The 108,675-nt window shown below is 72.5% G+C and carries 101 protein-coding genes, 1 tRNA gene, 1 pseudogene and 1 riboswitch (1 of these 104 only partly in view); of the genes and pseudogenes, 48 read left to right on the top strand and 55 right to left on the bottom strand.

From position 1 onward, the window contains the following. Positions 1-255: 255 nt before the first annotated feature. Together AB0G17_RS22660 and AB0G17_RS22655 are read right to left on the bottom strand one after the other, a co-directional pair. Positions 256-3,381 carry a molecular chaperone Hsp90 gene (locus AB0G17_RS22660; RefSeq protein ID WP_361385555.1) on the bottom strand — a complete coding sequence of 1,042 codons (3,126 nt, stop codon included), beginning with the start codon at positions 3,379-3,381 and terminating at the stop codon, positions 256-258. Between the two features lie 451 nt (positions 3,382-3,832). Further along, complete coding sequence (locus AB0G17_RS22655) at positions 3,833-4,741, bottom strand: DUF3027 domain-containing protein (RefSeq protein WP_361385552.1); 909 nt, start codon at positions 4,739-4,741, stop codon at positions 3,833-3,835. A gap of 291 nt (positions 4,742-5,032) precedes the next feature. On the opposite strand from AB0G17_RS22655, the gene AB0G17_RS22650 reads away from it, so the two are divergent. Genes AB0G17_RS22650 through AB0G17_RS22635 form a run of 4 tightly spaced genes read left to right on the top strand, consistent with a single transcriptional unit; the run spans position 5,033 to position 8,391 of the window. Then, positions 5,033-6,379 (top strand): MFS transporter, encoded by a 1,347-nt coding sequence (locus AB0G17_RS22650; protein ID WP_361385549.1) that lies wholly within the window; start codon positions 5,033-5,035, stop codon positions 6,377-6,379. A gap of 27 nt (positions 6,380-6,406) precedes the next feature. Continuing rightward, the gene (locus AB0G17_RS22645) at positions 6,407-6,901 is read left to right on the top strand and encodes a DUF2771 domain-containing protein (RefSeq protein WP_361385546.1); all 495 of its coding nucleotides are present in this window, start codon (positions 6,407-6,409) and stop codon (positions 6,899-6,901) included. A 1-nt stretch (position 6,902) separates the two neighbouring features. After that, the gene (locus tag AB0G17_RS22640; RefSeq protein ID WP_361385543.1) at positions 6,903-7,541 is read left to right on the top strand and encodes a futalosine hydrolase; all 639 of its coding nucleotides are present in this window, start codon (positions 6,903-6,905) and stop codon (positions 7,539-7,541) included. Next, positions 7,534-8,391, top strand: a complete 858-nt coding sequence (locus AB0G17_RS22635) for a 1,4-dihydroxy-6-naphthoate synthase (protein ID WP_361385540.1) — start codon at positions 7,534-7,536, stop codon at positions 8,389-8,391. Before AB0G17_RS22640 ends, AB0G17_RS22635 begins: the two co-directional genes overlap by 8 nt. Before the next feature lie 10 nt (positions 8,392-8,401). Here the strand turns inward: AB0G17_RS22635 and AB0G17_RS22630 are convergent, their stop codons facing one another. Continuing rightward, the gene (locus AB0G17_RS22630; protein WP_067162767.1) at positions 8,402-8,785 is read right to left on the bottom strand and encodes a cold-shock protein; all 384 of its coding nucleotides are present in this window, start codon (positions 8,783-8,785) and stop codon (positions 8,402-8,404) included. Between the two features lie 184 nt (positions 8,786-8,969). Between AB0G17_RS22630 and AB0G17_RS22625 the strand changes: the two genes are divergently transcribed. Then, positions 8,970-9,230 (top strand): hypothetical protein, encoded by a 261-nt coding sequence (locus AB0G17_RS22625; RefSeq protein WP_361385537.1) that lies wholly within the window; start codon positions 8,970-8,972, stop codon positions 9,228-9,230. A gap of 7 nt (positions 9,231-9,237) precedes the next feature. On the opposite strand, the gene AB0G17_RS22620 is transcribed toward AB0G17_RS22625, so the two are convergent. Both AB0G17_RS22620 and AB0G17_RS22615 read right to left on the bottom strand, forming a co-directional pair. Next, entirely contained in the window at positions 9,238-9,867 is a 630-nt protein-coding gene (locus AB0G17_RS22620; RefSeq protein ID WP_361385534.1) for an HAD hydrolase-like protein, read from the bottom strand. Positions 9,868-10,538: 671 nt separating this feature from the next. Next, the gene (locus AB0G17_RS22615; RefSeq protein WP_361385531.1) at positions 10,539-11,552 is read right to left on the bottom strand and encodes a hypothetical protein; all 1,014 of its coding nucleotides are present in this window, start codon (positions 11,550-11,552) and stop codon (positions 10,539-10,541) included. A gap of 81 nt (positions 11,553-11,633) precedes the next feature. On the opposite strand from AB0G17_RS22615, the gene AB0G17_RS22610 reads away from it, so the two are divergent. Together AB0G17_RS22610 and AB0G17_RS22605 are read left to right on the top strand one after the other, a co-directional pair. Further along, positions 11,634-14,384 (top strand): helicase C-terminal domain-containing protein, encoded by a 2,751-nt coding sequence (locus AB0G17_RS22610; protein ID WP_361385528.1) that lies wholly within the window; start codon positions 11,634-11,636, stop codon positions 14,382-14,384. 71 nt (positions 14,385-14,455) lie between these two features. Further along, a complete protein-coding gene (locus AB0G17_RS22605) occupies positions 14,456-16,105 on the top strand; it encodes a DNA repair helicase XPB (protein WP_361385525.1) in 1,650 nt (549 codons plus the stop codon). Here AB0G17_RS22605 and AB0G17_RS22600 read toward each other — a convergent pair. Together AB0G17_RS22600 and AB0G17_RS22595 are read right to left on the bottom strand one after the other, a co-directional pair. Continuing rightward, a complete protein-coding gene (locus tag AB0G17_RS22600; protein ID WP_361385600.1) occupies positions 16,051-17,115 on the bottom strand; it encodes a glycosyltransferase 87 family protein in 1,065 nt (354 codons plus the stop codon). The two genes, AB0G17_RS22605 and AB0G17_RS22600, sit on opposite strands and share 55 nt — an antisense overlap. Positions 17,116-17,466: 351 nt before the next feature. Continuing rightward, complete coding sequence (locus AB0G17_RS22595; protein WP_361385522.1) at positions 17,467-17,661, bottom strand: hypothetical protein; 195 nt, start codon at positions 17,659-17,661, stop codon at positions 17,467-17,469. A gap of 375 nt (positions 17,662-18,036) precedes the next feature. Here AB0G17_RS22595 and AB0G17_RS22590 point away from each other — a divergent pair, with 375 nt between their 5' ends. Further along, the gene (locus AB0G17_RS22590; protein ID WP_361385519.1) at positions 18,037-20,118 is read left to right on the top strand and encodes an ATP-binding domain-containing protein; all 2,082 of its coding nucleotides are present in this window, start codon (positions 18,037-18,039) and stop codon (positions 20,116-20,118) included. Between the two features lie 219 nt (positions 20,119-20,337). Here AB0G17_RS22590 and AB0G17_RS22585 read toward each other — a convergent pair whose 3' ends face one another. Next, entirely contained in the window at positions 20,338-20,664 is a 327-nt protein-coding gene (locus tag AB0G17_RS22585) for a transcriptional regulator (RefSeq protein ID WP_361385516.1), read from the bottom strand. 97 nt (positions 20,665-20,761) lie between these two features. Between AB0G17_RS22585 and AB0G17_RS22580 the strand changes: the two genes are divergently transcribed. After that, positions 20,762-21,952: an MFS transporter gene (locus tag AB0G17_RS22580; RefSeq protein ID WP_361385513.1), complete on the top strand. Its 1,191-nt coding sequence runs from the start codon at positions 20,762-20,764 to the stop codon at positions 21,950-21,952. A gap of 105 nt (positions 21,953-22,057) precedes the next feature. Then, positions 22,058-22,735 carry a hypothetical protein gene (locus tag AB0G17_RS22575; RefSeq protein WP_361385510.1) on the top strand — a complete coding sequence of 226 codons (678 nt, stop codon included), beginning with the start codon at positions 22,058-22,060 and terminating at the stop codon, positions 22,733-22,735. Here the strand turns inward: AB0G17_RS22575 and AB0G17_RS22570 are convergent. Together AB0G17_RS22570 and AB0G17_RS22565 are read right to left on the bottom strand one after the other, a co-directional pair. Then, complete coding sequence (locus AB0G17_RS22570; RefSeq protein WP_361385507.1) at positions 22,723-22,962, bottom strand: DUF397 domain-containing protein; 240 nt, start codon at positions 22,960-22,962, stop codon at positions 22,723-22,725. The two genes, AB0G17_RS22575 and AB0G17_RS22570, sit on opposite strands and share 13 nt — an antisense overlap. Beyond that, on the bottom strand, positions 22,959-23,795 hold the full coding sequence (locus AB0G17_RS22565) for a helix-turn-helix transcriptional regulator (protein WP_361385504.1): 837 nt from the start codon (positions 23,793-23,795) through the stop codon (positions 22,959-22,961). The genes AB0G17_RS22570 and AB0G17_RS22565 overlap by 4 nt, the downstream gene beginning before the upstream one ends. A 156-nt stretch (positions 23,796-23,951) precedes the next feature. On the opposite strand from AB0G17_RS22565, the gene AB0G17_RS22560 reads away from it, so the two are divergent. From AB0G17_RS22560 to AB0G17_RS22540, 5 genes and pseudogenes are all read left to right on the top strand, one after another. Then, positions 23,952-24,392: an ATP-binding protein gene (locus AB0G17_RS22560; RefSeq protein WP_361385502.1), complete on the top strand. Its 441-nt coding sequence runs from the start codon at positions 23,952-23,954 to the stop codon at positions 24,390-24,392. Positions 24,393-24,592: 200 nt separating this feature from the next. Beyond that, a pseudogene (locus tag AB0G17_RS22555) lies at positions 24,593-24,808 on the top strand (DUF6879 family protein); the annotation flags it as partial. Next, the gene (locus AB0G17_RS22550) at positions 24,809-25,660 is read left to right on the top strand and encodes a helix-turn-helix transcriptional regulator (RefSeq protein ID WP_361385499.1); all 852 of its coding nucleotides are present in this window, start codon (positions 24,809-24,811) and stop codon (positions 25,658-25,660) included. Between the two features lie 87 nt (positions 25,661-25,747). Beyond that, positions 25,748-25,894, top strand: coding sequence for a hypothetical protein (locus AB0G17_RS22545; RefSeq protein ID WP_361385496.1), 147 nt, complete (start codon positions 25,748-25,750; stop codon positions 25,892-25,894). A 3-nt stretch (positions 25,895-25,897) separates the two neighbouring features. Then, positions 25,898-27,094 carry a protein-L-isoaspartate(D-aspartate) O-methyltransferase gene (locus AB0G17_RS22540; protein WP_361385493.1) on the top strand — a complete coding sequence of 399 codons (1,197 nt, stop codon included), beginning with the start codon at positions 25,898-25,900 and terminating at the stop codon, positions 27,092-27,094. On the opposite strand, the gene AB0G17_RS22535 is transcribed toward AB0G17_RS22540, so the two are convergent. The 3 genes from AB0G17_RS22535 to AB0G17_RS22525 form a co-directional block, all read right to left on the bottom strand. After that, entirely contained in the window at positions 27,069-27,872 is an 804-nt protein-coding gene (locus AB0G17_RS22535; protein WP_361385490.1) for a maleylpyruvate isomerase family mycothiol-dependent enzyme, read from the bottom strand. The two genes, AB0G17_RS22540 and AB0G17_RS22535, sit on opposite strands and share 26 nt — an antisense overlap. A 234-nt stretch (positions 27,873-28,106) precedes the next feature. Continuing rightward, positions 28,107-28,796: a copper homeostasis protein CutC gene (locus tag AB0G17_RS22530; RefSeq protein WP_361385487.1), complete on the bottom strand. Its 690-nt coding sequence runs from the start codon at positions 28,794-28,796 to the stop codon at positions 28,107-28,109. A gap of 85 nt (positions 28,797-28,881) precedes the next feature. Further along, entirely contained in the window at positions 28,882-30,114 is a 1,233-nt protein-coding gene (locus AB0G17_RS22525) for a hydrolase (RefSeq protein WP_361385484.1), read from the bottom strand. Positions 30,115-30,221: 107 nt separating this feature from the next. Here AB0G17_RS22525 and AB0G17_RS22520 point away from each other — a divergent pair, with 107 nt between their 5' ends. Next, positions 30,222-30,863, top strand: coding sequence for a hypothetical protein (locus AB0G17_RS22520; RefSeq protein ID WP_361385481.1), 642 nt, complete (start codon positions 30,222-30,224; stop codon positions 30,861-30,863). A 112-nt stretch (positions 30,864-30,975) separates the two neighbouring features. Continuing rightward, positions 30,976-31,539 carry a Uma2 family endonuclease gene (locus AB0G17_RS22515; protein WP_361385478.1) on the top strand — a complete coding sequence of 188 codons (564 nt, stop codon included), beginning with the start codon at positions 30,976-30,978 and terminating at the stop codon, positions 31,537-31,539. Between the two features lie 8 nt (positions 31,540-31,547). Here AB0G17_RS22515 and AB0G17_RS22510 read toward each other — a convergent pair whose 3' ends face one another. Then, entirely contained in the window at positions 31,548-31,814 is a 267-nt protein-coding gene (locus tag AB0G17_RS22510; protein ID WP_361385475.1) for a DUF4031 domain-containing protein, read from the bottom strand. After that, complete coding sequence (locus AB0G17_RS22505; RefSeq protein WP_361385472.1) at positions 31,811-32,182, bottom strand: hypothetical protein; 372 nt, start codon at positions 32,180-32,182, stop codon at positions 31,811-31,813. The genes AB0G17_RS22510 and AB0G17_RS22505 overlap by 4 nt, the downstream gene beginning before the upstream one ends. Before the next feature lie 86 nt (positions 32,183-32,268). Here AB0G17_RS22505 and AB0G17_RS22500 point away from each other — a divergent pair, with 86 nt between their 5' ends. From AB0G17_RS22500 to AB0G17_RS22490, 3 genes are read left to right on the top strand one after another with little or no spacing between them, the layout of a single operon-like run. Then, positions 32,269-33,195, top strand: a complete 927-nt coding sequence (locus AB0G17_RS22500) for a MurR/RpiR family transcriptional regulator (protein ID WP_361385469.1) — start codon at positions 32,269-32,271, stop codon at positions 33,193-33,195. Between the two features lie 42 nt (positions 33,196-33,237). Then, positions 33,238-34,155 (top strand): N-acetylmuramic acid 6-phosphate etherase, encoded by a 918-nt coding sequence (gene murQ, locus AB0G17_RS22495; RefSeq protein WP_361385466.1) that lies wholly within the window; start codon positions 33,238-33,240, stop codon positions 34,153-34,155. 60 nt (positions 34,156-34,215) lie between these two features. Continuing rightward, the gene (locus tag AB0G17_RS22490) at positions 34,216-34,686 is read left to right on the top strand and encodes a hypothetical protein (RefSeq protein ID WP_361385463.1); all 471 of its coding nucleotides are present in this window, start codon (positions 34,216-34,218) and stop codon (positions 34,684-34,686) included. 111 nt (positions 34,687-34,797) lie between these two features. Here AB0G17_RS22490 and groL read toward each other — a convergent pair whose 3' ends face one another. From groL to thrC, 4 genes are all read right to left on the bottom strand, one after another. Continuing rightward, complete coding sequence (gene groL, locus AB0G17_RS22485) at positions 34,798-36,420, bottom strand: chaperonin GroEL (protein ID WP_067162842.1); 1,623 nt, start codon at positions 36,418-36,420, stop codon at positions 34,798-34,800. A gap of 331 nt (positions 36,421-36,751) precedes the next feature. Next, entirely contained in the window at positions 36,752-36,955 is a 204-nt protein-coding gene (locus AB0G17_RS22480) for a cold-shock protein (protein WP_005315736.1), read from the bottom strand. Positions 36,956-37,395: 440 nt separating this feature from the next. Further along, a complete protein-coding gene (locus AB0G17_RS22475) occupies positions 37,396-37,671 on the bottom strand; it encodes a MoaD/ThiS family protein (protein WP_120722187.1) in 276 nt (91 codons plus the stop codon). Positions 37,672-37,708: 37 nt separating this feature from the next. After that, positions 37,709-39,004: a threonine synthase gene (thrC, locus tag AB0G17_RS22470; RefSeq protein ID WP_361385459.1), complete on the bottom strand. Its 1,296-nt coding sequence runs from the start codon at positions 39,002-39,004 to the stop codon at positions 37,709-37,711. Between the two features lie 17 nt (positions 39,005-39,021). Then, positions 39,022-39,149: riboswitch (SAM riboswitch) on the bottom strand. Positions 39,150-39,312: 163 nt separating this feature from the next. Between thrC and AB0G17_RS22465 the strand changes: the two genes are divergently transcribed. Further along, entirely contained in the window at positions 39,313-40,260 is a 948-nt protein-coding gene (locus AB0G17_RS22465; RefSeq protein ID WP_361385456.1) for a glucosyl-3-phosphoglycerate synthase, read from the top strand. A gap of 75 nt (positions 40,261-40,335) precedes the next feature. Next, a complete protein-coding gene (locus tag AB0G17_RS22460; protein WP_361385453.1) occupies positions 40,336-41,736 on the top strand; it encodes a trehalose-6-phosphate synthase in 1,401 nt (466 codons plus the stop codon). A 157-nt stretch (positions 41,737-41,893) separates the two neighbouring features. Here AB0G17_RS22460 and otsB read toward each other — a convergent pair whose 3' ends face one another. From otsB to AB0G17_RS22445, 3 genes are all read right to left on the bottom strand, one after another. Then, complete coding sequence (gene otsB / locus AB0G17_RS22455) at positions 41,894-42,736, bottom strand: trehalose-phosphatase (protein ID WP_361385450.1); 843 nt, start codon at positions 42,734-42,736, stop codon at positions 41,894-41,896. Positions 42,737-42,916: 180 nt separating this feature from the next. Next, the gene (locus AB0G17_RS22450) at positions 42,917-43,162 is read right to left on the bottom strand and encodes a DUF3263 domain-containing protein (RefSeq protein WP_361385447.1); all 246 of its coding nucleotides are present in this window, start codon (positions 43,160-43,162) and stop codon (positions 42,917-42,919) included. Between the two features lie 190 nt (positions 43,163-43,352). After that, the gene (locus AB0G17_RS22445) at positions 43,353-44,573 is read right to left on the bottom strand and encodes an extracellular solute-binding protein (protein WP_361385597.1); all 1,221 of its coding nucleotides are present in this window, start codon (positions 44,571-44,573) and stop codon (positions 43,353-43,355) included. Positions 44,574-44,878: 305 nt separating this feature from the next. On the opposite strand from AB0G17_RS22445, the gene AB0G17_RS22440 reads away from it, so the two are divergent. The 3 genes from AB0G17_RS22440 (at position 44,879) to AB0G17_RS22430 (ending at position 48,063) form a co-directional block, all read left to right on the top strand. After that, positions 44,879-45,928: an ROK family protein gene (locus AB0G17_RS22440; protein ID WP_361385444.1), complete on the top strand. Its 1,050-nt coding sequence runs from the start codon at positions 44,879-44,881 to the stop codon at positions 45,926-45,928. Next, positions 45,928-47,073, top strand: coding sequence for an N-acetylglucosamine-6-phosphate deacetylase (nagA, locus tag AB0G17_RS22435; RefSeq protein ID WP_361385441.1), 1,146 nt, complete (start codon positions 45,928-45,930; stop codon positions 47,071-47,073). The genes AB0G17_RS22440 and nagA overlap by 1 nt, the downstream gene beginning before the upstream one ends. A gap of 69 nt (positions 47,074-47,142) precedes the next feature. Continuing rightward, on the top strand, positions 47,143-48,063 hold the full coding sequence (locus AB0G17_RS22430) for a 1-phosphofructokinase family hexose kinase (RefSeq protein ID WP_361385438.1): 921 nt from the start codon (positions 47,143-47,145) through the stop codon (positions 48,061-48,063). Positions 48,064-48,087: 24 nt separating this feature from the next. On the opposite strand, the gene AB0G17_RS22425 is transcribed toward AB0G17_RS22430, so the two are convergent. Then, positions 48,088-49,071 carry a CBM35 domain-containing protein gene (locus AB0G17_RS22425; RefSeq protein ID WP_361385436.1) on the bottom strand — a complete coding sequence of 328 codons (984 nt, stop codon included), beginning with the start codon at positions 49,069-49,071 and terminating at the stop codon, positions 48,088-48,090. 116 nt (positions 49,072-49,187) lie between these two features. Beyond that, the gene (gene cdgB, locus AB0G17_RS22420; protein ID WP_361385433.1) at positions 49,188-50,858 is read right to left on the bottom strand and encodes a diguanylate cyclase CdgB; all 1,671 of its coding nucleotides are present in this window, start codon (positions 50,856-50,858) and stop codon (positions 49,188-49,190) included. Positions 50,859-51,311: 453 nt separating this feature from the next. Here cdgB and AB0G17_RS22415 point away from each other — a divergent pair, with 453 nt between their 5' ends. Next, the gene (locus AB0G17_RS22415; protein ID WP_361385594.1) at positions 51,312-51,875 is read left to right on the top strand and encodes a flavin reductase family protein; all 564 of its coding nucleotides are present in this window, start codon (positions 51,312-51,314) and stop codon (positions 51,873-51,875) included. A gap of 444 nt (positions 51,876-52,319) precedes the next feature. Here AB0G17_RS22415 and arfB read toward each other — a convergent pair whose 3' ends face one another. Next, positions 52,320-52,754, bottom strand: a complete 435-nt coding sequence (arfB, locus tag AB0G17_RS22410; protein ID WP_361385591.1) for an alternative ribosome rescue aminoacyl-tRNA hydrolase ArfB — start codon at positions 52,752-52,754, stop codon at positions 52,320-52,322. A gap of 169 nt (positions 52,755-52,923) precedes the next feature. Here arfB and AB0G17_RS22405 point away from each other — a divergent pair, with 169 nt between their 5' ends. After that, positions 52,924-53,499, top strand: a complete 576-nt coding sequence (locus AB0G17_RS22405) for a TerD family protein (protein ID WP_101388906.1) — start codon at positions 52,924-52,926, stop codon at positions 53,497-53,499. Positions 53,500-53,871: 372 nt separating this feature from the next. Further along, positions 53,872-55,377, top strand: a complete 1,506-nt coding sequence (locus AB0G17_RS22400) for a M4 family metallopeptidase (protein ID WP_361385588.1) — start codon at positions 53,872-53,874, stop codon at positions 55,375-55,377. Between the two features lie 123 nt (positions 55,378-55,500). On the opposite strand, the gene AB0G17_RS22395 is transcribed toward AB0G17_RS22400, so the two are convergent. Both AB0G17_RS22395 and AB0G17_RS22390 read right to left on the bottom strand, forming a co-directional pair. Beyond that, positions 55,501-56,886, bottom strand: coding sequence for a M1 family metallopeptidase (locus tag AB0G17_RS22395; protein WP_361385585.1), 1,386 nt, complete (start codon positions 56,884-56,886; stop codon positions 55,501-55,503). A gap of 290 nt (positions 56,887-57,176) precedes the next feature. Beyond that, positions 57,177-57,833: a heme-binding protein gene (locus AB0G17_RS22390; protein ID WP_361385430.1), complete on the bottom strand. Its 657-nt coding sequence runs from the start codon at positions 57,831-57,833 to the stop codon at positions 57,177-57,179. A gap of 643 nt (positions 57,834-58,476) precedes the next feature. On the opposite strand from AB0G17_RS22390, the gene AB0G17_RS22385 reads away from it, so the two are divergent. The 3 genes from AB0G17_RS22385 to AB0G17_RS22375 all read left to right on the top strand — a co-directional run bounded on the left by AB0G17_RS22385 (position 58,477) and on the right by AB0G17_RS22375 (position 61,741). Then, positions 58,477-59,754 carry a sensor histidine kinase gene (locus tag AB0G17_RS22385; RefSeq protein WP_361385582.1) on the top strand — a complete coding sequence of 426 codons (1,278 nt, stop codon included), beginning with the start codon at positions 58,477-58,479 and terminating at the stop codon, positions 59,752-59,754. A gap of 2 nt (positions 59,755-59,756) precedes the next feature. Then, positions 59,757-60,380 carry a response regulator transcription factor gene (locus tag AB0G17_RS22380; RefSeq protein WP_361385579.1) on the top strand — a complete coding sequence of 208 codons (624 nt, stop codon included), beginning with the start codon at positions 59,757-59,759 and terminating at the stop codon, positions 60,378-60,380. A gap of 857 nt (positions 60,381-61,237) precedes the next feature. Then, positions 61,238-61,741 (top strand): hypothetical protein, encoded by a 504-nt coding sequence (locus AB0G17_RS22375; protein WP_361385576.1) that lies wholly within the window; start codon positions 61,238-61,240, stop codon positions 61,739-61,741. 261 nt (positions 61,742-62,002) lie between these two features. Here the strand turns inward: AB0G17_RS22375 and AB0G17_RS22370 are convergent, their stop codons facing one another. After that, positions 62,003-62,671, bottom strand: coding sequence for a pentapeptide repeat-containing protein (locus tag AB0G17_RS22370; RefSeq protein WP_361385427.1), 669 nt, complete (start codon positions 62,669-62,671; stop codon positions 62,003-62,005). 111 nt (positions 62,672-62,782) lie between these two features. Between AB0G17_RS22370 and AB0G17_RS22365 the strand changes: the two genes are divergently transcribed. After that, positions 62,783-63,940, top strand: a complete 1,158-nt coding sequence (locus tag AB0G17_RS22365) for an FAD-dependent oxidoreductase (protein ID WP_361385424.1) — start codon at positions 62,783-62,785, stop codon at positions 63,938-63,940. Positions 63,941-64,262: 322 nt separating this feature from the next. Further along, the gene (locus tag AB0G17_RS22360; RefSeq protein WP_361385421.1) at positions 64,263-65,270 is read left to right on the top strand and encodes a zinc-binding dehydrogenase; all 1,008 of its coding nucleotides are present in this window, start codon (positions 64,263-64,265) and stop codon (positions 65,268-65,270) included. Between the two features lie 118 nt (positions 65,271-65,388). On the opposite strand, the gene AB0G17_RS22355 is transcribed toward AB0G17_RS22360, so the two are convergent. Then, positions 65,389-65,865, bottom strand: coding sequence for a GNAT family N-acetyltransferase (locus AB0G17_RS22355; protein WP_361385419.1), 477 nt, complete (start codon positions 65,863-65,865; stop codon positions 65,389-65,391). 123 nt (positions 65,866-65,988) lie between these two features. Here AB0G17_RS22355 and AB0G17_RS22350 point away from each other — a divergent pair, with 123 nt between their 5' ends. Together AB0G17_RS22350 and AB0G17_RS22345 are read left to right on the top strand one after the other, a co-directional pair. Further along, positions 65,989-66,717, top strand: a complete 729-nt coding sequence (locus AB0G17_RS22350; RefSeq protein WP_361385416.1) for a rhomboid-like protein — start codon at positions 65,989-65,991, stop codon at positions 66,715-66,717. 141 nt (positions 66,718-66,858) lie between these two features. After that, positions 66,859-68,256, top strand: coding sequence for an FAD-dependent oxidoreductase (locus AB0G17_RS22345; protein WP_361385413.1), 1,398 nt, complete (start codon positions 66,859-66,861; stop codon positions 68,254-68,256). A 175-nt stretch (positions 68,257-68,431) separates the two neighbouring features. Here AB0G17_RS22345 and AB0G17_RS22340 read toward each other — a convergent pair whose 3' ends face one another. Continuing rightward, positions 68,432-70,639, bottom strand: coding sequence for a restriction endonuclease (locus AB0G17_RS22340; RefSeq protein ID WP_361385410.1), 2,208 nt, complete (start codon positions 70,637-70,639; stop codon positions 68,432-68,434). A gap of 157 nt (positions 70,640-70,796) precedes the next feature. Further along, positions 70,797-70,873, bottom strand: a tRNA-Thr gene (locus AB0G17_RS22335). 216 nt (positions 70,874-71,089) lie between these two features. Between AB0G17_RS22335 and ugpC the strand changes: the two genes are divergently transcribed. From ugpC to AB0G17_RS22320, 3 genes are all read left to right on the top strand, one after another. Beyond that, complete coding sequence (ugpC, locus tag AB0G17_RS22330) at positions 71,090-72,226, top strand: sn-glycerol-3-phosphate ABC transporter ATP-binding protein UgpC (protein ID WP_361385407.1); 1,137 nt, start codon at positions 71,090-71,092, stop codon at positions 72,224-72,226. 235 nt (positions 72,227-72,461) lie between these two features. Continuing rightward, complete coding sequence (locus tag AB0G17_RS22325; RefSeq protein WP_361385404.1) at positions 72,462-72,872, top strand: hypothetical protein; 411 nt, start codon at positions 72,462-72,464, stop codon at positions 72,870-72,872. Between the two features lie 38 nt (positions 72,873-72,910). Then, positions 72,911-73,642, top strand: a complete 732-nt coding sequence (locus tag AB0G17_RS22320; protein ID WP_361385401.1) for a nucleotidyltransferase family protein — start codon at positions 72,911-72,913, stop codon at positions 73,640-73,642. Between the two features lie 367 nt (positions 73,643-74,009). Here the strand turns inward: AB0G17_RS22320 and AB0G17_RS22315 are convergent, their stop codons facing one another. From AB0G17_RS22315 to AB0G17_RS22290, 6 genes are all read right to left on the bottom strand, one after another. Continuing rightward, positions 74,010-75,566: a DoxX family membrane protein gene (locus AB0G17_RS22315; RefSeq protein WP_361385398.1), complete on the bottom strand. Its 1,557-nt coding sequence runs from the start codon at positions 75,564-75,566 to the stop codon at positions 74,010-74,012. Positions 75,567-75,675: 109 nt separating this feature from the next. Then, entirely contained in the window at positions 75,676-76,635 is a 960-nt protein-coding gene (rlmB, locus tag AB0G17_RS22310) for a 23S rRNA (guanosine(2251)-2'-O)-methyltransferase RlmB (RefSeq protein ID WP_361385395.1), read from the bottom strand. Between the two features lie 119 nt (positions 76,636-76,754). Beyond that, positions 76,755-78,152 (bottom strand): cysteine--tRNA ligase, encoded by a 1,398-nt coding sequence (gene cysS, locus AB0G17_RS22305; protein ID WP_361385392.1) that lies wholly within the window; start codon positions 78,150-78,152, stop codon positions 76,755-76,757. A 134-nt stretch (positions 78,153-78,286) separates the two neighbouring features. Then, entirely contained in the window at positions 78,287-78,835 is a 549-nt protein-coding gene (gene ispF, locus AB0G17_RS22300) for a 2-C-methyl-D-erythritol 2,4-cyclodiphosphate synthase (protein ID WP_361385389.1), read from the bottom strand. Continuing rightward, entirely contained in the window at positions 78,825-79,562 is a 738-nt protein-coding gene (gene ispD / locus AB0G17_RS22295) for a 2-C-methyl-D-erythritol 4-phosphate cytidylyltransferase (RefSeq protein ID WP_361385386.1), read from the bottom strand. The genes ispF and ispD overlap by 11 nt, the downstream gene beginning before the upstream one ends. Before the next feature lie 247 nt (positions 79,563-79,809). Beyond that, positions 79,810-80,292, bottom strand: a complete 483-nt coding sequence (locus AB0G17_RS22290; protein ID WP_003953493.1) for a CarD family transcriptional regulator — start codon at positions 80,290-80,292, stop codon at positions 79,810-79,812. Between the two features lie 628 nt (positions 80,293-80,920). Here AB0G17_RS22290 and AB0G17_RS22285 point away from each other — a divergent pair. Further along, positions 80,921-81,592: a DUF461 domain-containing protein gene (locus tag AB0G17_RS22285; RefSeq protein ID WP_361385383.1), complete on the top strand. Its 672-nt coding sequence runs from the start codon at positions 80,921-80,923 to the stop codon at positions 81,590-81,592. Positions 81,593-81,708: 116 nt separating this feature from the next. On the opposite strand, the gene AB0G17_RS22280 is transcribed toward AB0G17_RS22285, so the two are convergent. Together AB0G17_RS22280 and AB0G17_RS22275 are read right to left on the bottom strand one after the other, a co-directional pair. After that, positions 81,709-82,389 carry a response regulator transcription factor gene (locus tag AB0G17_RS22280; protein ID WP_017242433.1) on the bottom strand — a complete coding sequence of 227 codons (681 nt, stop codon included), beginning with the start codon at positions 82,387-82,389 and terminating at the stop codon, positions 81,709-81,711. Beyond that, positions 82,386-83,663 (bottom strand): ATP-binding protein, encoded by a 1,278-nt coding sequence (locus tag AB0G17_RS22275; RefSeq protein ID WP_361385380.1) that lies wholly within the window; start codon positions 83,661-83,663, stop codon positions 82,386-82,388. The genes AB0G17_RS22280 and AB0G17_RS22275 overlap by 4 nt, the downstream gene beginning before the upstream one ends. Before the next feature lie 208 nt (positions 83,664-83,871). Between AB0G17_RS22275 and phoU the strand changes: the two genes are divergently transcribed. Further along, complete coding sequence (phoU, locus tag AB0G17_RS22270) at positions 83,872-84,552, top strand: phosphate signaling complex protein PhoU (protein WP_361385377.1); 681 nt, start codon at positions 83,872-83,874, stop codon at positions 84,550-84,552. Between the two features lie 304 nt (positions 84,553-84,856). Here phoU and AB0G17_RS22265 read toward each other — a convergent pair whose 3' ends face one another. Beyond that, positions 84,857-85,615 (bottom strand): phosphoglyceromutase, encoded by a 759-nt coding sequence (locus tag AB0G17_RS22265; protein WP_361385374.1) that lies wholly within the window; start codon positions 85,613-85,615, stop codon positions 84,857-84,859. 203 nt (positions 85,616-85,818) lie between these two features. Between AB0G17_RS22265 and AB0G17_RS22260 the strand changes: the two genes are divergently transcribed. Next, positions 85,819-87,093, top strand: a complete 1,275-nt coding sequence (locus AB0G17_RS22260; protein WP_361385371.1) for an MFS transporter — start codon at positions 85,819-85,821, stop codon at positions 87,091-87,093. A gap of 70 nt (positions 87,094-87,163) precedes the next feature. On the opposite strand, the gene AB0G17_RS22255 is transcribed toward AB0G17_RS22260, so the two are convergent. Further along, on the bottom strand, positions 87,164-87,655 hold the full coding sequence (locus AB0G17_RS22255; protein ID WP_361385368.1) for a YbjN domain-containing protein: 492 nt from the start codon (positions 87,653-87,655) through the stop codon (positions 87,164-87,166). Continuing rightward, positions 87,648-88,991 (bottom strand): D-inositol-3-phosphate glycosyltransferase, encoded by a 1,344-nt coding sequence (mshA, locus tag AB0G17_RS22250; RefSeq protein ID WP_361385365.1) that lies wholly within the window; start codon positions 88,989-88,991, stop codon positions 87,648-87,650. The genes AB0G17_RS22255 and mshA overlap by 8 nt, the downstream gene beginning before the upstream one ends. Positions 88,992-89,310: 319 nt before the next feature. On the opposite strand from mshA, the gene AB0G17_RS22245 reads away from it, so the two are divergent. From AB0G17_RS22245 to AB0G17_RS22235, 3 genes are all read left to right on the top strand, one after another. Then, entirely contained in the window at positions 89,311-90,099 is a 789-nt protein-coding gene (locus AB0G17_RS22245) for a class I SAM-dependent methyltransferase (protein ID WP_361385362.1), read from the top strand. 374 nt (positions 90,100-90,473) lie between these two features. Further along, a complete protein-coding gene (locus tag AB0G17_RS22240) occupies positions 90,474-91,490 on the top strand; it encodes an NlpC/P60 family protein (RefSeq protein ID WP_361385573.1) in 1,017 nt (338 codons plus the stop codon). 581 nt (positions 91,491-92,071) lie between these two features. After that, the gene (locus tag AB0G17_RS22235; protein WP_361385360.1) at positions 92,072-93,553 is read left to right on the top strand and encodes a SpoIIE family protein phosphatase; all 1,482 of its coding nucleotides are present in this window, start codon (positions 92,072-92,074) and stop codon (positions 93,551-93,553) included. A gap of 89 nt (positions 93,554-93,642) precedes the next feature. Here the strand turns inward: AB0G17_RS22235 and AB0G17_RS22230 are convergent, their stop codons facing one another. The 4 genes from AB0G17_RS22230 to AB0G17_RS22215 all read right to left on the bottom strand — a co-directional run bounded on the left by AB0G17_RS22230 (position 93,643) and on the right by AB0G17_RS22215 (position 95,893). Beyond that, positions 93,643-93,993: a DUF2516 family protein gene (locus AB0G17_RS22230; RefSeq protein ID WP_361385570.1), complete on the bottom strand. Its 351-nt coding sequence runs from the start codon at positions 93,991-93,993 to the stop codon at positions 93,643-93,645. Positions 93,994-94,099: 106 nt separating this feature from the next. Beyond that, a complete protein-coding gene (locus AB0G17_RS22225; RefSeq protein WP_361385357.1) occupies positions 94,100-94,714 on the bottom strand; it encodes a hypothetical protein in 615 nt (204 codons plus the stop codon). A gap of 46 nt (positions 94,715-94,760) precedes the next feature. Then, positions 94,761-95,204 carry a helix-turn-helix transcriptional regulator gene (locus AB0G17_RS22220; protein ID WP_361385354.1) on the bottom strand — a complete coding sequence of 148 codons (444 nt, stop codon included), beginning with the start codon at positions 95,202-95,204 and terminating at the stop codon, positions 94,761-94,763. Between the two features lie 338 nt (positions 95,205-95,542). Further along, positions 95,543-95,893, bottom strand: coding sequence for a helix-turn-helix domain-containing protein (locus tag AB0G17_RS22215; RefSeq protein WP_361385567.1), 351 nt, complete (start codon positions 95,891-95,893; stop codon positions 95,543-95,545). Positions 95,894-95,938: 45 nt separating this feature from the next. Here AB0G17_RS22215 and AB0G17_RS22210 point away from each other — a divergent pair, with 45 nt between their 5' ends. After that, positions 95,939-96,826 carry an NAD(P)-binding domain-containing protein gene (locus tag AB0G17_RS22210; protein ID WP_361385351.1) on the top strand — a complete coding sequence of 296 codons (888 nt, stop codon included), beginning with the start codon at positions 95,939-95,941 and terminating at the stop codon, positions 96,824-96,826. Between the two features lie 352 nt (positions 96,827-97,178). Continuing rightward, positions 97,179-97,607 (top strand): VOC family protein, encoded by a 429-nt coding sequence (locus AB0G17_RS22205; RefSeq protein WP_361385348.1) that lies wholly within the window; start codon positions 97,179-97,181, stop codon positions 97,605-97,607. A 259-nt stretch (positions 97,608-97,866) separates the two neighbouring features. On the opposite strand, the gene AB0G17_RS22200 is transcribed toward AB0G17_RS22205, so the two are convergent. The 3 genes from AB0G17_RS22200 to AB0G17_RS22190 form a co-directional block, all read right to left on the bottom strand. Next, on the bottom strand, positions 97,867-98,433 hold the full coding sequence (locus AB0G17_RS22200) for a YceI family protein (protein WP_361385345.1): 567 nt from the start codon (positions 98,431-98,433) through the stop codon (positions 97,867-97,869). 109 nt (positions 98,434-98,542) lie between these two features. Then, entirely contained in the window at positions 98,543-100,669 is a 2,127-nt protein-coding gene (locus AB0G17_RS22195) for an AAA family ATPase (protein WP_361385342.1), read from the bottom strand. Between the two features lie 63 nt (positions 100,670-100,732). Beyond that, positions 100,733-101,341 carry a TetR family transcriptional regulator gene (locus AB0G17_RS22190; RefSeq protein ID WP_361385339.1) on the bottom strand — a complete coding sequence of 203 codons (609 nt, stop codon included), beginning with the start codon at positions 101,339-101,341 and terminating at the stop codon, positions 100,733-100,735. A 144-nt stretch (positions 101,342-101,485) separates the two neighbouring features. Here AB0G17_RS22190 and AB0G17_RS22185 point away from each other — a divergent pair, with 144 nt between their 5' ends. Continuing rightward, positions 101,486-102,457 (top strand): zinc-binding dehydrogenase, encoded by a 972-nt coding sequence (locus AB0G17_RS22185; protein WP_361385336.1) that lies wholly within the window; start codon positions 101,486-101,488, stop codon positions 102,455-102,457. A 48-nt stretch (positions 102,458-102,505) separates the two neighbouring features. Here the strand turns inward: AB0G17_RS22185 and AB0G17_RS22180 are convergent, their stop codons facing one another. The 5 genes from AB0G17_RS22180 to AB0G17_RS22160 all read right to left on the bottom strand — a co-directional run bounded on the left by AB0G17_RS22180 (position 102,506) and on the right by AB0G17_RS22160 (position 107,908). After that, entirely contained in the window at positions 102,506-103,195 is a 690-nt protein-coding gene (locus AB0G17_RS22180; protein WP_361385333.1) for an HAD hydrolase-like protein, read from the bottom strand. Between the two features lie 128 nt (positions 103,196-103,323). Next, a complete protein-coding gene (locus tag AB0G17_RS22175) occupies positions 103,324-104,253 on the bottom strand; it encodes a GntR family transcriptional regulator (RefSeq protein ID WP_361385330.1) in 930 nt (309 codons plus the stop codon). A gap of 562 nt (positions 104,254-104,815) precedes the next feature. Then, positions 104,816-106,138: a GNAT family N-acetyltransferase gene (locus tag AB0G17_RS22170; RefSeq protein ID WP_361385327.1), complete on the bottom strand. Its 1,323-nt coding sequence runs from the start codon at positions 106,136-106,138 to the stop codon at positions 104,816-104,818. Positions 106,139-106,261: 123 nt separating this feature from the next. After that, entirely contained in the window at positions 106,262-107,227 is a 966-nt protein-coding gene (locus AB0G17_RS22165; RefSeq protein ID WP_361385323.1) for an asparaginase, read from the bottom strand. 72 nt (positions 107,228-107,299) lie between these two features. Further along, a complete protein-coding gene (locus tag AB0G17_RS22160) occupies positions 107,300-107,908 on the bottom strand; it encodes an ABC transporter substrate-binding protein (RefSeq protein WP_361385320.1) in 609 nt (202 codons plus the stop codon). 142 nt (positions 107,909-108,050) lie between these two features. Between AB0G17_RS22160 and dtd the strand changes: the two genes are divergently transcribed. Next, a complete protein-coding gene (gene dtd, locus AB0G17_RS22155; protein WP_361385317.1) occupies positions 108,051-108,476 on the top strand; it encodes a D-aminoacyl-tRNA deacylase in 426 nt (141 codons plus the stop codon). An 18-nt stretch (positions 108,477-108,494) separates the two neighbouring features. Here the strand turns inward: dtd and AB0G17_RS22150 are convergent, their stop codons facing one another. Next, a protein-coding gene (locus tag AB0G17_RS22150) for a folate-binding protein (RefSeq protein ID WP_361385314.1) crosses the window boundary here: on the bottom strand, positions 108,495-108,675 show its end. Its footprint extends 785 nt past the window's final position; 181 of the gene's 966 nt are visible here — the last part of the coding sequence; the start codon falls outside the window, past its right edge; it ends in the stop codon at positions 108,495-108,497.

Raw genomic sequence — 108,675 nt, 5'->3', positions numbered from 1 at the left:
GTGGGTTGCTCGCGCAGTTCCCCGCGCCCCTTAAATGCGCCCCTGCGGGGCGCCCCTTCAGGGGCGCGGGGAACTGCGCGGCCAGCCACAGACGGTCCGCAGACGAACTGAGCGGGGTGCAGGGGCCGCAGGCCCCGCAACGGGGTCCGGGGGCGTAGCCCCCGGGGGACCGTCTCAGCCCCCACCCACCCCCGGAGGCCACGCGGCGGAGCCGCACATGTCACAGCGGGAAGGGGCGGGGTGGGGGCTGACGGCCTAGTCGAACCAGCGCGCTCGGGACAGTTCCCGCGTCCGGGACGGGTCCTCCAGGAGCGCCGCCACCTCGAAGCGCCGCGGCCACTGGCCCGCCGCCCAGGCGAGACCCGCCGCGACACCCTCCAGCGTCGCCGCATGCACCGTCCCGTCCCCCGCCCGACGCCAGTCGAGCTCGACCCCGCCCGCCAGCAGCTCCTCGTGCTCGACGTACGTCGACGGCGTCGCGGGCCCCAGCAGGACCCGTACCGCCTCCGGCACCGACCGCTCGGTCCCGACCGACGTCACTTCCGCCGTCACCGACTCACCGAGACGACGGACCTGGAGCAGGTCGGCAAGGTCGGCGGCCCGCGACGGGGCGACCGGCAGCAGCGGCACCCCGGACGTCAGCGGCAGCAGGTCCGGCGCGTCCGCCACCACCGCGTCGGCCGCGTCCACGACCCGTACCTCCCCGTCCACCACCGCCCGCAGCTCGTCCGGCAGCGTGACCTGGTCCGGATCGAGGTCGGCCAGCGCCGTGTAGAGGGCGTGCAGCTGGGCGTCCGAGACGGGCCGGTCCTCGTCCGCCAGGCGGGCCAGCAGCTCGGCCGCCCCGCCCGGCTCGTCCAGCAGCGCCGCCACCGACGTACGTACACCCAGCGCCCGCAGCACCTGCTCGTCGTCGAAACCGGTCGCGTCGGCCGACTCGTACAGGCCGGACAGCAGCGGGTCGGAGCCGGCCGCGCGCAGGCCCGCCGGGCGGCGCCCGCCCAGGACGGGGTGGCCGCGCAGCCACCACGCCGTGTACGGGCGGACCGTCTCCGTCGTGCCGTCCGGCAGCAGGATCCGTACGGGCTGGGTCAGCGCGTCCCGCAGCGGCGGCCGCGCGAGCATCGCCAGCGCCTGCGGCCAGGCGTCGTCGTCGACGAGGTCCAGGTCCCGTACCGCCACGATCTCCGTCGCCACCGGCGGTACGGGGGTGTGCGGCAGCTGGTCGAGGACGTCCTCGCACCACACGTCGACGGCGTCGAGCAGCCCGGCGTCGTCGGGCTCGGCGAAGTCGCCCTCGCGGGGCTCCAGTTCGTCCGGGTCGAGGACGACGTCGGTGGCGCGTACGAGCGCGAAGGTCGCCAGTACGCCGCACGCGGCCAGCGGCTGCTCGCCCCAGCGGGCCGCCAGTTCGGCGTCCACCTCGGCGAGCTCGCCGGAGCGGATGACGGAGGCGAAGGGGCTGCCGGGCAGCACGAGTTCACCCGCGGGGGCGAGTTCGCCGTCCTCGTCGGGCAGGGCGAGCGCGCCCAGCCACGGCTCGTCGCCGGGCTCCAGGGCGGCGTCGCGCACCAACGCCAGTACGGTCTCGGCGAGTTCGTCGGCGTCGAGCGCGTCCTCGTCCCAGATCTCCCCGCCGTCGAGGGAGGCGGCGACCGCGCCCCGCACCTGAGGAGTCGTCAGGACGGCCCGGGGCGTGGCGGGCAGGGCGCCCAGCTTCTCCAGGAGGGGGTGCGTGGCGTCCGTGTGCGCGACCTTCAGGCCGAGCCGGCCGAGGTCGGCGGGGGTGTCGGCCAGGGGGAGCAGGATCTGCCGGGGGCCGACGGCCGTACGGCCGTCCGCGAGCGGCACCGGCAGGCCGGAGAGCCGGTCGGGGTCGACGCCGGCCAGGGTGTCGTAGAGCCGGTACCACCACTCGGGCGCGCGCTCGGCGCCGCCGATGCGCTCGATGGCGTCGCCGAGGGGCAGCCGGCCGACGCCGAGCGTACGCAGCTCGGCGCGCCGCTCAAGCCCGGCGGGCAGCAAGGTGGGCAGCACCTCGGCCAGCACCTTCACGGTGTCGGCGCCCGCTCCCTCCACCACCTCGGCCTCGAACGGCCGCAGCGCGGGGAGCTCTTCGGAGGGTACGGCCGGGGCGAGGAAGGCGACCCGGGGCAGCCGCTCCAGGATCGCCGCGCGCAGCGCCCCGTCCAGCTCGCCGCGCCCGAGCGGGCCGGGCACGAGGTCGACGGTGCCGGTCGACACGGGCTCCCAGTCGCCGAGCAGCCGGGCGTACGCGTCGGCGGCGCGCTGCACCAGGAAGTCGGTCAGCGGCCCCGGGGCCGGGTGGCGCCGGGCAGTGTCCAGCGGCAGCGAGGCGATCAGCAGGGCGGGCACGCCGAGGGGCTCGTCGGTGGGGGTGGGGGCGTGGACGACGGGGGCGGTACGGGGCCGCTGGGGGGCGCCGTCCAGGTCGACCGGCACGGCCCAGGTGACCGACCAGTGGGGCCGCAGCCGCTCCTCGACGGGCCGGTCGGCGAGCAGCTCGGCGCCGAGCGCCCCGCTGTCGCTGACGGTCCGCCACCGGTTGAGCCCGTCCCGGGTGTCGTCGATGTGGACGTACCCGTCGCGCTCGGAGCGGCGCAGCACGCGCGAGCCGTCGGGGGTTTCGACGATGACCTCGACGAGGCCGGGCAGGGTGAGCAGCAGGGCGTCGTCGACGGCGGTGAGCAGCCGCCGTACGAGATCCTCGGCGGGCTCGTCCCGCAGCGGCAGGACCACGACGGTGTCGTACCCGTCGGGCGCGGGGCCCTCGGCGGGCAGCGGAAGCCGCAGGAGGGGTACGTGGCCGTCGCGGCGGCGCAGTTCGTCACCGAGGCCGGGGCTGAACCGGGCGGCTTCGGCGGCGAGGTCGCGGGCCTCGGCCAGCGACCAGCGGACGCCGCCGGTACGGCCGACGACGGCGGGTTCGTCGGTGACGGCGAGGACGGCGGCGAACCCGACGCCGAACCGTCCGACGGAGGTGCCGGAGTCGCGCCGCTTGGCGGAGGCGCGGAGGGTGGACAGCGACTCGACGCCGGCGGCGTCGAGGGGGGCGCCGGTGTTGGCGGCGGCGAGGACGGGCTGCTCGCCCGGGGCGCCGGGGTGGAGGGTGAGCCGGAGCCGTCCGGGCACGCCGGCGCGTGCGGCGGCATCGGCGGCGTTCTGGGCGAGCTCGACGACCAGCCGGTCCCGGTAGCCGCCGAGCGCGAGGTCCTCCTCGGCGTTGGCGTCCTCCCGGAAGCGGGCCGGGGCGGCGGCCCAGGCGTCGATGACCCCGCGCCGGAGCCGTCCCGTCCCGAAGGGGTCGGCCCCTTCGACCGCCGTCGCCTTCACGATCACGCGCACTCCGTCCACAGCCATCGGAAACCCTGCGGCCCGAAGGTACCGCGTCGAGGATTCCGGCGCCCGGGCCCGGGTCCGGAGAGAGCCCCACCCCACCCCTTCCCGAAAGCCCTCTGGCGGGCGGCCGGGTGGGGGTTGAGGCCGCTTCCCGGGAGCTACGCCCCCGGCTCCCCCTTGCGGGGCCTGCTGCCCCTGCACCCCGCTTCGTTTGTCTGCGGACCGTGCTGGGTTGCTCGCGCAGTTCCCCGCGCCCCCGAAGGGGCGCATTTAAGGGGCGCGGGGAACTGCGCGACCAGCCATCCACGGTCCGCAGACAGACGGGGGTCCGGGGCGGAGCCCCGCCCGGGGGTCGGGGGCGTAGCCCCCGGGGGACCGCCTCAGCCCCCACCCCACCCCCGGAGGCCACGCGGCGGAGCCGCACATGTCACAGCGGGAAGGGGCGGGGCGGGGGACAAAAGGCAGTCGGGGCTCACGAGTGGCCCAAGTCCTCCGCCCCCTCGTCCCCCTCCGCCTCCACAGATCCACCATCCGCAGCCGGCCGCACGGCCAGCGCGTCCGCGCCCAGCGTGTCCAGGACCGGCGGCGCCGGACGCGGCGGCTTCGGCATGACCGCCGCCTCCGAGTGCCCCCCGCACCCGTACGCCATCGACACGACACGCCCGTCCGCCGGACCGAACTCGTTCGCGCAGACGCCGAAGGCCTGCCGGAGCGAGCCGGCCAGGGGGACCAGGAAGGCGCAGGTCACGCAGGACGCGGGGGCCGCCTGCGCCATCGGCGTCTTCGCGCCGAACGACTCGTCCCAGCGGTCCGCCGCCGCGTGCAGGCCGTAACGCGACAGGACACGCGCGCGGCGCATGCCGAGCTCTTCCGCCAGCGCCGCGACGGAGCCGCGCGACGTCCCCGGCCGGGACACCAGCTCCGCGTCCTCCGCCTCGACCCGCTCGGCCATCTCCTCGGAGACGGCCGAGTTCGGCGGCGGGGCGTCCTCGCCGCTGTAGCCGGGCTCCAGGCGCAGGTCGTCCGCCTCGGTGGGGAGGAGGTCGCCGGGGCCCATGTCACCCGGGCGCAGGCGCTCGCTCCACGGCACCCATTCGGGCGCCTGCAGCGCGTCAGGACCGGGCAGCAGGACCGTCTCGTCGAGGGTGACCAGCTTCGCGCGGGAGGCCCGCGCGACGGTCACCGCCCAGCGCCAGCCCCGGTACCCCGGCTCCTTGCACTCGAAGAAGTGCGTGACGACCCGGTCACCCTCGGCCACCACCGAGACGTGCTCTCCGACCACACCGGGGTGCGCGGCCTCCTCGGCCGCCTCCCGGGCGAGGTCGACCGCTTCGGCGCACAGGCGGTCGGGGGTACGGCTTCGCGTCGTCGCAGCACTCACAGGTCTCGCTTCTCTCCTACGCCGTCTCACGGGTGCGCCGGGGACCGCGTACGTACGAGTCGCGGACGGAGCGGACCAGGGGGCCGCGTCGACGTCCGCGCCCGGGCCGTGAGCTGATCAGGGGCGCGCCTTTCGCCATCCATTCTGCGGGATCGCGGAGAGGCGCGCGGCCATGAGCAGCCGCGGGCGGCGCGCCTGTCACGCTACCCCCTTCGCGGCCCCTGGCCCACCTGCCGGTCCGAATCCCTGTCGGTACGTCATGGTCAGACGGGGTTGGGGCACTATGACTGAGTGGCTACCGCGAGGTCCGCCGAAGCGACCGGTCCCCTCCGCAGGGCGGGGCGGACGGTCGGCCGAGCGCTGCACCTGCCCTTTACGGGCACCGCCCGTTCCATCCGAAAGGCGACCCACGCGCACGGCGCGGGTGAGTCGGGCCTGGGCAAGCTCATCGAGCTGCACGCGGTGAACGGCGCGGGCGACGTGATGATCACCGTGGCGCTGGCGTCCACCGTCTTCTTCTCCGTCCCGACCGATCAGGCCCGCGGCCGGGTCGCGCTGTACCTGGCGATCACGATGGCGCCGTTCACCCTCCTGGCCCCGGTGATCGGCCCGCTGCTCGACCGGATGCCGCACGGCCGGCGCGCCGCGATGGCGGGCGCCATGCTGGCGCGCGCGCTGCTGGCGCTGACGATGTCGGGCGCGGTGGCGACGGGCGGCCTGGAGCTGTATCCGGCGGCCCTGGGCGTCCTGGTGGCGTCGAAGGCGTACGGAGTGGTGCGCAGCGCGGTCGTGCCCCGGCTGCTGCCACCACGGTTCTCGCTGGTCAAGGCCAATTCCAGGGTCACGCTGGCCGGGCTGCTGGCGACGGCCGCCGCCGCCCCGATCGGCGCGGGGCTCCAGCACGTCGGGCCGGAGTGGCCGCTCTACGGGGCGTTCTGCGTCTTCGTGGCGGGCACGTTCCTGGCGTTCACGCTCGACCACAAGGTGGACTCCGCCAAGGGCGAGGGCAAGGCCCAGCTGGTCGAGCACCGGGCCCGCAAACCGGGGCTGCGCACGGTCGGCGCGTCCGTGCAGAACGGGCTGATCGCCAACGCGGCCCTGCGCGCCCTCTCCGGCTTCCTGATCTTCTTCCTGGCGTTCCTGCTGCGCGAGCACCCGCTGTCCGGGCAGAGCGCCGCCGTCTCGCTGGGCGTGGTCGGCGTCGCGGCGGGCGTCGGCAACGCGCTGGGCACGGCGGCGGGCTCGCTGCTGCGCTCCCGGGGCCCGGAGATCATCATCGTGATGGCGCTGCTGGCCGCGCTGGGCGCGGCGGCGTGCGCGGCGGCGTTCTTCAGCGGGGTGCTGATGGCGGTGCTCGGCGCGACCGCCGGATTCACCCAGGCGCTGGCGAAGCTGTCCCTGGACGCGATGCTCCAGCGCGACGTGCCCGAGGAGGTGCGCACCTCCGCGTTCGCCCGCTCGGAGACCGTGCTCCAGATGTCGTGGGTGCTCGGCGGTGCCATAGGGATCGTGCTGCCGCTCAACGGAGTGGTCGGGATGTCGGTGGCGGCGGGGCTGCTCGCGGCGGGCGCGGTCACGTCCGTACGGGGGCTGCTGAGCTCCGGACGGCGCGGCACGCCACACCCGCGCGTGGCGTGATCACGAGGGACCGATAGCCTTCGGCTCATGACCGTTGCGTTCACCTCTGGTAAGGCCCGTCGGGCCGGCATCGCCCTGGGCGCTGTCTCCGTCGGCCTCCTCGTCCTCTCCGCCTGCGACAAGCCGACGCCCCTCGCGACCGTGACGGTCGGGACGACTTCGGTGAACGCCGAGGCCGCCTGCCGCGACGACGGCAAGGTGCTCTCCGAGGAGAAGCTCACCACCTGCCTCAGCAGCGTGAAGACCTCGAAGACGATCAAGTACTCGCCGGGTGCCACCATGCGTCTGGGCGTGGACCCGGACGTCGTGGAGCACGGCGACAAGTGGGTCGCGGTCCTCGACGGCAACCCGATCACCGAGCCGTCCAACAAGACGTACCGCTCGTTCCCGAACGCGGACGTCTTCGCGACGGGCGGGCAGGGCGCCGCGCCCAAGAGCAAGAAGATCAACATCATTCAGGTCAACGAGGACAACAAGCCCAAGTCGGTCTGGAGCTTCACGCTCAAGCGCGACGACAGCTGACATGCGCGTCCTGGTCGTGACCGCCGTCCCCGTCGAACGGGACGCGGTCACGAAGGCGTGCCCGGCCGGCCTCGACGTCCTCGTCGGCGGGGTCGGCCCCGCCGCCGCGGCCGCCGCCACGGCGACCGCGCTGGCCCGCGGCCCGTACGACCTGGTCGTCTCCGCCGGGATCGGCGGCGGGTTCCCCTCCGTCGCGCCCGTCGGGTCGCTGGTCGTCGCCTCCCGGATCGTCGCCGCCGATCTCGGCGCCGACACGCCCGACGGATACATGGATGTCGAGGCGCTCGGGTTCGGCCGGTGCGCGCACCTTCCGCCGCGGCGACTCGCGCGGGCGCTCGCCGACACCACCGGCGCCGCGTACGGGCCCGTCCTCACCGTCTCCACCGTCACCGGCACCGCCGCCCGCGCCGCCGAGCTCGCCGCCCGCCACCCCGGGGCCGCCGCCGAGGCGATGGAGGGGTTCGGGGTCGCGGAGGCGGCGGCGCAGCAGGGGGTGCCCGTCCTGGAGGTCCGGGCGGTCTCCAACGCCGTGGGCCCGCGCGACCGTTCCGCCTGGCGGATCGGGGACGCGCTCGGCGCCCTCACCGACGCTTTCGGGAAGCTCCCGCCCGTACTGGAGAGTTGGAACGGTCATGACTGAGCATGAGCCGCTGCGCATCGCCTTCTCGCCCTGCCCCAACGACACGTTCGTCTTCGACGCGTGGGCGCACGGCCGCGTCCCGGGCGCCCCGGACATCGACGTCACCTTCGCGGACATCGACATCACCAACGGCATCGCGGAGCGCGGCGCGGACGGCTTCGACGTCCTGAAGGTGTCGTACGCGGTGCTGCCGTGGGTCCTGGAGGAGTACGCGCTGCTGCCCTGCGGCGGCGCGCTGGGGCGCGGCTGCGGCCCTCTCGTCCTCACCCGGGAAGCGGGCGTGGACCTGACCGGCAAGACCGTCGCCGTCCCCAGCGAGCGCTCCACGGCCTATCTGCTCTTCCGCCTCTGGGCCGCCGACGTGGTGCCCGGCGGGGTCGGCAAGGTCGTGGTGATGCCGTTCCACGAGATCATGCCCGCCGTGCGCGACGGCCGCGTGGACGCCGGACTGGTCATCCACGAGGCCCGGTTCACCTATCAGGATTACGGGCTGTACGCGCTCGCCGACATGGGCGAGCACTGGGAGTCCACCACAGGGCTGCCCATCCCGCTGGGCGCGATCATCGCCCGCCGCTCGCTGGGCGACGCGAAGCTGCGCGAGCTGGCCGAGGTGATCCGTACGTCCGTCCGCATGGCCTGGGACGACCCGGAGGCCTCGCGGCCGTACGTACGGGAGCACGCCCAGGAGATGGACCCGGCGGTGGCCGACCAGCACATCGGGCTCTACGTCAATGAGTTCACCCACGACCTGGGCGAGGACGGCTACGCGGCGGTGCGCGGGCTGCTGACGCGGGCCGCGGCCGAGGGGCTGGTGCCTCCGCTCGGCCGCGACGCGCTCAGCTTCGTATGACCGTGGCCGGTCAGACGTCCAGCTGGTCGGCCACCGCCCGCAGCAGACCGGCGATCTTCTTGCCCGCCGCCTTGTCGGGGTAGCGGCCGCGCTCCAGCATCGGCGTGATGTTCTCGAGCAGCGTCGTCAGGTCCTGGACGATGGAGGCCAGTTCGTCGGGCTTGCGGCGCTGGGCGGCCGCGACCGAGGGGGCCGGGTCGAGGACGGTCACCGAGAGAGCCTGGTCGCCGCGCTGGCCCGCGACCACACCGAACTCGACGCGCTGGCCGGGCTTGAGCGTCTCCACCCCGGAGGGGAGCACGGACGAGTGCACGAAGACGTCACCGCCGTCGTCGCGGGAGAGAAAGCCGAAGCCCTTCTCGCTGTTGAACCATTTGACCTTGCCGGTAGGCACGTCTGTCCTCGTCCTCGTACTCGTCGTGGGGTGCTCGGGCGGTGCTCGGGATGCCGGGGAAAACGGCTCTGGATAGCACTGCAGCGGGTCGCCTTCGGACCCGCCGGGACCAAGGCTAATGGTCCAGAGGCTGCTGACAAGACGTCCCGGCGGGTCCTTACGGGCAGGGAACTACCCTGACCGAGTGAGTAACGAAACCCAAGCGAATTCGGCCAGGGACGAGTCGAACACCGGGGACCGGCTGGTTCGCGCCGGTGTCATCGTCTTCTTCGTCGGCGCGCTCGCCACGCTGGTCACGGTGGCGCCGCTGTTCCTGCACACGACGCCGTTCCCGCCCGTCGCGTACGCGGTGTGCATGCTGATGGGCGTCGGCTTCCTGATGGCCGGGGCGGGCGTGGTGACGTCGGTGGCGGCGCAGCGGCGGGCGGAGCGGCCGGCGGGCTGACAGCCGGTCAGTGGTCGGCGTTCCCCACGTACGCCTTCCACCACGGGCGGAACTCCGTGAGGTCGGCGAGGAGTACGTCCGCGCCCGCCTCGCGCAGCTCCTGCGCGCCGATCGGGCCGGTCGGTACGGCCACCGAGAGCGCGCCTGCGGTGTGGGCGCCGCGGACGTCGCCGGTGTGGTCGCCGACGTACACCGAGGCGCCGTGCGCGCGCAGCGCCTCCGCCTTGGCCTCGGCCCACAGCCCGCCGACCAGCTCGTCGGGCTCCAGGCCGAGATGGGTGAGGTGCAGGGCCGCCTGTGGCCGGTTCTTGGCCGTGACGACGATGGCGCGCCCGCCGAGCTCCTGGACGGCGCGGATCGCGTCGGCGGCGCCGGGGAGGGCAGGGGTGGGCTCGATGGCGTACGTGGGGTACAGCTCGCGGTACCGGGCCACCATCTCCGGGACGCGCTCCTGGGGGAACCAGTGGCTCAGCTCCCACTCCAGCGGCGGCCCCAGCCGGCTGACGGCCGCGTCCGCGTCTATGTGGGTGCGGGTGTCTTCGGCGAGGCGGAGGTAGCAGGCGCGGATGCCGGGGCGGGAGTCGATGAGGGTCATGTCGAGGTCGAACCCGACGGTGTGCGAAGCCATGGCCCCCATTGTGGGGCCGCCCCCACTCCGCCCGTTCCCGCGCCGTGTGCGGCCTCCGGGGGTGGGGGCGGCTCCCCCGGGGCCGACGCCCCCGGACGGGGCTGCGCCCCTGCACCCCACGGGGCTTCGCCCCGGACCCCTGTTTGTCTGCGGGCTGTGGGTGGCTGGTCGCGCAGTTCCCCGCGCCCCTTAGGTAGCCCCCCCGCAGCCAAAGATCCACGCTCGGCCCCACGCCTTCAGGGACGCGGGCTGCGACATATGCGGCTCCACCACGCGGGCGCGACCAGCCCAGTGGCCGAATAGGGGCGCGGGACTATGACATCTGCGGCTCCACCGGGCGGGCGCGCGCAGCCCAGTGGCCGAAAAGGGGCGCGGGAAACTGCGCGCTCAACCCCCACCAGCCCGCAGACAAACACCCGACCGAAAAGGGGCGCGGGGAACTGCGCAACCAGCCCCAAAGGGGCGCGGGGAACTGCGCGACCAGCCCCCACCGGCCCGCGGACGAACAACGGGGTCCGGGGCGCAGCCCCGCACACGCGGCCCCGCCGCGCGGGCGCGACCAGCCCCAGTTGCTAAGGGGCGCGGGGAACTGCGCGCTCAACCCCCGCCGGGCCGCAGACGAACAGCGGGGTCCGGGGCGTAGCCCCGCCGGGGGCCGGGGGCGTACCCCCGGGGTCGTCTCAGCGGTGGCGTTGCGAGCGCCACGTCAAGAACGCCGCCGACGACAGCGCGGCGCCCCGCACCACCCACGGCCACACCCCCGCCACCGCGTCCCCCATCGCCCCCTCGGCGATCGGCGCGCCCCAGCGCTCGTTCTGGCGGCCCCACAGCCACACCAGACCCCCGACCACCGCAAGGGCGGGCAGACCCAGCACCGCCCACTTCGTCTCCGCGGGCGTCAGGCGGCGCGACACGTACGCCAGGAGCCAGCCCGCGCCCAGGGCCAGCCAGTTGCCCAGGACCGCGCCCGCCACCAGCAGGGCCGCCGCCAACAGCAGAAGCGGGTTCGTCAGGGAGCGGCGGGGCGCCCCGGCGCCGGGCAGCAGCCCCCGCCACTTCCGGGTACGGGAAGGCTCGGCATCCTCCGCCTCCGCCTCCACCTCCACCTCCACCGGCTCGGAATCCGACGGCTCCGCGGCCTCCGACGCCGCCGCCAGCTCCTCCGGCCGCCGCAGTATCTCCGGGATCTCCACCCCGCCCACGAACCCCGCCACCGAGTCCCCGGGCATCCCGCCCCCGAACGGGCCCGGTTCGATCCGCCACCAGTCCGGCTCGCCGTGCGACGGGCCGAGCTCGTCCATCCCCGCCAGGTGGGGCGGCGACGCGGCCGTATCCGGAGACGGAGGCGGGGGCGACGACGCGCGCGGGCGCGGGAACGCGACGCGGCGGCCCCGGCCGCCGTCCCGCTGCCCCGGCACCCCCCGCCCCGCCGCCTCCACCTCCGCCGGCGGCGCCTCGTACGTACCGCCCGTCGACACGGACTCCACCACCTCGTCCGGCGTACCGAGCCGCCCCAGGATCCGGCGCACCGCGGCGGGGGAGTCGCTGCCGAACTTCGCCCGTCTGCGGTCGATTTCGTCGCGCAGCGAGGACACCAGCCGCATCCGTGCCGCCGACGGCAGCTGCCGCTGCTGGGCCAGGTCGCCGACCCGGCTCAGATAGTCGTAGACCAGCTGGTCGCTCTCGATCCCCACACCGTTCCCCTCCGTGCCCCGCCGGGGCCCGCCGCCGCCTCCCTGCCCTGACGGTAGCGCGCAGCGGCTACCGTGGGGCGGATGGGGACCGGCGAGCGCGACCAGGAGGCGCACGTGTCCGAAGCAACGACCGGAGCGGGCGGAGTGAGCGGTGCGGGCGGCACGGGCGGCACGGGCGGCGGGGGCCGTGAGACCGACGCCCGGACCGGCGACGCCCCCACCCGCGACGCCAGGACCGGCGAAGCCTCGACCGGCGACCCCCGCACCCGCGAGCCCCGCACCCGCGCCCCCCGCACCGGCGACCCCCGCACCCTCGCCGAAGCCCTCCGCTCCCGCCCCGACACCTCCCTCGCCGCCCTGCTGCGCGCCCGCCCCGACCTGCTCACTCCCGTACCGAACGACCTGACCCAGCTCGCCACCCGGGCCGGGACGCGGGCCTCCGTCGTACGGGCCCTGGAGCGGCTCGACCGGTTCGCGCTCCAGACGGCGCAGGCGCTGGCCGTGGCGCCGGACCCGGCGCCGTGTCCCGTACTGCTCGCCCTCCTGGCGGGGGACGAGGGTGACGCCGCCGTGGAAGGCGCGCTGCCCGGCGCCCTCGCCGGGCTGCGGGAGCAGGCACTCGTGTGGGGGTCCGACGAGCGGCTGCGGCTGGTGCGTACCGCCCGCGAGCTGCTCGCGCCCTCCCCCGCGCACCCCTCCCCCACCGGCCTCGGGCCGACCGTCGCCGAGGCCACGGCCGGGATGTCGCCGGGGCGCGTCCAGGAGATCCTTCAGGCGGCGGGGCTGTCCGCCACCCATGACCCCGTCTCCGCCGTCGCCGCGCTGACCTCGCTCTTCACCGATCGGGCGCGGATGTCGGCGCTCCTGGACACCGCCCCGCCGGAGGCGCTCGCGGTGCTCGACCGGCTGGTGTGGGGGCCGCCGTACGGGGAGGTGTCGGCGGATCCGGCGCCGCCCGTGCGCTGGCTGCGCGACCACGGGCTGCTGCTGCCGACCTCGGCCCGCACGGTCGTACTGCCGCGCGAGGCCGCCCTGCATCTGCGCGCCGGGCGCGCACACCGGGCGCCCGAGCCGGTGGCGCCCGCCGTCGCGCCGGCCAAGGAGTACCGGCCGCAGGTGGTGGACTCCGCGGCGGCGGGCGAGGCCCTGACCGCGCTGACCATGGTCGAGGACCTGCTGGCCGAGTGGAACGAGGGCGGGCCCGCCGTACTGCGCGCGGGCGGACTGAGCGTGCGTGACCTGAAACGGACGGCCGCAGGCCTGGACACCACCGAGCAGGCCGCCGCTTTCTGGCTCGAACTCGCCTACGCGGCCGGGCTGTTGGCGTCGGACGGAGAAGCCGACGAGCGGTACGCGCCGACGCCCGCGTACGACGACTGGCTGGACCTGCCGCCCGCCGAGCGCTGGTCGCGGCTCGCCGTCGCCTGGCTCGCCGCGACCCGTACGCCGGGCCTGGTCGGCGGTCAGGACGCCCGGGCCCGCACCCTGGCGGCCCTCGGCCCCGATCTGGACCGCTCCCCCGCGCCGGAGGTGCGCCACCGCGTGCTCGTCCTGCTCGCGCGGCTGCCGGAAGGGACCGCGCCCGACCCGGAGACGCTGCTCGCCCGGCTGCGCTGGGAGCACCCGACCCGGACCGGCCCCGAGGACCTGCGCCCCCGGCTGGCCCAGTGGACGCTGGCGGAGGCCGAGTGGCTGGGCGTGACGGGCCGGGGCGCGCTGGCCGCGCACGGGCGGGCACTGCTCGGCGCGGGCGGAGACGGTGCAGAGGGCGGAGACGGCGCAGACGGCGCAGGCGGGGCAGACGGCGCAGGCCGCAGCGGCACCACGACCGCTCCGGCAGGCCACAGCCGCACCACGACCGCTCCCAGCTCCACCACCACCCCCCTCCTCGGCCTCGCGGCCGCCGCCGCCCTCGCGCCGCACCTGCCCGAGCCCGTCGACCACGTCCTGCTCCAGGCCGACCTCACCGCCGTCGCGCCCGGCCCGCTGCGGCGCCCGCTCGCCGCGACCCTGAACGTCCTGGCGGACATCGAGTCGAAGGGCGGCGCGACGGTGTACCGGTTCACGCCCGCCTCGGTGCGCCGCGCCCTCGACGCCGGGCAGGCCGCCTCCGACCTGCACGCGTTCCTGGCCGCGCACAGCGCCACCCCCGTACCGCAGCCGCTCAGCTACCTCATCGACGACGTGGCCCGCCGCCACGGGCACCTCAGGGTCGGCGCCGCCTCGGCGTACGTGCGCTGCGACGACGACGCGCTGCTCGACGAGATCGTCGCGGACAAGCGCTCGGCCGGGCTGCGGCTGCGCCGGCTCGCCCCGACCGTCCTCGCCGCCCAGGCCGACCCCGCCGCCCTCCTGGAGGGCTTGCGCGCGATGGGGTACGCCCCGGCCGCCGAGTCCGCCGAGGGCGATGTGGTGATCACCCGCGCCGACACCCGCCGCACCCCGCCCCGTACCGCCCCCGCGCCCGTGCCGGAGGGCCCGCCGCTGCCCGACGAGACGCTGCTCGGCGCGGCGGTCCGGGCGATCCGGGCGGGCGACGAGGCCGCCACGGTCGTCCGCAAGGAGCAGCCGCACGCCCCCGCCGAGCCGGGCGGACTGCCGCGCACCACCGCAGCCGAGACCCTGGCCACGGTCCAGGCCGCGGTGATGACGGGCTCGGCGCTGTGGATCGGCTACGTCAACGCGGACGGCGCGGCGAGCCAGCGGGTGATCGCGCCGGTACGGGTGGAGGGCGGCTTCGTGACGGCGTACGACCACACGGCAGACGAGGTCCGCACCTATCCCCTGCACCGGATCACAGGCGTCGCGGAACTGGCGGACGACCCGGCCTGACCCGCACGGCCCCTCATCGCGCCCGGCTGAGGCACACTGGAGGTTTGGCACCTGCGGAGGGATGTAGGTACGTGAACGGGCCACTGATCGTCCAGTCGGACAAGACCCTGCTCCTGGAAGTCGACCACGAGCAGGCCGACGCCTGCCGCCGAGCCATCGCGCCGTTCGCGGAGCTGGAGCGGGCGCCGGAGCACATCCACACCTACCGGCTGACCCCGCTCGGACTGTGGAACGCGCGCGCGGCCGGGCACGACGCCGAGCAGGTGGTGGACGCGCTCGTCGAGTTCTCCCGCTACCCGGTGCCGCACGCGCTGCTCGTCGACGTCGCGGAGACGATGGCGCGCTACGGACGCCTCACCCTGAGCAAGCACCCCGTCCACGGCCTGGTGCTGACCACCACGGACCGGCCGGTGCTGGAGGAGATCCTGCGGTCGAAGAAGGTCGCGCCGCTGGTGGGGACGCGTATCGACGCGGACACCGTCGCCGTGCACCCCTCCGAGCGCGGCCAGATCAAGCAGACCCTGCTGAAGCTCGGCTGGCCCGCCGAGGACCTCGCGGGGTACGTGGACGGCGAGGCGCACCCCATCGAGCTCGCGGAGGACGGCTGGGCGCTGCGGCCGTACCAGAAGCAGGCCGTCGAGGGGTTCTGGCACGGCGGCAGCGGTGTGGTCGTGCTGCCCTGCGGCGCGGGCAAGACGCTGGTCGGGGCGGGCGCCATGGCGCAGGCCAAGGCCACCACCCTGATCCTGGTCACCAACACGGTCTCGGCCCGGCAGTGGAAGCACGAGCTGGTCAAGCGCACCTCGCTGACCGAGGAGGAGATCGGCGAGTACAGCGGGACGAGGAAGGAGATCCGGCCCGTCACCATCGCCACGTACCAGGTGCTGACCACGCGCCGTAAGGGCGTCTATCCGCACCTGGAGCTCTTCGACTCCCGTGACTGGGGACTGATCGTCTACGACGAGGTGCACCTGCTGCCCGCGCCGGTCTTCAAGTTCACCGCCGATCTCCAGGCGCGCCGCCGCCTCGGGCTCACCGCCACCCTCGTACGCGAGGACGGGCGCGAGTCGGACGTCTTCTCGCTGATCGGGCCGAAGCGGTTCGACGCGCCGTGGAAGGAGATCGAGGCGCAGGGCTACATCGCGCCCGCCGACTGCGTGGAGGTGCGGGTCAATCTGACCGACTCTGAGCGGCTCGCGTACGCGACGGCGGAGGCCGAGGAGAAGTACCGGTTCTGCGCGACCACCGCCACCAAGCGGAAGGTCACCGAGGCGCTGGTACGGAAGTTCGCGGGGCAGCAGATCCTCGTCATCGGGCAGTACATCGACCAGCTCGACGAGCTGGGCGAGCACCTGAACGCGCCGGTGATCAAGGGCGAGACGCCCAACGCCCAGCGCGAGAAGCTCTTCGAGTCCTTCCGGCAGGGCGAGATCTCCGTGCTGGTCGTCTCCAAGGTCGCGAACTTCTCGATCGACCTGCCGGAGGCGACGGTCGCCATCCAGGTGTCCGGCACGTTCGGATCGCGGCAGGAGGAGGCCCAGCGGCTGGGCCGCGTGCTGCGCCCGAAGGCCGACGGCCACCAGGCGCACTTCTACTCGGTGGTCGCGCGCGACACCCTCGACCAGGACTTCGCGGCCCACCGCCAGCGCTTCCTGGCCGAGCAGGGTTACGCGTACCGCATCGTCGACGCGGATGATCTGCTCGCGGGCGATCTGGGCTGAGTGCGCGCACGGGCCGCCGCGCACCCCAGCACGGCGAGCCCGAGCAGCGGGTACGGCGATGCCAACGGCTGCTGCCACCACGGGAGATGGAGGTCCAGGTCCCCCTCGTGCGGCACCAGCCACAACGTGCGGACGGCGAACACGGCCGCTACGGCGACGGCTGTACGGGTCCGGCCCTCGGCCACCAGCGCCGCCAGCAGCGGCACGCACCACACCCAGTGGTGCGACCAGCTGATCGGCGAGACGAGCAGCGCGGTGAGGGCGGTGACCAGGACGCCCCAGCGCTCGTGCGACCGGCGGGCCGTCCACAGGCCGACGCCCGCCACGGCGGCCGCGACCGCCACCCACGCCGCGCCCGGCGCGGAGGTGTGCAGCAGCCGGGCCACCAGCCCTTGCAGTGACTGGTTGTCGACGATCCACGCCTTGCCGACCCGGTCGGTCTCGAAGAGCCGCCGGGTCCAGAAGTCCGCGCTGGCGCCCGGCAGGACGAGCGCGCCGAGCAGCACGGTCCCGGCGAAGGCGGCGGCGCCCGTCGCCGCCTCCCCGCGTCTTCCGGTGAGCAGCGCGTGGAGGAGGAAGAGCGCCGGGGTCAGCTTGACACCGGCCGCGACCCCGACGGCGAAGCCCTTGCCGAGGGACCCGGGGGGCCGGGTGAGGTCCCACAGGACCAGGCAGGTCAGCGCGAGGTTGATCTGGCCGAACAACAGCGTCTGGAACACCGGTTCAAGCCAGAGCGCGGCGGCGATGGCGGCCGCCAGGGCGGCGGGACGCGGCGCGATCCCGGCGAAACGGCAGGACAGCCGCACCAGAAGGGCCAGCAGCAGCGCGTTGCCGACGGCGAAGACGGCCTTGAGCACCGGCACGGGGAGCCAGGTGGCCGGCACGAAGAGGATCGCGGCGAACGGGGGGTAGGTGGCGGGCAGGTGCCAGCGGGTGACGGTGAACCCGTACAGATCGGTGCCGTGCGCGACGGCCGCGCCCTCCGCCCGGTAGACCAGGGCGTCCGCCATGGGGATGCGGAGTACGGCGCAGAGCACCGCCAGCGCGGTGAGGGAGAGGGCGAGGGGGAGCACGAGGGGGAGCACGCCCACTGCGAGGAGTGAACGTTCGGTCACGGTCCGGTACTTCACGGGCGTGACCCTAGGGGATCAGGCGATCGGGGCCGGGCAGGCTCGGCGGGGCCGGGCCGGGGCCGGGGCCGGGGCGTCAGGGCCGGGGCGTCAGGGCGCCTGCGCGAAGGGGCTCGGCTCAGGGGTGGCGGGGCGCCGAAGGGCTCAGCTCAGGGGTGGCGGGGCGCCGAAGGGCTCAGTGGTGGCGGCGTCGAAGGGGCTCGGCTCAGGGGTGGCGCGGCGCCGAAGGGCTCAGTGGTGGCGGCGCCGCACGCCCGCCTCTTCCGAGTACTCCCCCAGGACGACCACGCTCAGGGCCGCGCCGGCGAAGGCCTTGGCGGCGCGCAGGGCGTTGCCGACGCGGTGCGGGGAGTGCTCGGCGCCGGTGGCGGTGGCGCCCCGGGGGCTGGGGACGGTGGGCGCGGGGGTGAAGGTCACGGTGCTCATGTATCCATGGTGCTCCTGCGCCCCTCCCGATTCATCGCTCTGCGGTCTGAACCCGGACCGCCCCCGTATCCACCTCTGGTCCAACGCCATCCCCTACGGGTATGACCCGGGTCCCTCAGGGTCGGTCGGGGGCGCGGGGGCTCGGCGGGACGCGGAGGCCCGCCGGGGCGGGGGCTCCGGGGTCCCTGTCCGCTCCCCCGGAAAAAGCGTTCGACCGCCCAGAACCCCCTGACTACAATCGCCCCTTCCCCGCCTCCCTCCGAGGAGCGCCGCCGTCCGGACGGAAACCGGTCGGCCGCCGAAGCCGCAAGGCGATCCGCAGCCCTGACCCGTCGCCCCGACCCGTCGCCGCGACACGCCGCCCGGAGGAACCCCGTGTCCACGCACGCCCCCGAAGATCCGCTCAGCGATCCCGTCAGCGATCCGCTCAGCGATCCCCTCAGCCGCGAGCGCGCTCACCTCACCGAGTCGCGCGCGGCCCTGCGCGCGATGCGCGAGGACGTGGAGAACCTCGATATCAAGGACGTCACCGCGAACTGGGTGAACGCGGCCGTCCTCCAGCGCCAGATCGACGACCGCATCAAGGCCCTCGCGGACCTCTCCCACACCCCCCTCTTCTTCGGCCGCCTCGACTATCTGCACGCGCCCGGCGCCGAGTTGGCCGAGGGCGCGGACGGCGAGCGCTTCTACATCGGCCGCCGCCATGTGCACGACGCCGACGGCGACCCGATGGTGATCGACTGGCGCGCGCCCGTCTCCCAGCCGTTCTACCGCGCCTCCAGGAAGGACCCGCAGGACATTGGCCTGCGCCGCCGTTTCGGCTACACGGGCGGCGACCTCACCGCGTACGAGGACGAGCACCTCACCGACCCCGCCGAGGCGGCCACCACCAGCAAGCTGCTCCAGGCGGAGATCGAGCGCCCCCGCGTCGGCCCGATGCGCGACATCGTGGCGACGATCCAGCCGGAGCAGGACGAGATCGTACGGTCCGGGCTCACCGGATCCGTCTGCGTACAGGGCGGCCCCGGCACCGGTAAGACCGCCGTCGGCCTGCACCGGGTGGCGTACCTCCTCTACGCGCACCGCGACCGCCTGGCCCGCACCGGCACGCTGGTCATCGGCCCGAACGCGTCCTTCCTCCACTACATCGAGCAAGTGCTGCCCGCGCTCGGCGAGTTGGAGGTCAAGCAGGCGACCGTCGACGACCTGGTGGCGCACGTCGAGGTGCGGGGCACCGACGACGCGCCCGCCGCGATCGTCAAGGGCGACGCCCGGATGGCCGAGGTGCTGCGCCGCGCGGTCCGCTCGCACGTGACGATGCCCACCGAGCCGCTGGTGGTGGTGCGCGGCTCGCGCCGGTGGCGGATTCCGGCGTACGAACTGGAGGAGATCGTCCGGGAGTTGCAGGAGCGCGACATCCGCTACGGTGCCGCCCGCGACGCGCTCCCCCAGCGGATCGCGCACGCCGTACTCGTACGGATGGAGCAGGCGGGCGAGGCGCCCGACGACCGCGTGCAGGACGCGGTGGCGCGCAACGCGGCGGTGAAGGCGGCGGTCAAGGAGCTGTGGCCCCCGGTGGACCCGGCGAAGCTGGTGCTGCGTCTGCTCTGCGACCCGGACTTCCTGGCCGTACACGCGGACGGGCTCCTGACCGCCGAAGAGCAGAAGACGATCACCTGGGCCAAGCCCGCGCGGAGCGTGAAGAGCGCGAAGTGGTCGGCGGCGGACGCGGTGCTGATCGACGAGGCGAACGACCTGGTGGCGCGTACGCACTCGCTCGGCCATGTGGTGGTCGACGAGGCGCAGGACCTCTCCCCCATGCAGTACCGGGCGGTCGGCCGCCGCTGCTCGACCGGCTCGGCCACGGTCCTGGGCGACCTGGCGCAAGGCACCACGCCCTGGGCGACGGCGAGTTGGGACGAGGCGCTGCGCCATCTGGGCAAGGCGGACGCGGTGGTGGAGGAGCTGACGGCGGGCTTCCGCGTACCGCGCGAGGTGATCGCGTACGCGTCGCGCCTGCTTCCGTCCATCTCCCCGGGCCTGGCGCCGGTGGAGTCGGTACGTGAGACATCTGGCTCCCTGTCCGTACGGGCCTCCACGGACCTGGACGCCGACGTCCTGGCGGCCTGCCGCGAATCCCTCGGGCACGAGGGCTCGATCGGCCTGATCGCGGCGGACGCGCGCATCCCGGCGCTCGCGGACGCGCTGATGGCGGCGGGCCTGGTGTTCCTGGCCCCGGGCGAGGAGACGACGACGGAGTCCCGCCTCACCCTGGTACCCGCGTCACTGGCCAAGGGCTTGGAGTACGACTACGTGGTCCTGGACGAACCGGCGGCGGTGGTAGACGGCGAACCGGACGAACGAACGGGGTTGCGACGACTGTATGTGGCGCTGACGAGGGCGGTGTCGGGCTTGACGGTGGTCCACGCGGCGGAGCTGCCCGACCAACTGACCTAGGGGCGCGGTCTTTGTCTGCGGCCGAGTGGGTGGCTGGTCGCGCAGTTCCCCGCGCCCCTAAAAAAGCCGCTCCGCGGCAATCCCCTGGAGCGCCCCGCAGGGGCGCATCTAGGGGCGCGGGGAACTGCGCGAGAAGCGACCACGGTCCGCAGACGAGAGAGGGTTTAGGGGCGCGGGGAACTGCGCGACCAGCCACCCACTCAGCCGCAGCCGACCGACCTACAGCGCCGAAACCAACGCATCCAGCAACCCAGGAAACCGCGCATCCAAATCCCCCCGGCGCAGCCGAACATACCGGCTGCGCCCAACAACCCGGGTAGACGTGACCCCCGCCTCGCGCATGATGCGCATATGGTGCGAAACGGTCGACTTATGCAAATGGCCGAGCCCCAGCGCACCGGGCGCACAGCTGTACTGCTCCCCATCCGCGTACACCTTCAGCAGCGCCAGCCGCACGGGGTCACCGAGCGCGTGCAGCACCTTGACCAGCTCGATGTCGGCGACATCGGGCTGCGGCAGCCACTCCTCGACGTGTTCGTCACCCATCCACCCACCCTCCCTCCTCCCAGAATCGTTTGACAAACATCAAACAACTCCGCGATGGTTTGACGTACATCAAACGATACGCATACGGGGGGAACTGATGCGCCTACGCCTGCTCCTGCTCGCTCTCGGCACCTTCGCCGTCGGCACGGACGGCATGGTGATCGCCGGAATCCTGCCGCTGGTCTCGGACGACCTGGACGTGTCCGTCTCGGCGGCAGGCCAGATGATCACGGTCTTCGCGCTCGCGTACGCGGTGCTGGCACCGGTCCTGGCCACCGCGACCGCCAAGTGGCCGAGGCTGCGGACCCTGCTGACGGCCCTGGTGATCTTCACGCTGGCCAACGCGCTCTCCGCGCTGGCCCCGAACTTCACGCTCCTCCTCGCCACCCGCGTCCTCGCGGCGGTCGGCGCGGCCCTCTACACACCCACCGCCAACGCCGTGGCCACCGCACTCGTACCGCCGGAGCGACGCGGCCGGGCCATCGCCACGGTGATGGGCGGCCTCACGGTCGCGACGGCGCTCGGGGTCCCGCTGGGCACCTGGATCGGCCGTACGGACTGGCGCCTCACGATGTGGCTGGTCACGGCGCTGGGCGCGGCGGCGTTCGCCGGGGTCGGCCTGATGCTGCGGGGCCTGCCGGCGCCGCAGCCGTCCCCGGGCCTGCGGGCCCGCCTGGCCCCGCTGGCCAACCGCCCCGTACTGGGCGCGGCGGCGACGACCTTCCTGGTCTTCCTCGCCTTCCAGACGGTCTTCATCTACTACACGGTGGCGGCGGCCCCCGCCACGAAGGGCGACCAGTCGAAACTGACCCTGCTCCTCCTGGTCTCGGGCGTCGCCTCGGTCGCGGGCAGCTCGCTCGGCGGCCGGGTGGTGGACCGCTGGGGCCCGAGGGTGGTGATCCTGACGGCGGGTACGGTCTCGGCGGCGGTGGCGCTGGCCCTGCCGTGGCTGATGCAGTCGATGACGACGGCCCTGATCGCCTCGACCCTCAACCCCCTCGCGGGCTGGGCGGTGGCGGTGGCGCTCCCCGCCCGCCTGGTCTCGCTCGACCCGCCGTCCGCACCCCTCCTCCTCTCCCTGAACAGCAGCGCGCTGTATCTGGGCGTGGCGGCGGCGGGCGTCACGGGCAGCGCGGCGATCGCGGTGCTGGGCGAGCGCTGGTTCCCGTTCACCTCAACGCTGCTGATGCTGCTGGCGGTTGCCCTGGCGGCGGTGACGACGCGCAGGAAGGCATCGCCGTCACCATCGGGCACCGCGCGTAGCACCTTCGTCCTGACCAAGTCATGAATCGGCCACGGCCCCAGGCATATCGGTCATCGCGATGGCGGTGCTCGACGACTCTGCATTAGGAACTCTGTTCACAGAGATCATTCCTACGGGGGAGTACGCACCATGAGCAGTTCTGTCATGCACCGAGGCAGCCGGGCCAAGCTGGCGTCGGTCGTCGGCCTGGTGGTCGTCGGTTCGCTGGCGCTGAGCGCGTGCAACGGGGACGACGGCGCCGAGAAGCCGGTCGGCGGGGCGACGCCGACGCCGTCCGCGCCGTCGTCGTCGACGCCGTCCACCCAGCCGTCGGCACCGGCCGACGGCGACGGCGGCGGCTCGGCGGGCCAGGCCAAGAGCGGCCAGACGTTCAAGATCGGCGAGGCGGCCCGGTTCCCGTTCAAGTACGGGACCACGAAGAAGGGCGAGATCGCCCTCACCGTCGACGCGATCGAGAAGGGCGACCCCGCCGACCTCGCACCGCTCAAGCTCGGCGACAAGGTCAGCGGAAAGGTCCCGTACTACATCCGCTACACGATCAAGAACGTCGGCACGACGAACCTGGAGTACGCCTCCGTCAGCCACATGAAGGGCCACCTCGGCGACGGCACGGACGCCCAGGACCTGATGGTCTTCGGCACCTTCGCCAAGTGCCCGAGCGAGTCCCTGCCCCAGGGCTTCACCACCGGCAAGACGCAGAAGGGCTGCGCGGTGGCCCTGGCCCCGTCGGCCACGACGAAGGTCGCGTCGGCGGAGTACTGGGGCGACCCGTTCACCATGGCGGACAAGGGCCTCTACTGGAAGTAGCCCAGAAAGCCTTCCCAGGCGTCGGGTGAGACGGCGAACCGGGGACCCGTGGGGTTCTTCGAGTCGCGGACGTGGATGATGGCCGGGCAACTGGCCACCTCTACGCAGTCGTCGCCTGAGCCACTGCTGTAGGTCGACTTCCGCCAGTCGAGGGCGACTTCGACGCAGCTGTCGCCGGAGCCGCTGCTGTAACTGCTCTTGAACCAGGCCAGTTCGGTGCTGCTCATAGCGCTCCTCGCAGTCGCTCCAGCAGGCCCACGGACTGCTCTGTGGTGAGGGCCTGTGAGCGCAGTTTTGCATACCGCATGTGGAGCGTGCTGACCACTTTGGGATCAGAGATGAACTGGCCGCTCTCCTGTCCCTCGCAGTAACCGAGCCACCTGTTGCCAGGAGTCTCCAGCAGTCGAATGGGGCCGGCCAGCCCAGCGTGCACCCCCCCTCCCAGTGGAAGGACTTGCAGATCGACGTTCCTCGGCGTCGCGCACTCCAGAACATGGTCGATAAGCCTTCGGGTCACCTCCGCACCGCCCGTACGCCGCAGGAAGACGTGCTCTTCGACGATGAAGTTGAACGAGGTGTTGGGCCGGTCGCGCAGGAGCTGCTGTCGTTCTTGGCGGGCGGCCATATGCGCCTCGATCTGATCGTCCGCGAGGGGCGGCACCTGCGCCCCGAACAATGTCCGCGCGTACGCCTCCGTCTGCAACAGACCCGGCACGAGCCGGGACTCGTACGTGTACAGGCTGATCGCCTCCTGTTCGAGGCCGGCCCACCGGCGGAACCAGGAAGCCAGCCCGGGCTGCCGGTGGAGGCGGGCGGCGGCCTTGGTCAGGATGCCGGTGTTGCCGGTGGCGGCTTCGGCGCGTTCGACGAAGGCGTCGTCGGGCATGCGGCGGCCCAGCTCGATCGAGGCGATGGTGTGTTTGGAGTACCCCACCAGCGGGGCGAACTCCTCCCGGGTCAGGCCCGCGAATTCGCGCAGGGCCTGCACCACGGCGCCGAACGTGCGCAGGCTGTCGGATGCTTCGGGTTCGCCGTCGTGTCCCTCGTGGTCCCAGGCCATCTGCGGGCACCTCCCGGTGAGTGAATCGCGCCGTACTCAACTCACCCAGGGTTACGGGGTGTTGGACGTACTGTCTACGGGCTGTGCGCGTACGCTCGCGCAGCGTACGCGCTCCATGCCTGGTGTACGGGGGGATACGCGCGCCACGGTGGCCCCATGCACCCCGAAACAGAGGCTTCGGCCGTACAACTGTCCGTTACCGTACGTGTGTTCAGGCGGCGCATCGCCGCCACTCGGCGGGGCGCGCGGCTCGCCCGTCTGCTGTCGATCCAACAGCTCGCGGAGTGGGGCGTACCCCGTGGGTCCGTCGCGTCGGACGCCGCCGCGCTGATCGTGGCGGAGCTGGCCGCGAACGCGGTGGTGCACGCGCGGGTGCCGGGGAGGGACTTCGAGCTGGTCCTGATCCTGCGGGCGGGAGGGCTGCGCATCGAGGTGACGGACACGCGCGCCGACAAGCACCCGGTGGCCGCCTCGGCGCCGCCCCCCGACGCCGAGTCGGGCCGCGGCCTGCTGCTGGTACAGGCGCTGGCGGAGCGGTGGGGGGTGGCGGAGGGGGCGGCTCCTCGGAAGACGGTGTGGGCGGAGCTGGGACTGTGACTGCGGGCCGGTGGGGGCTGGTCGCGCAGTTCCCCGGAGGACCCTCCGGGGGGGTGCTTCGCCTGCGGGCCGTCTGCGGCTGGCCGCGCAGTTCCCCGCGCCCCTTGAAGGGGGTACGGGTGCAGCCCCGTAGCGGGGTGCAGGGGCCGCAGGCCCCGCTCGGGGCCCCGGGGGCGCAGCCCCCGGAAAACCACCTTCCGCGGCAGGCCTCGGACATCGCCCTTCCCGGCAACGACTTCTGGCTGCTGGACGGCAGCGTCGTCGTCTTTCACCACTTCGACGGGTACGGCGAACTCGCCCCGGACGACGAGTCGTTCACCGACGACCCGACGACGGTAAAGCTGTGCGAATCCGCGTTCGAGGCCGTATGGGAACGCGCGATCCCGCACGGGGAGTACCGCCCGCATCCGGGATAGTTGCGCGTGACTTCATCATCCAGCGTCCGGCAAGCCCGAGAGGCCCTGGGAAAGCGTCTGCGTGAGATCCGCAAGGACTCGGGGCTGACGGCGCGGGAGCTGGCCTCTCGGGCAGGCTGGCACGAGAGCAAGTGCAGCCGCATCGAGAACGGGCGGACAGCACCGTCGTACGACGATCTGCGCACGTACACGCTGCACTGTGATGCCGAGGACCAGACCGCCGATCTGATCGCCACCGCCCGGAACATCGAGGGCACGTACGTCGAATGGCGGCGCCTGGAGCGCGCGGGGCTGAAACGGGTCCAGGAGTCGGTCACTCCACTGTTCGAGCGCACCCGGCGCTTTCGCACCTACCAGTCTTGGGTCGTGCCCGGACTGCTTCAGACGGCCGCCTACACCAGGGCCGTACTGGCCACGGTCACCGCGCTTCGCGACGTGCCGGGCGACCTGGACGCGGCCGTGGCCGTGCGCATGGATCGGCAACGCGTGCTGCACACCGGAAACCACCGTTTCGCCATGCTGGTGGAGGAATGGGTCCTACGGACCGTGATCGGTGACGGGGAGATCATGGCCGGGCAACTGGACCGCCTGATCGCCTTGGCCTCCCTGCCCTCGGTGTCGCTCGGCATCGTGCCCCTGGGCGTTCAGCGCGGCGGAGGATGGCCCGTCGAGTCGTTCACCATGTACGACGACGAGCAGGTCAACGTGGAACTGGTCTCCGCACACCTCACCGTCACGCAGCCCGGCGAAATCGCCGAGTACGCGAAGGCGTTCACGGAGCTTTCCGCCATTGCCGTGTACGGCACCGCCGCACGCGCGCTGATCAGGAGCGCGATCGACTCCCTGGGGTGACCGCGTGCAAGCCCGCGCACGTTCGTTGAAGCCCGGTCTCCGCCGTTCCTAGCCTGTCATCAACCCGACTACGTAAAGGAGCACCCCATGGGTGGACAGCACGGCGGCGGCACCGGGTCCGGGCAGGGTGGCAGTCAGCAGGACGACGGCAGCAGCGGGCGCGGACACGGTGGAGGCGGGCAGGAGACCAGCGGCGGGAACAGCTCCGACGGCTCCGGCCCCGCGAGGAAGTAGCCGATGAACGCACGCACGGAGGAGGCGGGCCCTTCGCGGCTCGCCTCCGCGCTGCTCGCGGCGGGCGCGCTGACTCCCGACTGGCTGGCGGCGTTCGAGGCCGTCCCGCGTGAGCTGTTCGTGCCCGACCGCGTCTGGCCGGGCATCGCGGACGGCACGCGGCAGAACCCGGTGGTCGACCGCGCCAAGGACCCCGAGGCGTGGTTCGAGGCGGTGTACTCCGACATCCCCTTGACGACGCAGTGGGACGACGGCGCGCACACCGGGGACGGCCTGGGCACCACGCCCAGTAGCTCAAGTTCCCAGCCGCGCATGGTCTTCTCGATGTTGGCGGATCTCGGCGTGCAGGACGGCCACCGCGTTCTGGAGATCGGTACGGGCACGGGGTGGAACGCCGGACTTCTCTCGCACCGGCTGGGCGGCACGAACGTGGTCAGCGTCGAGTACGACGGGGAGGTGGCTCAGGGGGCGGGCGAGAACCTCCGGGCCGCTGGGCTGCGCCCTCTGGTCATGGCGGGAGACGGCCGGCTGGGGTTCACCGGGAACGCGCCCTACGACCGGGTCATCGCCACGTGTTCGGTCGGGGCGGTGCCGTCGGCGTGGGTGGAGCAGACCCGCCCCGGCGGTCTGGTCGTCACCCCCTGGGGGACGGAGTACGGCGGTGAGGCGGTCGCCCGTCTCGTCGTCGGCGACGACGGCACGGCGAGCGGCCGCTTCACCCGCTCCAGCGCCTTCATGCGGCTCCGCCAGCAGCGCGCGGCCCGGCCGCCGCACGCCGCCTACCTGAACGGCCGGGCGTGGCCCGCGGACGGCGTCAGGAGCCGCACGCCGCTCTCCCCCGCTGCCGTGGGCGGGTGGGTGGAGCAGTTCGTCATCGGGCTGCGCGTGCCGGGCGCGTTCTGGACCGTGGAGCGGTACGAGGGCGGCGCGTACACCCTGTGGACGTACAGCACCGACGCCATGTCGTGGGCATCGGCCGACTATGAGTGCGGTGCGGACTCGTACGAGGTGGTCCAGTCCGGACCACGCCGGCTGTGGGACGAGACGGAGGCCGCGTACCACTGGTGGGACCAGCGAGGCCGCCCCGGATTCGACCGCTTCGGTCTCACGGTCGACGGCGACCGGGAAAGGGTGTGGCTGGACGCTCCGGACGACGGTGGCGCATCGTCACGTCCTACTCGTCCGGGTCCCAGGCGCTGAGCTGCTCGAAGACACGTCGGTCGCCCTCGGTCTTCAGGGAGTTGACCGGGATACGGTCGTACAGGCTGAGGACCAGCTCGCTGGCCGTGCCCCGAATGGAGAAGAAGGCGGTGGCCGCATCCGGGTCCTGGCCGGCAGCGGTGGCCGGCATGGTGCCGGGCCCGGGGAGGCGGACGGTCCGGGCGCCGTCGGCGGAGAGCGAGAGGCGCCAGGAGCGGCCCTCGGAGGCGTGGAAGTCGATGGCAGCGGGCTCGTGCGGCCAGGCACTTGTCGTCGCGACGCAGGTGGACAGGAACTCCTCGACACCGTCGAGCGCCACCTCGTCCGGCAGCGGCTGCGGGGCACCTACGGTGATCTGGGCGTCGTACGTGTGCACCGCCATCTGCTGGAGCTGGTGCCGAGCCACGACGCCGGAGGTATGCGGCGACTCCAGCGGCTCCCACCACGCCCAGCAACCGCGATCCGGGCCGGCCTTCCGCAACGCGTCCAGCAGTTGCTCCGTGGACTCCGCCAGCCAGGCCAGCAGGGCCTCGCGCTCCCGAGGCGCAGCCGGGGCGCCCTCCGCCGCGGACTTGGCCGGAGCGGGCCCCGCGGCGACGGTGGCGGCCCAGTCGCGGCGCCCCTCGCCGATGTGCTGCGCCAGATCGAACAGCGTCCATTCGGGGCAGGTCGGCACCTGTACGTCGAGGCTGGACGCGGAGGCGACCGCGGCGCGGAAGGCAGTCGACCGTTCGTCTATCAGTCGCAGCAGAACGGGGAACGCGAGTGTAGTTGTCACCCCGAATCTCTATCACTACGTTCCGACAATCGGACAGCGATTTTCACAGCCGCCATCGGGGCCGCAGGCCCCGCTCTCCAGGGGCGCGGGGAACTGCGCGACCAGCCCCCACCGGCCCGCAGACAAACAGAAGCCCGGGACGCAGCCCCGCAGCGGGGTGCAGGGGCCGCAGGCCCCGCCAGGGGTCCAGGGGCGTAGCCCCCGGGAGAGCCGCCTACGGCCCCATCCGAGCCCCTACGCGTCCAGCGCCGACCGCCACTCCGCCACCGCCTCCGCCGCCACCGGCGCCCCCCACCCCCGGGGACGGGACGCGCCGCCGATGTGGACCGCGTCGATCCCGGCCGCGCGCAGCGCGGGGAGGTGGTCGAGGCGGAGGCCGCCGCCGACGAGGATGCGGGGCTCGTAGCCGGGCTCGGCCCCGCGGCCCGCCTCCGCGACCAGCGTCGGCAGGCCGTCGTCGACGCCCCCCGCCGCCCCCGCCGTCAGATACGTGTCGAGGCCCGGCAGCTCCGCCAGCTCCTTGCGCAGGGCGTCGCGGTCGGCGGCGCGGTCGATGGCCCGGTGGAACGTCCACCGGCAGCCGTCCAGCTCCGCCACCAGCGCCCGTACCGCCGCCATGTCCGGCCCGCCGGTCTCGTCGAGGAACCCCAGCACGAACTCGTCCGCGCCCTCCGCCCGCAGCGCCCGCGCGTCCCGGACCAGCGCGTCCACGTCGCCCGCCGCGAAGCCGTCCGCCGAGCGGAGCATCACGCGCAGCGGGATGTCCACGGCGGCGCGGATCGCCGCGAAGGTCTCCCGGGACGGGGTCAGGCCGTCGGCCGCCATGTCGGTGACCAGCTCCAGCCGGTCCGCCCCGCCGGCCTGCGCCGCGATCGCGTCCGCCGCGTCGAGGGCGATCACCTCAAGCAGTGCGCGGTTGCTCATCTGACCCCAATTCCTCGGCTGTCCTACAGGTCGACAGGTCTAGTCCAATAACAAGCCTACGCGCCGACCCGTCCAGCCGCATGCCTCACCTCACGAACCGCACCTCCGGCCACCGCGCCGACGCCCCGTCGAGCAGCCCCGCCGGGTCCCCGCCCCGCAGCCACCGGTCGAAGAACGCCGACACGTACGCCTTCTGCGCGGCCACCGAACGTACGGGATCGATGGCCCCCACGCTCTTCGTGGCGACGGAGCCGTCCAGGCCCAACCCCCGGACGATCTGCGGCACTTGGGACTGGAGGTCGGTGAAGGACGCGTGGGCCGCGCCCGCCAGGGTCAGGTCGCGGTGCCAGCCCGTGCTGTGCTCCCAGGTCTGGCCCCAGGAGGCCACGGTGTGGTGGGTGTCGCCGTCCATGCCCATGAGCAGCAGCGGGCGGTCGACGCCGTCGGTGGCGACCGTGGACGGGTTCGAGGGGTCGTCGTCGCGCTGCGTGTAGCCCATCACCCCGTCCATGTTGAGCGCGGCCTTCACGCGGCGGTCGTCGTGCATCGTCTGCGCGGCCGCGAAGCCGCCCGCGGACTGCCCGAACATGCCGATCGCGTCCAGGTCCAGCCGCCGCCCGAGCCCGGCGGGCAGGTGCGCCAGCCGGTCCAGGACGAAACGGGTGTCCGCGACCCGTACGTCGGCGACCTTCTTCAGGAACGCGACCACCTGCTCCGGCCCCGCCTTCCGGGCCCGCGCGAACTCGTCCAGCAGGACCGTCCGCTCCACCCGGCCGCCCGGGAACTCCACCGCCCCGGCGTCGTAGGTGTGGTCGATCATCACCACCGCGTACCCGCGCGAGGCGAGTTCGTCGCAGAGGGTGGTGCCGAGGGTGCGGGGGTCGCCCGCACCGGGCGAGTAGAGGACCACGGGCAGGCAGGTGCCGGTGGCGGGGGCGTCGGTGTACGCGTGGCTGCGGGTCGCCGCCCAGTCGACCCTGCCGGGCGCCAGGTCCTCGCCGAGCCCGTTGAACCGGTCGTACGCGGCCGCCGCGCCCGGCGTCATCTGCGGCGCCCGCCGATGCCCGCGCACGTCCCGCGCGGGATACCGCACGCTCACCATCAGCTCCCGGTACGCCCGCGCCACCCACGGATCCCGCCGCCCCCGGTCCACGAGCCGGGCGGTCACGGTGCCGACGGGGTGGGGGCCGGTGGGCGCGGGCAGCGACAGCCGGAGGCGGGCGGGGGCGGCGGCGGCACGCGGGACGCCGACCAGGGACGCGGCGGCCCCGAGGGCGGCGACGGACAGGAACCCACGGCGGGAGGGAGTGGTAACCATGCCCCCACCCTCCCGGACCGGGCCCGCCGTCCCCATCCGGCACGCCCCCGTCCCGGGGCGGGGGCTGTCCCCCTGGCGGACCGGGCGCGACTGGCTACGCTCGCCCCATGCCCGACCTCGACGACCTCCGTACCCGCTGGACCCAAACCCTCGCCGCCGCCCGCCAAGGGCCCGGCCCGGACCCGGCCCCGTACGCCGAGCGCCTCCTCGCCCAATGGGCCGAGCCCCACCGCAAGTACCACACCGTCGGCCACCTCGCCGCCGTGCTGCGCCACGTCGACACCCTCGCCGACCACGCCGAGGACCCCGAACTCGTGCGCCTCGCCGCCTGGTTCCACGACGCCGTGTACCGCCCGGACCGCTCCGAGAACGAGGAGCGCAGCGCGACGCAGGCCGAACGCGCCCTCCCCGAGGCCGGGTTGGGCCCGGACGCCACCGCCGAAGTCGCCCGGCTCGTACGCCTCACCGTCACCCACGACCCCCACGAGGGCGACACCAACGGCGAGGCCCTGTGCGACGCCGACCTGGCGGTGCTCGCGGGGGACCCGGAGGAGTACGCGGCGTACGCGGCCGCCGTCCGCGAGGAGTACGCCTTCGTCCCCGACGACGCCTTCCGCGACGGCCGCGCGGCCGTCCTGCGCCAGCTGCTGGACCTGCCGAGACTCTTCCGTACGCCCTACGGCGCCAAGGAGTGGGAGGCCCGCGCCCGCGAGAACCTGGCGGCGGAGCTGGAGCTGCTCAGGGAGTGAGTCGTTACTGCGTCCCTCACCCGATCGTGGGACCGGCCAAGAGACGGCTGCGGATCCCACAACCGTCGATCTAGGTTCGCCCTGTCAGGTCGCCGGAGACAGGGGGAATCGAATGGCCACATGGGAGGGTCTATTCCAGGCATGGTGCGAGTTGGATATGCCCGAGGGGTGGCGTGCCGAGATCGATGAGGGACAGATCCACATGGCTCCGCCTCCGCCTCGGCACCACCATGTGATCCTCGCGGAACTTCAACGGCCCTGGTGCCGCTCGCTCCCGGAGGAACTGGGGATCTACCAAACCCTTGGCATCCACATCGCCCGCCTCGACAAGCTCTACATGCCCGACCTGGTGGTCATGCCGGTCGCACCCATCGAGGCGGCCGACCCGCATTCCAACGACCCCGTGGACGCCGCCGAAGCCCTCCTCGTCGTCGAGATCACCTCGAAGAGCAACGCCAAGGACGACCGGAAGAAGAAGCTCTGGGGCTACGCCCACGCGCCCGTCCCGGCGTACCTCCTGATCGACCGGTTCGACGAACACGGCCCGACCAGCACCCTGTTCACCGAGCCCGTGGACGGCGTCTACAGCCGCACCGTACGCACCCCGTTCGGCGGAGAGATCAAGCTCCCCGAGACGTTCGGCAAGCCGCTCGACACCTCCGCCTTCCCGCACTGACCCGAGGCCTACGCCGGCCGCCCCTTCGGCCGCCGCAACCCCGCCCCCGTAAGCCTCCGCACCAGTTCCTTGGAGCCGATCTCCACCGCCCCGGCTCGCACCGCGTCCGCGTACCGCGACTGAGGTACGTCGTAGTGGTCGCGCTCGAACGCGCGCGGCGGGCAGCCGATGGCCGCCGCGAAGGCGTGGAGTTCCTCGTACGAGACGTCGCTGACCAGGTGTGACCACAGGCGGCCGTGGCCCGGCCAGGTCGGGGGGTCGATGTAGAGCGTCATGCGAGCGGGCCCGTGCCCAGGCCGCCCACCGGGGCCACCTTCACGCCCGCCTTGCCGCAGACCCAGTGCGGGTCGGGGCCCAGCTCCGGCTCGACGTCCAGGGCGTGCGGGTCGCCGGCGTGGCAGACCGGGCAGATGGGCCAGCGGCCGTACTTCTCCAGGAGCGCGTCCTGGACGTCCTGGGCGACCAGGCCGGCCACGAACGCAGCGCCGTCCGGCCACTGCTCCACCCACCAGCGGCGGTGTGTCACCGCGTCCTCGACCAGCGAGACCACATCCGCCTGGGCCACGTCGCGCGCGGCCAGGTCCGCCAGCACCAGGGCGCGGGCGGCGTGCAGGGACTGCTCCAGGGGGTCGACGTCGTCCATGCAGCCATTGTCACCCCTTCGGCCCCGTAGGCCTTCCCGTACCCACGGGGTTGACCACGCCGCGGCCGCGAAAATACCTTTCAAGGGTGACCGATGACGTGAAGGAAATTTTCACCGGCTCCACCGCGGGCGCCCCGCCCCCACCCGCCGCCCTCGCGGCCAAGGTGCGCATGCTCGCGCCCTCCATGACCCGCTCGATGCAGCGCGTCGCCGAGGCCGTCGCCGGGGACCCGGCCGGGTGCGCCGCTCTCACCGTCACCGGCCTCGCCGAGCTCACCGGCACCAGCGAAGCCACCGTGGTCCGCACCGCCCGGCTGCTCGGCTACCCCGGCTACCGCGATCTGCGCCTCGCGCTCGCCGGGCTCGCCGCCCAGCAGCAGTCGGGGCGCGCCCCGGCCGTCACCGCCGACATCGCCGTGGACGACCCGATCGCCGACGTCGTCGCCAAGCTCGCCTACGACGAGCAGCAGACGCTGGCCGACACCGCCGCCGCCCTCGACACCGTCCAGCTCGGCGCCGCCGTCGCCGCCCTCGCCCAGGCCCGCCGCGTCGACATCTACGGCGTGGGGGCTTCGTCCCTCGTCGGGCAGGACCTCGCCCAGAAGCTGCTGCGGATCGGGCTCATCGCGCACGCCCACACCGACCCGCACCTCGCCGTCACCAACGCCGTGCAGCTGCGCTCGGGGGACGCCGCCGTCGCCATCACCCACTCCGGCTCCACCGGCGACGTCATCGAGCCGCTGCGCGTCGCCTTCGACCGGGGCGCCACCACGATCGCCATCACCGGCCGTCCCGACGGCCCCGTCTCCCAGTACGCCGACCACATACTGACCACCTCGACCGCCCGCGAGAGCGAGCTGCGCCCGGCCGCGATGTCGTCCCGGACGAGCCAACTCCTCGTCGTGGACTGCCTGTTCATTGGCATCGCCCAGCGCACGTACGAGACGGCCGCCCCCGCGCTCGCCGCCTCCTACGAGGCGCTCGCCCACCGCCACAGCCCGCGCACCCGCTGACCCCGGGTGCCCTCGCACACGTACGGAAAGAGCACCGCTCCCATGACTTCCACGTACGGGGAACTCCGCGCCCAGCTGGCCCACCTGACCACCGAGGCGTTCCGGCCCGAGCTCGCCGACATCGACCGGCTGCCGACCGCCGAGATCGCCCGGATCATGAATGGCGAGGACGCCACGGTCCCCGCCGCCGTCGCCGCCCAACTGCCGCGCATCGCCGCCGCCATCGACGCCACCGCCGAGCGGATGGCCCGGGGCGGGCGGCTGGTCTACGCGGGCGCGGGCACCGCCGGGCGGCTCGGCGTCCTGGACGCCAGCGAGTGCCCGCCGACCTTCAACACCGACCCCGCCCAGGTCGTCGGGCTGATCGCGGGCGGTCCTGCGGCCATCGCCACGTCCGTCGAAGGGGCCGAGGACTCCAAGGAGCTGGCCGCGAAGGACCTGGACGGGCTCGGGCTCACCCCGCTCGACACCGTCGTCGGCGTCTCCGCCTCCGGCCGCACCCCGTACGCCGTCGGCGCCGTCGAACACGCCCGTGCGCGCGGGGCGTTGACGGTCGGCCTGGCCTGCAACACCGGGTCCGCCCTGGCCGCCGCCGCCGAGCACGGCATCGAGGTCGTGGTCGGCCCGGAGCTGCTCACCGGCTCCACCCGGCTCAAGTCCGGCACCGCCCAGAAGCTCGTCCTCAACATGATCTCGACGATCACGATGATCCGGCTCGGCAAGACGTACGGGAACCTCATGGTCGACGTACGGGCCTCCAACGAGAAGCTGCGCGCCCGCTCGCGGCGGATCGTCGCGCTCGCGACCGGCGCGGCCGACGAGGAGATCGAGTCGGCCCTCACGGCCGCCGACGGCGAGGTGAAGACGGCGATCCTGATGCTCCTCGCGGACGTGGACGCGCCGACGGCGACGCGCCGCCTGGAGCGGGCCGACGGCCATCTGCGCACGGCACTGACGTAGAGGGGGAAGCCGCAGGGGGGCGCCAACTCCCGGGCGGCGCCCCCGTCTTAGGCTCTCGTCATGACCACGTCCGACCGCGAGCCCGAACCCGTCTTCCTGCGCCTCAACGGCCGGTTCGCCTACAACCCCGCCCATCCCGTCGGCCTCGCCCTCATCCTCCTCACCCTCGCCTTCGTCGCCGTCGCCATCCTCGTCGTGAACGACCAGACCGACTGGAGCGAAGGCGAACTGCGGGACGCCGCCCACCAGGCGGCGCACGACCTGGACGGGTCGACCCAGCGCAACATCGACCCGTCCCAGCGGTTCTCCGGCGACGACTACGCGCGGACGATCGAGGACGCCATGAAGAACACCGGCGCGGCCCAGTGGTTCGTCGACCCGATCGTGCTGCGCGGCCACGGCGAGGACCAGGGGGCGTACGACATCACCGGCTCCGGCACGCACGCGGCGTTCTGCATGCACCTCACCGTCAGCCCGTTCGGCGATGGCCAGGCGGTGATCGGGGCCCGGGTCACGGACGGCGCCTGCTGAAGGCGCCTGCTGAACCGTGCCGCCCCGGACACGCCGAAGGGCGGCACCCCCGGCGTGGGGTGCCGCCCTTCGTCCGTACTACGTGACCGGGCTACCGATCCCTCAAGGGGATCAGAAGTCCATGTCACCGCCCGGCATGCCGCCCGGAGCGGCCGCGGCGGCCTTCTCCGGCTTGTCGGCGATGACGGCCTCGGTGGTGAGGAACAGCGCGGCGATCGACGCGGCGTTCTGCAGCGCGGAGCGCGTGACCTTCGCCGGGTCGATGATGCCCTCGGCGATCATGTCGACGTACTCGCCGGTCGCGGCGTTCAGACCGTGGCCGACGGCCAGGTTGCGCACCTTCTCGACGACGACGCCGCCCTCGAGACCACCGTTGACGGCGATCTGCTTCAGCGGGGCCTCCAGGGCGAGCTTCACGGCGTTGGCGCCGGTCGCCTCGTCACCCGACAGGTCCAGCTTCTCGAAGACCGAGGAGGCCTGGAGCAGGGCCACGCCGCCACCGGCGACGATGCCCTCCTCGACGGCCGCCTTCGCGTTGCGAACGGCGTCCTCGATGCGGTGCTTGCGCTCCTTGAGCTCCACCTCGGTGGCGGCGCCGGCCTTGATGACGGCCACGCCGCCGGCCAGCTTCGCCAGGCGCTCCTGGAGCTTCTCGCGGTCGTAGTCCGAGTCCGAGTTCTCGATCTCGGCGCGGATCTGGTTCACGCGACCGGCGACCTGCTCGCTGTCACCGGCACCGTCGACGATGGTGGTCTCGTCCTTGGTGATGACGACCTTGCGGGCGCGGCCGAGCAGGTCGAGGCCCGCGTTCTCCAGCTTGAGGCCGACCTCCTCGGAGATGACCGTGCCGCCGGTGAGGATGGCGATGTCGTTCAGCATCGCCTTGCGGCGGTCGCCGAAGCCCGGGGCCTTGACGGCGACGGACTTGAAGGTGCCACGGATCTTGTTCACGACCAGGGTCGACAGGGCCTCGCCCTCGACGTCCTCGGCGATGATCAGGAGCGGCTTGCCCGACTGCATGACCTTCTCGAGGAGCGGCAGCAGGTCCTTGACCGAGCCGATCTTCGAGTTGACGATCAGGATGTACGGGTCGTCGAGCGCGGCTTCCATGCGCTCCATGTCGGTCGCGAAGTACGCCGAGATGTAGCCCTTGTCGAAGCGCATGCCCTCGGTGAGCTCCAGCTCCAGACCGAAGGTCTGGGACTCCTCGACCGTGATGACGCCTTCCTTGCCGACCTTGTCCATCGCCTCGGCGATGAGCTCGCCGATCTGGGTGTCGGCGGCGGAGATGGAGGCCGTCGAAGCGATCTGCTCCTTGGTCTCGACATCCTTCGCCTGCTCGAGCAGCGCACCGGAGACGGCCTCGACGGCCTTCTCGATGCCGCGCTTCAGAGCCATCGGGTTGGCGCCGGCGGCCACGTTGCGCAGACCCTCGCGGACGAGCGCCTGGGCGAGAACGGTCGCGGTGGTCGTACCGTCACCGGCGACGTCGTCCGTCTTCTTGGCGACTTCCTTGACCAGCTCGGCGCCGATCTTCTCGTACGGGTCCTCGAGCTCGATCTCCTTGGCGATGGAAACACCATCGTTGGTGATCGTGGGGGCGCCCCACTTCTTCTCGAGGACGACGTTGCGGCCCTTGGGGCCAAGGGTGACCTTGACGGCGTCGGCGAGCTGGTTCATCCCGCGCTCGAGACCGCGCCGTGCCTCCTCGTCGAACGCGATGATCTTGGCCATGTGAAGTGGTCCTCCCGGACAGGGGTGGATTGCTCCGGATCGAGGAGGCGCCCGCGACGGACGGCCTGCGCGCCTTGTGGTTCCTTGCCCCACGCGGCTCGCGGGCCTCACCGACCCGATCCTGATTCTGTCACTCTCACTCGGAGAGTGCTAACGCCAATGATTAGCACTCGACCCAGGAGAGTGCAAGGCCGTCCCACGGTCCCGGCCGTGTCCGGCCACCTCCGCGGCGGGGACCACGGACCCCGGACACACACGTGGGGCCCGCATCCATTTACAGAGGATGCGGGCCCCACGGGCCTGTATGCGTCGGTGGCCGATCGCGCCGAGATCAGACGGCGAGCTTGACCATGTCCGCCTGCGGACCCTTCTGGCCCTGCGAGATCTCGAACTCGACTCGCTGACCTTCTTCAAGGGTGCGGTACCCGTCCATCTGGATCGCGCTGTAGTGGACGAAAACATCCGCACCACCGTCGACCGCGATGAAGCCGTACCCCTTCTCCGCGTTGAACCACTTGACGGTGCCCTGAGCCATGCCTAACTCCCCTATTACTGGCCCTTGCACGGGACCGCACTTCGCGGACCCGGGTCAGACCTCCACCCTCCGACAGGAGAGGGTGTGCGCCGGAACGCGTCGACCGCGGCTGAATGTATCTGCCCAACTGCCCTCTGCAACAGGTCAATCGGACGAGAATTCCGGGCACGGGTCGGGAGCGGAATGCCGCCTATTCCAGCATTCCAGGGCAAGTCGGGCCGGGCAAAGCGCACTTACGGAGCAAAAAGCTCGAACACTTTGACTGCATCTCGACGCCGGTTCGTCGCGTTCTCATATGCGCGTGGCACACACAGCGAAGGGGACTTCCCCACTGTACCGCGCTCAACCACACTGAATTGCCCCCTCCGCTTAGCTTGCGGAGGGGGCAATTCAGGTAACGCGGCGTAGGTTCAGCACCCGGTCGGCACCGTGCTTGACGGTCAGCCTCCGGCGACGGCCGGAATGATCGAGACGCCCGCCCCGTCCGGCGTCGCCGTCTCCAGGCCCTGCTCGAAGCGGACGTCGTCGTCGTTGACGTACACGTTGACGAAGCGGCGCAGCTTGCCCTGGTCGTCCAGGACCCGGGCGGCGATCCCGGTGTGGTTCTTCTCCAGGTCGGCGATGACCTCGGCGAGGGTGGCGCCCTCGGCCGCGACCTCGGCCTTGCCGCCGGTGTACGTACGGAGAATGGTGGGGATGCGGACGTTGACGCTCATGGGTTCTGCCCTTCCGTCTTCCGAAGCGAGGTGGAGGTCAGCCGGCCAGGCCGGCGTCGCGGAACGCGTCCAGGCTCGGGCGGATGGTCGCGGTCGGTCCAGTGGTCGGCGCCACCGCGTCCAGGGTCTTGAGGCCGTCACCCGTGTTGAGGACGACAGTAGTCAGGCTCGGGTCGAGCAGCCCGTTCTCGATGAGCTTCCGTGTGACGCCGACCGTCACGCCGCCCGCCGTCTCGGCGAAGATGCCCTCGGTCCGGGCGAGCAGCTTGATCGCGTCCACGACCTGCTCGTCGTTCACGTCCTCCACCGCGCCGCCGGTGCGCCGGGCGATGTCCAGGACGTACGGGCCGTCCGCCGGGTTCCCGATGGCCAGGGACTTGGCGATGGTGTTCGGCTTCTGCGGCCGTACGACGTCGTGACCGGCCTTGAAGGCCGTCGACACCGGAGAGCAGCCCTCCGCCTGAGCACCGAAGATCTTGTACGGCCGGTCCTCGACCAGGCCCAGCCTGATCAGCTCCTGGAGCCCCTTGTCGATCTTCGTGAGCTGCGATCCCGAGGCGATCGGGATGACGATCTGGTCCGGCAGCCGCCAGCCGAGCTGCTCGCAGATCTCGTACGCGAGCGTCTTGGAGCCCTCGCCGTAGTACGGGCGCAGGTTCACGTTCACGAAGCCCCACCCCTCGCCGAGCGGGTCCCCGATGAGCTCCGAGCAGAAGCGGTTGACGTCGTCGTAGTTGCCCTCGATGCCGACCAGCTCGCCGCCGTACACCGCGGCCATGACGACCTTGCCCTGCTCCAGGTCGTGCGGGATGAACACGCAGGAGCGGAATCCGGCCCGCGCGGCGGCCGCGCCGACCGCGCCGGCGAGGTTGCCGGTGGAGGAGCAGGAGAGCGTGGTGAAGCCGAAGGCGCGGGCGGCCTCGACGGCGATCGCGACGACGCGGTCCTTGAAGGAGTGCGTCGGGTTGCCGGAGTCGTCCTTCACGTAGAGGCCGCCGGTGACGCCCAGCTCACGGGCGAGATTGTCGGCCTTGACGAGCTTGGTGAATCCCGGATTCAGGTTGGGCTTTTCAGCCACATTGGCCGGAACAGGCAGCAGGGGCGCATAGCGCCAGATGTTGTTCGGGCCCGCTTCGATACGCTTGCGCAGCGCCTCGGGGTCACCCGTCGGAAGGTCGTACGCGACTTCGAGCGGCCCGAAACACAGGGCGCAGGCGAAGATCGGTCCGAGGTCGAACCGCTCGCCGCATTCCCGGCAGGAAAGCGCGACGGCGGGACCGAGGTTCACAGTGGTGGCGGCATTGGCGGTGTTGTCAACGGTCTGCACAGCCATGATGGCGAGGCCCTTTCTCCTCATCTTCCCCATGGCGCATTTCGCCATGAGACGGAATTGGCACCTTCCCCACCGTGACCTCGCGGTCGGCAGGAGGGTTGCCGGGACTTCAACGGGCCGTTCCCTCAGTCCCTCTGGATGAGCGCTGTGGCACTGGGTCCAGGACCCAGGCATTTGTCCGCGCGGCGACCCCGACATGCGACGGTCATCCGCGTTGTTCAAGACTGTAACCGAAGGCCCGGACGGTTGAGATAGTCGTCCGAACCGCGAGATGGATCACAGAGGCCCGCACAAGGAGGCGCACGGTCGTGTTGGAAGAGGTGGAGCGCTGGCTGAGCAGGCGTTCCTGGTCGGCGGCCGACCGCCCGCTGGACGCGCTCGTGGCCGCCAAGCGCCGTACCGCCACCACGGTCAGCGTCGTCCTGCCGGCGCTCGACGAGGAGGCCACGGTCGGGCGGATCGTCGGGGCGATCCGGCGCGAGCTGATGACCGCCGCCGTGCCGCTGGTGGACGAGCTGGTGGTGATCGACTCCGGCTCCACCGACCGTACGGCCGAGGTCGCGGCGGCCGCCGGTGCCCGGGTGGTGCACCGGGACGCGATCCTGCCCCGGATACCGGCCCTGCCCGGCAAGGGCGAGGTGCTGTGGCGCTCCCTGCTGGTCACCACGGGTGACATCGTCTGCTTCATCGACGCGGACCTGAGGGACTTCGACCCCGCCTTCGTCTCCGGCATCGTCGGCCCGCTCCTGACCGATGCGGACGTGGACTTCGTCAAGGCGATGTACGACCGGCCGTTCGGCGACACCCCAGGTCAGGGCGGCCGCGTCACCGAGCTGGTGGCCCGGCCCCTGCTCAACCTGCACTGGCCGCAGCTAGCCGGTTTCGTGCAGCCGCTGGGCGGTGAGTACGCGGCCCGCCGCTCGCTGCTCGAACGGCTGCCGTTCCCCGTCGGTTACGGAGTGGAGCTGGGGCTGCTCGTCGACGCGCTGCACACGGTGGGCCTGGACGCGCTGGCCCAGGTCGACGTGGGCGTGCGCAAACACCGCCACCAGGACGGGCAGGCGCTCGGCCGGATGGCCGCGGCGATCTACCGCACGGCCCAACTGCGGCTGTCCCGGGCGCACTTGGTGCGCCCGTCGCTGACGCAGTTCGAGCGGGGCGAGGAGGGGTTCGTCCCGCGTACGTACGCGGTGGACACCGAGGAACGGCCGCCGATGCGGGAAATCGGGGAGTACGCGGTGCACCGGGCGGCGTAAGGGGGCGTGACCGTCGGGGGCCGGTGCCTCGGTTCGCACGTTTGAGGCATTCCGCTACGGGCTAGGTTCGTCTCCATGGTCTCCGCGCGCGCTGCCCAGGTCGGTCCTCAGATCCTCGTCGCGTCCAACCGCGGCCCGGTCTCGTACGCCTTCGAGGCCGACGGGTCGCTCACACCCCGCCGGGGCGGAGGCGGCCTGGTCTCGGGCCTCTCCGCGATCGGCTCCGAGGCGGACACCCTGTGGGTGTGCTCGGCGCTCGGCGACGGCGACCGGGAGGCCGTGCGGCGCGGGGTGGGCGAGGCGGGCGTGCGGATGCTCGACATCGAGGCGTCGGTGCACGCGGCCGCGTACAACGGGATCGCCAACTCGGTGCTGTGGTTCGTCCACCACATGCTCTACCAGACGCCCCTGGAGCCGGTCTTCGACGCGGAGTTCCGCCGCGAGTGGGGCGCGTACGAGGCGTACAACCGGGCCTTCGCGGCGGCGCTGGCGGAGGAGGCGGCCGAGGGAGCCTCGGTGATGGTCCAGGACTACCACCTGGCGCTGGTGCCGGGCATGCTCCGCGAACTCCGCCCCGACCTGCGGATCGGCCACTTCTCGCACACGCCGTGGGCGCCGCCGGAGTACTTCCGGATGCTCCCGGACGACGTGGCCCGGCAGCTGCTGCGGGGGATGCTCGGCGCGGACCGGCTGGGGTTCCTGACCCACCGCTGGGCGGACGCGTTCACGCGCTGCTGCGAGGACGCGGTGGGGGGCCTGGGGACCACCCGGGTCGGGGTGCACGGGCTCGGCGCGGACGCGGAGTTCCTGCGGCGGCGGGCGCACGAGCCGGACGTGGACGAGCGGCTGGTGGCGCTGCGCGAGCAGATCGGGGCGGGCCGCAAGACGATCGTGCGGGTGGACCGCACGGAGCTGTCCAAGAACATCGTGCGCGGCCTGCTGGCGTACCGGCAGCTGCTCCTCGACCACCCGGAGTGGCGGGAGCGGGTGGTGCACGTGGCGTTCGCGTACCCGTCGCGGCAGGACCTGGCGGTGTACCGGGACTACACGGCGGAGGTGGCCAGGACGGCCGAGGAGATCAACTCGACGTTCGGTACGCCGGGTTGGACCCCGGTGATCCTCCACGTCAAGGACGACTTCGCGCGCTCGCTGGCGGCGTACCGGCTGGCGGACGTGGCTCTGGTGAACCCCATCCGGGACGGCATGAACCTGGTGGCCAAGGAGGTCCCGGTGGTCTCGGACGAGGGGTGCGCGCTGGTGCTGTCGCGGGAGGCGGGGGCGTGGGAGGAGCTTCGGGAGGACGCGGTCTGTGTCAACCCGTATGACGTGATGGGGACGGCTGCGGGGCTGTTCGCCGCGCTGTCCATGTCGCCGGGCGAGCGCTCGGACCGCTCCAAGCGACTGGCCGCCGCGGCGACGGCGCTGCCGCCGCAGCGGTGGTTCCTGGACCAGCTGGGGGCGCTACGCGAGGCCTGACGCCCCCGGGGCGTAAAGGTGTTTCCCGGGGCTTCGCCCCAGGACCCCCCGTTTGTCTGCGGACCGTGTGTGGCTGGTCGCGCAGTTCCCCGCGCCCCTTGAATGCCGCTGCGCGGCATTCAAGGGCGCGGGGCTGTGACATGTGCGGGGTGGGGCCCTAAAGCCGGTCCGCCAGGGCCGTCAGGAACTTGACCACGCCCACCGGCCCCGCCACCGACACATCCGCCCGTTCCGACACCTCCACCACCTCCGTCGAGCCGCTGCACACCAGCAGCCCCGGCACCCCGTCCGAGCGGAGTTTCTCGACCGCCGCGAACGCGGGCAGGTCGCCGAGGTCGTCGCCCGCGTACAGGACCGCCCCCGCCCCCACCTCCCGCAGGTACTCCGCCAACGCCACCCCCTTGTCCATCCCCGGAGGACGCAGCTCCAGGACGAGGCGGCCGGGCTCGAGGATGAGGCCGTGGCGGGTGGCGAGGGCCTCCAGGGGGTCGCGCAGCGCGGCGTACGCGGCCTCGGGGTCCGTGGCCCGCCGCGTGTGGACCGCGACCGCCTGCCCCTTCTCCTCGATCCACGTGCCCCGCCACGCCCCGTGCGCGTCCAGCACCCCCGGCAGCTCGGCCCGCGCGGCCGTGACGCCGGGGTGCGGCGCGGGCGCGTGGACCGTACCGGTCACCGCGTCCCAGCGCTCGGCGCCGTAGTGGCCCAGCACCACCAGGTGCTCAAGGCCCGGTACGCCCGCGAAGCCCCCGTACCGTACGGCCACTCCCGCCGGACGCCCGGTGATCACGGCGACCGAGGCGACCTTCGGGGCGAGGGCGGCGAGGGCGGGGACGGCGCCGGGGTGGGCGCGCGCCTGTTCGGGGTCGGGGACGATCTCGGCGAGCGTGCCGTCGAAGTCGAGCGCGATCACGGCCCGCTCGGGCGCGGCCAGGATCGCCGCCAGCGCCTCGCGTCCGGCGGAGGTGGCAGGGGTCGGCAGGGAATGCGTGTGGCTGCCCATGCCACGACCCTAGCGGCGCGGACCGGATCACAGCCATGGCGGGAGGGCGTTCAACCGCGGTCAACTGCGATCAGTCAAGGCCAACCACGGCCAGCCACGGCCAACTGCCGCCGACCGCAGCCAGCCACGGTCAACGGCCGCCGAACGCGGCCACCCGCAGCCACCCGCAGCCCACCCCGGTCAACCGCGCCGCTCGCGCTGCTCCTCGCGTATCCGGCGCAGGCGGTTCACCGTGACCGGGTCGTGGGCCAGCGCCCGCTCGTCGTCGAGCAGGGCGTTGAGGAGCTGGTAGTAGTGCGTCGGCGAGATCCCCAGTCGCTCGCGCACGGCCCGCTCCTTGGCCCCGGGCCCGGTCCAGGACCGCCGCTCGATGGCCAGTACGGCCCGGGCCCGCTCGCTCAGCCCACCCTCGTCGTGGTCAGTCATACAAGCCAACGTATAGCCGACGCGTGACAACCCGCCCGGCTCCGTTCTTCTGCGGGCCGGTGGGGGCTGGTCGCGCAGTTCCCCGCGCCCCTGAAAATGCCGCTGCGCGGCAATCCCCTGGCCGCCCCGAAGGGGCGCATGGAACTGCGCGAGCAACCCACCACTCAGCCGCAGACGAACCCCGGGCCAACTACTCCGCGTTCTCCGCCTCCGTGGCCACCTTCGCGATCCCCTCCAGTACCGACCGGGGGTCCCCCTCCGGCGACACCGCCCCGCCGATCCGCTTCTTGATCGTCTCGCTCACCTTGGGCCACGACGTCTTGCCCACCGGCGGCAGCTCCGACGTCGGCAGGGCGGCCAGGAACTCCTTGAGCTCCGCGTGCTTGCCGTTGTTCTGCATGGTCTGCGACGCCGTACGGGTCGCGGGCAGCAGGTCGTACTTGTCCGCGAACGCCAGCACGTTCTGGTCGCTGAAGGTGAAGTCGAGGAACTTCCCAATCTGCTCGCGGTGGCCGTTCTGCTTGAAGCCCATGATCCAGTCGGCCACGCCCATCGACGCCTTGGCCTTGCCCTCGGTGCCGGGCAGCGGGACCATCCCGTACTTCACGCCCTTCTTCTTGGCCTGCTCCATCAGCGACGGGTGCCCGTTGAGCATGCCGACCTCGCCCTTGGCGAACGCGTCGAAGGCCGCCTGCCGGTTCAGCTTGCCCGGCGCGACGGGGCCGGTCAGGCCCCCCTCGACCAGGTTCCTCTTCAACCAGTTGAGGGTCTTGACGTTCTCCGGCGAGTCGATGTCGTACCCGGAGATCTGGTTGACGTAACCGCCGCCGCCGCTGAGCAGCCACATCATCGTCTCGGCCTGGGCCTCCTCGCTGCCGAGCGGCAGCGCGAACGGGGTCTTGACCCCCTTGGCCTTCAGCGCCTTCGCGTCGGCCTCCAGCTGGGCCCAGGTCTGCGGCGGCTTGATGTGCGCCTTGTCGAAGAGCGCCTGGTTGTAGAAGAGCAGGCGCGTGGAGGCCACGAAGGGGATGCCGTACTGGACGCGCTTCATCTCGCCCGCGTCCGCCAGCGGCGCCAGGAAGTTCGCCTGGACGGGGATGGAGAGCACCTGGTCGACGGAGTAGAGCTTGCCGGCCGCCGCGTAGTCCGAGTACGCGCCGATCTGCGCGATGTCGGGGGCCTTGCCCGCCTTCACCATCTCCGCGACCTTGGCGTCGACGACGTCCCACGAGTAGACGGAGACGTCGACCTTGATGCCGGGGTTCTTCTTCTCGAAGTCGGCGACGACGTCGTTCCAGTACGCCTTGGTGCTGCTGCCGCCCGCGATGTCGTAGTCGGCCGCGACCAGCTTGAGGGTGACGCTGCCGGAGCCGCTGTCGCTGCCGCAGCCGGTGAGGCCCGCCCCCGCCATGCCGAGTGCGGCGACCGCCGCCGTCAGACCGATGAAGCGCCGCTGCACGTGCTCTGTCCCACCCTCGTTGTTCGCCAGTCGGTCCCCCGTGAACGTCCTGTTCGCAACGTCCTGTCTACATGAGCTGCGATCTTCCCTTGCGGCCGGGGCTGAGGTCTACACCAATTGGGTATCACTTGCGCAACTTCTGCCGCCGCCGTCCCACCCGTACGGCCGTAATCCGGGCGGCACTTGGGAAAACGCTTACCCCGCCACCCGGCGAGTGGACTAGACCTTTCGTGGGTGAACGCGCGAGACTGTCCCCCGTGAGACACGTCATCGCCCTGGATGTGGGCGGCACCGGGATGAAAGCCGCCCTCATCGGGGTGGACGGCGGCCTGCTGTACGAGGCGCGCAGGCCCACCGGCCGTGAGCGCGGCCCCGAGGCCGTCGTCGAGACCATCCTCGACTTCGCCGCCGAGCTGCGGACGTACGGCGAGGAGCACCTCGGCGAGAGCGCCGTCGCGGCCGGAGTCGCGGTGCCCGGCATCGTCGACGCCGAGAACGGCATCGCGGTCTACGCGGCCAACCTGGGCTGGCGTGACGTCCCCATGCGGCGGCTGCTGAGCGAGCGGCTGGACGGTGTGCCCGTCGCCCTCGGCCACGACGTGCGCACCGGCGGCCTCGCCGAGGGCCGGATCGGCGCGGGCCGGGGCGCCGACCGCTTCCTGTTCATCCCGCTCGGCACCGGCATCGCCGGGGCCATCGGCATCGACGGCCGCATCGAGCCCGGCGCCCACGGCTACGCGGGCGAGATCGGCCACATCGTGGTGCGCCCCGGCGGCATCCCCTGCGGCTGCGGCCAGCGCGGCTGCCTGGAGCGGCTCGCCTCCGCCTCCGCCGTCACCCAGGCGTGGGCCGAGGCCAGCGGCGACCCGGACGCGGACGCGGCCGACTGCGCCAAGGCCGTCGAGTCCGGCGACCCGAGGGCGGCCGCCGTGTGGCAGGACGCCGTGGACGCGCTCGCGGACGGCCTGGTCACCGCGCTCACCCTGCTCGACCCGCGCACGCTGATCATCGGTGGCGGACTGGCCGAAGCCGGGGAAACCTTGTTCGTACCGCTGCGGGCGGCCGTCGAGGAGCGCGTCACATTCCAGAAGCTGCCCACGATCGTCCCGGCGGCCCTCGGCGACACGGCGGGCTGCCTGGGCGCGGGCCTGCTCGCCTGGGACCTGCTCACCGACACCCGCGAAGCCGCCCCCACGACGACCGCCCCCGCCCAGTCCACGGGTACTACGCAGTCCCCCGGCACCACCGGCACCACCGGCACCACCGACTCCACCGACTCCACCGACTCCTCGGAGGTAACCGCCTGATGGCCACCAGCAAGGTTCTCTCCGGCGCCCGCGTCGTCCTGCCGACCGGGGTCGTCGAGGACGGACGCGTGATCGTCGAGGGCGGGAAGATCGCCGGAAGTGCGCCGGAGGGCGCGGACCGCGTCGACCTCACGGGCCACTGGGTGGTCCCCGGCTTCGTCGACATGCATGTGCACGGCGGCGGCGGCGCCTCCTTCACCAACGGCACGGTCGACGACGTCCTCACGGGCGTCCACACCCACCGCCTGCACGGCACCACCACCATGGTCGCCTCCACCGTCACCGGCGAGATGGACTTCCTGGCCCAGCGGGCCGGGCTGCTGTCCGAGCTGGTCGAGCAGGGCGACCTGGCGGGCATCCACTTCGAGGGCCCGTTCATCTCGCCGTGCCGCAAGGGCGCCCACAGCGAGGACCTGCTGCGCCACCCGGACCCGGCCGAGGTCCGCAAGCTGATGGACGCGGCCCGGGGCACCGCCAAGATGTTCACGCTCGCCACCGAGCTCCCCGGCGGCCTGGACTCCGTACGGCTGCTCGCCGAGCACGGCGTGATCGCCGCCATCGGCCACACCGACGCCACGTACGAGCAGACCGTCGAGGCGATCGACGCGGGCGCCACCGTCGCCACCCACCTCTACAACGCGATGCCCGCGCTCGGCCACCGCGCGCCCGGCCCGATCGCCGCCCTCCTGGAGGACGAGCGGATCACCGTGGAGCTGATCAACGACGGCACGCACCTGCACCCCGCCTCGCTCGAACTCGCCTTCCACCACAAGGGCGCCGACCGGGTCGCCTTCATCACGGACGCCATGGACGCGGCCGGGTTCGGGGACGGGCTCTACCACCTCGGGCCGCTGGAGGTGGAGGTCAAGGAAGGCGTCGCCCGCCTCGTGGAGGGCGGCTCGATCGCGGGCTCGACCCTGACCCTGGACCGCGCGTTGCGCCGCGCGGTGACCATCGACGGCCTCTCCGTCGAGGACGCCGTCCGCGCGCTGAGCGCCAACCCGGCGCGGCTGCTCGGCGTGTACGACAAGGTCGGATCGCTGGAGCCGGGCAAGGCCGCTGACCTGGTGGTCCTGGACGAGCACTTCGCACTGAAGGGCGTGATGCGCCGAGGCGAGTGGATCGTCAGCCCCTCGGCCTCATGACGGGAGGGTGGCCGGATTCCGGGGCTGTGGGGTCTGGGCCGGCCACCGTCCGTTTGGCATGATCACCCCGTGATCCTGACCGTCACGCTGAACACGGCACTCGACCTCACCTACCGGGTCCCCGAGCTCGTCCCGCACGCCTCCCACCGGGTGGACGAGGTCACCGAACGCCCCGGCGGCAAGGGGCTGAACGTCGCCCGGGTGCTGGCCGCGCTCGGCCACGAGAGCGTCGTCACGGGCTTCGTGGGCGGCCGCACCGGCGCGGCCCTGCGCGAACTGCTCGCCCCGCTCGCGCCCGTCGACGCCCTCGTCCCCATCGCCGGGTCCACCCGCCGGACGATCGCGGTCGTCGACGCGGCCACCGGCGACACCACCCAGCTCAACGAGCCGGGCCCGCAGGTCACGGCCGGTGAGTGGGAGACGTTCCTCGGAACGTACGAGCCGCTGCTGCGCGAGGCGGACGCGGTGGCCCTCTGCGGCAGCCTGCCGCCCGGGGTCCCGGTCGGCGCCTACGCGGACCTCGTACGCCGCGCCCGCGCCGCATCCGTCCCGGTGCTCCTGGACACCAGCGGCGAGCCCCTGCGGCGCGGTCTGGCGGGCCGCCCGGACCTGATCAAGCCGAACCTCGACGAACTGGCCCGGCTCACCGGCTCCCGCGAGCCCCTGCGCGCGGCCCGCGACGCACGCCGCCGGGGCGCGCACGCGGTGGTCGCCTCGCTGGGCCCCGAGGGTCTGGTGGCGGTCACCCCGGACGGCACCTGGCAGGCGACCCCGCCGGCCCCGGTCCGCGGGAACCCCACGGGCGCGGGCGACTCGGCGGTGGCGGCCCTGCTGTCGTCCCTGGTGGAGGGCCTGCCCTGGCCGGACCGGCTGACGAGGGCGGTGGCCCTGTCGGCGGCGACGGTACTGGCACCGGTGGCGGGAGAGTACGAGGCGGAGGCGTACGAGACGCTGCTCACGCAGGTGCGGGTGAGCGACGTCCCGGGCTGACCCGTTCCCCTGCCTTCGCCGGCGTCAGTACGACTTCTTCGTCTTGCTGATCTCGACCCAGTCGAAGACGGCATCGCACTGGTTCCCCTGCTCACAGGAGAACTTGATCGTGTTCTGCCCCTGCTTGAGCGTGACCTGGGTCCAGGTGGTCTGCCAGTTCTTCTCCAGGTTGGGGTCCGAGGACCCTATGAAGTTCCCCAGCCGGACCGGCTGCGCGTTCGGCTTGCCGTTGACCGTGACCGTGGCGTTCGCTTCCTTCGCCGGGGTGGCGTACCGCACATAGAGGTAGTAGCCCCCGGACGTCGGCAGGTCCGCCTGCCACGTCAGCGATGCCCCGAGCTGGTTGAAGCCGCTGACGTACGCGCCGTCCGTCCCCTGCGCGCCCTTGACGTCCTTGGCCAGCACCGCGCTGCCGCCCAGCTTCAGCGTCGCCGCGTCCTGCTTGGGGAGCTCGGCCGCCGGGGAGGACGCCGAGTCGGAGGGCTTGGTGGACGGCTGCTGCGGGGCGCCCGTGGAGGCACCGCCGCCCGCCGGCTTGCCCGCGTCCTCGTCCTTCTTGCCGTCGCTGTTGCTGAGCAGCGCCACGCCGATGCCGATGACGACCGCCGCGACCACCGCGACCGCGCCGATCAGCAGGCCCTTGGTGTTGGGGCCACGGCCGCCGCGCCCGCCGCCGTCGGCCGGGGGCGCGGGGCGGTGGGGGGCGCCGCCGTAGGTCTCGGGCGCCGCGTACTGGGCGGTGGGCTGGCCGTACTGCTGCTGACCGTAAGCGACCTGCGGCGGCTGGCCGTACTGCTGCGGGACCTGCCCGTACTGACGCTCGCCGACCGTCCGCACCTGGTTGTACGAGGTTCTGGGTACGCCGGGCTGGTGCGGGGCGCTCGGGCCCGGGTAGCCGTAGCCACCGGAGCGGGGCGGGGTGGCGCCGGAGGCCTGACCGTCCTCGTACAGATAGCCGAACGGATCGTCGTCCTCGGGCGTGCTCGCGCCGTTGTTGCCGGGCGTCATCCGGGGTCACTCCTCACTGTTCGCCAGCCGTCGCCGACCGGCCGAGCCTACCCGAACGGCCGACACCATGGCCGCGACCTCGATCACCCGGCCCTTCGCGGGAAGGCGGCGGAGGGCTAACCGGCTCGCCGGTGGACCTTGGCGCGGGAGCGCTTCTCGATGTACATCCGCTGGTCGGCGGAGCGCAGGACCTCTTCGACGGACATCCCGCAGCTGGCCCAGCCGATGCCGAAACTCGCCCCGACCCGGACCGCCCGGCCGTCCACCCGGATCGGCGGGATGATCGCGTTGCGCAGCCGGACCGCGAGGTCGGCCGCGTCGGCCGCGCCCAGGCCGTCGGCGAGGACGACGAACTCGTCGCCGCCGAGCCGCGCGACCGTGTCGCCGTCGCGCACGCCGGAGGTGAGCCGGCGCGCGACCTCGATGAGGACGGCGTCGCCGGTGTTGTGGCCGAACCGGTCGTTGATCGACTTGAAGCCGTCGAGGTCGCAGAAGAGGACCGCGAGGCCCTTGCTGCCGTCGTCGACGTCGCCCTCGGGGGCGGTCATGTGCACGTGGTGGTCGAAGGGGCCGCCGCCCGGCACCGGGTCGAAGTCGAAGCCGCCGGGGGCGCAGACCGCGTGCCCCGGGGTCTCGCCGCGCCCGTCGTGCGCCTCTCCGTACGCCGCGTCCAGCGCCTCCACGGCGCTCGGGCCCACCGCGTACGGCCGCTGGCAGAGCCGGGCGGAGAGGCGGGCGCGCAGCTCGGCGCTGTTGGGCAGACCGGTCAGCGAGTCGTGCGAGGCGCGGTGGGCGAGCTGGAGCTCGTGCCGCTTGCGCTCCTCTATGTCTTCGACATGGGTGAGCAGAAAACGGGGACCGTCGGCGGTATCGGCGACGACGGAATTGCGGAGCGACACCCATACGTACGAGCCGTCGCGCCGCCCCAGCCGCAGCTCGGCGCGGCCGCCCTCGGCCGAGGTGCGCAGCAGGAGCCCGATGTCCTCGGGGTGCACGAGGTCCGCGAACGAGTAGCGCCGCATCACGGCGGCGGGCCGACCGAGCAGCCGGCAGAGCGCGTCATTGGTGCGCAGCAGACGTCCGTGCTGGTCACCGCCCATCTCGGCGATGGCCATGCCGGACGGCGCGTACTCGAAGGCCTGCCGAAAGCTCTCCTCGCTGGCCCGCAGCGCCTGCTGCTCCCGCTCCAGGCGGACGAGCGCGCGCTGCATGTTTGCGCGAAGCCGGGCGTTGCTGATCGCAATGGCGGACTGGGAGGCGTACATCTGAAGTGCTTCGCGCCCCCACGCGCCCGGGCGCCGCCCGTTGCGCGGCTTGTCGACGGAAATGACGCCGAGGAGCTCCCGCCCGCCGCCCGAGGCGTACATCGGCGCGTAGAGGCGGTCCTGGGGGTGCCACTCGTCCTCGAAGCGTGGCTCGGGCCCTTCGGTGTACCACTGCGGAACGTCGTCCTCCAGGAGCACCCAGCCCTCGGTGTGCGGGATGAACCGCAGGTCGCCCCAGCCCTCCCCCATGGTGAGCCGCCGCTCCCAGGAGGCCCGGGACCCGACACGTCCGGTGATCAGAGCTTCCGCGGCGGCGTTCCCGGCGAAGGCGGCGACAACGAGGTCCCCGTCAGGGCGTACGAGATTGACGCAGGCCAGTTCGTAGCCGAGCCCGGCGATGACGCCGTCGGCGACGGTCTGCAGCGTGTCCGCGAGGCTGCGGGCCGTGTTCAGGTCGGTGACCACCTGATGCAGCTGCCGCAGGGTCGCAAGGCGGACGTACGGCTCCGACTCGGTCTCCATTGCTCGCTCTCCCCGAGACCTCGACAGCAACTCCAGGATCCTGATTCGGCGCGCTTCTTCTCTGCCTTCCGGCCCGGCTTCTGGCTTCTTCCGGCTTCCCCGTGGGCGCTTTTCGTGCAGCGTCCCCGTCACTGAATCACAGCGAGCTGCTCACTCGGTACACAGGGTCAACAATTACTGCACTCTGTGACTCAAGTCACATGGGGTGATGAGAGAGGGTGTACGGAGAGTGGGAGCGCTCCGCAGAATTCCGGAATGCAAACAGGCATTAATGCCGGTTTTTGGGGGCGGGGTGGGGCGTGAAAAGGGCGGCGGAGTTTGCAGTACGGGCGGGCGGTACGGGCGGTCAGCACGGCGGCGGGGGCCGGCATTCTTCCCCTCCGGTCCTAGGACCTCTCTGGTCCCAGGGCCCGATGTGCGGCGTTGACCCCGGAGACTAGCGTTCTGTACGTGTTGCAGACAGACGTTCTCCGAGCTCTTCCGTCCCTGGCGTCGCAGAACCCCCATGCTGAGGGGGTGAGCAATGACGAATTCCGCGCCGCGATGTCCCGGCTGGCCGGCGGGGTGGTGCTGGTGACCGCCCACGACGAGGACGCCGGCCCGCGCGGCGAGGACGTCGGCATGACGGCCACGGCGTTCCTGTCCGTCTCCATCGACCCACCCCTGGTCCTGGTGAGCGTACGCAACGGCTCCCGCATGGACGACCTGCTCGCCGAACAGCCTCTGTGGGCGGTCTCGGTCCTCTCGGAGAGCCAGCGCCACGTGGCGGGCCGCTTCGCGATGAAGGGCCGCATCAGCGACCGCCTGCTCTTCGATGACATCCCCTACAAAAGGGGCCCCCTCAGCGGTGCCCCCCTGGTGGGCGGCGCCCTGTCGACCCTGGAATGCCGCACGGAGCAGCGGGTGGAGGCGGGCGACCACACGCTGGTGATCGCGCGCGTGCTGGGGGTGGACCTGCCGAGTGCGGAGGGGGGGCCGCTGACGTATTTCCGGGGGCGGTACCGGCAGCTGGGGTAGGGGTTGGTTTCCCCCACCCCGCCCCTTCCCTGAAGCCCTGGGCGGGCGGCCCGGACGGCCCGGCCTGGGCGGGCGGCCCGGCCTGGTGCGACACCCGCGGGCCCGCTCCGCGGAGGGCGCGCCCCCTGGGCGGGGGCCCGGTGCGACGCCCGCGGGCCCGCTCCGCGGAGGGGCCGGCGTTTGCCTGCGGGCTGTCCTGGGCTGGTCGCGCAGTTCCCCGCGCCCCTAAGAGCTTGTGGCTGAGCTGCGTTCTCCGGCTGCGTCGTACTACTTAAGGGGCGCGGGGAACTGCGCGGCCGGCCCAGCACGGTCCGCAGACAAACAGGGGACCGGGGCGGAGCCCCGTGGGGGGTGCAGGGGCCGCAGGCCCCGGCCGGGGGTCGGGGGCCCCGGCCGGGGGTCGGGGGCGCAGGCCCCGGGAAAGGCACCTCCACCCTCACGCAACTACCAGTCGCGCCCCGTGCGGCCCCGCTTCGTCTCCCCCCGCGCCTTCTTCTCCCGCAACCGCCGCTCATTGATCCCCCGAGGAATCCGCGTAGCCCGCCGAGGCGCGGGCGGCGGCGCCGTCGCCTCCGCGAGCAGCGCAGCCAGCCGGACCGCCGCCGTCTCCCGGTTGCGCCACTGCGACCGGTGCTCGGAGGCCCGGACCGTCACCACCCCGCCCACCAGCCGCGACGCCAGTCGCGAGAGCGCCCGCTCCTTCCACACCTCCGGCAGCGCCTCCGTACGCCCCAGGTCGAAGCGGAGCTCCACCTGCGAGTCGCTGGTGTTGACGTGCTGCCCGCCGGGCCCGGAGGACCGCGAGAAACGCCACATGAGCTCGGCCTCCGGGAGGGAGACGGAGCCGCGGATGAAGTAAGGCCCGGACATGCGCTCCATGGTCCCCTGCGCGGGGGAGGACGTCACCCGCTTTTGCCGCTCCCCTTCACTCCCCCGGGCAAAGAAAGTAAAGCCAAGTGGAACCCACCCTCCCCTGCCGACGTTATGAGGGGTGACGGTAGCTTCGGGAACGGCCGTAGCCCGCACATCACGATGAAGGGGACTTCCCATGGCTGTAAGCCTGTCCAAGGGCGGCAACGTCTCGCTCACCAAGGAGGCCCCGGGCCTGACCGCCGTCACGGTGGGCCTCGGCTGGGACGTCCGCACGACCACCGGTACCGACTTCGACCTCGACGCCTCCGCGATCGCGGTCAACCCGGCGGGCAAGGTCTACTCGGACGCCCACTTCGTCTTCTTCAACAACAAGTCGACCCCGGACCAGACCATCGTCCACACCGGCGACAACGTCACGGGCCAGGGCGAGGGCGACGACGAGCAGATCAACGTCAACCTGGCCGGCCTCCCCGCCGACGTCGACAAGATCGTCTTCCCGGTCTCGATCTACGACGCGGAGAACCGCTCGCAGAACTTCGGCCAGGTGCGCAACGCGTTCATCCGCATCATCAACCAGGCCGGCGGCGCCGAGATCGCCCGCTACGACCTGAGCGAGGACGCCGCCACCGAGACCGCGATGGTCTTCGGCGAGCTGTACCGCAACGGCGCGGAGTGGAAGTTCCGCGCGGTCGGCCAGGGTTACGCCTCGGGACTGGTCGGCATCGCCCAGGACTTCGGCGTCAACGTCTGAGTCCCCGGCACCCGCCAAGACCTCCGGAAGCCCCCGGCGCACCCCGCGCCGGGGGCTTCGGCGTGCCCGGCCCCAGCTCCCCCGCGCGCCCCCAACCCGCCTGCCCCGCAGGAAAATCGCATCGCTTACCGGACACCCCGCACTCCCTGACGGACACATTCCAGTCAAATACTTGTCGGTACCCTGTCAAAAAGTAGTCATCTGCTGGCACGCTCCCCCCACGCACCACACGCAGATGCACCCCACGCACCTGCCTGGGCACCACCCACTCGCACCACCCCCCACCGCGCCCCACCGCGCAACGGATCGAGTGAAGGAGACCCCTCAGTGAGAACTTCCCTGCGTGCCGCAGCCCTTGCCGCCACCGCCGCCATGGTCGTCGTCGGCGTCCAGTCCGGCACCAGTGCGGGCGCCGCCGACCGCGAGGCGGGCGCGAGCGCCCGCGTGCTCGGTGTGGCCGAGCGCGCCGACGCCCTGCAGGCCGCCCAGGCCGCCGCGCCCGCCGCCGCCCGCCAGATCGGGCTCGGCACCAAGGAGGCGCTCGTCGTACGCGACGTCGTCAAGGACGTGGACGGCACCGTCCACACCCGCTACGAGCGCACCTATGACGGCCTGCCCGTCCTCGGCGGCGACCTCGTGGTCCACACCAAGAAGGACGGCAGCCTGAAGGGCGTCAGCAAGGGCACCGACGCCCGGATATCCGTGGCCACTTCCGGCGCCACGCTCAAGGCCGCCCCCGCCCAAGCCCGCAAGGTCGTCTGGGCCGCCAGTGGCACGCCCGTCCTCGCGTACGAGGCGGTCCTCAAGGGGACCCAGCACGACGGCACCCCCAGCGAGCGCCACGTCATCACCGACGCGGCGACCGGGGCCGAGCTCTACTCGTACGAGGCCATCGACACCGGGACCGGTACCAGCGAGTACTCGGGCAAGGTCACCCTCGGGACGTCCAAGTCGGGCACCACGTACAGCCTCACGGACGCCGGACGCGGCGGCCACAAGACGTACGACCTCAAGCACGGCTCCTCCGGCACCGGCACGCTCTTCACCAAGTCCACCGACACCTGGGGCGACGGCACCCCGCAGAACCGCGAGACCGCCGGTGTCGACGCGCACTACGGCGCCGCCGTGACCTGGGACTTCTACAAGGCCGAGCTCAACCGCAACGGCATCGCGGGCAACGGCAAGGCCGCGTACTCCCGCGTCCACTACGGCAACGCGTACGTCAACGCCTTCTGGGACGACAGCTGCTTCTGCATGACGTACGGCGACGGCGCGAACAACCTCAAGCCGCTCACCGCGCTCGACGTCGCGGGCCACGAGATGAGCCACGGCCTCACCGCCGCCACCGCCAAGCTCAACTACAGCAAGGAGTCCGGCGGGCTCAACGAGGGGACGAGCGACATCTTCGGCACGTCGGTGGAGTTCTTCGCGAACAACGCCTCCGACCCCGGTGACTACCTCATCGGCGAGAAGATCGACATCCGTGGCAACGGCACCCCGCTGCGCTACATGGACAAGCCGAGCAAGGACGGCCAGTCGGCCGACTACTGGTCGAGCACCGTGGGCAACAAGGACGTGCACTACTCGTCCGGCGTCGCCAACCACTTCTTCTACCTGCTGTCCGAGGGCAGCGGCGCGAAGGTCATCAACGGCGTCAGCTACAACTCCCCGACGTCGGACGGCTCCAAGGTCACCGGCATCGGCCGGACCAAGGCGTACAAGATCTGGTACAAGGCCCTGTCCACGTACATGACGTCGACGACCAACTACGCGAAGGCGCGCACCACGACCCTTCAGGCCGCGGCCGACCTGTACGGGGCGAGCAGCACCGAGTACAAGACGGTGGCGGCGGCCTGGACCGCCGTCAACGTGAAGTAACCGTCCGACGGGCCAGTCGGCCACCGGGCCACCCGGCCACCCGGCCACCCGGCCACCGGGCCACCGGGCCACCGGGCCACCGGGCCACCGGGCCACCGGGCCACCGGGCCAACCGTTGGGGCTCTACGGGGACTTGGGCTTGCCGTCCCCGTAGAGCCAGGTGTCCCACAGATCCGTCAGGTCCTTGCCGGACTCCTCCTCCACGAACCGGGTGAAGTCCTCGGTGGAGGCGTTCGCGTGCCGGTGCTCCTTCGTCCAGCCCCGCACGATGTCGTAGAACGTGTCGTCCCCGACGGCCCGGCGGATCTGGTGGACCACCATCGCCCCGCGCTGGTACACCGGCTCGTCCGAGATCACGGCCGCCGACGGCGGCTCGGCGGGCGGGAACGCCCACACGTTGTCGTCGTCCGGCTTGGCGTACGCCTCGTCGAAGTGCGCCTGGGCCGACTTGCCGTCGTGGTCCTCGCTCCAGAGCCACTCCGCGTACGTCGCGAAACCCTCGTTGAGCCACATGTCCTTCCACCGCTTCGGCGTGACCGAGTCGCCGAACCACTGGTGGGCGAGCTCGTGCGCGAGGGTCTCGGTGGTGAGCTGGTCGGCGGGGACGACCGGGCGGTTCTGGGTCTCCAGGGCGTACTCGGCCGAGCCCTCGGGGGCGATGATCACGCCGGTGGAGGAGAAGGGGTACGGCCCGAAGTTCTCCTTCGCCCACTCGACGATCTCCGGAAGCCGGCCCACCACGTCGGCGGTCTCCTTCTTCGCGGCGGAGTCGAGCTTCGCCTCAACTGCCGTATAGACAGGCAGCCCTGACGGCGTCTTGGATTCCTTGACGTCGTACGCGCCGATCACCACCGTCGCCAGATAGCTCGCCATCGGCTCGCCGGTGTGCCAGGTGAAGGTGGTGCGCCCGCCCGCCGTGACCGCCGACTTCAACTCGCCGTTGGAGACCGCCTTCAGCTCCCGGGGCACGGTGATCTTGATGTCGTACGTGGCCTTGTCGCTGGGGTGGTTGTTGGAGGGGAACCACGCCATCGACCCGGCGGGCTCGCCGAGCGCGAGCGCGCCGTCGGCGGTCCGCAGCCAGCCCTCGTGCGAGTCGTCCTGGTCGGTGACGGTCTTCGGGGTCCCGGAGTAGGCCACGGTCGTACGGAACTCGGCGCCCTTCTCGATCTCGTCCGCCGGGCGCAGGGTCAGCTCGTCGCCCGCCCGGTCGGCGTCCGCGCGCTCGCCCCCGACGGTCGCGGAGGTCACGTCCATTCCCGTGAAGTCGAGGTTGAAGGCGCTGAGGTCGCGGGTGGCGCGGGCGGTGAGGGTGACGCTGCCGGTGAGGTGGTGGCGGGCCGGGTCGTAGTCGAGGGCGAGGCTGTAGTGCTCGACGTCGTAGCCGCCGTTGCCCAGCTTGGGAAAGAGCCCGTCCCGCAGCCCCGCCGCGCCCGGCTTGCCCTGCACACCGCCCGTACAGCCACCGAGGGCGAGCAGGACGGCGCCGGGGAGGGCGAACCGGCGTATCGCGCCGCGGTGCGGGCGGGGTGTGGGGTGCGTGCGGTGCGTGCGGTGATCCACAGGGCGATCCTATGGGCGAAGGGCGGCCTCCGCCCTGGGCGCGGGCGGTACTCGGCCAGAGCGGCGGGGCGGCCTCCGCGGCGGGCGCGGACGCGGATGCTGCTTGGCCAGCGCCGCCGGGGGGCCTCCGCCCCGGGCGCGGGGCGCTACCTGGCCGGCGCCGCCGGGGGGCCTCCGCCCCGGGCGCGGGGCGGAACCTGGCCGGCGGCGCCGGAGGGATCCGCCCGTGGCGGGCGCTACTCGGCCAGCGCCGCCGCGCCTGCCTGGGCGAACTTCTCGTCCAGGTCGCCGCTCGGCGCCCCGGCGACGCCGATGCCCGCGATCGGTGCGCCCTCGGCCTGGACGGGCGAGCCGCCCGCGAGGAAGAGGGTGCCCGGGATGTCCTTGAGGTTGGGCGCCTGGGCGAGGCGGCCGGCCAGCACGGACGTGGGGGCGTTCCAGGAGACCGCCGTGTACGCCTTGCGCTCGGCCGACTCGTACGACTGCGGGCCCGCGCCGTCGCCGCGCAGGGTGACCACGGTGTTGCCGTTCCGGTCCACGACGGCGACCGAAACGCGCTGGTTCTCCTTGCGGGCGGCGTCCAGGGCGGCGGTGGCGGCCTTGGTCGCGGCGGCGACGGTCAGGTGGGTGGAGTGGGTGAGGGCGCGGTCGGCGGGGCGGGGGCCGGGGGTGGCGGCGGCCGGGGTGGTGGCGGGGGTGGTGGCGGGGGTGGCCGCCGCGTTGGCGCTGACCGCGCCGAAGGTGCCGGCGGCGAGGGCGGCGGCCGCGACGGCGCCGAGGAGGACCTTCTTGGTGCGGCGGGTGGTGGGGTGTGCGGCCCGGGGACGCTGGGCGGTGGTGTTCGTGTTCGTGGTCGTGTTCGTGGTCGTGTTCGTGGTCGCGTTCGTGTCCATGCCTCGATCGTGGACCCGGCCCCGCCCCCGTACGGTCGGCGCACCGGCTGCTCCCCGCGCCCGGACCGGTGGACCCGCCTGTCAACCGATCGGCTGATGCGGGGGTGGGCGGGGCGGGTGAGGATGAGTACGGATGTCCATGTACGCGCAGGTCAGGAGCCGGGCAGTGGAGGCAGGGGCGACGGGGGCGGCAGGGGGGACGGGGGCCGAGCGGGCCGCGTCGGGGGCAGGGGCGGAGGGGGACGCGTCGGAGGCAGGGGCAGGGCGGTCCGCCGCCGGGGCAGAGCGGTCAGCCGCCGAGGCAGGACGACCAGCCGTCGGGGCGGAGCGGCCAGCCGCCGAGGCAGGACGGCCAGCCGCCGAGGCAGGACGACCAGCCGTCGGGGCGGAGCGGTCAGCCGCCAGGGCGGGGGCCGAGCGGGCCGAGGGCCGGTCCGCGACCGAGAGGCGGGGGTGCGCGGCCGACGAGCGGGGGCCCGAGGCCGACAAGCGGGGGCCCGCAGCCGACGAGCGGGGGCCTGAGGCCGACAAACGGTGGTCGGCCACCGACGAGCAGCGGCCGGACGCCGACAAGCGGTGGTCGGCCACCGACGAGCAGCGGTCGGCCACCGACGAGCAGCGGTCGGCCGCCGACGAGCGGTGGCTGCCTGCCGTGATGCACGTCGCCTTCTTCCTCCTGCTCGGCGCCTCGCTCGCGCGGTTCCTGATCCGCCACCCCGGCGACGGCCGCACCGCGTGGATCGTCGCGCTCTCGGCCGCCCTCGCCGTGCTGTACGTACTCGGCCCCGCCCTGGGCCCCCGGCCGACGCCCCGGCGGCTCGGCTGGCTCGGGGTGGTGGTGGCGGTGTGGATGGTGCTGGTGGTGCTCGCGCCGAGCTTCGCGTGGTGCGCGGTGCCGCTGTTCTACACCGGGCTGCGGACCCTGGCGACGCGGGCGGCGCTGGTGCTGGTGGTCCTGCTGACCGCGTTCGTGGTGGCCGCGCAGCTGATGCTGGCCGACGGGGTCGACCCGAACCTGGTGGTCGCGCCGCCCGCCGTCGCGGCCGTCGCCACCGCCGTCTTCGTCCATATGCAGCGCCAGGGGGACCGGCAGCGGCAGCTCATCGACGACCTGATCCGTACCCGGCGCGAACTGGCCGCCATCGAGCGGCGCGAGGGCACGCTCGCGGAGCGCCAGCGCCTCTCCATGGAGATCCACGACACGCTCGCGCAGGGTCTGTCCAGCCAGCAGATGCTGCTCCAGGCGTCCGAGCGGGTGTGGGAGTCGGACCCGGCGGCGGCCCGCCGTCACGTCCGTACGGCCGAGTCGATCGCGGAGCGCAACCTGGCCGAGGCCCGCCGCTTCGTCCACGATCTGGCGCCCGCGGAGCTGGCGGTGGGCGGCAGCCTGCCGGTCGCGCTGCGGGCGCTGGCGGCGCGGGCGTCGGCGGAGTCCGAGGGGGCTCTGGACGTACGGCTGCATGTCGACGGGGTGCCGGCGGCCCTCCCCGACCGGATCGAGTCGGCGCTGCTGCGGATCGCTCAGGGGGCGCTCGCGAACGTACGCGAGCACGCCGGGGCGCGCAGTGCGGCGCTCACGCTCACGTATCTGGGTGACCAGATCGTGCTGGATGTGGCGGACGACGGGTGCGGGTTCGTGGTGGCGGGCGCGGTCGCCGGCGCGCCGCCCCGTAGTGGCCGGGGGCACGGGTTGCCCGCGATGCGGGCGCGGGTGCGGCAGCTCGGGGGGACGCTGACGGTGGAGTCGGCGCCGGGGGAGGGCGCGGTGCTGTCGGCGGCGATTCCGCTGGGCGGGCCGGGCATTCCGTCGGGCGGGCCGGGCATTCCGTCGGGCATTCCGTCGGGCGGGCCGGGCATTCCGTCGGGCATTCCGTCGGGCGGGCCGGGCATTCCGTTGGGCATTCCCTTGGAGGAGCGGTGACGGTGGATCCCGTGAGGATTCTGTTGTGCGACGACCACGCGGTCGTACGGGCCGGGCTGCTCGCCCTGCTCGGCAGCGAGCCCGACATCGAGGTGGTCGGGGAGGCGGGCAGCGGCGAGGAGGCGGTCGCGGCGGCGGCCAAGCTACGGCCCGACGTCGTGCTGATGGACCTCCAGCTCGGCCCCGGCATCGACGGGGTCGAGGCGACGCGGCGGATCGCGGGGACGGGGGTGCGGGTCCTCGTCCTCACGACCTACGACACGGACGCGGACATCACGCGGGCGATCGCGGCCGGCGCGACGGGGTACCTGCTGAAGGCGGAGCGCCCGGAGGAGCTGTTCGCGGCGATCCTCGCGGCGGCCCAGGGCCGTACCGCCCTTTCGCCTCCCGTGGCGAGCCGGGTCATGGAACGCATGCGGGGTACGGGCCGCCCCTCGCTCACCGACCGCGAACTGGACATCTTGGCGCAGCTGTCCCGTGGCCTCGGCAACCGCGAGATCGCGCGGGCGCTGTTCATCAGTGAGGCGACGGTGAAGACGCATCTGGGCCGGATCTACGAGAAGTTGGGGGTGGAGACGCGGGCGGGGGCGGTGGCGGAGGGAAAGGAACGCCGCCTGCTGCCGTGAGGGCCGCCCGCCGGACGCCCCCCCGCCCCTTCCCGCTGTGGCGTGTGCGGCTCCACCGCGTGGCCTCCGGGGTGGATGGCCTGTTTGGGTTGCGCCCCCGTCCCCGCGTTCGGGGCTCCGCTCCAGCCCCGTTCGTCTGCAGGTTGCCTGTGGCTGGCCGGGCAGTTCCCCGCGCCCCTGAAGGGGCGCGGGGAACTGCGGCTCCTGCCCCACTCCTCAAACGCTGGAGGGGCTGAGTGCCGGCCGGGCCCGCGCTCCTCGCACGCCGGAGGGGCTGAGTCTTGGCCGGGCTCCCGCTCCTCGCACGCCGGAGGGGCTGGATTTTGGCCGAGCCCCGTTCTGCCTTCAGGGGCGCGGGGAACTGCGCGACCAGCCCCCACCGGCCTGCAGACGAAGACAGGGGGGTTTGGGGCGCAGCCCCAGCAAATAAGCACTTCCCCCGGCCCCCACCCGGCCGCCCGCCCAGGGCTTTCGGGAAGGGGCGGGGTGGGGAAAAGGGCCGGGGCGCAGCCCAGAAGAGGCCCAGGGCGCAGCCCCGGAAGAGGCCCAGGGCGGAGGCGCAGAAGGGGACCAGGGCGGAGGCCCGAAAGGGCCGGGGGCGGAGCCCGAAAGCGCTCGGGGGCGGAGGCCCGAAAGGGCCGGGGCGGAGGCCCGAAAGGGCCGGGGGCGGAGCCCGAAAGCGCTCGGGGGCGGAGGCCCGAAAGGGCCGGGGCGGAGGCCAAAAGGACCGGGGCGGAGGCCCGAAAGCACTCGGGGGCGCAGCACCCAAGGGCCCGACCATCCCCAGGCCGCCCCAGGGGCAGGGGCCGACCGGGCCCAAGGAAGGGCGCCCGGCCCCAGCCGTGGGACCATCGAGCGTGCTCGACATCGGCTACTCCCTCTCCAACCGCTTCCCCGACCCCCCACAAACCGACTACCGCCGCGCGGACGTACACGCCCTCCGCCACGACCTCTTCTGCGGAGACGTCTACCTCGCCGACACCAAGGCGGACCGCGAGGTATCCACAGCCTGGGGATGGGTGCCGGTACTCGACTTCGCCTGGGCGCTCTGCGACACCGTGGAGGCGCTCGACCGCGACCCGCGCGGCAGCCGCTCCTCCCGGAGCCAGTACGCCGAGATCGACTTCACCGAGTCGACCGACCGCATGCTCTTCGAGCGCCGCTTCGGCTGGGTGGACGTCGAGGCCGACTGGATGCCCGGCGACGAGCCTCCGCTCACCTTCAGCCACCGGCTGCTGCGCCGCGAGGCCCGCGACTTCCTGCACGACCTGATCGCCGACCTCAGCGACATGCACGAGGACCTCGCCGAGAACCCGGTCATCTGGACCATCCAGTCCCGCTTCCCCCGCTTGACGGACTAAGGGGACCCGGGGGCCAAGGGAGTCCGGCCCCACCCCGAGGGGACCCAGGGACCGGGACCAAGAGGCCCAGAGCCCAAGGCAGTCCGGCCCCAGGCCGAAGGAACCCACGGGCCGGAGCCAAGGCCCCAAGGAAGCCCGGCCCCGGGCCGAGGGGACCCAGGAGCCGGGGCCAAGACGCCAACGCCAAGGCCAAGGCCAACGCCAAGGCCAAAGCCAAAGCCAACGGAGTCCGGCCCCCAGGCCGGTCGAGGCGGCACCCCCTCACCCCACCACCCGCACCCCCACCTGCGCCGCGAACGCCGGTGCCAGATCAACCAGTTGGGACGGTGTGATCACCGCCCCCGCCAGGCGGTCCACGCCCCGGGCGATGGACAGGAGCGCGGCGCCCCGCAGGTCCACGTCCTTCATACGGGCCCCCGTGAAGTCCGCCCCCCGCAGCTCGCAGCCCGCGAACGCCACCCGGTCCAGGCGGGCCGCCGCGAAGTCCGGCTCGGCCAGGACGCAGTTCTCGAAGACCACGTCCCGTAGGTCCGTATCGCGCAGATTGAGGTAGTCGATCTTGCCGCCACGGATCAGGACCCGCTCCAGGACCGCGCCGTGCAGCTGCACGCCGCCCATGCGCACGTCGTGGATCTCCACGTCGCGCAGGGACGCCCGCGACAGGTCCGTGCCCACCCCCCGTACGCCCGAGAGCACCGTGTCGATGAAACGGGCGCCGGGCAGCCGGGTCTCGTCCAGCGCGCAGCCGTACACCCCGCAGTCCATGAAGCGGGCGCCGGTGCCCTCCTGGCCCGAGAGGTCCAGGTTCCGGAACTCCAGGCCGTCGTAGTCGCCCTCCGGTTCCAGTTGCGCCGGACCGTGGGGTGCCAGCGGGGGCAGCCGCACCTCCGGGCGCCGCACCGTCGTCACTTCGCTCGCGCTCTTCGCCATGACTCCATGCTGGACCACGTCACTGACAACCGCCCCACCCCTACCTGTCACATTCCACCCTCCTCTCCGCGTCTCTAAGAGTGAGTGCCCGCACAGCGACAGGAGAGCAGCATGGACCGGATCACCGTCATCGGCGGCGGCCTCGCCGGGCTCACCGCGGCCATCACCGCCGCCGAGTCGGGCGCGCGGGTGAACCTGTACGAGTCACACCACACCCTGGGCGGACGCGCGCGTACCGCCGAGGGCCCGTACCTCACCAACGACGGTCCACACGTCCTGTACAACGGCGGCCCGCACTGGGCCTGGCTCAAACGCCGAGGGCTGCTGGGGCAGATCAGCTCCGTGCCACCGCTCGAAGCGGCCAGGTTCCGCTTCCACTGGGACGGCTCGCTGCGCCACACTCCGCCTCTGGCCCTGCTGAAGCTCGCCCGGCAGAGTCCGGAAACCGCCCCCGTGGACCGGGACTTCGCGTCCTGGGCGGCCGGGATCGTCGGCCCCAAGGCCGCCCGCGCCGCCGCCAACTACGCCGCCGTGGCGCTCTTCCACCACGACCCCGGCTCGCTCTCCGCCGCGTTCGTCCAGGAACGGCTGCACCGCGCCGCCGCCCTGCCGCCCGAGGCCCGCTATCCGGTGGGCGGCTGGGGCGCCCTCATCGACCGGATGGCCACGCGCGCGTGGGAGTTGGGGGTGCACGTGGAGACCACCGCGCGCGTGGACGCGCTCCCCGAGGATCACGGCCCCGTCGTCATCGCCACCTCCCTCGACGCCGCCCGCCGCCTCCTCGGCGACGACTCGCTGCGCTGGACCAGCGGCCGCACCGCCCTGCTCGACCTCGGCCTCACCACGCGCCGGGGCGACCCGTTCGTCGTCTCCGACCTGGAGTCACCGGGCTGGATCGAGCGTTTCACCGCCGCCGGCCGCACCCTCGCCCCGGCCGGACACCAGCTGCTCCAGGCACAGTTCCCGATCGCCCCGCACGAGTCGAAGGCCGACGGCGTCGCACGCGGGGAGCGACTGCTCGACGCCTCGTTCCCGGGCTGGCGCCAGCGGGTCGCCTGGCGCCGCGACGCGCTCGCGGCGGGGCGTACGGGGGCGGTGGACCTGCCGGGCACCACCTGGCGCGACCGCCCGGCAGTCGACCGCGGCCACGGTGTGTTCCTCGCGGGCGACCAGGTGGCGGCGCCGGGCGTGCTCTCGGAGGTCGCGTTCGCGAGCGGGATAGAGGCGGCGTCGCTGGCGGCGGGAAGCCTGCGGCTGGCGCGCGCGTGAGGCGGCGTCGCCGGCGGCGGGGAGCCTGCGGCTGGCGCGGGCGTGAGGCGGCGTCGCTGGCGGCGGGAAGCCTGCGGCTGGCGCGGGCGTGAGGCGGCGTCGCCGACGGCGGGAAGCCCGCGGCTGGCGCGGGCGTGAGGCGGCGTCGCCGGCGGCGGGAAGCCTGCGGCTGGCGCGGGCGTGAGGCGGCGTCGCCGGCGGTGGCAAGCCTGCGGCTGGCGCGGGCGTAAAGGGGGGGGGCACCGAACCGGGCTTGACCTCAAGGGAACTTGAGGTCGGAGGCTGATGGCACGAGTCCGCCCCTCTCTTCGCAGGAGCACCCATGCACGCCATCCGCCTCCACACCTTCGGCCCCGCCGAGAACCTCACGTACGAGAAGACCGAGGACCCCGTGCCCGGCCCCGGCCAGGTGCGGATCGCCGTCGCCGCGGCCGGGGTGCACCTGCTCGACACGGCCCTGCGCGAGGGCCTGCCGGGCCCGTACCCGGCCCCGGCCGCCCTGCCCACGATCCCCGGCCGCGAGGTCGCGGGCACGGTCGACGCGCTCGGCGAGGGCACGGACCCCGACTGGCTCGGCAAGCAGGTGGTGACCCATCTGGGCATGGCCCCCGGCGGCTACGCCGAACTGGCCGTGGCCGATGCCACCCGCCTCCACGAGATCCCGCCGTCCCTCGACCCGGCCGAGGCGGTCGCGATGATCGGCACCGGCCGTACGACGATGGGCATCCTCCAGTTCACCGGCCTCGGCCCCGACTCGGTGGCCCTGGTCACGGCCGCCGCGGGCGGCATCGGCACGCTGCTGGTGCAGTCCGTGAAGAACGCCGGCGGTACGGTCATCGGCCTCGCCGGCAGCCCCGCGAAGACCGCCCGCGTCCGGGAGAACGGCGCTGACCTGGCCGTCGACTACCTGCGCCCCGACTGGCCGGACGCCGTACGGGAGTTCCTCGGCGCCGACCGCCGCGCCACGGTCGTCTACGACTCGGTCGGCGGCGCCACGGGCCGCGCGGCGGTCGACCTCCTGGCGCCCGGCGGCCGGCACGTGGTCTTCGGCTGGTCGGAGGCGGGCCTGCACGACGGCGAGCCGCTGAGCTTCACGGAGGAGTACCTGACAGAGCGCGGCATCACATCCGAGGGCGTCCTCGGCCCGGTGATGCTGTCCCGTGCCGCAGGCCCCGACCCCCTGCGCACCCTGGAAACCCAAGCCCTGACCGAGGCCGCAACGGGCCGCCTCCACCCGGCGGTCCAGCGCTTCCCCCTGCGGGAGGCGGCCACGGCACACCGCGCGCTGGAGACGCGGGGGACGATGGGGAAGGTGGTGCTGGTTCCTTGAGGGGACGCGGGAGGGGTCGGGGGCGGGCCACGCTCACCGAGCGCAGGTCACCGCGCCCACCACCAGGTTCCCCGACTGGTGGCCACCCACGACGCCACGGCGCCACCACGGAACACCGCTACTCCACCCGCCCCAGCTCCCCCAACGCCTCGTCCGTCAGCCGGTAGACCGTCCACTCGTCCTGCGGCCGCGCGCCCAGTGACTCGTAGAAGGCGATGGACGGGGCGTTCCAGTTGAGGACCGACCACTCCAGTCGGCCGTAGCCGCGGGTCACGCAGATGCGGGCCAGTTCGGTCAGGAGGGCCTTGCCGTGGCCGCCGCCGCGCTGTTCGGGGCGTACGTACAGGTCCTCCAGGTAGATGCCGTGCACCCCGCGCCAGGTCGAGAAGTTGAGGAACCAGAGCGCGAAGCCCGCGGGCTCGCCGGTGTCGGTCTCGGCGATGTGCGCGTACGCCGCGGGGCGCTCGCCGAACAGCGCCTCGTGCAGCTGCTCCTGCGTCGCCCGCGCCTCGTCCGGACACTTCTCGTACTCGGCCAGCTCGCGGACCATGGCGTGGATGACGGGGACGTCTTCGGGCGTCGCGGTACGAATCATGGCCGCAGGGTAACCGGGCGGCACCGGACCGCTCGCGGGGGTTCCGCTCCCTGGGACGACCCCACCAGGACCGCCGGGATGTCGATCACCCGCCCGACCCTACCCGCGTGCGTGAATCGGTCCATGAGCCGATTCCTCCGGACGAGCCCGAGCCTGCGCCCGCGCCCGCGCCGGGCGGTGCACGCCGTGTGGCGTTACGTCCGCAGCGCCCCCGGCACCTACCTCTGGCTGGCGGTCCTGTTCGTGACCACCATCGCCCTGCACCACATGTCGCCGGAGTTCGAGGAGGAGTTCCTGCGGCAGCGCTCCACCAACATCCACGAGCTGTCGACCAACCCGGTCCGGGTCCTGATCACCAGTGCCCTGTGGATCGACGGCGGCCGCTGGCTCCCGTACGCCGTCCTCTACACCGTCTTCCACGCCCAGGCCGAGCGCTGGCTCGGCACCCTCCGCTGGCTCGCGGTCGTCGTCCTCGCGCACGTGCTCGCCACCTACCTCAGCGAGGGCGCGCTGCTGTGGGCGGTGCACCACGACGTCGCGCCGCACTCGGCCGTCCACACCCTTGATGTGGGGGTGAGTTACGCCCTCGCGGGGGTCGTCGGCGTGCTGACCTATCGGATCGCGGCTCCCTGGCGGTACGTGTACGCCGCCTGCGTCCTCGTCCTGTACGGGACCCCGCTCCTGACCGGCCGCACCTTCACGGACCTGGGCCACTTCACGTCCGTACTCGTCGGGTTCGCCTGCTACCCGCTCGTGCGGGGGCGGGGCGCGCCCTGGGATCCGGCGGCAGCAGCAGGCGGGGCCGGCAGGAGGTACGGCAGGAGGTACGGCAGGAGATACCGGCGTCCCTGAGCGCCTTCGCGAACGTTTCCGCATCCTCCGCCTGTGCCCTCGCCGGGCGCCCGGCGAGCGTCCCGACCCCCGGCCACGGTTCCCGCACCTGCGGATTCCGCCTCTGGACAGGCCGGACCCGGCGGTGTACCAACAAGCCCCATGAGCACGCGGACGATCAACGGCGGCATCTCCTTCTGGTACGCGCAGGACGGCATCCCCGCTCCCCGCGAGCCCCTGACCGGCGACGCGACGGCGGACGTCGTCATCGTGGGCGGCGGCTACACGGGACTGTGGACGGCGTACTACCTCAAGAAGGCCGTCCCCTTCCTCAACATCACCGTCCTGGAAGCCCGTTTCTGCGGCTACGGCGCCTCCGGCCGCAACGGCGGCTGGCTCTACAACGGCATCGCGGGCCGCGACCGGTACGCGAAGCTGCACGGCCACGAGGCCGCCGTGCGCCTCCAGCGGGCCATGAACGACACCGTCGGGGAGGTCGTGCGGGCCGCCGCCGAGGAGTCGATCGACGCGGATGTGCATCAGGGCGGCGTGCTGGAAGTCGCTTATACCCCGGCCCAGTTGGGGCGCCTCAAAGCCTTCCACGCCGCCGAGGTGGAGTTCGGCGAGAAGGACCGGCTGCTGCTCGGGGCCCGCGAGACCGCCGAGCGGATCCGGGTCGCCGGGGCCGTCGGCTCCGCCTGGACCCCGCACGGCGCCCGCATCCACCCCGTCAAGCTGGTCAAGGGCCTGGCCGCGGCCGTCGAGGCGCTGGGCGTGACCGTCCACGAGTCGACCCCGGTGACGGAGATCCGCCCCAAGCACGCGGTCACGCCGTACGGCACGGTCCGCGCCCCGTACGTCCTGCGCTGCACCGAGGGGTTCACCGCGTCCCTGAAGGGCCAGCGACGCGCCTGGCTGCCGATGAACTCATCCATGATCGCCACCGAGCCGCTGCCGGCCGGGCTGTGGGAGACGATCGGCTGGGAGGGCCGCGAGACGCTGGGCGACATGGCGCACGCGTACATGTACGCGCAACGCACCGCCGACGACCGGATCGCGCTCGGAGGGCGCGGCGTGCCGTACCGCTTCGGCTCCCGCACCGACAACGACGGCCGTACGCAGCCGGAGACGATCGAGGCCCTGCGCGAGATCCTGATCCGCTTCTTCCCCCAGCTCGCCGGGGTCGAGGTCACACACGCCTGGTCGGGGGTGCTCGGGGTGCCGCGCGACTGGTGCGCCACCGTCACCCTCGACCGCTCGACGGGGCTCGGCTGGGCGGGCGGCTACGTCGGCTCGGGCGTGGCCACCGCCAACCTCGCGGCCCGCACCCTGCGCGACCTGGTCCAGCAGGACTCCGGCCAGGCCGGCCCCACCGACCTCACCGCCCTGCCCTGGGTCAACCACAAGGTCCGCCGCTGGGAGCCGGAACCTTTCCGCTGGCTGGGCGTGCAGGGGATGTACGCGGCGTACCGCGAGGCGGACCGCCGCGAACTGACGAGCCATGCGGCAAAAACCGACCGCATCGCAGTCCTGGCCGACCGGGTTTCCGGGCGGCATTGAGGAGCCGTGCCGAGCCGACCGCGAGGGGGCGCAGGGGGCGGAGCCCCCGCCTGGAGCCCGGGGCGGAGCCCCGGCCTGGAGCCCGGGGCGGAGCCCCCGCCTGGAGCCCGGGGCGGAGCCCCGGCCCCCCACCCCGCCACCCCCGGAGGGTTTGGGGAAAGGGGCGGGGTGGGGCCTACTCCACCTCTATCCCGAAGTCCCCGATCAGCTCCTCCAAACCGCCCCGGTACCCCCGTCCGCCCACCACGAAGTCCCAGTCGTCGCCCGCGCGGCGCCGGAACGAGCCCAGGACCAGGGCCGTTTCGCCCGCGCGGCCGTCCGAGACCTCCAGCCGGTCCAGTTCCGTGCCGCTCGCGTCGCGCAGGCGGATGCCCGCGTCCGTGAAGCCGGACAGGTCCGCGTCCGGGTTGGCCTCGGGGTCGACCGAGGCGACCAGGACCAGGCGGTCGGCGCGCGGCGGCAGCGCGTCGAACGCCACCCGGACCGCCGCCCGGTCGCCGAGCGCGCCCGGCACCATCCGGACCGAACCCCCGGGAATCTCCCGGTTGTTGAAGAACACGAAGTGGTCGTCGTCGAGCACCCGGTTCCCCGCGCACACCAGCGCGCACACGTCCAGGACGACCGATCCGGTCCAGGTCATGCCCAGGACGTTGAAGTCGGAGTCGGAGTCGGGGTCGGAGTCGGAGTCGATGCCGGGGTGGGGGTCGGAGCCGTAGTCGGAGTCACCGGAGTCGTGCCCCCGCGGCACATCCACCAGCGTGGCCGGGATCATGTCCGGGACCGTGTCCGACGGCCCCCGCTGCCCCGGCACCGGCCGCTCCCCCAGCCGCCCCCGCAGCCCGCACGCGTGCAGCAGGTCCACCAGCTCCGCCCCGGACACCAGGGTCAGCGGCTTGCCCTGGGCGAAGGCGTACGAACCGGGGCCGAAGCCCGATGTCGTCACCAGGACACCCTTGTTGGCCCCGGCGCCCTGGACCGTGCCGTACAGGTCGCGGACGGCCGTCGGCGGCACCGTGTTGCGGTAGCGCTTGACCTGGACGATGATCCGGCCGCCGCTGATCGGGTCGGGGTCCACCGCCTCCACGTCCACCCCGCCGTCGTTGGAGCGCTGCGTCGTCACCGCGTCCATCCCCCGCGCGCGGAACAACTCCGCCACCAGGGACTCGAATTCGATCGGGTCCATCACGAACAGGTCGGGCTCGGTGGAGTGCGCGGAGTCGGCGCCGTGGGTGACCACTCCCGTACCGACGTCGCCCGGGCGGCGCACCGGACGTACCGCGGCCCGCTGGTCGGGGCGGGCCGAGAGCTGGCCGCGCACCGCCTCCACCAGGCAGTCCACCGCGCTCACCTGCGTCAGGTTCAGGCCCTGGAAGGCCGCGCGGTCCACCATCACCGTCGCCAGGAAGATCTCCGCCCGGCGGCCGGTGGCCGGGTCGACGTCGTCCACGAAACCGTTGAGCGCCACCGAGTCCAGTACGCCGAACTCGTCCGCCGCGAACAGGTCCCGCACCACCAGCAGCACGCTCTGCGCCAGCGCGTCCCGGTAGAGCGCGCGCCGCTGGGACACCGGGCGGGGCGACTCGCGCTCCTCGTCCGTACTCGCCACGTACCGTACGGACTTGGCCGCCGGGACCACGTCCAGGGCGGGCAGCTCCCAGTCGAGCACCAGCTGCCGGGCGCCCCGGTCGTACGCGCACGACAGCTGGCGCGGGAAGCCCTCCGGCCACGCCGACGCCGCGTACAGGGCCGCCGAGAAGTACTCCACGACCGCGTCCGGCTCGCCCGCGCGCAAGCTGCCCACCAGCTCGGCCACGCCCGCGTTGTGCCCCCGGACCTCCGCGAGCTGCCCCTGCGCCCACGACTCGTACCGCGCCCGGTAGTCGGCGAGTTGGCGGCGCCGCTCGGTCTCGGCCAGCTGCGCCGCGTCCCAGTCACGCTGGTAGGCGGCCTGCGCCTCCTGCTGGGCGTGGGCGCGGCGGCCCGCCGTCCAGCCGCCGCCCTGGGCCTGGTAGCGCGCCGGGTCCGGCATCGCCACCGGCTGCGCCAGCGCCCCCGGCGCGAACGGCTCGATTCTCTCCTCGCGCAGCAGCGCCGCCGTACGGAACGGGGGCTCGGCGCAGCCCGCCGCCAGCAGCCCCGTCAGCGCCTCCACGCGCGCGTCCAGCTCCTGCGAGCGCAGGCGGGCGTCCGCCTCGCGGCTCTGGCGGTAGGCCGCCCGCTGTTCGCGGTGGATCCTGGCCGCGTCCCGCTCGTACTCCCGCTGCCGGCGCTCCGACTGCCGCTGCTGCTGGACCGACGCCCGGCGCTGGGCCTCCTGCTGGCGCTGCTGCTGCCGCTGCGCCTCCGCCCACACCCCGACCAGCCCGCTGGAACGACGACTCATACGGCTCCCCGGCCCCTTTCCCCGCACACCCCGTGCACACCCGCCCCGGCACGCCCCTGAACACCCCGGCGCGACCCTGAACACCCCTGAACACCCCGGGAAACACAATTGTCCCGGACCAGGGAGGTCCGGGACACGGTGTTACGCGGTGTTTCGGTGGAGCCGCCTGTCGGAATCGAACCGACGACCTCAAGATTACAAGTCAAGCGCTCTAGCCAACTGAGCTAAGGCGGCCGCTCCCCCACCCAGTGAGGGCTCCCCCACGAGTGAGGGCTCCCTCACTCTACACAGAGCACGATCGGGCGCTCCAGGAAGTTCCCCTCTCCCACCTGCTGACAGATCGGACATCGCCGGGTAGCGTCTCGTGCAGCCCACTCAGGTGGACTACACCACTTCTCCCTCTACTCGGATCGTCCGGCACGTTCCTGCCGGTGAAGGGACAGGTCTCCCATGGCCACTGTCACGTTCGACAAGGCGACCCGGATCTACCCGGGCTCCACCAAGCCCGCGGTCGACGGGCTCGAAATCGAGATCGAGGACGGCGAGTTCCTCGTCCTCGTCGGCCCCTCGGGCTGCGGAAAGTCCACCTCCCTGCGGATGCTCGCGGGCCTGGAGGACGTCAACGGCGGAGCGATCCGCATCGGTGACCGCGATGTCACCCACCTCCCGCCGAAGGACCGGGACATCGCCATGGTGTTCCAGAACTACGCGCTCTACCCGCACATGACCGTCGCCGACAACATGGGCTTCGCCCTGAAGATCGCCGGGGTCAACAAGGCGGAGATCCGCAAGAAGGTCGAGGAGGCGGCGAAGATCCTCGACCTCACCGAGTACCTGGACCGCAAGCCCAAGGCGCTCTCCGGCGGCCAGCGCCAGCGCGTCGCCATGGGCCGCGCGATCGTCCGCGAGCCGCAGGTCTTCCTCATGGACGAGCCGCTGTCCAACCTGGACGCCAAGCTCCGTGTCTCGACCCGTACGCAGATCGCCTCGCTCCAGCGCCGCCTCGGCATCACCACGGTGTACGTCACCCACGACCAGGTCGAGGCCATGACGATGGGCGACCGGGTCGCGGTCCTCAAGGACGGCCTCCTCCAGCAGGTGGACAGCCCCCGCAACATGTACGACCGCCCGGCCAACCTCTTCGTCGCGGGCTTCATCGGCTCCCCCGCCATGAACCTCGTCGAGGTCCCGATCACCGACGGCGGCGTGAAGTTCGGCAACAGCGTGGTGCCGGTGAGCCGTGAGGCGCTGGCCGCGGCCGCCGACCGGGGCGACCGCACGGTCACCGTCGGCGTGCGCCCCGAGCACTTCGACATCGTCGAGCACAACGGCGGCGTGGCGAAGTCCCTCACGAAGGACTCCGACGCCGAGCCCGCGGGCCTGGCCGTCACGGTGAACGTGGTGGAGGAGCTCGGCGCCGACGGCTACGTCTACGGCACGGCCGAGGTCGGCGGCGAGCAGAAGGACCTCGTGGTCCGCGTGAACGGCCGCTCGGTCCCGGAGAAGGGCACCCAGCTCCACGTGGTCCCGCGCCCCGGCGAGACGCATGTCTTCTCGACCTCGACGGGCGAGCGCCTCAGCGACTGACGTACGGCGGCACGTCAGCCGGCCCCGCACCCACCTACCGGGGTGCGGGGCTTTCCCTTGTGGCGGGGCCTGCCCCCGGGAGGTCTGTCCCCCGGGGGCTGTCGACAAATACCCCGGCAGACCGGCCATTTCGAACTGCGTTCGTCAACACGGGATTCGAAACGCCGCCTCGAACCATCCCTCGACCGGGTGACTAAGTGTCGCCAAATCATTACCCCCCGCTACGCTCGCCTCCGTGACGCACACAGCCCGCCGAATCGGCCGCACCCTAGCTCTCGTCCTGCCCGTCGTCCTGGTCCTCTCCGGGACGCTCGCGGTCACCCGGGTCAACTGGGCCGGGACCAGCGGCTCGCAGCTGCTGACCGCCTCCTCCCAGGACGTCTCCGTACGCGCGAAGCCACGCGCTCCACAGGACGTCCTGCGCGACGCGCTCCTCGTCGAACTCCAGGAGAGGGGCCCCGGAACCGCCCTCACCCACCTCCAGCGCGAGGTGGAGCAGCGCCCCTCGCTCGCCCGGCACTGCATGTCGATCGCGCGGGCGCTCGGGCGGGCCGCCGTGGAGCACTACGGCCCCGTGAAGGCCCAGTCGTACTCGCGCCCCGTCTGTGACACGTCGTTCGCGTCGGGTGTGGCTCAGGAGTCCTGAGCGCCGGCGCCCGCGGCGCACGGCATATCGTTCACCGCATGACTGCGAGCACGACTTCGACCTTCCCGACGCAGGCCGTGGTCCTGGCGGGCGGCCAGGGCTCACGACTGCGTCCGTACACCGACGACCGCCCCAAGCCGATGGTCGAGATCCCGGGCACCGGGACCCCGATCATCGGCCATCAGCTCGCCTGGCTGGCCGCGGAGGGCGTCACCGACGCCGTGATCTCTTGCGGCCATCTCGCCGGTGTGCTCCAGGAGTGGCTGGACTCGGCGGATCTGCCGCTGCGGGTCACGACGGTCGTCGAGAGCGAGCCGCTGGGGCGGGGCGGCGGCCTCAAGTACGCGGCCGCGCACCTGCCGCATCCCGATCGGCCGTGGTACGCCACGAACGGTGACATCTGGACGCGGTTCTCCCTGCGGGAGATGGCGTCCTTCCACGGGGAGCGCGACGCCACGGCCACGCTGGCCCTGGCCCGGCCCCGGATCCCGTGGGGCGCCGTCGAGACGGACGCCTTCGGCCACATCACGGACTTCATCGAGTCCCCGCCGTCGCCGTATCTGATCAACGCGGGCGTGTACGTCTTCTCCTCCGCCTTCACCGCTCTCCTCCCGGACCGGGGCGACCACGAGCGCACCACGTTCCCGCGCCTGGCCCGCGAGCGGCGCCTGGCCGGGTATCCGCTGCCGCACGGGGCGTACTGGCGGGCGATCGACACGGCGAAGGACCTGACGGAGGCGGCCAAGGAACTGGCGGCGGCCCGCCACTGAGGGTCTCTCCCGGGGGCTGCGCCCCCGGCCCCCGTTTGCGGGGGCTCCGGCCCCCTACACCCCTTCACGGGGCCTGCGGCCCCGGCCCCCGTGTTCGTCTGCGGACCGTGCTGGGCTGGTCGCGCAGTTCCCCGCGCCCCTTAAATGCCGCTGCGCGGCATCCCAGGGGCGCGGGGCTGTGACATGTGCGGCTCCGCCGCGTCGGCGCGAGCAGCAGGGTGCGCCCCGGAGGGGCGCTTTTAGGGGCGCGGGGAACTGCGCGACCAGCCCCCCACCGGGTCGCAGACGAATAAGGGGCCCGGGGGCGAAGCCCCGGGTAGCCCACACCGCACACGGGGCCGCGGGCGAAGCCCCCGGGGGGGCCGCGTCAGCCCAGGAGGCCGCCGATCGGGTTTCGGTTACCGCTCGTCGTGCCCGACCCCCCCGACGGAGTCGACGCGCCGCCCGTCGACGTCGGCCCGGAGCTCGTCGACGGCGGCGCCGCCGGCGCCCGGTGGCGGGACGGCGCCGGCTTGTGCCCCGTCGTCCCCTGGGACGTCTGGCTCGGCACACCCCCGACCGTCCCGGACTCCCGTACGGCCTTGGAGGACGCCCGCTTCGACGGCTTCGCCGACGGCTTGGCCGACCCGCTCACGGACGGCTTGGGCGAGCCGGGGCGGCGCGCCGCCGGGGTGTGCGGCGCGGGCGCCAGCGGAGTGCCCGGGAGGTAGTTGGTCGGGTCGGAGTGGGGACCCGGCACCGTCACCATCTCGGTGGAGCGCACCGCGCCGCCCAGCAGCGAGCCGATCAGCAGGGTCAGCCCGACCACCACGGTCGCCATCACCGTGCCCCGCCGCAGCACCCGCCGCCGCAGCTCCCACAGCGTGGAGCGCGGGCCGAGGCGGCGCCAGGCCTCGCCGGAGAGGCGGGCGTCCAGCGAGTAGACGGGCGCGCCCGCCGTGATCAGGGGGGACCAGGCGGCGAGGTAGATGAAGTCCGGCGCGTCGTACGCCGGGACCGTCTGCCAGCTCACCGTCAGCAGCAGCGCCGCCGACAGCAGCGCCCCGAACACCGCCGCCACCCGCTGCCACAGGCCCAGCATGGTCAGCACGCCCACCACGATCTGGAGGAAGGCCACCGACAGGCCCGCCCCGACCGGGTGCTGGAGCGCGAAGGTGCGCAGCGGCTCGGCGAGGGCCCACGGGTGCAGCGAGTTCAGCCACTTCATCATCGAGCCGCGCTCGCCGCCGTCGAAGTAGACGGGGTCGCAGAGCTTGCCCATCCCCGCGTACACGGAGATGAAGCCGAGGAAGACGCGCAGCGGGAGGAGGACCACGCCGAGGTTCATCCGGCGGCCCGGGTAGTACGCGTGCCGCACCTGGTCCGCGGCGTGCCGCTGGCCGCGAGCGTCGGAGCCGTCGTGGCTGTCGAAGCCGTCGTGGCCGTCGCGTCCCTGGGAGCCGTCGTCCTCGTAGCCCCGCTCGAACTCGTCGAACTCGCCGTCCCGGTACGCACCCTGGCGCACCGCCTGGAGCAGCGCCCTGTCCGCGCCGCCGGTGGAGTCCCCGAGCGGCGAGCGCGGGCCCACCACCACCGGCGTCGGCCTGGTGTCCTCGTCGACGCGCGGGATGACCTGGGTGGCGCCCCGCTGCAGCGACGCGCCCGGCGCGTCCAGGCCGCGCACCGCCTGCAGCAGGCCGGTCGCCCCGGGCGCCGCCCGGCCGCTCCACACCACCGGGGCCCTGCGGCGCGCGGCGCCCCCGGCGGCGGCCGGCAGCCGCGCCGGATCCGCCAGGGAGCGCCTCGGCTGGGCCTTCGGGGCGAAATGCACCCGGAAACTGGCGTGGTTGACGATGACCTGCGCGGGGTCGGAGTCCACCTTGACCATACTCAGGGCAGGCTGATCATCGAACCCGGGCCGGGGCGTTCTGGTGTCCACACTCATCTAACCGAGTGACGGAGCTTTAGGACACTGCCTTGACGGGGATCGGTCTGTCGGGGGCCCGTCAAGATCACCTACACCGGACGGGCCCCGGCCGCGTACCGGCCGGGCGTCAGCCCTTGCGGCGGCGCGCCGCCTCGTACAGGACGATGCCCGCCGCGACACCGGCGTTCAGCGACTCGGCGCCGCCCGGCATCGAGATGCGCACCCGGTAGTCGCAGGTCTCGCCAACGAGACGGCCCAGGCCCTTGCCCTCGCTGCCGATGACGATGACGACCGGACCCGCCAGCGCCTCCAGCTGCTCGACCGTGTGCTCGCCGTCGGCCGCCAGGCCCACGATCGTGACGCCGGCCTTCTTGTAGTCCTCCAGCGCGCGGGTCAGGTTGGTGACGCGCGAGACCGGCGTACGGGCCGCGGTGCCCGCCGAGGACTTCCAGGCGCCGGCCGTCATGCCGGCCGCGCGGCGCTCGGGCACGACCACGCCGTGTCCGCCGAAGGCGGAGGTGGAGCGGACGATCGCGCCGAGGTTGCGCGGGTCGGTGACGCCGTCGAGGGCGACGATCAGCGGCTCGTCGTGGTTGTCGTACGCCGCCTCCAGGAGGTCCTGCGGGTGCGCGTACTCGTACGGCGGGACCTGGAGGACCAGGCCCTGGTGGTTGAGCCCGTTGGTCATCCGGTCGAGCTCGGCGCGCGGGGCTTCCATCAGGTTGATGTTGCCGCGCTCGCCCGCGAGCTGGAGCGCCTCGCGCACCCGCTCGTCGTTGTCGATGTACTGCTGTACGTACAGTGTGGTCGCCGGGACGCCGTCGCGCAGCGCCTCGAAGACCGGGTTGCGGCCGACGACCATCTCGGACGTGCCCTTCGGGCCGCCGCGGCGCGGGGCCGGGCGGCGGGTCGCCGCCTGCTTGGCCTTGGCGGTGGCGATGCGGTTCTTCTTGTGCTTCTTGCGGTCCTCGGCCTTGGGCGTGGGCCCCTTGCCCTCCAGGCCCCGGCGCCGCTGGCCACCGCTGCCGACCGTCGCGCCCTTCTTGTTGGACGTGCGGCGGTTCCTGCGCTGGCTGTTCCCGGCCATGACCTACCTGTTTCCGTGATTTAGCGACCTACGGGGCGTCGCTGCGTCCGTGGGTCCTGCGTACGTACGTATATGAAGTGTGCCGCCCAGTCGCCCGGGCGGCACATCGCGCTTCCCCGTCAGCGGGGGCCGAGGGTCCAGCGGGGGCCGCTGGGGCTGTCCTCGATGACCAGGCCGGACTGGGTCAGCTGGTCGCGGATGGTGTCCGCGGTGGCCCAGTCCTTGCGGGCGCGGGCCGCCTCGCGCTGTTCCAGCACCAGCCGTACGAGCGTGTCGACGGCCCCGTGCAGATCGTCGCCGCGGTCGGCCTCGCCCGCCCAGTGGGCGTCCAGCGGGTCCAGACCGAGGACGCCGAGCATCGCACGGACCTCGGCGAGCCGGGCGACGGCCTCGTCCTTGTCGTCGGCGGCCAGCGCGCTGTTGCCCTGGCGGACCGTGGTGTGGACGATCGCGAGGGCCTGCGGGACGCCCAGGTCGTCGTCCATCGCCTCGGCGAACGCGGGCGGCACCTCGGCGGCGGGCTCGACCACTCCCCCGGCCTTCTCGGCGACGCGCTGGACGAAGCCCTCGATGCGCGCGAACGCCGACTCGGCCTCGCGCAGGGCCTCCTCGCTGTACTCGATGGTCGAGCGGTAGTGCGGGGTGCCGAGGTAGTAGCGCAGGACGATCGGGCGCCACTGCCTGACCATGTCGGAGACGAGGACCGAGTTGCCGAGCGACTTGGACATCTTCTCGCCGGACATGGTGACCCAGGCGTTGTGCATCCAGTACGCGGCGAAGTCGTCGCCGAAGGCCTTGGCCTGGGCGATCTCGTTCTCGTGGTGCGGGAAGATCAGGTCGCGCCCGCCGCCGTGGATGTCGAAGGCGCTGCCCAGGTACTTGTGGGCCATCGCCGAGCACTCCAGGTGCCAGCCGGGACGGCCGCGCCCCCAGGGCGTCTCCCAGTCGGGCTCGCCCGGCTTGGTCGCCTTCCACATGGCGAAGTCGCGGGGGTCGCGCTTGCCCGCGACGCCCTCGTCGGGCTGGCGCAGGTCGTCGATGTCCTGGTTGGACAGCTCCAGGTAGCCCGGGAAGGAGCGCACGTCGAAGTACACGCTGCCGTCCGCCACATACGCGTGACCGCGCTCGATCAGCCCGCGCATCATCTCGATCATCTCCGGCACGTGTCCGGTCGCGCGCGGCTCGTAGGTGGGCGGCAGGCAACCCAGCGCCTCGTAGCCGTCGTTGAAGGCGCGCTCGTTCTCGTACCCGATCGACCACCAGGGGCGGCCCTGCTCGGCTGACTTCGTGATGATCTTGTCGTCGATGTCGGTGACGTTGCGGACGAACGTGACGTCGTAGCCGCGGTATTGGAACCAGCGGCGCGCGATGTCGAAGTTGAGGTAGGAGCGGACGTGCCCGATGTGCGGGGCGGCCTGCACGGTCGCGCCACAGAGGTAGATCGAGACACAGCCCGGCACGAGCGGGGTGAAATCACGGATCTGCCGGGCGCTGGTGTCGTACAGGCGAATAGTCACCACTCCAGGGTAGTGGGCCCGTAGCAGTGCCCCGCGACCCTTGGGCCACGGGGCACAGAAGTGTGACAGAAGCTTTTCCGGCGGGCTTTGCGGCGAACTTCCGGCCGACTTTTCCGGCTGCCGCCGGAACGGATTCATCCGGTCCGGTACACCAGCGCCGTGGCGATCGCCGCGAGGCCGTCGCCGCGGCCGGGGAAGCCGAGGCCGTCGGTGGTGGCGCCGGAGACCGAGACCGGCGCGCCGACCGCGTCCGAGAGCACCTTCTGCGCCTCGTCGCGCCGCTTGCCGATCTTGGGGCGCGGGCCGACCACCTGGACGGCCACGTTGCCGATGCCGAAGCCCTCGGCGCGGACGATCCGGGCCGCCTCGGTGAGCAGCGTGACGCCGGACGCGCCGGACCACTCGGGGCGTCCGGTGCCGAAGTGGGCGCCGAGGTCGCCGAGGCCGGCCGCGGAGAACAGCGCGTTGCAGGCGGCGTGCGCGACGACGTCGGCGTCGGAGTGGCCCGCGAGGCCGGGCCCCTCGTCCTGCCAGAGCAGGCCCGCGCACCACAGCTCGCGGCCCTCCTCGAAGGCGTGGATGTCGGTGCCGATGCCGACCTGCGGCAATACCGGTCCCTGGCTGCCGCCCGGGGCCGGGGCCGCCTGGTTCGCCCGGGTCGCCGGCGGCTGCTCAGAAGCCATCGTTCGCCCTCCTGCGGGCCAGGACCGCCTCCGCCAGGACCAGGTCCAGCGGGCGGGTGACCTTGAAGGCCTCCTCGTGGCCGGGCACGACCACGACCTTCAGGCCGAGCCGCTCGACCATGGACGCGTCGTCCGTGACGTCGCCGGTGACGCTCTCGTGGGCGCGCACCAGCGTGGCGTGGTCGAAGCCCTGCGGGGTCTGGACGGCGCGCAGCCGGGAGCGGTCGGGCGTGGCGAGGACCGGCTCCGGGGTGCCGTCGGCGCGCGGCTCGACCTCCTTGACGGTGTCGGCGAGCGGCAGCGCGGGGACGACGGCCGGGGCCCCGTCCCGTACGGCCTCGATCACCGCGTCGACGGTGTCGACCGGCACCAGCGGGCGGGCCGCGTCGTGGACGAGGACCACGTCGATGCCCTGCGGCAGCGCGTCCAGGCCGAGCCGGACGGACTCCTGGCGGGTCTCGCCGCCGGGCACCACGACGAAGTCCGTGCGCTCCGGCAGGGCGTGCTCGGCCAGCAGGTTCTTCACCTCGGTGGCGCCGTCCGGCGGGGCCACGACGACGACGAGCGAGACGGCGCGGGAGGCGGCCATCGCCCGTACGGCGTGGATGAGCATGGGCGTGCCGTTCAGCGTGCGGAGCGCCTTGGGGGCGCCCGGGCCGAGCCGCACGCCGCGACCGGCCGCGGGGATCACGGCGGCGGTGCGGAAAACGCGCGTTTCCTCAGACAAGGTTTGTGTCCTTCGGGGACATGGGTATGGCCTCAGCAAGCTGGGCGCGACGCCCTGACCGGCCCCTTCCGTGACGACCGGTCGGGCGCTCTGCCCGGCCCGGCACGCCGCTGCGGGTGCCGTGCGTACGAATGATGTCCGAACATGCCGCAGCGCCCGGCGACACAGCAGTAGGATCACTGCTGGTCAGCGGGCACCGCGGCAATTGCTGGTCCTCCGGGAGGCGAAGCCCCCGGACTCACCAGTGTCAGGACGCGAGGACCTCGTCGAGAAGGGCCTCGGCCTTGTCTTCGTTGGTGTTCTCAGCGAGTGCCAGCTCGCTCACCAGGATCTGCCGCGCCTTGGCGAGCATGCGCTTCTCACCTGCGGAGAGTCCGCGCTCGCGCTCACGACGCCACAGGTCGCGCACCACTTCGGCGACCTTGATGACATCGCCGGAGGCGAGCTTTTCCAGATTTGCCTTGTAACGACGGGACCAGTTCGTGGGCTCTTCGGCATACGGTGCACGCAGCACCTCGAAGACCCGGTCCAGCCCGTCCTGCCCGACCACATCGCGCACGCCTACGAACTCCGCATTGTCCGCGGGTACGCGCACCGTCAAGTCGCCCTGGGCGACCTTGAGCACCAAGTAGGTCTTGTCCACGCCTTTGATCTGGCGAGTTTCGATGGCCTCGATCAGCGCGGCCCCGTGATGGGGATAGACCACGGTGTCGCCAACCTTGAACGTCATGTGACAGGTACCCCTTCCGTGGCTATCCAGGGTAACACGAGAACAGGCTGTTCTGAATGGCGTTTTCGCAGGTCAGGGCATATCTCGGGGCTTGACAACAGCAACAGGAACGTGCTGCGGAGGGCTCGCGGGAGGGGGTATTCGCAGGTCGGAGCGGCTGTTCGGGGGCAGGGAAACATGCCCGTCACACTCTTCGCAACCCCCCTCAACTGGTCCGAACGTCCCGTTTTGTCTGGTTCCAAGCGGTGGACTTCCACTGCTCCGTTCGGTGATCGGTCACCCGTTCGGCGTGACCGCGACTTTTTCGTGAATTGATCAACGGACCCGGGCCGGGAGGTTTTCGGTAAGGAATACGTGGCGGTCCGGAGAATTGATCACCGGCGATATGTGAACGCCGCGCGAAACTCCGAGATCAGAGCGGGTGCGGACGTCTCACGGGGGTGGAGGTGACGGTTCCGGGAGCACGCTCGGCGGGTGTGCGGGGAACGGCGTACGGGGCCGGGCGCGCCGGAGGGGCCTGAGGGGCGGGTCGGGTGCGGGGTCGCGAGGACGGCTCGGTAACCTAAGCCAGCTGACACAGACTTAGCCGTCCTTTAGATGTCCTTACGTCCAAGGAGTTGCCGCCGCCGTGAGCCGCAGCCTTCGACGCGGCGCCCTCGCCGCCTCTGCCATCGCGTTCTCGCTCGCCTCTCTCGCCGCCTGCTCGGCGGGCAACGACGCGCAGACGCTCGAAGTGAAGCCGGACAACGCCGCCGTCAAGGTGGGTGACATCAAGATCCAGAACGCGACCGTCATCACGCAGCCCAAGGCCGACGCGGCCGGGCCCGCCGTGATCACGGCGACCGTGTTCAACAACGGCGACAAGCCGCAGACGCTCGACGGGGTCAAGCTCGCGTCCTCCGGCGCCACGGTGAAGCTCTCCCCCGGCAAGGGGAAGAGCGGACTCACCGTCCCCGCGCACGGCTCGCTGGTCCTGGGCGGCAAGGACAACGCGTCCGCCGTGGTGGAGAACGGCAAGGAGGCCGCCAAGAACGGCGACGCCCAGCCCGTCACCTTCCAGCTGAGCAAGACCGGCGAGGTGACGCTGCGCGCGTACGTGGTCCCCTCCACCAGCTACTTCGAGGGCTACGGCCCCAGCGAGGCCCCCAAGTCCCCGGAGGCAACGCCGGGCGCGCCGGGCGGAGCCCCGTCCACGACGCCGGGCGCCCCCGAGAGCGGCAAGCCCTCGGGCAAGCCCTCGAACACCCCGGCCAAGGGCGGCAAGCCGTCGGGCGGCGCGAGCACGGGCGCGGCCCACTGACGCAGGCGGGCAGTAGACGAGGAGGGGCCCCGGACGATGTCCGGGGCCCCTCCTCGTATGGTCCGCCGTTCCCTGAACCCTCCGGGGCGGGGCTCCGCAGACGCACGACCTCCGGTTTACGGCTCGAACTTGTAGCCGAGACCCCGCACCGTCACCAGGTAGCGCGGCGCGCCGGGATCGGGCTCGATCTTGGCGCGTAGGCGCTTGACGTGGACGTCGAGGGTCTTGGTGTCGCCGACGTAGTCCGCGCCCCAGACCCGGTCGATCAGCTGCATACGGGTCAGCACGCGGCCCGCGTTGCGCAGCAGCATCTCCAAGAGGTCGAACTCCTTCAGCGGAAGGTCGACCTTGCCGCCGGAGACGGTGACCACGTGGCGGTCCACGTCCATCCGGACCGGGCCGGCTTCCAGGGCCGCCGGAGTGACCTCCTCCGGCTCACCGCGCCGGCGCAGCACCGCGCGGATGCGGGCGACGAGCTCGCGGGAGGAGAAGGGCTTGGTGACGTAGTCGTCGGCTCCTATTTCGAGGCCCACGACCTTGTCGATCTCGCTGTCCTTGGCGGTCACCATGATCACCGGGACGTTGGAGCGGCCGCGCAGCTGGCGGCAGACCTCCGTGCCGGGCAGCCCCGGCAGCATCAGGTCGAGCAGGACGAGGTCGGCGCCGTTGCGCTCGAACTCGTCCAGCCCGTCGGGCCCGGTGGCCGCCACGGCGACCTCGAATCCTTCTTTGCGGAGCATGTAGGACAGGGCGTCGCTGAACGATTCCTCGTCCTCGACGACGAGCACTCGGGTCACGGAAGGACCTCCGGGGCAGGGGGCACAGTGGTGGAGACGTGCGCGGTGGGGAAGGTGTCGTACGGCGGCTCGTCGACGGGGTCGTCGTCCGGGCCTGCGGGATCGGGTGCGGCGCGGTCCCGTACGGCCCCGGCCTCCGGCAGCCTCAGGGTGAAGGTGGAGCCCTGTCCCTCGGAGCTCCAGACCGTGACCTCCCCGCCGTGCGAGGCGGCCACGTGTTTGACGATGGCCAGGCCCAGGCCCGTACCACCGGTGGCGCGGGAGCGGGCCGGGTCCACGCGGTAGAAGCGCTCGAAGACGCGCTCCCGGTCCTTCTCCGAGATGCCTATGCCCTGGTCGGTCACGGCTATCTCGATCAGGTCCCCGCCGGGCGCGGCGACGCGGCGGCCCGCGATGCCGACCCTGGTCCTGGCCGGGGAGTAGTTGACGGCGTTCTCGACGAGGTTGCCGAGGGCGGCGGCGAGCTGGCCGCGGTTGCCCCAGACGTAGAGGTCCGCCGTGCCGCCCGCGGCCATCGTGATCTGTTTGGTGGAGGCGGGGTGGCGGGAGCGGTCGATGGCCTCGGCCACCAGCTCGTCGACCCGGACCGGCTCGGCGTCGTCCAGCGGGTGGTCGTTCTGGACCCGGGACAGGTCGATGAGCTCCTGGACCAGATTGGTCAGCCGGTTGGCCTCGATCTGCATGCGGCCCGCGAACCGGGTGATCGCCTCGGGGTCGTCCGAGGCGTCCATGACGGCCTCGGAGAGCAGCGAGAGCGCGCCGACCGGCGTCTTGAGCTCATGGCTGACGTTGGCGACGAAGTCGCGCCGGACCGCCTCGATGCGCCGGGCCTCGGTGAGGTCCTCGACCAGCAGCAGCACCAGGCGCGAGCCGAGGGGCGCCACGCGCGCCGAGACCGCGAGGGCCTCGCCGCGGCCGGTGCCCCGGCGCGGAAGGTCGAGCTCCACCTGCCGTATCTCACCGTCGCGCCGGGTGTCGCGGGCCATGTGGAGCATCGGCTCCACGGCCAGCTTTCCGCCCCTGACCAGCCCCAGGGCGTACGCCGCGGAGCTCGCCTTGACCACCGAGTCGCTCTCGTCGAGCACCACCGCCGAGGAGCGGAGCACCGAGAGCACGGTGTCCACGCCGGGCGGCAGGACCGCGTCCGTGTGCAGGGATGTCCGGGTGGGCCGCGCCTGGTCGCGCTCGCTCCAGCGGAACGCCAGCATGGCGATGACACCGGTGCACAGCCCGGCGATCGCTGCAGCTGCGGCGACCGCCGCGTTCACGTCCATGCATCCAGGTTATGCGGGCCCACCGACACTCTCCCAGCCATCCGGGTGCCTGCTCGAACGTTCGTCGCCCAGAGTTCACCATGGTGATAGTGCCGGTTCACTTGGTGTGGCCGAATCGGACGCGTAACCCACGGAACGTGGGAGCGTGGGGGTCAGGACACCCCGCCTCCCCGGAACATTGCCCGGAGTCATCGAAAGAGGGACACCCATGCGGGACGCGTACCACGAGGAACTTGACTCGATCGGCGAGGGCCTGGTCGAGATGGCCCGCCTTGTCGGGTCGGCGATCGGGCGCGCCACGACGGCCATGCTCGACGCCGACCTCAAGCTCGCCGAGAGTGTGATCGCCGCCGACCAGAAGGTGGACGACCTCCAGCACGACCTTGAGGCCCGGGCGATCGCCCTGCTGGCCCGTCAGCAGCCCGTCGCGACGGACCTCCGCATAGTCGTGACCTCGCTCCGCATGAGCGCCGACCTGGAGCGCTCGGGCGACCTGGCCCAGCACGTCGCCAAGCTGACCCGGCTGCGCTACCCGCAGCGGGCGGTCCCGCACGACCTGCACGCCACCATCCTGGAGATGGGCCAGCTGGCCCAGCGCCTGATGGCCAAGGCCGCCGAGGTGATCATCACCAAGGACGTCGACCTGGCGCTCCAGCTGGAGCAGGACGACGACGAGATGGACCTGCTGCACCGCACGCTCTTCCAGCACCTGATGGACGACCGCTGGAAGCACGGCATCGAGACGGCCGTCGACGTGACGCTGCTCGGCCGCTACTACGAGCGCTTCGCGGACCACGCGGTCTCGGTGGCCAAGCGCGTCGTCTACCTGGTCACGGGCGAGCACGCGGACGAGCTCCAGCAGGCACCGGCGCAGGTCGAGGGCGCGTAGCCCGGGAAGCGGGGGCGCTTCGGGGCACGCACAGCGCGCGAGGTTCACGCGCACGCGCCGTTGATGCGCCTGCCCCCCTGGGCATCCAATGGGGGTGAGGTACGCGTACCCCCAACCCCGGGAGGGACCATGACCGAGACCCCCACTCCGAACGCCTCCGGCTGCCAGTGCGGCCCAGGCTGCTCGTGCGGCTGCCAGTCGGGCGGCTCGTGCCAGTGCGGCGGCGGCTGCGGCTGACAGGTGGACGAGTGGGGCCCGTCCGGAATCCGGACGGGCCCCACTCGTATGTCTTCGTGCGTACCGCTTACTTCTTGCCCTGGTTCTTGACCGCCTCGATCGCCGCCGCGGCCGCGTCCGGGTCGAGGTAGGTGCCGCCGGGCTTGACCGGCTTGAAGTCGGCGTCGAGCTCGTAGACCAGCGGGATGCCCGTCGGGATGTTCAGGCCCGCGATGTCGGCGTCGGAGATGCCGTCGAGGTGCTTGACCAGGGCGCGCAGCGAGTTGCCGTGCGCCGCCACCAGGACCGTGCGGCCCGCGAGCAGGTCCGGGACGATGCCGTCGTACCAGTACGGGAGCATCCGGACCACGACGTCCTTGAGGCACTCCGTGCGCGGGCGCAGCTCCGGCGGGATCGTCGCGTAGCGCGCGTCGTCGGACTGGGAGAACTCGGTGCCGTCCTCAAGGGCCGGCGGCGGGGTGTCGTACGAGCGGCGCCACAGCATGAACTGCTCCTCGCCGAACTCGGCGAGCGTCTGCGCCTTGTCCTTGCCCTGGAGCGCGCCGTAGTGCCGCTCGTTCAGGCGCCAGCTGCGGTGGACCGGGATCCAGTGGCGGTCCGCGGACTCCAGCGCGAGCTGGGCGGTGCGGATGGCGCGCTTCTGGAGGGAGGTGTGCAGCACGTCGGGGAGCAGGCCGGCGTCCTTGAGCAGCTCACCGCCGCGCGCCGCCTCCTTCTCGCCCTTCGGGGTGAGGTTGACGTCCACCCACCCGGTGAACAGGTTCTTCTCGTTCCACTCGCTCTCGCCGTGGCGGAGGAGGATCAGCTTGTACGGTGCGTCGGCCATGCGTCCGAGCGTAATCGACGCGGGGAGGGCCTCGCGCGCGCGGGCGGGAAGGTCGGGCGGGCGTCTCGAACGGTGGACCCCGCGCCCCCGATTGACGGGAAGCGTCAATTCAGTGGCGGGTGGCGAACCCCGCGTCGTAAGTTGCAGACGTTGCCTGCGCCACTTACAGGCACACGCACACGTACACACACTCGGGGGAATCGATGTCCGTCACCAGTCTCAGACGCGCCGCACGGGAAAGCGTCTCAGGTCTGCCCCGGGAGTTCTGGTGGCTGTGGACGAGCACGCTGATCAACCGGCTCGGGGCGTTCGTCGCCACGTTCATGACCCTCTATCTGACCCATGAGCGTGGCTACTCGGCCTCGTACGCGGGCCTGGTGGTCTCCCTGCACGGCCTGGGCGGCGTGGTCTCCTCGCTCGGCGCGGGCGTCCTGACGGACCGGCTCGGCCGCCGCCCCACGATGATGATCGCCCAGACTGCGACGGCCTTCTCGGTGGCACTGCTCGGCTTCATGACCGACCCGGCGGCGATCGTCGCGGTGGCCTTCCTGGTCGGCATGGCCTCCAACGCCTCGCGCCCGGCGGTCCAGGCGATGATGGCGGACATCGTGAAGCCCGAGGACCGGATGCGGGCCTTCTCGCTCAACTACTGGGCGATCAACCTCGGGTTCGCCGTCTCCTCGGCGGGCGCCGGGTTCGTCGCCCAGCACAGCTATCTGGCGGGCTTCCTCGGCGAGGCGGCGATGACCCTGACCTGCGCGGTCCTCGTCTTCCTGAAGCTGCCCGAGTCCCGCCCCGAGGCGACCTCGACGGTACGGGAGCGCGACCGCGAGCCGGAGATCGGCCTCGGCACGGTCTTCCGCGACGGCCGTTTCATGGGCGTGGTCGGCCTGTCCTTCCTCATCTCCCTGATCTTCCAGCAGGGTTACGTCGGACTGCCGGTGGCGATGGGCGCGGACGGCTTCTCCAGCGCGGACTTCGGCCTGGCGATCGCGGTCAACGGCGTACTGATCGTCGCCCTCCAGATCCCGGTCACCCGGGCCATCGAGCACCGCGACCCGCGCCGGCTGCTGATCGTCTCGGCGCTCCTCGCGGGGTACGGCTTCGGGCTGACCGCGTTCGCCGGATCGGTGGCGGTGTACGCGCTGACGATCTGCGTCTGGACGCTGGCCGAGATCGTCAACTCACCTACCCAGACGGGCCTGGTGGTGCGCCTCTCCCCCGTCCACGGCCGAGGCCGCTACCAGGGCGTGTACACGATGTCCTGGTCGGTGGCGGCCCTGGTCGCCCCCCTGCTGTCGGGCTTCGTGGTGGACCACTTCGGGGCGGACTGGCTGTGGGCGGCCTGCGCGGTGCTGGGTACGGTGGCCGCGGCGGGGTACTGGCTGCTGATGCGGGGCCTGACGGATGATCAGGACGTGGTGGCGGGGGTCAGCGCCCCGGAGCGCGCCGAGCCTCGTACGGATTCCGTGGTCTGACCGGCTCCGGCGCCCCGTACGCCTCCACGCGCGCGTGGAGGTCGCCCGCGAAGTGGTTGCCGGTGGCCCGTCAGCGGGCCGGGCGCTGGATCAGGTTCGTGAACGCGTCCAGGTTCCGCGTCGACTCGCCCCGCGACACCCGCCACTCGTACTCGCGCCGGATCGCCGTCGCGAAGCCCAGTTCCAGGAGCGTGTTGAAGGAGCCGTCCGCCTCTTCCAGGACCGTGCCCAGGAGGCGGTCCAGCTCCTCGGGGGTGACGCAGGAGAGCGGGAGCTTGCCCGCCAGGTACACGTCGCCGAGGCTGTCGATCGCGTAACCCACCCCGTACAGCCGCAGATTGCGCTCGAGGAGCCAGCGGTGGACGCCCTGTTCGTTCTCGTCGGGGTGGCGGACGACGAAGGCGTTCACCGACAGGGAGTGGCGGCCCACCCGCAGCGAGCACGTGGTGGAGAGCTTCCGCGTGCCCGGCAGCTTCACGACGTACGAGCCCGGCTCGGGGCACTCCCATTCGAGCTCGGCGTCCTTGAGGTACGAGTCGATCACAGCCAGTGCGTCAGCCATGGTGCGAGCGTACGCGACGGCGGTGTTCGTGCATCGCGGCGGTGTAGACGTCCGCCGTGGCCGAGGCGGCCGTACCCCAGCCGAAGGACTCGGCGTGCCGGGCGGCCGCACCGCCCATCCGGTCCGTCAGCGACGGGTCGTCCAGGAAGCGGCGCAGGGCGCGCGCGTAGTCGGCCGGGTCGTGGCCGGGGATCAGGAAGCCGGTCTCGCCGGAGCGGACCGCGACCGGCAGGCCGCCCACCGAGGCCGCCACCACCGGCGTCCCGGCCGCCTGCGCCTCGATCGCCACCAGGCCGAAGGACTCGCTGTACGAGGGCATGACCAGCACCGACGCGGCACGGAACCAGTCAGCGAGGCGGTCCTGGCCGACCGGCGGGTGGAACCGGACCACGTCCGAGATGCCGAGCCGGGCCGCCAGCTTGTGCAGCCCCTCCGGCTTCGCCAGCCCGCTGCCCGAGGGCCCGCCGATCACCGGGACCACCAGGCGCGAGCGCAGCGACGGGCTCTCGGTGAGCAGCACCGCCACCGCCCGCAGCAGGATGTCGGGCGCCTTCAGCGGCTGGATGCGGCCCGCGAAGAGCGGGATCACGGCGTCCTGCGGCAGGCCGAGCCGGGCGCGGGCCGCCGCCCGGCCGTCCGCCGGACGGAAGCGATCGAGGTTCACGCCGGGGTGGACGACCGCGACCTTGCCGGGGTCGGCGTCGTAGAAGCGGACGAGCTCGTCGGCCTCCTCGGCGGTGTTGGCGATCAGCCGGTCCGCCGCGTCGACGATCTGCGTCTCGCCGATCACCCGGGCCGCGGGCTCGGGCGTGTCGCCCTCGGCGAGCGCGGCGTTCTTGACCTTGGCCATGGTGTGCATGGCGTGCACCAGCGGCACGCCCCAGCGCTGGGCGGCGAGCCAGCCGACGTGGCCGGAGAGCCAGTAGTGGGAGTGGACCAGGTCGTAGTGGCCGGGCCGGTGGCCCGCCCAGGCCTGCATCACACCGTGGGTGAAGGCGCACAGCTGGGCCGGCAGCTCCTCCTTGGCGAGGCCCTCGTACGGGCCCGCGTCCACGTGCCGGACGAGCACGCCCGGCGCCATCTCGACCGTCGGGGCCAGCCCGCCCGTGGTCGCCCGGGTGAAGATCTCGACCTCGATGTTGATCGCGGCGAGCCGCTTGGCGAGCTCCACGATGTAGACGTTCATGCCGCCCGCGTCGCCGGTGCCCGGCTGGTGCAGCGGGGAGGTGTGGACGCTGAGCATCGCGATCCGGCGCGGTCTGCGGTGGCCGCCGGGAAGCCTGAGCCGGGGCGGCCCGGCCAGGGTGCCGGTGAACCGGGACACGTACTGGCTCACGTCGACGTCCTCTCGACCGGGGGCAGGGGCGGGTGGGGCTTGGCGGTGCGCTGGTGGGGCTGGCGGTGCTGGTGGGGGGGGGACGGCTGTCCGGGCGGTGCTGGTGGGGGCGGACGGGCGGTGCTGGCGGTGCGCTGGTGGGGCAGACGGACGGTGTGGCGGGGAGTGCCGGCGGTGCTGGGCATGGCTTGCGGAGGGCACCTGCGCGCCCTCAATGAGCGGTAACCACCGGAACCCTTCCTTTCATTTCCACCTCTCCGCACTTTTGCCGAAAACTTGCCCGCCACCGCCTCTCACCAGGGACGCCTACCCTCGTCCTATGGCTCCACCCAAGCGCCCCGTCGGCACCGTCACGCGCGGCACCACCAATCCCAACCGGCTGCGCCGCATGGACCGCTGGATCGCCGAGGTGCACGGGCCCGCCCTGCGCCGCGCCGAAGCGCCGGTCGCGGTGGACCTGGGGTACGGGGCGGCCCCCTGGACGGCCGTCGAGCTGCTCCAGCGGCTGCGCACCGCCGCGCCCGCCGTGTCGGTGGTGGGCATCGAGATCGAGCCGGCCCGGGTCGCGGCCGCGAAGCCGTACGAGAGGGAGGGCCTCACCTTCGTGCACGGCGGCTTCGAGGTGCCGCTCCCGCACCCGCCGCTGCTGATCCGGGCGGCGAACGTCCTGCGGCAGTACGAGGAGGGCGAGGTCGCGGCGGTGTGGGCGCGGCTGTGCGGGCGGCTGGCGCAGGGCGGCCTGCTGGTCGAGGGCACCTGCGACGAGATCGGGCGGCGGCACGTGTGGGTGGCGCTGGACGCGTCGGGCCCGCGCACGGTGACGTTCGCGACCCGGCTCGGCTCCCTGGAGCGCCCGTCCGACCTGGCCGAGCGGCTGCCGAAGGCGCTGATCCACCGGAACGTGCCGGGCGAGCCGGTCCACGCGTTCCTGCGCGACTTCGACCGGGCGTGGGCGGCGGCGGCCCCGTACGCCTCGCTGGGTGCGCGGCAGCGGTGGATCCGGGCGGTCCGGGACCTGGCGGCGGACTGGCCGCTGCGGGACGGGCCCCGGCGGTGGAGGCAGGGGGAGGTCACGGTGGAGTGGGGGGCGCTGGCGCCACGGGGGTGAGCGGCGGGGGGCGAGGGGCGGAGGGGTGAGCGGCGGAAGGGTGGCGGCCGGGGTAGCGCCCCCTGCCAGGGTCCGGTGACCTCGCAAGGGTGAATGTCGAGGCCGGGCCGCGTCGAGGGGAACGCACCGCGCGTTCCGTTCGTCCCACACGCGGGGGGTGACCCGTGAGGTGCCCATCCGCCCCTGTCGTTTTGGGGGACGGCATGGCACCATCACGACGTTGCCAGAATGTTACTGACGGTAAATCAGACCGAACGCGATCTACCGTATTGCCGGGTGTTGGTGTTGTCCGGTTGTCCGGAGGGGGAAACTTAGTGCAGCCGCGCCGCTTGGCCACCGCGATCACCGTGGTGTGCGCCTTGACCGTGCTCGCGATGCCGGCCACGGCGTTCGCCGCGCCGAATCCGAAGCCGGATCCGACGACGTCGTCCGCTCCCCCGGCTCCGCCGCTCTCCTCGAAGAGCCTTGAGGACGTGCGCACGGAGATAGACGAGCTCTACCGCCAGGCGGCGGTCGCGACCGAGGCGTACAACCAGGCCCAGGAGCAGACCAAGCTCCAGTCCGCCGAGATCGTGAAGATCGCCCAGGCGATCGTCACGGGCGAGGAGCGGATCAAGCGGCTGAAGGACCAGGCGGGGGCGGCGGCCCGGCTGCAGTACCGCACGGGCGGGCTGCCGCTCGGCGCGCAGATGATGCTCAGCGGCAACCCGGACGGCTTCCTGGACGGCGCCGACCGGCTGCGCCAGGGCCAGCAGGCCACCCAGGGACTGCTGGCCGAACTGAACCGTACGCAACAGGACTTGGCGCAGTACTCGAAGGACGCCTCCGCCCAGTGGAAGAGGCTGGAGGCGAACCGCGTCAAGAAGGAGACCGCCAAGAAGGAGATCACCGGCAAGATCGCGGCCGCCGAGAAGCTGGAGACCCAGCTGGAGGCGAAGGAGCGCGAGCGGCTGGCGGAGCTGGAGCGGCAGCAGCAGTACAAGGCGCAGACGGCCTGGCTCAGTTCGGGGATATTGAAGGAGATCAGCGGCAGGGCGAGCGAACAGGGCCGCAAGGCGGTCAAGTTCGCCACCGACCAGATCGGCAAGCCGTACGAGTGGGGCGCGGAGGGACCGCGTACGTACGACTGCTCGGGCCTGACCTCACAGGCGTGGCTCGCGGCGGGCCGGGGCATCCCGCGCACCTCGCAGGAGCAGTGGGCACAACTGCCGCATGTCGCCATCAAGGACATGCGTCCGGGCGATCTCATCATCTACTTCTCGGACGCGACGCACGTCGGGATGTACATCGGCGACGGCGCGATCGTGCACGCGCCCCGACCGGGGCGCGATGTGACGGTCACGGGCGCGGGGACGATGCCGATCCTGGGGGTCGTGCGGCCGGACAAGTAGGGAAGTAGGGACGGGGTGGGCCGGGGGACGAACCGGGCCTGGCCGGGCGGGCCCCGGGAGGGACGGACCGTGCCTGGCCGGGCGGGGCCCGGGAGGGACCAACCCGCGCCCCGGCCGGGCGGCGGGCGAGGCCCGGGGCGTCCGCCCGGACAAGTAGGGACGGGTGGCCCGAGGACGAACCGGACCCGACCGAGCGGGGGCCCGGGAGGGCGAACCGTGCCCCGGCCGGGCGGCGGCCCGGGGGCGAACCGGACCCCGGCCGGGCGGCGGCCCGGGGGCGAACCGGACCCCGGCCGAGCGGCAGCCTGGGGGGCGAACCGGACCCCGGCCGAGCGGGGCCCGGGGGCGAACCGGACCCCGGCCGAGCGGGGCCCGGCAGGGCGAACCGGACCCCCGCCGGGCGGCGGCCAAGGTGTCGGCCGCCCCGACAAAGTGCGGCATGTGGCATATGCCATGAGCCATTTGCCGAACAGTCACCGAACGCCATTCCGCTGCGCCGCCCACTGACGCTAGGGTCCCGGACTGGCGGCAACGCAGCCCGCGTTCCGTGGCGCCCTCGGGGGGAGGGAAGGACCGGAACGATGCCCGCACCGCAGATGTGGTCCCCTCGGACGCCCCCGCCGGGCCCGGGTGAACCGGCCCCGGCCGGCCAGGCCACCCCGGGCGGCCCCTTGTCGCCGCCCCCGGGCCTGCCGGGAACACGTGCGCCCGACGGGCTCGTGGGAGCGGGCGGCCCGGACGCCCTCGCGGGAGCGGGCGGAGCGGTCGTACCGACGGCGCCGGGTGCGCCCGGCGTGGGCACCACGGGGCTCGACGCGGCTGTCGGCAGCGCGCCCACCACAACCGCACCCCTGCCCCCCGCCCTCAACCTCCTCGTCATCGAGGACGACCCCGTCGGCCCCTTCACCGTCTCCGAGCTGCTGCACACCGCCGGGACCCGGGTGCGGATCCGTACCGCGCGCAATCTCACCGAGGCCGAGCGGCTGCTCACCGATGACGTGAACTGCATCCTCCTGGACCTCGCGCTGCCCGGCCGCGACCCCGACGACGAGCTCGCCGCGCTGCGGCACCTGCTGCGGCTCGCACCCCGGCACGCGGTCCTCGCCCTCACCGCCTCCACCCACGCCGAACGCGCCGCCGAGGCCGTCCGCGTCGGCGCGCAGGACTACCTCTTCCGCGACGAGCTGGACGGCAGACTGCTGAGCCGGGCCATCCGGTACGCGGTTGAGCGCAAGCGCGCCGACACCGCGCAGTACAAGCTCGCGGAGTCCCGGCTGCGCGCCCAGGAGAACGCCCGCCTGGAGCGCGGGCTGCTCCCCACACCGCTCCTGGAGGGCTCCGACCTGCGGTTCGCCGCCCGCTACCGGCCGGGCCGGTCCCGCGCCCTGCTCGGCGGCGACTTCTACGACACGGTCCGCACCCCCGACGGCACCGTCCACGCCATGATCGGCGACGTCTGCGGTCACGGTCCCGACGAGGCCGCCCTCGGGGTCGAACTCCGTATCGCCTGGCGGGCGTTGACGCTGGCGGGGCTGTGCGGCGACGCGCTTCTGACGACCCTTCAGCAGGTCCTGGAGCACGAGCGCGACGGGGACGAGATCTTCGCGACGCTCTGCACGGTCGACATCGCCCCGGACGGCCGCCGCGCGGAGCTCAGCCTGGCGGGCCACCCGGCCCCGCTCATCGCCCGCGCGGACCGCCCCGCGAGCCTGCTGGCGTACGAGAGCGGAGGCCCGGCGCTCGGGCTACTGCCGCAGACGCGCTGGCCGCGCCGCCGGGTCGAACTGGGGGAGGCGTGGAGCCTGTTGATGTACACGGACGGCCTGATCGAGGGCCGTACCGGCGTCGGCAATCAGCGCCTGGGCCAGGAGGGCATGACCGACATGGTCAACCGCCTCCTGACGACGGGCCTGCGCGGCGAGTCACTCCTGGAGGCGGCGGTCACCGAGGCCCGCGAACTCAACGGCGGTGAACTCACCGACGACGTGGCGGTGTTGCTGCTTGAGCGAGTGGCCCGGCCGGGCGACGAACCCATACGGACCGAGGCTGGTGGAACCGCTTAACGGCCGCCGTTGTACGGCCCGTACGGGCGGGCTTGAGCGGGCGGCTCGTACGGGCGACCGGCCCGTACGGGACAAGGCCGGCGGACCGCTCAGCGGCCGCCGTTGTACGGCCCGTACGGACCGTCGCTGCTCGATCCGCCGCGACGGCCGCCACGGCCGCCGCGCCCGCGACCGCCGCTGATCTGCCGCACCGCCGGGCGTACGTCCACGATGTAGACGATCACCGCGACCGCGCCGATGACCGGCAGGAACGAGAGCAGCGGGAACAGCACGCTGACGAGCAGCGCGATGGCAAGGATGATCAGCCAGAACGGCTTGGTCTGCTTGTCCACCGCCCGGAACGCGTCCTCGCGGCGGAAGGCCGCGTCCACGAGCGCGAACAGGCTCAATGCGGTTAGGGCTGTACTCAGCAGCCACATGAACCCCGTGAATCCCTGCATCAGCACGGTCGTCCACCACCTTTCCCGGGATCGTCCCCAAGCGGCCAAGGTACCCGTCAAACGAGGCGGACACCGAAAAGGTGCCCGCCTGCGTGACGGGACCCGCTCACTCCGAGGGCTTGGCCGTGGCCTTCTTGGCCGTGGTCCTGCGCGCGGCCGGCTTCTTGGCGGACGCGGGCTTGGCCTCGGCGGAGGCGTCGGCGGCGGGGGTCTGCGACGACGCGGACTCGTTCGCGGACGCGGACGCGGGCTCCGGGTCCGGCTCAACGGCCTCCGCGACCTCCAAGATCTCCTCGGCGGCCTCGCCGCGCCACTCCCTGACGGCCTCCTGGCCGCGCTCGGCCACCCGGTCGTACCCCTCACGGGCCTTGACCAGGGACTCGGCCGCGAAGCCGACCGCCTGGAGGGCGAGGTGCTGGACGGAGTCGCCCAGCTTCTTCACATCGCCGTCGAGCGCGCCCACGACCTCGTTCACCTTCGCGGTGACGACGGCCTGGGCTTCCTTGGCCTGGGCGACGACCTTGTCCTGGACGACCTTGGGGTCGGCCTTGCGCACGGCCTCGAACCGCGCCGGGACCTCGGTCTGGATCCGCTCGACCAGCACCGGGATCTTCTCCGGAACCTTCGCGGCCTGCTTGGCGCCGAGGTCGAGCGCGCCGGCGACGAAGAAGAGGGGCTTGGGGTCGGTCAGGGCATTACGCAGCTCATCGGTGACGGCCATGCTGGTTTCCTCCCGGATCAGTGATCAGTACATGGATCAGCGTGGATCAGCTCTGGGGAGCCGATGGGTCATCGCCCACGCCGTCGGCCTCGTTCTCGTCCTTGCCCTTGCCCCGTCCCGGGCCCGGAGCACGTGTGTCCGCGTCGAGCCCGTTCTCCTTGCGGAAGGACTCGTAGATCTGGATCAGCACCTGCTTCTGCCGCTCGTCGAGCGAGGGGTCGGCGAGGATGACGCTCCGTGTCTCCGCCGCTTCTGGCGCCCGTTCATCGAGGATCCCGGCCTGTACGTACAGCGTCTCGGCGGAGATCCGCAGCGCCTTGGCGAGCTGCTGCAGGATGTCCGCGCTCGGCTTGCGCAGCCCGCGCTCGATCTGGCTCAGATACGGATTGGAGACCCCGGCGGCATCCGCGAGCTGCCGCAACGAGAGCTGCGCGTTACGCCGCTGCTCGCGCAGGAACTCGCCGAGATTGCCGACGTTGAGCGATGCCATGCCTTGATACTGCCCCCTCCTCGCTAACTTTTGCAAGCACCTGCTTGCAAAAGTGTGCGACGCCACGTGACCGTACGGCCGGGCCACGTGACCGTACGGCCGGGCCACGTGACCGTACGGCCGAGCCACGTGACCGTACGGCCGAGCCACGTGACCGTACGGCCGGGGAGGGGCGCGCCTGGCGCCCCGCCCCGCCCGTTCGTGGTCACCGAGGAAGAGCAACCGCAGTACCCACTTTTTTGTGGGTACTTGGCAGTGAACGACGGCGGAGCGAATCTTGTTGCAGGTGGTCGGAGGGCCGCCGGGTTCGGGTGAGTCGGAGGTGAGGTGACGCCGTGTCAAGGAGTCGATTGAGCTTCCGCGAGCTTCTCCAAGCGGCGATGGCCCCAGTCAGTTAGCGGGGCCAACGCCTCAGAAAGTTCGCGGCCAAAGTCAGTCAGCGAGTACACGGTCTTCAGCGGCAGTCCCTCGTGCACTTCCCGGTGCACCAGACCGTCCGCCTCCATCTCACGGAGCGCCTGAGTCAGAACCTTCTCGCTGAGGCTGGGCAGTTGGCGACGCAGCTCAGCGGGGCGGCGCGGGCCGAACTCCAGCAACCAGAGCAGCGTGGTCTTCCACTTGCCGTCGATCACGGCGATCGCGGCGGTTACTCCGCAGACATTCACGTCCTGGGCACGACTGCGCGTCACCTTCACCCCATCCTCAACCTTTTGTACACATACAGGAGTTGAATCATGTCCATGCTTCCTGAACAGTCTGCCGTCACCGTTCTCGGAATGGGGCCGATGGGCCGGGCTCTGGCCGGTGCGTTCCTGGACGCAGGCCAACAGACCACGGTCTGGAATCGAACACCGGGCAGGGACCGGGAATTGGTCGCACGGGGGGCGGTCGGTGCGCGATCGGCAGAAGAAGCGGTCGCCGCAAGCAGGCTGATCGTGGTCTGCGTGGTGAACTATGACGCGGCGGACAGCATTCTGCGGCGCGACGCGGTCGCCGACGCGCTCAAGGGGCGCACAGTCGTGAACCTGACTGCCGACACCCCAGAGCGGGCCCGGGGCATGGCGGACTGGGCAGCCGAGCACGGCATCCGGTACCTGGACGGCGCGATCATGACACCGACCACGACGATCGGAACGCCTGCCGCGGTGTTCCTTCACGCCGGCCCGGAGGAGCTCTACCGGGAGCACCGCCCCGTACTGGACACGCTGGGCGGCGCCCACACCCACCTCGGCGAGGAGATCGGCCGGGCTGCGGCATACGACATCGCACTGCTCGACATCTTCTGGACCGCGATGGCGGGCTATGCGCACGCCCTGGCGGTGGCGCGGGCGGAGGGCATCTCCGCACGGGAACTGGCACCGTTCGCCAAGGGGATCGGCGCGATCCTCCCGCCGATCTTCGAGCAGACCGCGGAAGAAGTGGACAGCGGCCACTTCTCCGACCAGGGCAACCCGATCACCTCAGCGGTGTCGTCCATGGCGCACATCGTCCACACTTCTGAGGCCCACGGTATCGATGCGGGCGTGATGCGCGCGGCCGAGGGCATGGCCCGCCGCGCCATCGGACGGGGCCACGGCGCGGACGGTTTTGTCCGGATCGCGGAACTCCTGGGCCGCCGCTGAGGAAACCGCCGCCGATCACCATCGCCGAAAGCACAGTTGCCCCGAAAGCCCGGCAGCACAGTTGCCCCGGAAACCCGGAAGCACAGTTGCCCCGGAAACCCCGAAGCACAGTTGCCCCGGAAACCCGGAAGCGCAGTTGCCCCGAAAGCGCAGTTGCCCCGGACCCCAGTGATCATTAGGGTCGCTCGGGTGACTGCCGGGTCGGCCATGGGCCACGCACGAGTGAGGCGCCCGGCCTCTGCGTGAGCGCGAGGCGGGCGCGAGCCCCGCCCTCTTCTCCGTGTCTTCCCTCCCGGCGCCCTCGCACGGCGCCCTGCACCCAGCGGATCACGACCCGGAGTACACGCCTGAGATGTCACTGAACCAGCAGCACGAGCACCACTCCACGTCGGCGACGGCCGGCGTCCAGTTGAACCACACCGCCGTCTACGCCGGCGACCGTCAGCTGTCGGCCGAGTTCATCGCCACGATCCTGGGCCTGGAGGTCGGCGCCCCGTTCGGGCCGTTCCTGCCCGTCGACCTCGGCAACGGCGTGACGCTCGACTACTACGAGAAGCGCGACGAGCCGATCCAGCCCCAGCACTACGCGTTCCTCGTTCCCGACGAGCGGTTCGACGGCATGATCGCCCGCCTGGACGCGGTCGGGGTCACCTACTACGCCGACCCCCACCACACCGAGCCCGGCCGGATCAACCGCCTCTTCGGCGGACGTGGCGCCTACTTCGACGACCCGGACGGCCACAACATGGAGATCATGACCCGGCCCTACATCCGGCCATAGAAGGCGGCCTAGAAGGCGGCCCCAGAAGGCGGCCCCAGAAGGGGGCCCCAGAAGGCCGGCCGGAGGCGGCGGCAGCCTCGGGCTCTCGCCGCCCCCGGAGGGGAAAACACGCTGAACGCTGCCTGCGGTTGAGCGGGACATCAGCGCCATCGACGCCTCCCGCCCAACCGCGGGCACCGGCCCAACCGCGGGCACCCGACCAACCGCGGGCACCCGGCCCAACCGCGGGCACCCGGCCCGGCTAATGCACTAGGCCCGGCTACTGCACCAGAGCCGCCTCGACGTCCAGCGTGATCTTGATGGCGTCGCCGAGCATCGCGCTCGTCGGGCCGCCATGGACCCCGAAGGCCTTGCGGCTGATCTGGGTGGTGGCGGTGAAGCCCACGACCGGGCGGTCCTGGTAGCCCTTGCCGAAGCCGATCAGCTCCAGGTCGAGGGTGACGGGCTGGGTGGCGCCGTGGACGCTCAGTTCGCCGTCGACGAGGAAACCGTCACCGTCGGCGGGGCGGACCTCCGTCGAGCGGAAGGTCATCTCGGGGAACTCCGCCGCGTTCAGGAACTCCTCCGACCGTATGTGGTTGTCGCGCTGTTCGTGCCCCGTGGAGACGGACGCGATCTGGATCGTCGCGGTCACCGACGACTCCAGCGGGTTCTCGGCGAGCACGATCTCGCCGGTGAATTCGTCGAACCGGCCGCGTACGTTGGCGACGCCCAAGTGGCGTACCGCGAAGGCGACTTCGGTGTGGACCGGGTCGATGGCCCAGGTGCCCGGGGTGTATCCGGGCAGCGTGGCGGCCGTGACGGTCGGCTCAGGAGATGTGGTCATGACGGGTGAGGCCCCCCAGAAGGCGTGAGCGGACAAGTGTCGGGTGTGCCGAGCCTGCTTGAACGCTCCACAACATAGTGAGTCGGCGCCGCTCGCGCATCCAACCGCCTTATCTCGCGGGCGTGTTGGCGCACGCGGCCGGACTCACCACTCCCTCCTCGACAGGCCCACCGACGCCCGCCATCGCGCCCGGCAGTGGCCTGCTGTGCAGGACCTCCAGGCGGGACACCGCCCGCGTCAGCACCACGTACAGCCGGTGCAGCCCCCGCTCCTCCGCCTCCGCGATCGCCGCCGGCTCCACGGCCACCACGTGGTCGTACTCCAGGCCCTTCGCCACCGTCGCGGGCAGCACCGTCACCCGGGCAGCCGCCGTCAGGTCGTCCGCCTCGGCCGTCGCCACGCCCGCCGCCGCGAGGGCCGCGCGCAGCTCCGGTACGTCCGCGTCGCGCGCGATCACGCCCACCGAGCCCTCCCGCGCGAGCGCCGCCCGTACGGACTCCACCAGCGCGTCCCGTACGTCCGTGACCCGGCGGATCGCCAGCTCGCCGTCCCGGCGCAGCGAACGCGACGGCGGTACGGCGACGTCCAGCTCGCCCAGCAGCCCGTTCGCCAGGGACACGATCGCCGCCGGGACCCGGAAACCGGTGGTCAGCGGGACCACCGGGGCATCCGGCTTGCCCAGGTGCGCCAGGTGCTCCGCCCAGTCGCGGGCCGCCCACGGGGTGGTCCCCTGCGCCAGGTCGCCGAGTACGGTCAGCGAGCCGAAGCCGGAGCGGCGGGCGACCGCCCGGCACTGCATCGGGGAGAGGTCCTGGGCCTCGTCGACGACGATGTGGCCGTATCCCTGCGGGCGTTCGATCAGCCCCGCGAGCTCGTCGAGCAGGACCTGGTCGGCCGCCGACCACTTGGCCGACTTGTACGAGCGCGGCGCGCGGCTCCACAGCAGGCGCTTCTGCTCGTCGGTGCTCAGCACGCCGTCGGCGGCCGCCGCCAGCGCGTCCGGGTCGGTGAACAGCGCGGCGAGCACCTCCTCCGGCGTGACCTTCGGCCAGGCCGCGTCCACGAACGCGGAGACCGGGCGGGCCCGCGAGATCCGTTGCAGCCAGGTGTTGTTCATCGGCCCGGCCCGGCGCTCGGCCTCCAGCTGGATGACGCGGACGGCCCGGCTGCGGACCCGTTCGCGGCCCACGGCGTACGGGGGCGCCTCGGCCCGTACCTCCTCGACGATCTTCGCGAGCTCGCCGCCGCCCACGCGCCAGCGGTACGAGCCGTCGGGCACCTCGACCGGCTCGAACCGCCCGGCCGGGTCGCCGACCCGCGCGTACAGCGCCCGGTGCAGCACCCGCGCCATCCGGGCGTCGTGCTTGACGGCGGCCGCCGCCTCGTCGTCGAGCGCCCGGACGGGGCCGCGCGCGACCTCGTCGTCGACCGTTGACTGGCGGATGTCGATCTCGCCGAGGGCGGGCAGCACCTGGGCGATGTAGTGGAGGAAGGTCCGGTTGGGGCCGAGGACCAGGAGGCCGCCGCGCTGGATGCGCTGCGGGTAGGTGTAGAGCAGATACGCGGCCCGGTGCAGCCCGACCGCCGTCTTGCCGGTGCCGGGGGCGCCCTGGACGCAGAGGGACCGGCCGAGCTCGGAGCGTACGAGGTCGTCCTGTTCGGGCTGGATGGTGGCGGCGATGTCGCGCATGGGGCCGACGCGGGGGCGCTCGATCTCGGCGGCGAGGATCCCGCCGACGGCTCCGTCCTCCTCGGGCGCGGCCGCGGTGGCGAGCCGTTCGTCTTCCATGCTCGTGAGGTCCTCGGGGGCGCCGAGGCTGCCGGGCGCCCAGCCGAAGCGGCGGCGGACGGCGACGCCCAGCGGGTCGCGGGCCCCGGCCTGGTAGAAGGTCCGCGAGACGGGCGCGCGCCAGTCGACGACCAGCGGCGGGGCGGAGGGGTGCTCGCTGATGCGGCGGCGGCCGATGTAGTAGCGCTGCCCGGCGTGGTCGCCGGAGGTCCCGCCGTCCTCGAAGTCGAGCCGTCCGAAGAACAGCGGGCTGTCCGGCTCCTGCCGCAACTCCTTGGCCCAGCTGCGCAGTTGATAGCCGAGGACTTCGGCGTCCGCGCCGGAGGCGAACGCGTTCTCGCCGATGACCACCTGGTGGCCCGCCCCTTCGACCATGCCGGCCAGGGCCGCGCGGCAGGCTTCGTGGTACGTCCGTTCCTGACTGAGTTCGCGGTCGAGTGGCGTCATGGATGCAGCATAACGCAACTCGGTTACATTTTTTACTCAGTAACGAAATATGAGGGGCGTTTGTTACGCGTACTTGCCCAGCCCGTCCCTCAGCTGCGCGAAAGCCTCCTCAGCAGCCACGACCGCACTCGCGTAGACCTCCTCGGCGCTCGCGCCGGCCTGGATCCGCCGCCAGTTCTCCTCCGCGAGGATCCGCTGTACGGCGACGATCTGGCCCGCCGCGAGGCGCGCGCCGATGTCCGTGCCCAGGGCCGCCGCGAGCGCGTCCTCGGCCCGGCCCTGGTAGGCGAAGAGCCGCGCCACCAGGCTCGGCGTGCCGTAGAGCAGCGCGTGGTATGCCCGTACCCTCGGGTCGTCGTTGAGCCCGGTCACCGGGTCGCGGCCGTCGAGCCCAGCGAGGAAGTGGCGGCGCAGGGCGGGGAGCGGTGCGAGCCCCTCCGTACGTCCCTGCGCGACCACCCGGGCGGCCTCGTCCTCGTGGTCCGCAAACCGGTGCAGGGCCAGGTCCTCCTTGGCCGGGAAGTAGCGGAAGAGGGTCGGCTTGGAGATCCCGGCGGCGGCCGCGATCTCCGCGACCGGCACGTTGTCGAAGCCCTTCTCCAGGAACAGGGCGATCGCCACGTCCGAGACGGCCTGATACGTCTGCTGCTTCTTCTGCTCCCGCAAACCCATGGGGCGAGCGTACGGGCAGCGGGCGCGGGGGCGGCTTGACCTCAACCCCACTTGAGGGAAAAGACTCCGATCAAGAGATCAAGAGATCAAGAGATCGAAAGGCCAAGAAGGCCTTTCGGCGAGCGACGGGGATGGGTGATCGGCATGCGCGTGGCACAGGTGGGGGAGTTCGGCGGCCCGGAGGTACTGGTTCCGGCGGAGCTGCCGGACCCGGTGGCGGGGCCCGACGAGGTGGTGGTCGCGGTCGACCACATCGACACGCTCTTCGTGCACACGCAGATACGGGCGGGCGCGTTCGGGGAGTACTTCGACGTCAAGCCGCCGTACGTGCCCGGCGGCGGCGTCTCCGGCACGGTGACGTCGACCGGCGCGGAGGTCGACCCGGCGGCGTGGGCGGGGCGCCGGGTGATCGCCGCGGTCGAGCCCGGCAGCTATGCCTCGCTGGCCGCCGTCCCGGTCGACCACCTCGTCCCCGTTCCCGACGGCCTCGGCCTGCGGGAGGCGGCCGCGCTGGTCCATGACAGCGTGACCGCGCTGGCCCTGCTGGACCTCACGGCCCTGAAGGAGGGCGAGACGGTCCTGATCACGGGCGCGTCCGGCGGCATGGGCACGCTCCTGGTCCAGCTCGCCCGTGCGCGGGGCGCGCGGGTGGTGGCGGTGGCACGGGGCGAGGAAAAGCTTTCGCTGGTACGGGCGTTGGGCGCGCACGAGGTCGTGGACGCGGGGTCCCCGGACTGGCCGGAGCGGGCGCGCCGGGTACTGGGTGAGGGGGGCGCGGACGTGGTCCTGGACGGCGTGGGCGGCGCGCTGGGCGCGGCGGCGTTCCCCCTGACGGCGACCGGCGGCCGCTTCTCGGCCCACGGCGCCCCCACGGGCGGCTTCGCGGCGGTCCCCCAGGAGGAGGCGGACAGCCGCGCCGTCACACTCCTCGGCATCGCCGACGTCCAGCTCACCCCGCACGACCGCGTCGCCCTGGCCGCCCAGGCCCTGAAGGAGGCGGCGGCGGGCCGCCTGCGCCCGGTGATCGGGGCGGTGTACCCGCTGGCGCGGGCGGCGGAGGCGCATGCGGCTATCGAGGGGCGGGGGGTGGTGGGGAAGGTGCTGTTGGAGGTGTAGGGGACCCTGCACGCATATGCCCCATATGCGTCATCTATCTCATCTGTCTCATGACAGAGCCTCCTGCGCGGCCACCACGAACTGGACCATCGTTTCCACCACTTCGACAGCCCCCGCCTCACGCAGTCGGCGGCGGCCGTCGGGGTTGCGGTGGTAGCCCCAGAACGGCATGCCGACGGCGCGCGCGGCCTGGCAGTCCGTGACGGAGTCACCGATCATCAGGTGGCTCTCCGGCCCTCCGGCCTCACTCATCATGGCCTGGCGCAGCGGCCAGGGATCGGGCTTCATCCGTGTCAGGTCGTCGGGACGCCCCACGACGGGGCCGTCGAAGCATCCTCGTAGCGCCTCCCGCTCCAGGCACCGCACGATGGCGTCCTCGTGGTTGCTGGAGACGATGGAGAGATGCCGGCCCGTGCCGTGCCACAGCCTGATGAAGTCCGCTGCGCCCGGGGTCTGTTCCGCGTGCTCAGCGGATTTGCGCTCCCAGGCGTCGAGGAGGTTCCGCATCTCACTGGTGGCCCTCCCCCACGCACCCTCGCCGCCCCGCCTCTTCGCTTCTTTGGCGTGCTCCAGCAACACCAGGAGAGGGTCGGTGCACTCACCCAGCTCGTCCAGCAGACATCCGTACGACGCGGCGAGCGCCAGCAGCTCTCGGGCGATCAGAGGAGCGGTGCTCGGAAGACCCAGATAGGCGCCGGCGAAGAGTCGGACGACGGGGCCGTCGAAGTCGAACACCACGCATCTGGCTTTGCGCAGCGCCTGCGGGAGGGCGGAATCGGCAACGGAATCGGCAAAGGAACCGCCATCGGATTCGGCAGCCGTCGCGCTTGCGGTGGCGGTAGCGGTCGCGGGTCGGCGGGGCACGATCAGTCTGTCCGCCTCTCCCGCTCCGTCCCCCAGTACTCCCAGCGCGAGTCGAAGAACGCCCGCGCCCGTCTCACGAGGTCGGCGTCGGACGGCTCCGAGTCGACGGAAGCGCAGAAGGGGTGCAGTTCAGCCGATCGCCCCAGGCCCATCAGGTCCGTAATGGTGATGACTTCGCCGGTGTCAAGAGCTACATCGTGCTCCTCGACCTCGTAGAAGGCCTGGAGCACCACGCGCCGGTTCAAGATGTACAGCTTGACGTCGGGAAGTTGGGGCATGTACCGACGCTCGACCGACACCTCGGCGACCCGGCCCGCCGCCTTCAGGCCGTACAACGAGTGGCGCAGGAGCCTGAAGCACGTGTCCTGGATGCCACGCACGCGCTCCAGGGGGCGGCGGTCTTCGGGGTGCCCCTTCCTGCGCGGCAGCGACAGGTCGACCGTGGTGTCCGGGAGCAGCACACGGACGGCGATGCTCTCGGGCGCCGCGACCTTCCCGTCCAGGATCCTTTGCACCTGGTCCGAAATCCGTTGCACCAGCGCTTCCGTGGTGAACGACCAGACATCGATGGTCACTTCGCCGGCACCGAACGCGTCGGCGAGGTACGGCTGGAGGAACACCGCGGGCACCCGGTCGGAGACCACCGCCTCCATGCCCTGATCCGCGCCGGGCGCCGCCCCCTCGCCCCTGCGATCCGCGTCGGCCGCAAACGTTCCGCTGCCCCGGCGCCTCTCGATCAGCCCTTCGCGCTTGAGCAGTTCCATGGCCTTGGCCACGGACGCCCGCGAGACCCCGAACCGCTCGGCCAGTTGGAACTCGCCCGGCAGGGCCCTGCCTTGCCTGTACTTGCCTTCGTTGATCTCCTTCCGAAGCTCATCCGCGATCTGCCGATAGAGGTACCCACCGCGCTTCGGCGACTCCGGGGCTGTCATGCATCAACCGTACAACTCATGCCACTTGCCCACACCCGACCTGGTCGAGACAGGGGACTCTTAGTATTTGCATGGAAACCAACAGGCAAGCTTTACGGTCGCTTCTCCTTGGGCATACAAGTAACAAGTCAACTAGACCAATCTGTACGGTCATTGACACAAGGAGGTGGCTAGATGCCTCGCAAAACCGCCCGGACTGAACGACCCACTCCCCTCTTCGCCCTCGCTCTCGCCGTCGCCGCCGTCGGTTCCGAGCAGGTCGTTCAGTGGCTGCTCGGCGCGATGGGGCTAGTGGGATTCCTCGTGCTGAGCATTGGATCCCATGCGAGAAACCAGAGGTGGCTCGACTGGGGCGCTCTGATACTGGCCGTATCGGTGACGCGGGTGGGACTCGATTGAGTCCCACCCGGACGGCCCTCGGAACGGGACTAGGGCCTAGCGCCCAAGGTCGAGGCCACCGCCGCCCTGTGGCACCTCAGGTTCCGAAGTCACCACCGGAAACTACAACTCCTGGAGGCTCCAGGGGAGTTGGGAGCAGATGAAATGCGAGTTCGACACGCCCTCAGAACATGTCCGGGCACCAAGCCCGGCGCGGCGTCCGCAAGAGGGCGTCCGCCCGTGCCGCTGCCCCCGCCGTCTCCTCGTCGGCCAGGCCCAGCGCGGCCAGTCGTACCGCCGACTCGTCGCCCAGATACAGCGTCCCCAACTCCCGTACGTCCAGAACGAGATCGGCCCGCTCCGTGGTCGGCGTGCACGTCGCGCCCGACCGGTCCGCGTCGAGGCGGTAGCGGCCCGACGACAGGCCCGACGCGTCCTTGACGTCCAGGACCAGGGTGCCCGAAGTCGCGTACGTACGAGCCTCCAGCGCCCGTACGACATCCAGCACCCGCAGCCACAGGAAGTCCGCGTGCGTCACCATCCGGGCCGCGCGCGGGTCCGGGAGGAGCAGCGGGAGCAGGTCGTCGGGGGCGCGGTAGCCGGTGCGGACCTTCGTTATCCAGTCGACCGAGCAGACGAAGTGCCACAGCGCGCGCTCGGCGGCCGGGTTCAGCCCCAGCAGCTCGCGTACCTTCGCCGTGTTCAGCGGCTGCTTGGCGTCCGTCCACGTCTCGTCCGCGTGGTAGGCCGCCAGGCCCTCCACCTCGCCCGCCGCCGAGCGGTACACCGCCCAGAACGGCTCCGTCCAGGGGTGGTCGTCGCGCCGGGCCGCCCCCGTCTCCAGGTCCCACCGGCGCGCGCTCCGGCTCACCGCGCCCGGCTGAGCGGCCCGGAAGCGCTCGAAGAGCTCGGGGCCCAGCTTGCGTACGTCCTCGGAGTCGGCCAGCTCGATGCGGCCGCCGTCCTCGGGGCCCGACCAGCGCGGGTCCAGGCCCGACCGGGCGGTGTCGACCTCCCACTCGGCGGTCCAGGTGGCGGGGCCGAATCCGTACCGCCCGTAGATCGGGTACTCGGCGGCGATCAGCGTCGCCGCCACCTCGCCGCGCTCCTTCGCCGCCGCCAGGTCGTTCGCCATCATCCGGCTGAGCAGACCGCGCCTGCGGTGGGTCGGGGAGACCGTGACGTTGGTGACCGCGCTGGTGGGGATGGCGGCACCGCCCACCACGGTCAGCTCCTGCGCGAACGAGCGGAAGGTCGCCACACACCGGCCGCTGTCGAACACGCCCTGCGTACGCGCCAGATCGCTGTTGGCGAGACGGGCCGCCAGGTCGTTCTCGCTCACCACCGGCGGCCGCAGGAAGCCGATGTTGACGGCCTTGAGCCAGTCGCCGAACTCGGCTTCGGAGACCGTACGGAGGTCGAGGGAGGCGGTGGTGGAGAGGGCGGGGGTGGCGGGCGCGTCGGTGGCGGGCGAGTTGGCGGCGGCGTCTCGGCGGCTCGGGCTCATACCCGCCACGCTAGGCACGCCCCCGCCCGGCTGTCGCCCGAATTTCCCCGGCGCCCCGTACCCCGGCCGCCCGATGCCCGGCCCCCCTCCGGACGGCTCCCGGCTCCCCGACGCCCCGGACCCTCAGAACGCCGCCCGGACCTCGCCCACCCGCTCGGCCCCGCCCAGCAGCGGCGCGCTCCCGATGCGGTCGACCACCGGGGCGTCCACGCCGAGCAGGCGCAGGGCGCGGGCCAGGACCGGGCCGAGGGCGCGCGCGGCGCCGTCGTCGACCTTGAAGGCGAGCGCGCGGCCGTCCGGCAGCGCCACCGCCTGCACCGCCTCCGCACCCATCTTCGACAGCACCCCGGGCACCTCGCGCATCAGCCAGGTGTCGGGGCGGCGGGTGCCCGCCACGTACTCGGGGTGCGCCCGCATCGCGTCCGCCACCCGGCGCTCCGGCGTGCCGGGCTCGGCGAGCACGAACGTACGGAACGCGCGGGCCAGCCCCGTCAGGCTGATCGCCATCAGCGGCGCCCCGCAGCCGTCCGTGCCGACCGTCGCCACCGGCTCGCCCGCCGCCGCCTCGACGCCGTCGTGCACCAGCCGCTGGAGCGGGTGGGCCGGGGCCAGGTAGGTGGCCTCGTCCCATCCGTTGAGGCGGCAGGCGGCGAGCATGGCGGCGTGCTTGCCGGAGCAGTTCATGGTGACCCGCTCGCGGACGTGGCCCGCCGCCAGGTATGTCTCGGCCTCGGTGGGGTCGAGCGGCAGGTCGGGCGGGGTCTGGAGGTCGTCCGGGGTCAGCCCGTGCTCGGCGAGCATCTTGCGGACGAGGTCGAGGTGGAAGCCCTCGCCGGAGTGGCTGGCGGCGGCGAGCGCGAGCCGCTCCCCGGAGAGGTCGAGGCCGGCCCGCAGCACGGCGGCGGCCTGCATGGGCTTGTTGCTGGAGCGCGGGAAGACGGGCGCCGCCGGGTCGCCGAGCGCGAGCTCCACGCTGCCGTCGGCCGCCAGCACCACCAGCGAGCCCCGGTGATGGCCCTCGACGAAACCGGAACGTACGACTTCGGCGAGGACCGGGGGTATGACGGTGTCGGGGGTCATGGCGGTCATGGCGGGGCCTTCCAGGCGTGGACCCGCCTCATGACCTTCGATTCAATGGCCGATCGGCGGCCGAATCCGGAGTCAGATGAGCAGGTCGTCTACTTGTGCTTCGCCTTCACGGTACCTGCGGGCGATCTCCGCGCTGCAATCGTCGGCCGTCCGCTGGAGATGCTGGCGGCGCCGCGAGACCTGCTGCTCGTAGCGGATCAGCCGCCCCATGGCGGTGTGCAGCTCGTCGTCCGTACGGGCGTCGAGGTCGGAGAGCTGGACCTCCGCGTCCATCTCCGCCGCCAGCCGCCGGTACTCGGCGCTGCGCGGCGTGGAGAGCGTGACGTGGCGGGCGGAGGCGCGGTGCGAGGAGGGCGCGTCCGCCAGGATCTCGGAGAGCCGCTCCACGACGGGGGTGTGCGGCCCGGTGCGCCGGGCCAGCTCGGCCCGCAGGATGTCGATGCGGCCGTGCAGCAGCCGCCGTACATAGCTGAGGTCGGCCTCGTCGCTCTGCGACTGGCGCCGCAGCGCCCGCAGCTCCGGCAGTCTCAGGGCGGCCAGGTCGTGGCCCTTCGGTACGGGCAGATGGTCACCGGCACGCTGGACGGGCGGCCGCGAGACGGCCGCCCGCGCGGCCGACGGGCTCGTCCGGTTCAGCGAAACGGGGCCGGGCGACTGCTGCCCGGCGCCAGGAGTGCTCATGTGCATTACCGTCCCCTCGACCGGTGCGGGATAGGGCGCACCGCCTGTCAGCATCGTGCCACTCCCAGTGGTGCATATGCAGACACACACCACCCGTTCGGCCCCTGATCGTCCGGATTGGTGCGTGGAATAGGTTGGTCCCATGCGAGCGGTGGTACAGCGGGTCGACGGCGCGAGCGTCGTCGTGGCGGGCGAGACGGTCGGCGAGATCACGGGCGAGGGCCTGTGCGTCCTGGTCGGGGTCACCCACGGGGACACCGCCGAGAAGGCGGCGCAGCTGGCCAGGAAGCTGTGGTCGGTGCGGATCCTGGAGGGCGAGAAGTCCTGCTCGGACGTGAACGCGCCGCTCATGGTGATCTCCCAGTTCACCCTTTACGGCGACGCCCGCAAGGGCCGCCGCCCCACCTGGAACGCGGCCGCCCCCGGCGAGGTGGCCGAGCCCCTGGTGGACGAGGTGGTGGCGCGCCTGCGCGAGCTGGGCGCGACGGTCGAGACGGGCCGCTTCGGCGCGGACATGCGGGTGTCGCTGACCAACCACGGCCCGTTCACGGTGCTGGTGGAGGTGTAGGAGCCCGGGCCCGGGGCGCTACGGCTCGACCACGACCTCCTGGGCCGCGGCCGTCTCTCCGGCCAGCAGTTCCGCGTCCACCGCCACGTTCCGCTTCACCAGCGCCAGCGCGATCGGCCCCAGCTCGTGGTGGCGGGCCGACGTCGTGATGAAGCCGATCTGGCGGCCCTCGTCGCCGTCCGCGGCCACCCGCAGCGGG

Origin of the sequence: Streptomyces sp. NPDC023838, from assembly GCF_040639555.1 — a bacterium.
Lineage (GTDB): Bacteria > Actinomycetota > Actinomycetes > Streptomycetales > Streptomycetaceae > Streptomyces.
This window is presented reverse-complemented; position numbering and strand designations above follow the sequence as displayed.

What these genes read in the sequence shown, in the direction of transcription:
- AB0G17_RS22660 (WP_361385555.1), bottom strand. Translation starts at nt 3,381, where the DNA reads ATGGCTGTGGACGGAGTGCGCGTGATCGTGAAGGCGACGGCGGTCGAA.
- AB0G17_RS22645 (WP_361385546.1), top strand. Translation starts at nt 6,407, where the DNA reads ATGACCGTTGCGTTCACCTCTGGTAAGGCCCGTCGGGCCGGCATCGCC.
- AB0G17_RS22640 (WP_361385543.1), top strand. Translation starts at nt 6,903, where the DNA reads ATGCGCGTCCTGGTCGTGACCGCCGTCCCCGTCGAACGGGACGCGGTC.
- AB0G17_RS22635 (WP_361385540.1), top strand. Translation starts at nt 7,534, where the DNA reads ATGACTGAGCATGAGCCGCTGCGCATCGCCTTCTCGCCCTGCCCCAAC.
- AB0G17_RS22620 (WP_361385534.1), bottom strand. Translation starts at nt 9,867, where the DNA reads ATGGGGGCCATGGCTTCGCACACCGTCGGGTTCGACCTCGACATGACC.
- AB0G17_RS22610 (WP_361385528.1), top strand. Translation starts at nt 11,634, where the DNA reads ATGGGGACCGGCGAGCGCGACCAGGAGGCGCACGTGTCCGAAGCAACG.
- AB0G17_RS22600 (WP_361385600.1), bottom strand. Translation starts at nt 17,115, where the DNA reads ATGGCGGACGCCCTGGTCTACCGGGCGGAGGGCGCGGCCGTCGCGCAC.
- AB0G17_RS22595 (WP_361385522.1), bottom strand. Translation starts at nt 17,661, where the DNA reads ATGAGCACCGTGACCTTCACCCCCGCGCCCACCGTCCCCAGCCCCCGG.
- AB0G17_RS22585 (WP_361385516.1), bottom strand. Translation starts at nt 20,664, where the DNA reads ATGGGTGACGAACACGTCGAGGAGTGGCTGCCGCAGCCCGATGTCGCC.
- AB0G17_RS22580 (WP_361385513.1), top strand. Translation starts at nt 20,762, where the DNA reads ATGCGCCTACGCCTGCTCCTGCTCGCTCTCGGCACCTTCGCCGTCGGC.
- AB0G17_RS22575 (WP_361385510.1), top strand. Translation starts at nt 22,058, where the DNA reads ATGAGCAGTTCTGTCATGCACCGAGGCAGCCGGGCCAAGCTGGCGTCG.
- AB0G17_RS22570 (WP_361385507.1), bottom strand. Translation starts at nt 22,962, where the DNA reads ATGAGCAGCACCGAACTGGCCTGGTTCAAGAGCAGTTACAGCAGCGGC.
- AB0G17_RS22565 (WP_361385504.1), bottom strand. Translation starts at nt 23,795, where the DNA reads ATGGCCTGGGACCACGAGGGACACGACGGCGAACCCGAAGCATCCGAC.
- AB0G17_RS22560 (WP_361385502.1), top strand. Translation starts at nt 23,952, where the DNA reads ATGCACCCCGAAACAGAGGCTTCGGCCGTACAACTGTCCGTTACCGTA.
- AB0G17_RS22545 (WP_361385496.1), top strand. Translation starts at nt 25,748, where the DNA reads ATGGGTGGACAGCACGGCGGCGGCACCGGGTCCGGGCAGGGTGGCAGT.
- AB0G17_RS22540 (WP_361385493.1), top strand. Translation starts at nt 25,898, where the DNA reads ATGAACGCACGCACGGAGGAGGCGGGCCCTTCGCGGCTCGCCTCCGCG.
- AB0G17_RS22530 (WP_361385487.1), bottom strand. Translation starts at nt 28,796, where the DNA reads ATGAGCAACCGCGCACTGCTTGAGGTGATCGCCCTCGACGCGGCGGAC.
- AB0G17_RS22525 (WP_361385484.1), bottom strand. Translation starts at nt 30,114, where the DNA reads ATGGTTACCACTCCCTCCCGCCGTGGGTTCCTGTCCGTCGCCGCCCTC.
- AB0G17_RS22520 (WP_361385481.1), top strand. Translation starts at nt 30,222, where the DNA reads ATGCCCGACCTCGACGACCTCCGTACCCGCTGGACCCAAACCCTCGCC.
- AB0G17_RS22515 (WP_361385478.1), top strand. Translation starts at nt 30,976, where the DNA reads ATGGCCACATGGGAGGGTCTATTCCAGGCATGGTGCGAGTTGGATATG.
- AB0G17_RS22510 (WP_361385475.1), bottom strand. Translation starts at nt 31,814, where the DNA reads ATGACGCTCTACATCGACCCCCCGACCTGGCCGGGCCACGGCCGCCTG.
- AB0G17_RS22505 (WP_361385472.1), bottom strand. Translation starts at nt 32,182, where the DNA reads ATGGACGACGTCGACCCCCTGGAGCAGTCCCTGCACGCCGCCCGCGCC.
- murQ (WP_361385466.1), top strand. Translation starts at nt 33,238, where the DNA reads ATGACTTCCACGTACGGGGAACTCCGCGCCCAGCTGGCCCACCTGACC.
- AB0G17_RS22490 (WP_361385463.1), top strand. Translation starts at nt 34,216, where the DNA reads ATGACCACGTCCGACCGCGAGCCCGAACCCGTCTTCCTGCGCCTCAAC.
- groL (WP_067162842.1), bottom strand. Translation starts at nt 36,420, where the DNA reads ATGGCCAAGATCATCGCGTTCGACGAGGAGGCACGGCGCGGTCTCGAG.
- AB0G17_RS22480 (WP_005315736.1), bottom strand. Translation starts at nt 36,955, where the DNA reads ATGGCTCAGGGCACCGTCAAGTGGTTCAACGCGGAGAAGGGGTACGGC.
- AB0G17_RS22475 (WP_120722187.1), bottom strand. Translation starts at nt 37,671, where the DNA reads ATGAGCGTCAACGTCCGCATCCCCACCATTCTCCGTACGTACACCGGC.
- thrC (WP_361385459.1), bottom strand. Translation starts at nt 39,004, where the DNA reads ATGGCTGTGCAGACCGTTGACAACACCGCCAATGCCGCCACCACTGTG.
- AB0G17_RS22460 (WP_361385453.1), top strand. Translation starts at nt 40,336, where the DNA reads ATGGTCTCCGCGCGCGCTGCCCAGGTCGGTCCTCAGATCCTCGTCGCG.
- otsB (WP_361385450.1), bottom strand. Translation starts at nt 42,736, where the DNA reads ATGGGCAGCCACACGCATTCCCTGCCGACCCCTGCCACCTCCGCCGGA.
- AB0G17_RS22450 (WP_361385447.1), bottom strand. Translation starts at nt 43,162, where the DNA reads ATGACTGACCACGACGAGGGTGGGCTGAGCGAGCGGGCCCGGGCCGTA.
- AB0G17_RS22445 (WP_361385597.1), bottom strand. Translation starts at nt 44,573, where the DNA reads ATGGCGGGGGCGGGCCTCACCGGCTGCGGCAGCGACAGCGGCTCCGGC.
- nagA (WP_361385441.1), top strand. Translation starts at nt 45,928, where the DNA reads ATGGCCACCAGCAAGGTTCTCTCCGGCGCCCGCGTCGTCCTGCCGACC.
- AB0G17_RS22425 (WP_361385436.1), bottom strand. Translation starts at nt 49,071, where the DNA reads ATGACGCCCGGCAACAACGGCGCGAGCACGCCCGAGGACGACGATCCG.
- cdgB (WP_361385433.1), bottom strand. Translation starts at nt 50,858, where the DNA reads ATGGAGACCGAGTCGGAGCCGTACGTCCGCCTTGCGACCCTGCGGCAG.
- arfB (WP_361385591.1), bottom strand. Translation starts at nt 52,754, where the DNA reads ATGGAGCGCATGTCCGGGCCTTACTTCATCCGCGGCTCCGTCTCCCTC.
- AB0G17_RS22405 (WP_101388906.1), top strand. Translation starts at nt 52,924, where the DNA reads ATGGCTGTAAGCCTGTCCAAGGGCGGCAACGTCTCGCTCACCAAGGAG.
- AB0G17_RS22400 (WP_361385588.1), top strand. Translation starts at nt 53,872, where the DNA reads ATGGTCGTCGTCGGCGTCCAGTCCGGCACCAGTGCGGGCGCCGCCGAC.
- AB0G17_RS22390 (WP_361385430.1), bottom strand. Translation starts at nt 57,833, where the DNA reads ATGGACACGAACGCGACCACGAACACGACCACGAACACGACCACGAAC.
- AB0G17_RS22370 (WP_361385427.1), bottom strand. Translation starts at nt 62,671, where the DNA reads ATGGCGAAGAGCGCGAGCGAAGTGACGACGGTGCGGCGCCCGGAGGTG.
- AB0G17_RS22365 (WP_361385424.1), top strand. Translation starts at nt 62,783, where the DNA reads ATGGACCGGATCACCGTCATCGGCGGCGGCCTCGCCGGGCTCACCGCG.
- AB0G17_RS22360 (WP_361385421.1), top strand. Translation starts at nt 64,263, where the DNA reads ATGCACGCCATCCGCCTCCACACCTTCGGCCCCGCCGAGAACCTCACG.
- AB0G17_RS22355 (WP_361385419.1), bottom strand. Translation starts at nt 65,865, where the DNA reads ATGATTCGTACCGCGACGCCCGAAGACGTCCCCGTCATCCACGCCATG.
- AB0G17_RS22350 (WP_361385416.1), top strand. Translation starts at nt 65,989, where the DNA reads ATGAGCCGATTCCTCCGGACGAGCCCGAGCCTGCGCCCGCGCCCGCGC.
- AB0G17_RS22345 (WP_361385413.1), top strand. Translation starts at nt 66,859, where the DNA reads ATGAGCACGCGGACGATCAACGGCGGCATCTCCTTCTGGTACGCGCAG.
- AB0G17_RS22340 (WP_361385410.1), bottom strand. Translation starts at nt 70,639, where the DNA reads ATGAGTCGTCGTTCCAGCGGGCTGGTCGGGGTGTGGGCGGAGGCGCAG.
- ugpC (WP_361385407.1), top strand. Translation starts at nt 71,090, where the DNA reads ATGGCCACTGTCACGTTCGACAAGGCGACCCGGATCTACCCGGGCTCC.
- AB0G17_RS22320 (WP_361385401.1), top strand. Translation starts at nt 72,911, where the DNA reads ATGACTGCGAGCACGACTTCGACCTTCCCGACGCAGGCCGTGGTCCTG.
- AB0G17_RS22315 (WP_361385398.1), bottom strand. Translation starts at nt 75,566, where the DNA reads ATGAGTGTGGACACCAGAACGCCCCGGCCCGGGTTCGATGATCAGCCT.
- rlmB (WP_361385395.1), bottom strand. Translation starts at nt 76,635, where the DNA reads ATGGCCGGGAACAGCCAGCGCAGGAACCGCCGCACGTCCAACAAGAAG.
- ispF (WP_361385389.1), bottom strand. Translation starts at nt 78,835, where the DNA reads ATGGCTTCTGAGCAGCCGCCGGCGACCCGGGCGAACCAGGCGGCCCCG.
- AB0G17_RS22290 (WP_003953493.1), bottom strand. Translation starts at nt 80,292, where the DNA reads ATGACGTTCAAGGTTGGCGACACCGTGGTCTATCCCCATCACGGGGCC.
- AB0G17_RS22275 (WP_361385380.1), bottom strand. Translation starts at nt 83,663, where the DNA reads ATGGACGTGAACGCGGCGGTCGCCGCAGCTGCAGCGATCGCCGGGCTG.
- phoU (WP_361385377.1), top strand. Translation starts at nt 83,872, where the DNA reads ATGCGGGACGCGTACCACGAGGAACTTGACTCGATCGGCGAGGGCCTG.
- AB0G17_RS22265 (WP_361385374.1), bottom strand. Translation starts at nt 85,615, where the DNA reads ATGGCCGACGCACCGTACAAGCTGATCCTCCTCCGCCACGGCGAGAGC.
- AB0G17_RS22260 (WP_361385371.1), top strand. Translation starts at nt 85,819, where the DNA reads ATGTCCGTCACCAGTCTCAGACGCGCCGCACGGGAAAGCGTCTCAGGT.
- AB0G17_RS22255 (WP_361385368.1), bottom strand. Translation starts at nt 87,655, where the DNA reads ATGGCTGACGCACTGGCTGTGATCGACTCGTACCTCAAGGACGCCGAG.
- AB0G17_RS22245 (WP_361385362.1), top strand. Translation starts at nt 89,311, where the DNA reads ATGGCTCCACCCAAGCGCCCCGTCGGCACCGTCACGCGCGGCACCACC.
- AB0G17_RS22240 (WP_361385573.1), top strand. Translation starts at nt 90,474, where the DNA reads ATGCCGGCCACGGCGTTCGCCGCGCCGAATCCGAAGCCGGATCCGACG.
- AB0G17_RS22235 (WP_361385360.1), top strand. Translation starts at nt 92,072, where the DNA reads ATGCCCGCACCGCAGATGTGGTCCCCTCGGACGCCCCCGCCGGGCCCG.
- AB0G17_RS22230 (WP_361385570.1), bottom strand. Translation starts at nt 93,993, where the DNA reads ATGCAGGGATTCACGGGGTTCATGTGGCTGCTGAGTACAGCCCTAACC.
- AB0G17_RS22225 (WP_361385357.1), bottom strand. Translation starts at nt 94,714, where the DNA reads ATGGCCGTCACCGATGAGCTGCGTAATGCCCTGACCGACCCCAAGCCC.
- AB0G17_RS22220 (WP_361385354.1), bottom strand. Translation starts at nt 95,204, where the DNA reads ATGGCATCGCTCAACGTCGGCAATCTCGGCGAGTTCCTGCGCGAGCAG.
- AB0G17_RS22210 (WP_361385351.1), top strand. Translation starts at nt 95,939, where the DNA reads ATGTCCATGCTTCCTGAACAGTCTGCCGTCACCGTTCTCGGAATGGGG.
- AB0G17_RS22205 (WP_361385348.1), top strand. Translation starts at nt 97,179, where the DNA reads ATGTCACTGAACCAGCAGCACGAGCACCACTCCACGTCGGCGACGGCC.
- AB0G17_RS22200 (WP_361385345.1), bottom strand. Translation starts at nt 98,433, where the DNA reads ATGACCACATCTCCTGAGCCGACCGTCACGGCCGCCACGCTGCCCGGA.
- AB0G17_RS22195 (WP_361385342.1), bottom strand. Translation starts at nt 100,669, where the DNA reads ATGACGCCACTCGACCGCGAACTCAGTCAGGAACGGACGTACCACGAA.
- AB0G17_RS22190 (WP_361385339.1), bottom strand. Translation starts at nt 101,341, where the DNA reads ATGGGTTTGCGGGAGCAGAAGAAGCAGCAGACGTATCAGGCCGTCTCG.
- AB0G17_RS22185 (WP_361385336.1), top strand. Translation starts at nt 101,486, where the DNA reads ATGCGCGTGGCACAGGTGGGGGAGTTCGGCGGCCCGGAGGTACTGGTT.
- AB0G17_RS22175 (WP_361385330.1), bottom strand. Translation starts at nt 104,253, where the DNA reads ATGACAGCCCCGGAGTCGCCGAAGCGCGGTGGGTACCTCTATCGGCAG.
- AB0G17_RS22170 (WP_361385327.1), bottom strand. Translation starts at nt 106,138, where the DNA reads ATGAGCCCGAGCCGCCGAGACGCCGCCGCCAACTCGCCCGCCACCGAC.
- AB0G17_RS22165 (WP_361385323.1), bottom strand. Translation starts at nt 107,227, where the DNA reads ATGACCGCCATGACCCCCGACACCGTCATACCCCCGGTCCTCGCCGAA.
- AB0G17_RS22160 (WP_361385320.1), bottom strand. Translation starts at nt 107,908, where the DNA reads ATGAGCACTCCTGGCGCCGGGCAGCAGTCGCCCGGCCCCGTTTCGCTG.
- dtd (WP_361385317.1), top strand. Translation starts at nt 108,051, where the DNA reads ATGCGAGCGGTGGTACAGCGGGTCGACGGCGCGAGCGTCGTCGTGGCG.